The 115,343-nt window shown below is 36.5% G+C and carries 100 protein-coding genes, 7 tRNA genes, 3 rRNA genes, 1 pseudogene, 2 riboswitches and 1 other annotated feature (2 of these 114 cut by a window edge); of the genes and pseudogenes, 80 read left to right on the top strand and 31 right to left on the bottom strand.

Annotated elements, in window-relative coordinates; genetic code table 11:
* From ruvB to trxA, 15 genes are all read left to right on the top strand, one after another.
* A protein-coding gene (gene ruvB / locus G6534_RS07575; RefSeq protein ID WP_059074253.1) for a Holliday junction branch migration DNA helicase RuvB crosses the window boundary here: on the top strand, positions 1–169 show its end. The gene continues 851 nt to the left of window position 1, outside the view; only the last 169 of its 1,020 coding nucleotides appear in the window; its start codon lies beyond the left edge, outside the window; its stop codon occupies positions 167–169.
* Positions 170–234: 65 nt separating this feature from the next.
* Complete coding sequence (gene queA / locus G6534_RS07570) at positions 235–1,269, top strand: tRNA preQ1(34) S-adenosylmethionine ribosyltransferase-isomerase QueA (protein ID WP_059074223.1); 1,035 nt, start codon at positions 235–237, stop codon at positions 1,267–1,269.
* A 9-nt stretch (positions 1,270–1,278) separates the two neighbouring features.
* Positions 1,279–2,421 carry a tRNA guanosine(34) transglycosylase Tgt gene (tgt, locus tag G6534_RS07565; RefSeq protein ID WP_059074222.1) on the top strand — a complete coding sequence of 381 codons (1,143 nt, stop codon included), beginning with the start codon at positions 1,279–1,281 and terminating at the stop codon, positions 2,419–2,421.
* Positions 2,422–2,517: 96 nt separating this feature from the next.
* Complete coding sequence (gene yajC, locus G6534_RS07560) at positions 2,518–3,003, top strand: preprotein translocase subunit YajC (protein ID WP_059074252.1); 486 nt, start codon at positions 2,518–2,520, stop codon at positions 3,001–3,003.
* A 437-nt stretch (positions 3,004–3,440) separates the two neighbouring features.
* Positions 3,441–4,880, top strand: a complete 1,440-nt coding sequence (gene zwf / locus G6534_RS07555) for a glucose-6-phosphate dehydrogenase (protein ID WP_059074221.1) — start codon at positions 3,441–3,443, stop codon at positions 4,878–4,880.
* Positions 4,881–4,948: 68 nt separating this feature from the next.
* Positions 4,949–6,022, top strand: a complete 1,074-nt coding sequence (dinB, locus tag G6534_RS07550) for a DNA polymerase IV (RefSeq protein WP_235586344.1) — start codon at positions 4,949–4,951, stop codon at positions 6,020–6,022.
* Positions 6,015–6,971, top strand: coding sequence for a DHH family phosphoesterase (locus G6534_RS07545; protein WP_182082560.1), 957 nt, complete (start codon positions 6,015–6,017; stop codon positions 6,969–6,971). Before dinB ends, G6534_RS07545 begins: the two co-directional genes overlap by 8 nt.
* The gene (locus G6534_RS07540; RefSeq protein ID WP_182082559.1) at positions 6,972–8,312 is read left to right on the top strand and encodes a DEAD/DEAH box helicase; all 1,341 of its coding nucleotides are present in this window, start codon (positions 6,972–6,974) and stop codon (positions 8,310–8,312) included.
* 258 nt (positions 8,313–8,570) lie between these two features.
* On the top strand, positions 8,571–11,207 hold the full coding sequence (alaS, locus tag G6534_RS07535; RefSeq protein ID WP_182082558.1) for an alanine--tRNA ligase: 2,637 nt from the start codon (positions 8,571–8,573) through the stop codon (positions 11,205–11,207).
* Between the two features lie 63 nt (positions 11,208–11,270).
* Complete coding sequence (locus G6534_RS07530) at positions 11,271–11,528, top strand: IreB family regulatory phosphoprotein (protein WP_010018752.1); 258 nt, start codon at positions 11,271–11,273, stop codon at positions 11,526–11,528.
* Positions 11,529–11,963, top strand: a complete 435-nt coding sequence (gene ruvX, locus G6534_RS07525) for a Holliday junction resolvase RuvX (protein ID WP_059074218.1) — start codon at positions 11,529–11,531, stop codon at positions 11,961–11,963. It begins immediately after the preceding gene.
* A 10-nt stretch (positions 11,964–11,973) separates the two neighbouring features.
* Positions 11,974–12,273, top strand: a complete 300-nt coding sequence (locus G6534_RS07520; protein ID WP_059074217.1) for a DUF1292 domain-containing protein — start codon at positions 11,974–11,976, stop codon at positions 12,271–12,273.
* 100 nt (positions 12,274–12,373) lie between these two features.
* Positions 12,374–12,916 carry a CvpA family protein gene (locus tag G6534_RS07515; RefSeq protein WP_082666932.1) on the top strand — a complete coding sequence of 181 codons (543 nt, stop codon included), beginning with the start codon at positions 12,374–12,376 and terminating at the stop codon, positions 12,914–12,916.
* Between the two features lie 51 nt (positions 12,917–12,967).
* A complete protein-coding gene (locus G6534_RS07510) occupies positions 12,968–15,322 on the top strand; it encodes an endonuclease MutS2 (RefSeq protein WP_059074216.1) in 2,355 nt (784 codons plus the stop codon).
* A 63-nt stretch (positions 15,323–15,385) separates the two neighbouring features.
* Positions 15,386–15,697, top strand: a complete 312-nt coding sequence (trxA, locus tag G6534_RS07505; protein WP_059074215.1) for a thioredoxin — start codon at positions 15,386–15,388, stop codon at positions 15,695–15,697.
* A 110-nt stretch (positions 15,698–15,807) separates the two neighbouring features.
* Here trxA and G6534_RS07500 read toward each other — a convergent pair whose 3' ends face one another.
* Positions 15,808–16,272 (bottom strand): DUF2507 domain-containing protein, encoded by a 465-nt coding sequence (locus G6534_RS07500; protein WP_059074214.1) that lies wholly within the window; start codon positions 16,270–16,272, stop codon positions 15,808–15,810.
* 124 nt (positions 16,273–16,396) lie between these two features.
* Here G6534_RS07500 and murI point away from each other — a divergent pair, with 124 nt between their 5' ends.
* The 4 genes and pseudogenes from murI to G6534_RS07480 all read left to right on the top strand — a co-directional run bounded on the left by murI (position 16,397) and on the right by G6534_RS07480 (position 18,589).
* Positions 16,397–17,242, top strand: a complete 846-nt coding sequence (murI, locus tag G6534_RS07495) for a glutamate racemase (RefSeq protein WP_059074213.1) — start codon at positions 16,397–16,399, stop codon at positions 17,240–17,242.
* Positions 17,208–17,816: pseudogene (locus tag G6534_RS07490) on the top strand (XTP/dITP diphosphatase); the annotation flags it as partial. The gene murI and the pseudogene G6534_RS07490, both read left to right, overlap by 35 nt.
* 66 nt (positions 17,817–17,882) lie before the next feature.
* Complete coding sequence (locus tag G6534_RS07485; protein ID WP_059074211.1) at positions 17,883–18,293, top strand: DUF948 domain-containing protein; 411 nt, start codon at positions 17,883–17,885, stop codon at positions 18,291–18,293.
* A gap of 2 nt (positions 18,294–18,295) precedes the next feature.
* Positions 18,296–18,589, top strand: coding sequence for a hypothetical protein (locus G6534_RS07480; protein WP_057812412.1), 294 nt, complete (start codon positions 18,296–18,298; stop codon positions 18,587–18,589).
* 266 nt (positions 18,590–18,855) lie between these two features.
* On the opposite strand, the gene G6534_RS07475 is transcribed toward G6534_RS07480, so the two are convergent.
* A complete protein-coding gene (locus tag G6534_RS07475) occupies positions 18,856–19,956 on the bottom strand; it encodes a M24 family metallopeptidase (protein WP_059074210.1) in 1,101 nt (366 codons plus the stop codon).
* A 245-nt stretch (positions 19,957–20,201) separates the two neighbouring features.
* Between G6534_RS07475 and ccpA the strand changes: the two genes are divergently transcribed.
* Positions 20,202–21,203, top strand: a complete 1,002-nt coding sequence (ccpA, locus tag G6534_RS07470) for a catabolite control protein A (protein ID WP_059074209.1) — start codon at positions 20,202–20,204, stop codon at positions 21,201–21,203.
* A 54-nt stretch (positions 21,204–21,257) separates the two neighbouring features.
* Here the strand turns inward: ccpA and G6534_RS07465 are convergent, their stop codons facing one another.
* From G6534_RS07465 to G6534_RS07450, 4 genes are all read right to left on the bottom strand, one after another.
* The gene (locus tag G6534_RS07465; protein ID WP_059074208.1) at positions 21,258–21,557 is read right to left on the bottom strand and encodes a hypothetical protein; all 300 of its coding nucleotides are present in this window, start codon (positions 21,555–21,557) and stop codon (positions 21,258–21,260) included.
* 100 nt (positions 21,558–21,657) lie between these two features.
* Entirely contained in the window at positions 21,658–24,429 is a 2,772-nt protein-coding gene (locus G6534_RS07460; RefSeq protein WP_182082557.1) for a transglycosylase domain-containing protein, read from the bottom strand.
* A 115-nt stretch (positions 24,430–24,544) separates the two neighbouring features.
* The gene (gene pepV / locus G6534_RS07455) at positions 24,545–25,942 is read right to left on the bottom strand and encodes a dipeptidase PepV (RefSeq protein WP_059074206.1); all 1,398 of its coding nucleotides are present in this window, start codon (positions 25,940–25,942) and stop codon (positions 24,545–24,547) included.
* Positions 25,943–26,009: 67 nt separating this feature from the next.
* Positions 26,010–27,437, bottom strand: coding sequence for a glycerophosphodiester phosphodiesterase (locus tag G6534_RS07450; protein ID WP_182082556.1), 1,428 nt, complete (start codon positions 27,435–27,437; stop codon positions 26,010–26,012).
* 66 nt (positions 27,438–27,503) lie between these two features.
* On the opposite strand from G6534_RS07450, the gene G6534_RS07445 reads away from it, so the two are divergent.
* Genes G6534_RS07445 through G6534_RS07420 form a run of 6 tightly spaced genes read left to right on the top strand, consistent with a single transcriptional unit; the run spans position 27,504 to position 31,732 of the window.
* Positions 27,504–27,836, top strand: a complete 333-nt coding sequence (locus G6534_RS07445; protein WP_057812399.1) for a hypothetical protein — start codon at positions 27,504–27,506, stop codon at positions 27,834–27,836.
* A complete protein-coding gene (locus tag G6534_RS07440) occupies positions 27,836–28,447 on the top strand; it encodes a metallophosphoesterase (RefSeq protein ID WP_059074205.1) in 612 nt (203 codons plus the stop codon). Before G6534_RS07445 ends, G6534_RS07440 begins: the two co-directional genes overlap by 1 nt.
* Before the next feature lie 6 nt (positions 28,448–28,453).
* Positions 28,454–29,821 carry a bifunctional metallophosphatase/5'-nucleotidase gene (locus tag G6534_RS07435; protein WP_059074204.1) on the top strand — a complete coding sequence of 456 codons (1,368 nt, stop codon included), beginning with the start codon at positions 28,454–28,456 and terminating at the stop codon, positions 29,819–29,821.
* A 9-nt stretch (positions 29,822–29,830) separates the two neighbouring features.
* Positions 29,831–30,358: a YutD family protein gene (locus G6534_RS07430; RefSeq protein ID WP_059074203.1), complete on the top strand. Its 528-nt coding sequence runs from the start codon at positions 29,831–29,833 to the stop codon at positions 30,356–30,358.
* On the top strand, positions 30,355–31,131 hold the full coding sequence (locus tag G6534_RS07425; protein ID WP_059074202.1) for a TIGR01457 family HAD-type hydrolase: 777 nt from the start codon (positions 30,355–30,357) through the stop codon (positions 31,129–31,131). The genes G6534_RS07430 and G6534_RS07425 overlap by 4 nt, the downstream gene beginning before the upstream one ends.
* Positions 31,124–31,732 (top strand): TIGR01906 family membrane protein, encoded by a 609-nt coding sequence (locus G6534_RS07420; protein WP_182082555.1) that lies wholly within the window; start codon positions 31,124–31,126, stop codon positions 31,730–31,732. The genes G6534_RS07425 and G6534_RS07420 overlap by 8 nt, the downstream gene beginning before the upstream one ends.
* Here the strand turns inward: G6534_RS07420 and G6534_RS07415 are convergent.
* Complete coding sequence (locus G6534_RS07415; protein WP_059074250.1) at positions 31,729–32,379, bottom strand: VTT domain-containing protein; 651 nt, start codon at positions 32,377–32,379, stop codon at positions 31,729–31,731. The genes G6534_RS07420 and G6534_RS07415 overlap by 4 nt on opposite strands.
* A gap of 91 nt (positions 32,380–32,470) precedes the next feature.
* Positions 32,471–33,463, bottom strand: a complete 993-nt coding sequence (locus G6534_RS07410) for an NAD(P)/FAD-dependent oxidoreductase (protein WP_059074201.1) — start codon at positions 33,461–33,463, stop codon at positions 32,471–32,473.
* A gap of 78 nt (positions 33,464–33,541) precedes the next feature.
* Between G6534_RS07410 and G6534_RS07405 the strand changes: the two genes are divergently transcribed.
* The 7 genes from G6534_RS07405 to G6534_RS07375 all read left to right on the top strand — a co-directional run bounded on the left by G6534_RS07405 (position 33,542) and on the right by G6534_RS07375 (position 39,602).
* Positions 33,542–33,928 (top strand): CvfD/Ygs/GSP13 family RNA-binding post-transcriptional regulator, encoded by a 387-nt coding sequence (locus G6534_RS07405; protein ID WP_182082554.1) that lies wholly within the window; start codon positions 33,542–33,544, stop codon positions 33,926–33,928.
* Between the two features lie 418 nt (positions 33,929–34,346).
* Positions 34,347–35,913: ribosomal RNA gene (locus tag G6534_RS07400) — 16S ribosomal RNA — on the top strand.
* 172 nt (positions 35,914–36,085) lie between these two features.
* Positions 36,086–39,003, top strand: a 23S ribosomal RNA gene (locus G6534_RS07395).
* A 76-nt stretch (positions 39,004–39,079) separates the two neighbouring features.
* A 5S ribosomal RNA gene (rrf, locus tag G6534_RS07390) occupies positions 39,080–39,196 on the top strand.
* Together the 16S, 23S and 5S rRNA genes with 3 tRNA genes alongside form the textbook arrangement of a ribosomal RNA operon.
* Before the next feature lie 11 nt (positions 39,197–39,207).
* A tRNA-Asn gene (locus G6534_RS07385) sits at positions 39,208–39,280 on the top strand.
* 14 nt (positions 39,281–39,294) lie between these two features.
* A tRNA-Ser gene (locus G6534_RS07380) sits at positions 39,295–39,385 on the top strand.
* A gap of 143 nt (positions 39,386–39,528) precedes the next feature.
* A tRNA-Arg gene (locus G6534_RS07375) sits at positions 39,529–39,602 on the top strand.
* An 83-nt stretch (positions 39,603–39,685) separates the two neighbouring features.
* Here G6534_RS07375 and dapF read toward each other — a convergent pair.
* Together dapF and G6534_RS07365 are read right to left on the bottom strand one after the other, a co-directional pair.
* A complete protein-coding gene (gene dapF / locus G6534_RS07370; RefSeq protein WP_182082553.1) occupies positions 39,686–40,651 on the bottom strand; it encodes a diaminopimelate epimerase in 966 nt (321 codons plus the stop codon).
* A 13-nt stretch (positions 40,652–40,664) separates the two neighbouring features.
* The gene (locus G6534_RS07365) at positions 40,665–42,023 is read right to left on the bottom strand and encodes an aspartate kinase (protein WP_182082552.1); all 1,359 of its coding nucleotides are present in this window, start codon (positions 42,021–42,023) and stop codon (positions 40,665–40,667) included.
* Between the two features lie 145 nt (positions 42,024–42,168).
* Positions 42,169–42,349: riboswitch (Lysine riboswitch) on the top strand.
* 77 nt (positions 42,350–42,426) lie between these two features.
* Between G6534_RS07365 and lysA the strand changes: the two genes are divergently transcribed.
* The 11 genes from lysA (at position 42,427) to G6534_RS07310 (ending at position 56,058) form a co-directional block, all read left to right on the top strand.
* Positions 42,427–43,710: a diaminopimelate decarboxylase gene (lysA, locus tag G6534_RS07360; protein WP_059074273.1), complete on the top strand. Its 1,284-nt coding sequence runs from the start codon at positions 42,427–42,429 to the stop codon at positions 43,708–43,710.
* Positions 43,711–43,726: 16 nt separating this feature from the next.
* A complete protein-coding gene (gene dapD / locus G6534_RS07355; protein WP_059074272.1) occupies positions 43,727–44,431 on the top strand; it encodes a 2,3,4,5-tetrahydropyridine-2,6-dicarboxylate N-acetyltransferase in 705 nt (234 codons plus the stop codon).
* A gap of 2 nt (positions 44,432–44,433) precedes the next feature.
* Positions 44,434–45,591 carry an N-acetyldiaminopimelate deacetylase gene (locus tag G6534_RS07350; RefSeq protein ID WP_182082551.1) on the top strand — a complete coding sequence of 386 codons (1,158 nt, stop codon included), beginning with the start codon at positions 44,434–44,436 and terminating at the stop codon, positions 45,589–45,591.
* Positions 45,592–46,461: a 4-hydroxy-tetrahydrodipicolinate synthase gene (gene dapA / locus G6534_RS07345; protein WP_059074270.1), complete on the top strand. Its 870-nt coding sequence runs from the start codon at positions 45,592–45,594 to the stop codon at positions 46,459–46,461.
* A gap of 9 nt (positions 46,462–46,470) precedes the next feature.
* Entirely contained in the window at positions 46,471–47,244 is a 774-nt protein-coding gene (dapB, locus tag G6534_RS07340) for a 4-hydroxy-tetrahydrodipicolinate reductase (protein WP_059074269.1), read from the top strand.
* A 91-nt stretch (positions 47,245–47,335) separates the two neighbouring features.
* Entirely contained in the window at positions 47,336–48,520 is a 1,185-nt protein-coding gene (locus tag G6534_RS07335) for an aminotransferase class I/II-fold pyridoxal phosphate-dependent enzyme (protein ID WP_182082550.1), read from the top strand.
* A gap of 24 nt (positions 48,521–48,544) precedes the next feature.
* Positions 48,545–49,606, top strand: a complete 1,062-nt coding sequence (locus G6534_RS07330) for an aspartate-semialdehyde dehydrogenase (protein ID WP_182082549.1) — start codon at positions 48,545–48,547, stop codon at positions 49,604–49,606.
* A 100-nt stretch (positions 49,607–49,706) separates the two neighbouring features.
* On the top strand, positions 49,707–51,011 hold the full coding sequence (locus tag G6534_RS07325; RefSeq protein ID WP_059074266.1) for a hypothetical protein: 1,305 nt from the start codon (positions 49,707–49,709) through the stop codon (positions 51,009–51,011).
* Positions 51,012–51,274: 263 nt separating this feature from the next.
* Positions 51,275–53,485 carry an anaerobic ribonucleoside-triphosphate reductase gene (gene nrdD, locus G6534_RS07320; protein ID WP_059074265.1) on the top strand — a complete coding sequence of 737 codons (2,211 nt, stop codon included), beginning with the start codon at positions 51,275–51,277 and terminating at the stop codon, positions 53,483–53,485.
* Positions 53,415–53,996, top strand: coding sequence for an anaerobic ribonucleoside-triphosphate reductase activating protein (gene nrdG, locus G6534_RS07315; protein WP_059074264.1), 582 nt, complete (start codon positions 53,415–53,417; stop codon positions 53,994–53,996). Before nrdD ends, nrdG begins: the two co-directional genes overlap by 71 nt.
* A 262-nt stretch (positions 53,997–54,258) precedes the next feature.
* The gene (locus tag G6534_RS07310; RefSeq protein WP_059074263.1) at positions 54,259–56,058 is read left to right on the top strand and encodes a heavy metal translocating P-type ATPase; all 1,800 of its coding nucleotides are present in this window, start codon (positions 54,259–54,261) and stop codon (positions 56,056–56,058) included.
* Here G6534_RS07310 and G6534_RS07305 read toward each other — a convergent pair.
* Positions 56,053–56,670 carry a DNA-3-methyladenine glycosylase gene (locus G6534_RS07305; RefSeq protein ID WP_235586349.1) on the bottom strand — a complete coding sequence of 206 codons (618 nt, stop codon included), beginning with the start codon at positions 56,668–56,670 and terminating at the stop codon, positions 56,053–56,055. The two genes, G6534_RS07310 and G6534_RS07305, sit on opposite strands and share 6 nt — an antisense overlap.
* Positions 56,671–56,800: 130 nt before the next feature.
* On the opposite strand from G6534_RS07305, the gene G6534_RS07300 reads away from it, so the two are divergent.
* Positions 56,801–56,872 (top strand) — tRNA-Glu (locus G6534_RS07300).
* A 4-nt stretch (positions 56,873–56,876) separates the two neighbouring features.
* A tRNA-Val gene (locus G6534_RS07295) sits at positions 56,877–56,949 on the top strand.
* 73 nt (positions 56,950–57,022) lie between these two features.
* Here G6534_RS07295 and G6534_RS07290 read toward each other — a convergent pair.
* On the bottom strand, positions 57,023–57,697 hold the full coding sequence (locus tag G6534_RS07290) for a hypothetical protein (protein ID WP_059074261.1): 675 nt from the start codon (positions 57,695–57,697) through the stop codon (positions 57,023–57,025).
* A 92-nt stretch (positions 57,698–57,789) separates the two neighbouring features.
* A riboswitch (SMK box riboswitch) is annotated at positions 57,790–57,868 on the top strand.
* Here G6534_RS07290 and metK point away from each other — a divergent pair.
* Both metK and G6534_RS07280 read left to right on the top strand, forming a co-directional pair.
* Entirely contained in the window at positions 57,866–59,059 is a 1,194-nt protein-coding gene (metK, locus tag G6534_RS07285; RefSeq protein ID WP_059074260.1) for a methionine adenosyltransferase, read from the top strand. (Overlaps the previous riboswitch by 3 nt.)
* Positions 59,060–59,130: 71 nt before the next feature.
* Positions 59,131–60,606, top strand: a complete 1,476-nt coding sequence (locus G6534_RS07280) for an MDR family MFS transporter (RefSeq protein ID WP_059074259.1) — start codon at positions 59,131–59,133, stop codon at positions 60,604–60,606.
* On the opposite strand, the gene G6534_RS07275 is transcribed toward G6534_RS07280, so the two are convergent.
* A complete protein-coding gene (locus G6534_RS07275) occupies positions 60,553–61,203 on the bottom strand; it encodes a phosphatase PAP2 family protein (protein ID WP_059074258.1) in 651 nt (216 codons plus the stop codon). The genes G6534_RS07280 and G6534_RS07275 overlap by 54 nt on opposite strands.
* Before the next feature lie 78 nt (positions 61,204–61,281).
* Here G6534_RS07275 and G6534_RS12295 point away from each other — a divergent pair, with 78 nt between their 5' ends.
* From G6534_RS12295 to G6534_RS07250, 5 genes are all read left to right on the top strand, one after another.
* Positions 61,282–62,523 (top strand): glucosaminidase domain-containing protein, encoded by a 1,242-nt coding sequence (locus G6534_RS12295; RefSeq protein WP_182082548.1) that lies wholly within the window; start codon positions 61,282–61,284, stop codon positions 62,521–62,523.
* Positions 62,522–62,731 (top strand) — a binding site (T-box leader). Its footprint overlaps the gene before it by 2 nt.
* Positions 62,732–62,775: 44 nt before the next feature.
* Entirely contained in the window at positions 62,776–65,190 is a 2,415-nt protein-coding gene (gene leuS, locus G6534_RS07265) for a leucine--tRNA ligase (protein ID WP_059074255.1), read from the top strand.
* A gap of 81 nt (positions 65,191–65,271) precedes the next feature.
* Positions 65,272–65,763 carry a helix-turn-helix domain-containing protein gene (locus tag G6534_RS07260; protein ID WP_182082547.1) on the top strand — a complete coding sequence of 164 codons (492 nt, stop codon included), beginning with the start codon at positions 65,272–65,274 and terminating at the stop codon, positions 65,761–65,763.
* Positions 65,706–66,629, top strand: a complete 924-nt coding sequence (locus tag G6534_RS07255) for an IS3 family transposase (RefSeq protein WP_182083286.1) — start codon at positions 65,706–65,708, stop codon at positions 66,627–66,629. The genes G6534_RS07260 and G6534_RS07255 overlap by 58 nt, the downstream gene beginning before the upstream one ends.
* 387 nt (positions 66,630–67,016) lie before the next feature.
* Positions 67,017–68,651 (top strand): putative polysaccharide biosynthesis protein, encoded by a 1,635-nt coding sequence (locus tag G6534_RS07250; RefSeq protein ID WP_182083285.1) that lies wholly within the window; start codon positions 67,017–67,019, stop codon positions 68,649–68,651.
* A gap of 26 nt (positions 68,652–68,677) precedes the next feature.
* Here G6534_RS07250 and G6534_RS07245 read toward each other — a convergent pair whose 3' ends face one another.
* Positions 68,678–69,520, bottom strand: a complete 843-nt coding sequence (locus G6534_RS07245) for an NAD(P)H-hydrate dehydratase (RefSeq protein ID WP_059073500.1) — start codon at positions 69,518–69,520, stop codon at positions 68,678–68,680.
* A 66-nt stretch (positions 69,521–69,586) separates the two neighbouring features.
* Between G6534_RS07245 and G6534_RS07240 the strand changes: the two genes are divergently transcribed.
* Positions 69,587–69,670, top strand: a tRNA-Leu gene (locus tag G6534_RS07240).
* 49 nt (positions 69,671–69,719) lie between these two features.
* Here the strand turns inward: G6534_RS07240 and G6534_RS07235 are convergent.
* Together G6534_RS07235 and G6534_RS07230 are read right to left on the bottom strand one after the other, a co-directional pair.
* Positions 69,720–71,093, bottom strand: a complete 1,374-nt coding sequence (locus tag G6534_RS07235) for an NAD(P)/FAD-dependent oxidoreductase (RefSeq protein ID WP_059073501.1) — start codon at positions 71,091–71,093, stop codon at positions 69,720–69,722.
* A 105-nt stretch (positions 71,094–71,198) separates the two neighbouring features.
* On the bottom strand, positions 71,199–71,588 hold the full coding sequence (locus G6534_RS07230; RefSeq protein WP_059073502.1) for a hypothetical protein: 390 nt from the start codon (positions 71,586–71,588) through the stop codon (positions 71,199–71,201).
* A gap of 156 nt (positions 71,589–71,744) precedes the next feature.
* On the opposite strand from G6534_RS07230, the gene mscL reads away from it, so the two are divergent.
* The gene (mscL, locus tag G6534_RS07225) at positions 71,745–72,134 is read left to right on the top strand and encodes a large-conductance mechanosensitive channel protein MscL (protein WP_059073503.1); all 390 of its coding nucleotides are present in this window, start codon (positions 71,745–71,747) and stop codon (positions 72,132–72,134) included.
* Between the two features lie 37 nt (positions 72,135–72,171).
* Here mscL and G6534_RS07220 read toward each other — a convergent pair whose 3' ends face one another.
* The 4 genes from G6534_RS07220 to G6534_RS07205 form a co-directional block, all read right to left on the bottom strand.
* Positions 72,172–72,615: an ASCH domain-containing protein gene (locus G6534_RS07220; protein WP_182082546.1), complete on the bottom strand. Its 444-nt coding sequence runs from the start codon at positions 72,613–72,615 to the stop codon at positions 72,172–72,174.
* A gap of 88 nt (positions 72,616–72,703) precedes the next feature.
* On the bottom strand, positions 72,704–75,643 hold the full coding sequence (locus G6534_RS07215) for a hypothetical protein (RefSeq protein ID WP_182082545.1): 2,940 nt from the start codon (positions 75,641–75,643) through the stop codon (positions 72,704–72,706).
* Between the two features lie 168 nt (positions 75,644–75,811).
* A complete protein-coding gene (locus G6534_RS07210; RefSeq protein ID WP_182082544.1) occupies positions 75,812–77,122 on the bottom strand; it encodes a sensor histidine kinase in 1,311 nt (436 codons plus the stop codon).
* A complete protein-coding gene (locus tag G6534_RS07205; protein WP_059073507.1) occupies positions 77,112–77,804 on the bottom strand; it encodes a response regulator transcription factor in 693 nt (230 codons plus the stop codon). The genes G6534_RS07210 and G6534_RS07205 overlap by 11 nt, the downstream gene beginning before the upstream one ends.
* 222 nt (positions 77,805–78,026) lie before the next feature.
* Here G6534_RS07205 and G6534_RS07200 point away from each other — a divergent pair, with 222 nt between their 5' ends.
* Together G6534_RS07200 and G6534_RS07195 are read left to right on the top strand one after the other, a co-directional pair.
* Positions 78,027–80,429: a glycosyltransferase family 39 protein gene (locus G6534_RS07200; protein ID WP_182083284.1), complete on the top strand. Its 2,403-nt coding sequence runs from the start codon at positions 78,027–78,029 to the stop codon at positions 80,427–80,429.
* A gap of 20 nt (positions 80,430–80,449) precedes the next feature.
* Complete coding sequence (locus tag G6534_RS07195; RefSeq protein ID WP_059073509.1) at positions 80,450–81,418, top strand: glycosyltransferase family 2 protein; 969 nt, start codon at positions 80,450–80,452, stop codon at positions 81,416–81,418.
* 204 nt (positions 81,419–81,622) lie between these two features.
* Here G6534_RS07195 and G6534_RS07190 read toward each other — a convergent pair whose 3' ends face one another.
* Positions 81,623–82,600 (bottom strand): GMP reductase, encoded by a 978-nt coding sequence (locus G6534_RS07190; protein ID WP_059073510.1) that lies wholly within the window; start codon positions 82,598–82,600, stop codon positions 81,623–81,625.
* A 340-nt stretch (positions 82,601–82,940) separates the two neighbouring features.
* Between G6534_RS07190 and glnA the strand changes: the two genes are divergently transcribed.
* Positions 82,941–84,236, top strand: a complete 1,296-nt coding sequence (gene glnA / locus G6534_RS07185; protein ID WP_182083283.1) for a type I glutamate--ammonia ligase — start codon at positions 82,941–82,943, stop codon at positions 84,234–84,236.
* Positions 84,237–84,455: 219 nt separating this feature from the next.
* On the opposite strand, the gene G6534_RS07180 is transcribed toward glnA, so the two are convergent.
* Complete coding sequence (locus G6534_RS07180) at positions 84,456–84,737, bottom strand: hypothetical protein (protein WP_059073511.1); 282 nt, start codon at positions 84,735–84,737, stop codon at positions 84,456–84,458.
* Positions 84,738–85,333: 596 nt separating this feature from the next.
* On the opposite strand from G6534_RS07180, the gene G6534_RS12290 reads away from it, so the two are divergent.
* Both G6534_RS12290 and G6534_RS07175 read left to right on the top strand, forming a co-directional pair.
* Positions 85,334–85,456 carry a hypothetical protein gene (locus G6534_RS12290; protein WP_268750966.1) on the top strand — a complete coding sequence of 41 codons (123 nt, stop codon included), beginning with the start codon at positions 85,334–85,336 and terminating at the stop codon, positions 85,454–85,456.
* A 349-nt stretch (positions 85,457–85,805) separates the two neighbouring features.
* On the top strand, positions 85,806–86,216 hold the full coding sequence (locus G6534_RS07175) for a TetR-like C-terminal domain-containing protein (protein WP_182082543.1): 411 nt from the start codon (positions 85,806–85,808) through the stop codon (positions 86,214–86,216).
* A 43-nt stretch (positions 86,217–86,259) separates the two neighbouring features.
* Here the strand turns inward: G6534_RS07175 and G6534_RS07170 are convergent.
* Positions 86,260–86,330 (bottom strand) — tRNA-Gly (locus G6534_RS07170).
* Between the two features lie 165 nt (positions 86,331–86,495).
* Between G6534_RS07170 and G6534_RS07165 the strand changes: the two genes are divergently transcribed.
* From G6534_RS07165 to G6534_RS07130, 8 genes are all read left to right on the top strand, one after another.
* A complete protein-coding gene (locus G6534_RS07165) occupies positions 86,496–86,972 on the top strand; it encodes a hypothetical protein (RefSeq protein ID WP_059073513.1) in 477 nt (158 codons plus the stop codon).
* 641 nt (positions 86,973–87,613) lie between these two features.
* Positions 87,614–88,843 (top strand): arginine deiminase, encoded by a 1,230-nt coding sequence (gene arcA, locus G6534_RS07160; protein WP_010019312.1) that lies wholly within the window; start codon positions 87,614–87,616, stop codon positions 88,841–88,843.
* A gap of 64 nt (positions 88,844–88,907) precedes the next feature.
* Positions 88,908–89,945, top strand: coding sequence for an ornithine carbamoyltransferase (argF, locus tag G6534_RS07155; protein ID WP_152999942.1), 1,038 nt, complete (start codon positions 88,908–88,910; stop codon positions 89,943–89,945).
* Positions 89,946–90,025: 80 nt separating this feature from the next.
* Positions 90,026–91,438: an arginine-ornithine antiporter gene (arcD, locus tag G6534_RS07150; RefSeq protein ID WP_182082542.1), complete on the top strand. Its 1,413-nt coding sequence runs from the start codon at positions 90,026–90,028 to the stop codon at positions 91,436–91,438.
* Positions 91,439–91,450: 12 nt separating this feature from the next.
* Positions 91,451–92,557, top strand: a complete 1,107-nt coding sequence (locus tag G6534_RS07145; protein ID WP_182082541.1) for an aminotransferase — start codon at positions 91,451–91,453, stop codon at positions 92,555–92,557.
* 33 nt (positions 92,558–92,590) lie between these two features.
* A complete protein-coding gene (gene arcC / locus G6534_RS07140; RefSeq protein ID WP_059073515.1) occupies positions 92,591–93,532 on the top strand; it encodes a carbamate kinase in 942 nt (313 codons plus the stop codon).
* A 251-nt stretch (positions 93,533–93,783) separates the two neighbouring features.
* Positions 93,784–95,478 (top strand): arginine--tRNA ligase, encoded by a 1,695-nt coding sequence (argS, locus tag G6534_RS07135; RefSeq protein WP_059073516.1) that lies wholly within the window; start codon positions 93,784–93,786, stop codon positions 95,476–95,478.
* 13 nt (positions 95,479–95,491) lie between these two features.
* A complete protein-coding gene (locus G6534_RS07130; protein WP_182082540.1) occupies positions 95,492–96,412 on the top strand; it encodes a prenyltransferase in 921 nt (306 codons plus the stop codon).
* 73 nt (positions 96,413–96,485) lie between these two features.
* On the opposite strand, the gene G6534_RS07125 is transcribed toward G6534_RS07130, so the two are convergent.
* Positions 96,486–97,400, bottom strand: a complete 915-nt coding sequence (locus G6534_RS07125) for an RluA family pseudouridine synthase (protein ID WP_059073518.1) — start codon at positions 97,398–97,400, stop codon at positions 96,486–96,488.
* A 90-nt stretch (positions 97,401–97,490) separates the two neighbouring features.
* Here G6534_RS07125 and G6534_RS07120 point away from each other — a divergent pair, with 90 nt between their 5' ends.
* The 5 genes from G6534_RS07120 to G6534_RS07100 are packed head-to-tail and all read left to right on the top strand — an operon-like array spanning position 97,491 to position 104,499.
* Entirely contained in the window at positions 97,491–99,566 is a 2,076-nt protein-coding gene (locus G6534_RS07120) for a PBP1A family penicillin-binding protein (RefSeq protein ID WP_182082539.1), read from the top strand.
* 9 nt (positions 99,567–99,575) lie between these two features.
* Positions 99,576–99,917, top strand: coding sequence for a YlbF family regulator (locus G6534_RS07115; RefSeq protein WP_010019322.1), 342 nt, complete (start codon positions 99,576–99,578; stop codon positions 99,915–99,917).
* A gap of 58 nt (positions 99,918–99,975) precedes the next feature.
* Positions 99,976–101,136 carry a metallophosphoesterase family protein gene (locus G6534_RS07110; protein ID WP_059073520.1) on the top strand — a complete coding sequence of 387 codons (1,161 nt, stop codon included), beginning with the start codon at positions 99,976–99,978 and terminating at the stop codon, positions 101,134–101,136.
* Positions 101,137–101,138: 2 nt separating this feature from the next.
* Positions 101,139–103,568 (top strand): AAA family ATPase, encoded by a 2,430-nt coding sequence (locus G6534_RS07105; protein WP_059073521.1) that lies wholly within the window; start codon positions 101,139–101,141, stop codon positions 103,566–103,568.
* A complete protein-coding gene (locus G6534_RS07100; RefSeq protein WP_059073522.1) occupies positions 103,561–104,499 on the top strand; it encodes a 3'-5' exoribonuclease YhaM family protein in 939 nt (312 codons plus the stop codon). The genes G6534_RS07105 and G6534_RS07100 overlap by 8 nt, the downstream gene beginning before the upstream one ends.
* A gap of 58 nt (positions 104,500–104,557) precedes the next feature.
* On the opposite strand, the gene G6534_RS07095 is transcribed toward G6534_RS07100, so the two are convergent.
* The 4 genes from G6534_RS07095 to G6534_RS07080 form a co-directional block, all read right to left on the bottom strand.
* Positions 104,558–105,019: a universal stress protein gene (locus G6534_RS07095; protein WP_059073523.1), complete on the bottom strand. Its 462-nt coding sequence runs from the start codon at positions 105,017–105,019 to the stop codon at positions 104,558–104,560.
* 324 nt (positions 105,020–105,343) lie between these two features.
* On the bottom strand, positions 105,344–106,243 hold the full coding sequence (locus tag G6534_RS07090) for a peptidylprolyl isomerase PrsA (protein WP_059073524.1): 900 nt from the start codon (positions 106,241–106,243) through the stop codon (positions 105,344–105,346).
* 106 nt (positions 106,244–106,349) lie between these two features.
* Complete coding sequence (locus tag G6534_RS07085; protein WP_059073525.1) at positions 106,350–106,643, bottom strand: hypothetical protein; 294 nt, start codon at positions 106,641–106,643, stop codon at positions 106,350–106,352.
* Between the two features lie 2 nt (positions 106,644–106,645).
* Positions 106,646–107,074, bottom strand: coding sequence for an HIT family protein (locus G6534_RS07080; protein ID WP_010019331.1), 429 nt, complete (start codon positions 107,072–107,074; stop codon positions 106,646–106,648).
* Between the two features lie 90 nt (positions 107,075–107,164).
* Between G6534_RS07080 and G6534_RS07075 the strand changes: the two genes are divergently transcribed.
* From G6534_RS07075 to trmB, 3 genes are read left to right on the top strand one after another with little or no spacing between them, the layout of a single operon-like run.
* A complete protein-coding gene (locus G6534_RS07075) occupies positions 107,165–107,899 on the top strand; it encodes an ABC transporter ATP-binding protein (RefSeq protein WP_059073526.1) in 735 nt (244 codons plus the stop codon).
* The gene (locus tag G6534_RS07070) at positions 107,899–109,116 is read left to right on the top strand and encodes an ABC transporter permease (protein ID WP_059073527.1); all 1,218 of its coding nucleotides are present in this window, start codon (positions 107,899–107,901) and stop codon (positions 109,114–109,116) included. Before G6534_RS07075 ends, G6534_RS07070 begins: the two co-directional genes overlap by 1 nt.
* 14 nt (positions 109,117–109,130) lie before the next feature.
* Positions 109,131–109,772, top strand: a complete 642-nt coding sequence (gene trmB / locus G6534_RS07065) for a tRNA (guanosine(46)-N7)-methyltransferase TrmB (protein ID WP_059073528.1) — start codon at positions 109,131–109,133, stop codon at positions 109,770–109,772.
* Between the two features lie 22 nt (positions 109,773–109,794).
* On the opposite strand, the gene G6534_RS07060 is transcribed toward trmB, so the two are convergent.
* A complete protein-coding gene (locus G6534_RS07060; RefSeq protein ID WP_010019335.1) occupies positions 109,795–110,109 on the bottom strand; it encodes a hypothetical protein in 315 nt (104 codons plus the stop codon).
* A 123-nt stretch (positions 110,110–110,232) separates the two neighbouring features.
* On the opposite strand from G6534_RS07060, the gene G6534_RS07055 reads away from it, so the two are divergent.
* Genes G6534_RS07055 through murC form a run of 3 tightly spaced genes read left to right on the top strand, consistent with a single transcriptional unit; the run spans position 110,233 to position 112,559 of the window.
* Positions 110,233–110,559 (top strand): thioredoxin family protein, encoded by a 327-nt coding sequence (locus tag G6534_RS07055; RefSeq protein WP_059073529.1) that lies wholly within the window; start codon positions 110,233–110,235, stop codon positions 110,557–110,559.
* A gap of 22 nt (positions 110,560–110,581) precedes the next feature.
* Complete coding sequence (gene ytpR / locus G6534_RS07050) at positions 110,582–111,214, top strand: YtpR family tRNA-binding protein (RefSeq protein ID WP_059073530.1); 633 nt, start codon at positions 110,582–110,584, stop codon at positions 111,212–111,214.
* A gap of 13 nt (positions 111,215–111,227) precedes the next feature.
* Positions 111,228–112,559 carry a UDP-N-acetylmuramate--L-alanine ligase gene (murC, locus tag G6534_RS07045; protein ID WP_182082538.1) on the top strand — a complete coding sequence of 444 codons (1,332 nt, stop codon included), beginning with the start codon at positions 111,228–111,230 and terminating at the stop codon, positions 112,557–112,559.
* 41 nt (positions 112,560–112,600) lie between these two features.
* Here the strand turns inward: murC and G6534_RS07040 are convergent, their stop codons facing one another.
* Positions 112,601–113,791, bottom strand: a complete 1,191-nt coding sequence (locus tag G6534_RS07040; protein WP_059073531.1) for a hypothetical protein — start codon at positions 113,789–113,791, stop codon at positions 112,601–112,603.
* Between the two features lie 190 nt (positions 113,792–113,981).
* Between G6534_RS07040 and G6534_RS07035 the strand changes: the two genes are divergently transcribed.
* Positions 113,982–115,181, top strand: coding sequence for a metal-dependent hydrolase family protein (locus G6534_RS07035; protein WP_182082537.1), 1,200 nt, complete (start codon positions 113,982–113,984; stop codon positions 115,179–115,181).
* A gap of 79 nt (positions 115,182–115,260) precedes the next feature.
* On the opposite strand, the gene G6534_RS07030 is transcribed toward G6534_RS07035, so the two are convergent.
* A protein-coding gene (locus G6534_RS07030; protein WP_059073533.1) for a hypothetical protein crosses the window boundary here: on the bottom strand, positions 115,261–115,343 show its final stretch. It continues 1,108 nt past the right edge of the window; 83 of the gene's 1,191 nt are visible here — the last part of the coding sequence; its start codon lies beyond the right edge, outside the window — the gene reads right to left on this strand; its stop codon occupies positions 115,261–115,263.

Here is a 115,343-nt window from a genome sequence, read left to right as displayed (position 1 = left end):
TCTAAAAGTCATCGCTGCCAACATCGGTGAAGACCAAGAAACAATTGAAGAAGTTTATGAACCATATCTTATGCAAATGGGATTCTTGAAGAGAACTGCCAAGGGTCGTGTCGTGACGAGAAAAGGTTATGAACACATGGGAATACCTTATCCCGAAAAAAACGAGTAAAGCGATTTACTCGTTTTGGCGTATCTAAAGAATTTTGTTAAACCACATAAAAGGAGATTACATTAATGTCACTATCAACCGAAGATTTTGATTATGATTTACCAGAAGAACTAATTGCTCAAACACCTATCAAAGATCGTGATCACTCAAGACTACTCGTTTTGGATCACAAAACAGGTGAATATCAAGACAAGCATTTTTATGACATCTTGGATTATTTGAACCCTGGGGATGCTTTAGTTATGAACAATTCTCGTGTTCTACCAGCTCGTTTGTACGGGACTAAAGAAGACACTGACGGCCATGAAGAAGTGTTGTTGTTGAACAACATCGAAGGCGACAAGTGGGAAGTTTTGATGAAGCCAGCTCGTCGTGCCAAAGTCGGTACAAAGGTTCAATTTGGCGATGGTCAACTTGAAGCTGAAGTTTTGGAAGACCTTGAACACGGTGGAAAAATCATCGAATTTCATTATCAAGGAATCTTTATGGAGATTTTGGAACAATTAGGTGAAATGCCACTTCCTCCATACATCAAAGAAAAACTCGATGATCCTGACCGTTATCAAACTGTTTATGCCAAAGAAAATGGTTCAGCCGCTGCTCCAACTGCTGGTTTGCACTGGACAAAAGATCTCCTCAAGAAAGTCGAAGAAAAGGGCGTTAAATTAGTCTATGTAACTTTGCATGTTGGTTTAGGAACATTTAGACCCGTAACTGAAACTGACGTTGATAAGCACGTAATGCATTCAGAATTTTATCGTTTGGATGAAGATTCAGCTAAGACTTTGAATGAAGTTAGGAAAAATGGTGGCAAGATCGTTGCGACTGGAACTACTTCAATCAGAACGCTAGAAACTATCGGTACCAAGTTCAATGGCGAAATCAAAGCCGACAGTGGCTGGACTGACATTTTCATCAAACCTGGCTACGAATGGAAGGTCGTTGATGAATTTATCACTAACTTCCATTTGCCAAAATCAACTTTGGTTATGTTAGTTGCTGCATTTACTGGTCGTGAAAATATCTTGAACGCTTATCGTCATGCTGTTGAGGAAAAATATCGTTTCTTCAGTTTTGGCGATGCAATGTTCATTAAGTAGAGGGAATATATGGAACCAGCTGTTAAATACACATTAATTAAAAAAGAAAAGCATACTGGTGCACGTTTAGGTATGCTAGAAACACCACATGGTACTTTTGAAACACCAATCTTCATGCCAGTTGGAACGGAAGCTTCAGTTAAAAACATGGCACCTGAAGACTTAGAAAAAATTGGTGCTACGATCGTTTTAGCTAATACTTATCACTTGTGGTTACGCCCTGGTGAAGACATCGTTAAAGAAGCCGGTGGTTTGCACAAATTCATGAATTGGGACAAAGGTATCTTGACTGATTCCGGTGGTTTTCAAGTCTTTTCACTAGCTAAAACTCGTGATATCACTGAAGCCGGGGTTCACTTTAGAAACCATTTAAATGGTCGTCGTGAATTCTTGTCACCAGAAAAAGCTATCAAGATTGAAAATTACTTAGGTCCAGATATCATGATGAGTTTGGATGAATGTCCACCATTCTTTGAAAGTTATGACTATATCAAAAAGTCAGTCGCTAGAACTAGTCGTTGGGCTGAGCGTGGTCTAAAAGCTCACCGTAATCCTGATTGGCAAGCTTTGTTTGGTATCGTTCAAGGCGCGGGCTTTGAAGATTTACGTAAGCAAAGTGCCAAAGACTTAGTAAGTATGGACTTCCCAGGTTATTCAATCGGGGGACTTTCGGTTGGTGAATCAAAGAGCGAAATGAATCGTGTCCTTGATTTCACAACACCACTATTGCCAGAAAACAAACCTCGTTACTTGATGGGAGTAGGTACAGCAGACTCCTTGATCGACGGTGTTATTAGAGGTATCGACATGTTTGACTGCGTCTTGCCAACAAGAATTGCTAGAAATGGTACTTGTATGACAACTCATGGTCGTCTAGTTGTTAAGAATGCCAAATATGCTAGAGACTTCGGTCCAATCGATCCAGACTGTGACTGTTACGTATGTCGCAACTATTCACGTGCTTACATTCGTCACTTGATCAACGCTAACGAATTGTTCGGAACACATTTGACTAGTTACCATAACTTGTACTTCTTGTTGAACTTGATGAAAGGCGTTCGTCAAGCTATCAAAGATGACAATCTACTAGAATTTAGAGAACACGTTTTTGAAGATTACGGTTTCAACAAAGAAAATGCTAAGAATTTTTAGAAGATTTTGATAAGAAAAACCTACTAGTGTGGAAAGACAGGAAAATTTTTGTTAATCTATACTTATGCAAATTATTAAGAGGTGGAAAATTTGAATATGCTTACATTAGGCGCTGCAGGTGCTGGTGGATCAATGGGACTCATGATTTTTGTCGTTATCATGTTCGTTGGTATGTACTTTTTATCAATTCGTCCCCAAAAGAAGCAACAACAAAAACGTCAAGAAATGCTTAAAGGCATGAACAAAGGTGACAAAGTTGTTACTCTTGGTGGTATCAAAGGTGTTATCGCATCAATCGATCGTGACAACAAAGAAGTTGTCGTAGATTGTGACGGAATTTATCTAACATTTGACCTAAACTTCATTCGTCGTGCTGAACCAGGTAACAGCGTAACAGCTGCTAAGGAAGACAGTGCAGAAGCAAAGAATGAAAAGAAAGAAGCTCCAGCTAAAGAACCAAAAGAAGCTGAAACTGAAAAAGTAGAAACTGCTGACGAAAAACCAGCCGAAGATTCAAAAGTTGAAGAACCAAAAGCTGAAGACTCAAAAGATGCAGAAGATACAAAAGAAGAAACAAAATAATTAATCAAAAAAAGATTGAAGCCAAGCGCTCCAATCTTTTTTTGTAGGTTTTGGTTTTAATGTTTTGTTTTTGACCTTATCTTTAAGACAGAGAAGCAAAAAAGAAGAATTCAGTCGGGAGCAAAAGCCCTGTGATGGCTCAGCCGCCAGATTTTTGTTAGTGCTTTAGCACTTACAAAAAGGCCTAGTTTTGAGATTTTGCGTCTTTGGGGCCATGCAAAAGCTCAAAATAGTGCCGGCAGCGTTCCAGCCAATCACAGGGCTTTTGCGGACGACGGCATACTTAGCAAGTATTTTTTCTTGCCTTAAACCCAACTTGAGGGTATATCATTTCCAAGTAAACAACATATTTATATAAATAATAAGCGTTTAATGAAGAAGTTTAATAATTCATGTTGTAAAATATAATTACATGATGCTTTCAAAGGAGTTTAAAAATGGTTACAGAAAAATCAGCAATTTTTATTATTTTTGGGGGATCTGGTGATTTAGCTCATCGAAAACTGTATCCTTCCTTGTTCCGCTTGTATAAATCGGGATTTTTAAAAGACCACTTCGCCGTTATCGGTACTGCCCGTCGTCCTTGGAGTGATGACTATTTCCGTGAAACTGTTATCACTTCTTTGAAGGACTATTTTGATGATAGTGAAAATGTAATGAAAGAATTTGCACAACATTTCTTCTATCAATCACATGACGTCAATGATTCAGAACATTATATTGCTCTAAAGAATTTGGCTGCTAAACTAGATGATCAATTTTCTGCTGGCCACAACCGCGTTTACTACATGGCAATTGCTCCAAGATTCTTTGGAACCGTTGCTGAACACATTAATTCAGAAGGTTTGAAGACTGATGGTTACAACCGTTTAGTTATCGAAAAACCATTTGGCCGTGATTTAGATTCAGCTTGTGAATTGAATGGCAATATTTCTAAAGCTTTCCCAGAAGACGATATTTACCGTATCGACCACTATTTAGGTAAAAAGATGGTTCAAGTTATTCCTGACCTTCGTGCTCACAACCCTAAATTTGAAAAAGCTTTGAATAACAAGTATGTTTCAAATATTCAAGTAACTTTGGCTGAAAAAATCGGTGTTGAAGATCGTGGTGGATACTATGAAACTGCTGGAGTCCTTCGTGATATGGTTCAAAACCACATCATGCAAATTATCGGTGCCACAGCCATGGACGAACCAGAAGCTACTGATGCCAAAATTATTCACAAACACAAGTGTGACTTATTCGCTTCTTTGAAAGAAATGACTCCAGAACAAGTTGATCAAGATTTTGTTCGTGGACAATATGACACTGATAAACTCGGTGAAGAAAATGCTTATCGCCAAGAAGACAAAGTAGCAGCAGATTCTAACATTGAAACTTTCACTGCTGGTAAACTTGAATTTGATTCAGATCGTTGGAGTGGTGTACCATTTTATGTTCGTTCTGGTAAGAGAATGCCAGACAAAACTTCAAGAATTGATATTGTTTTCAACGAAAAAGTTGATGAACTGGGCATTAAACCTAATACAGTCGTGACACTCTTGATTGAAAGAAAAGACGATCACAGCATTTTGATCAACGGAATTGACTACAAAGAGTCAGCTCAAGATTTCATCAAATTCCCAGAAGAAAAAGACTTCGATAATGCTCGTGAAGCTTATGAAAGCTTGATCATCGATATTCTTTCTGGAGATCGTGTTCACTTCACACTTTGGGATGAACTAAGAAGTACTTGGAAGTACATCGATACGATTGAAGAACGTTGGGCTAGTCAAACACCAGAATTTCCAAATTACATTAGTGGCACAATGGGACCAGATGCTGCAGAAATGTTACTTGAACGTGATGGTAATTCTTGGGTTTGGGATGATTAGAGGTATTAATTATCTTCTTAAAAATACCCATTAAAATTGAAGAAAACAGAAAAGTCATCCATGTTGATATGGATGCTTTTTTCGCTTCTGTGGAAGAAAGAGAACATCCCGAATACAAAAAGAAATGTTTGATAGTAGCTCAAGATCCACGAAAACACCATCATCACGGAGTAGTAACCACAGCTAATTACAATGCTAGAAAATACGGTGCTCATTCAGCCATGCCAGCTCAACAAGCAGTTGATTTGATTCCTAAAGAAAAACTAGTCATCACGCCACCGAATTTTGAATTGTATCGTAATGTTTCCAATCAAATTCATGATATTTTTGCGGACGTGACGGACAACTATCAATCAGTCGCTTTGGATGAAGCCTACTTAGATGTCACCAAAAATAAACTCAATGAAACTAACACAATCAAGATTGCCAATTACATTCAACAACGAATCGTCAAAGAAACGAATTTAACTTGTTCTGTCGGTATTTCTTATAACAAATTCTTAGCTAAGATGGCTTCTGATTATCGCAAACCTTTTGGCCGAACGATTATATTGGGTAAGTATGCTAAAGAATTCCTCAAGCCGATTCCAATCGAAAAATTTAACGGTATCGGCAAAGCTATGCAAGAAAAACTTCACGAGATGGATATTTATACTGGTGAGGATTTACAAAATCTCGATCAAGATACGTTTTTACAAAAATTTGGCAAGATGGGTTACGTAATTTATAAACGTGTCCACGGTATCGATGATTCTCCAGTTGAAGGACATCGTTTGCGCAAATCGATCGGTCGAGAACGGACTTATAATCGTAATTTAGTTACCGAAGAACAAATTTATCAGGAATTGGATTTTTTGGCTGAATTAGTCAGTCAAGATTTAAGAAAAAAACGTCAGCACGGTAAGACAGTCGTTTTAAAATTACGAAATTCTGACTTTGAAACGATCACTAAACGAATGAGTTTTCAAGATTATGTCCAAACAAAATCAGAAATTTATCGTGTTGCCAAAGATATTTATGATAAATTAAAGGTAACTGATCAAAAGATTCGCCTCTTGGGGATTACGGTCACTAATCTTGACCCATTGTCATATGAGGAAGTCTCTTTGAATTTGTCTTATAAGGAGGACAAGTATGAATAGCTTTGCGCAAATAATTGCAACAATCAAAAAATATGATAGAATTATCATTCTACGTCATCAAAATCCTGATCCTGATGCATTGGGATCTCAAGCTGGTTTAGCCACAGCCATTCGCCAAGCATTTCCAGAAAAAAATGTTTTAATTGGTGGTAACAACACTGAAGGTTTGAAGTGGCTTTCAACAGTTCAAGAAGTAACTAATGAAGACTACAAGGGTGCTTTGGTAATCGTTACAGATACTGCCAATCGACCAAGAATTGACGATCAACGTTTTGATGATGGAGCTTACTTGATCAAAATCGACCACCATCCTAATGATGATGCTTATGGAGATCAACTTTTTGTTAATACTGATGCTAGTTCTAGTTCAGAAATTATCGCTGACTTGATCGACAGCAGTTCTGAATTGACTTTGACTAAAGAAGTCGCTTATTACTTATACGCTGGAATCGTTGGTGATACAGGAAGATTCTTGTATCCAGCAACTACAGAACATACAATGCGTGTCGGTGGTAAATTTATCGCTTTGGGCGTTGATACAGCAGCAATTAACAACAAGATGAACGAGATCACTTTAAAACAAGCCAAACTTCAAGGAGTCTTATTCGATATTTTACAAATCGATTCTACCGGTGCAGCCTACGCCGTGATCGACCTTGATATGATGAAGAAACTTGGTATCAATCAAGAACAAGCTAATTCAGTCGTTTCTACACCAGGTCGTTTGAAGGAAGTTTGTTCATGGATGGAAGCTGTTCAAAAGGACGACGGAACTTTCAGAATGCACTTGCGTTCTCAAGGACCAATCATTAATGAACTAGCCAAAAATCACAATGGTGGCGGACACCCACTTGCTAGTGGAGCAACTGCCAAAGATCTTGATGAAGTAAAACAAATGTTTGAAGAACTAAAAGACTTAGTAGCTAAATATAACCAGAAGGGTGAATAGATGACTAAATTTTCACAATACAACTTTAATGATGCTATTAACAAATCATTAAAAGAGATACATTTTGAAGAACCAACTCCAGTCCAAGAAGCAGTAATTTCATTGATCAACAAGAAGAAGGATATTATTGTTCAATCAGAAACAGGTTCTGGTAAAACACATGCTTTCTTATTGCCATCAATGAATGCCTTGACTAGTGATCAAGAAGTACAACTTTTGATTGCGACACCTAGCCGTGAGTTGGCATACCAAATTTATGAAGATACACAAGCAATTTTGAAAAACTATCCCGAAGAATACAATGCCTTTATTTTCGTTGGAGGAGCTGACAGGGATCGTCAAAGAAGAAAACTAGAAGCTCACCAACCACAAATCGCTATTGGTACTCCCGGAAGACTTTGGGACCTTATCAGTGACAATTCTTTACACGTTGAGAACGTTCAAAGATACGTCATTGATGAAGCTGATATGACCCTAGATATGGGATTCTTGGATGTTGTCGACAAGATTACTGACAAGTTGCCAGAAGACCGTGAAATGATGGTCTTTTCAGCTACAATTCCACAAAAACTAGAACCATTCTTGAAGAAATACATGCACGGACCTCAAAGAGTTGAGATCAAGAACAACAGTATTATTCCGAAAAACGTTGACAACTGGTTGATGTTCTCACACGGTCGTGACAAGAAAGAAATTATTTACCAATTAATGACGATTGGTGAACCTTACTTGGTCTTAGTATTTGCTAATACTAAGAAGACTGTTGACGAAATTTATCATTATCTTCGTAACAAAGGTCTCAAAGTCGCTCGTATCCATGGTGGTTTAACACCTAGAGAACGTAAGCGTACGATGAAACAAGTTGAAAATATGGAATATCAATTCGTAGTTGCAACTGATTTGGCTGCACGTGGAATTGATATCAACGGTGTTTCCCATGTTATTAATGCTGAAATTCCTGACGATTTGGACTTCTTCGTTCACCGTGTTGGTAGAACTGGTCGTAACAAGATGTCAGGTATTGCCATTACTTTGTACGATCCCGGTGAGGAAAACAAGATCGATGCTATTGAACACATGGGTATCACTTTTGAACCTAAGGACATCAAGAATGGTGAAATCGTTGAAGCAGTTGAACGTGATCGTCGTTTCACACGTAAGGCTAATCAAGAAAAACTTGATACTAAATTAGTTGGTTACGTTAAGAAACAAAAGACGAAGAAAAAACCTGGCTACAAGAAGAAGATCAAAAAGGCGATCAATGAAGAACATCGTCAACAAAGAAAGATCAAGATTAGACAAGAACGTAGAAAACAAAGAGATGCAAGACGTAATAGCTAGATTAATAGTTAGCTCAGATATAAATATTGACAATTTTTAAGTTGATGGTTAATATTTTCCTTGGATATATCTTATATTGAGTACTTCGCAGAGAGGGCTAGTTGGTGAAAAAGCCTAAATATTGAATATAAAGATGCTGCCAATTTAAATTGTAAATAATAAGTGTTGAGAGGCTAACGAAAATCGTTGCAAACAAGGTGGTACCGCGCAGTGGCGTCCTTGGAATGCAGCGATTTTTCGTTTTTTTGGGGAGATAAAATGAAGAATTTATCAAGTGCTGAAATAAGAAAAATGTTTTTAGACTTTTTCCAATCAAAAGGTCACATGATTGAACCTAGTGCATCACTAGTTCCACATGACGATCCTACTTTGTTATGGATCAACTCTGGTGTTGCTACTTTGAAGAAATATTTTGATGGTACAGTTGTGCCAAAGAATCCACGTATCACTAATGCTCAAAAGTGTATCAGAACAAATGATATTGAAAATGTTGGTAAAACAGCTCGTCACCAAACATTCTTTGAAATGCTAGGTAACTTTTCAGTTGGTGATTACTTCAAGAAAGAAGTTATCCCTTGGGCTTTTGAATTCTTAACAAGTCCTGATTGGATTGGCATGGATGTCAACAAGATGTATGTGACAACTTATCCTAAGGATACTGAAACTCAAAAACTTTGGGCTGAAGTAGGAATTCCTCAAGATCACATCTTAAAAGCTGAAGACAATTTCTGGGATATCGGTGAAGGTCCTTGTGGTCCTGATTCAGAAATCTTCTACGACCGTGGTCAATCATTTAATAATTTGTCTGAAGATGATCCAGAAAACTATCCTGGTGGCGAAAATGAACGTTATCTAGAAGTTTGGAACATCGTGTTCTCAGAATTGAATCATTTGCCAAATGGTCAATACGTTGAACAACCACATAAAAACATTGATACGGGGATGGGACTAGAACGTCTAGTTTCCATCATTCAAGGTACTAAAACTAACTTTGAAACTGACTTGTTCATGCCTTTGATTGAAGATGTTGGTCAAATTAGTGGCAAGAAGTATGGCGAAGATGCTGAAAATGACATTTCATTCAAGATTATCGCTGACCACGCTAGAACGGTTTCCTTTGCTATCGGTGATGGAGCTTTGCCTTCAAACGAAGGTCGTGGCTACGTTATCAGACGTTTGATCAGACGTGCTGTTTTGAACGGTAAGAAACTTGGTATCAATGGACCATTCCTATACAGATTGACACCAATCGTTGGTAAAATCATGGAAAGCTACTATCCAGAGGTTAGCCAACAACAAGAATTTATTTCTAAGACTATTCAACAAGAAGAAAAGCGTTTTTCAGAAACTCTTGATGCTGGTCTTGCTCTACTTAATGGCGTTATTGCTGATTTACGTAAGAAAAATGAAACTGTTATCGATGGTGCTAATGCTTTCAAGCTTTATGATACTTACGGTTTCCCAATGGAATTAACTCGTGAATATGCTAATGATGAAGGTTTGTCAGTTGATGAAGCTGGTTTCAAGGAAAACATGGAAGCTCAAAAGCAACGTGCTCGTGAAGCCCGTGGAAACTTACAATCAATGGGTATGCAAGATGAAACTTTGATGGAAATCAAGACACCTAGTGAATTCGTTGGTTATGATCACAATGAAACACAAAGTACTTTGAAGAACATCATCGTTAGTGATAAAGAAGTGAAGTCTGCTACTGAAGGTCAAGCTCAACTAGTTTTTGATACAACTCCTTTCTATGCTGAAATGGGTGGACAAGTTGCCGATGCCGGTAATATTTATGACCTTAAAGGTAATCAAGTTGCCGAAGTGGTTGATGTTCAACATGCACCAAATGGTCAAAATATTCACTTGGTAAACATCATGTCAGAAATTGACGTTGATACCAAATATCAATTGAAGATTGATGCTGACTTCCGTGAAAAAGTTCGTCACAATCACACAGCTACTCACTTGTTGGACCAAGCTTTGCGTGACGTTGTAAGTTCAAGAACTCACCAAGCTGGATCATTAGTTGAACCAGACTACTTACGTTTTGACTTCAACAGCAATGCTGCATTAACACCAGAACAAATTTCAGAACTTGAAAAGATTGTTAATGAAAAAATTTGGGCTGCTATTCCTGTTAAGACAGAAGTTTTGCCTATTGAAGAAGCTAAGAAGAAGAAGGGCGCTATTGCACTTTTCAGTGAAAAATATGGCGACACTGTTCGAGTAGTTGAAATTGATGACTATTCAACAGAATTCTGTGGTGGTACACATGCCCGTAATACTTCAGAACTAGGTTTGTTCAAGATTACTTCTGAATCAGCTATCGGTTCAGGTACTAGAAGAATCGAAGCCGTAACTGGTGAAGAAGCCTTTGAATACTTGAACGAACAACTACAAACATTGCAAGAGACAGCTAAGAATATGAAGGTCAACCAATTAAAAGATGCTCCTAGTCGAGCAACGCAAATGGCTGATGAAATCAAAGCTCTTAAACGCGATAACCAAAACTTAAAGACACAACTTACAAATCAAAAATCCGCTGAAGTCTTTGACAACGTGGAAGAAATCAATGGCTACAAAGTCATTTCAAATATTGTTCCTGCCGACATGTCAGCTCTTAGACAATTAGCTGATAAGTGGAAGAATGATAACAGTTCCGATATCTTAGTACTTGGTGCTAGTGGTGATAACAAAGCCAGTCTAGTCGTAGCAGTTAATAAAAATGCTCAAGACAAAGGTGTCAAAGCTGGAGATTTAATCAAGAAAATATCTAAAGAAATTCAAGGTGGCGGCGGTGGTCGTCCAGATATGGCGCAAGCTGGTGGTAAGAATCCAGCTGGTTTAACAAATGCGTTACAATTAGCTAAAGATATTATTAAATCTCTATAAAGTGGGCTATAATTGAAATGAAGCTTTTCGGTCACTTAAATTTTAGTTAGATGGAGGTTTGCCATGAGTTCACTTGATAAAACTATGAGTTTCGATTTTAATGAAAACAAGGGCAAAGATGTCAAAGAAACACTGCAAAGTGTTTACCAATCACTAGAAGAAAAGGGATATAACCCAATTAACCAAATCGTTGGATACCTACTTTCTGGTGATCCAGCTTATATTCCAAGACATAACGATGCTCGTAATTTGATTTTGAAGCATGAAAGAGACGAGATAATTGAAGAATTAGTCAAAAGTTATCTCAATCAAGGTAAATAAATGAGATTATTAGGTTTAGATGTTGGTTCGAGAACTGTTGGTGTTGCTTGCAGTGATTTATTGGGATGGACTGCTCAAGGAGTGGAGATCATCCGTATCAATGAGGATAAAGAGGAATTTGGCTTAGATAGATTAGGCGAAATTATCAAAGAAAAGCAACCCACAGGAATTGTATTAGGCTTGCCCAAAAACATGAATAATACTGAAGGGCCTAGAGTAGAAAAATCTCGCGAGTACGGCAAGATGGTCGAAGACAGATTTCATTTACCAATTGATTTCATCGATGAGCGTCTGACAACTGTTCAAGCTGAGAGAATGTTGATTGATGAGGCCGACGTGTCTCGTAAAAAACGAAAGAAAGTTATCGATAAGATTGCCGCTGAGATGATTTTACAAAATTATCTTGATGCTAAAGGTAAACTAACACGAAATTAAGGTGATAAACATGAGTGAAAAACAACCACCAAAAGATTTAGACGAAGTTATTTTAAGTGATGACCAAGGTAATGAAGAAGTTTACAAAATTCTTTTTACTTTTGAATCAGACGACTATGGTAAGTCATATGTATTCCTATATCCTAAGGCTAGTGAAGATGATGAGGAAATTGAGATTCAAGCATTTTCATTTAAACCTGACAAAAATGGTGATGTCGATGCCGGAGATTTAGATCCAATCGAAGATCCAGAGGAATGGGATATGGTTCAAGAAGTTTTGAACACCTTCACAAGTGACGAAGATCAATAAAGCAAAACACTTAACGATTGGCATTCGCCAATCGTTTGATTGTATCTAGTCCTATGATTTATAAATTCGCTTTTTAGCATGATTGAAGTAAGGGGAAATAATGCTGAGTCTGTTACTTATTTTACTTTTGATATATGGTTTTTATATTGGCGCTCGCCGTGGACTTGCCATGGAGGCATTTTATGCGGTCGGATATGTACTATTCTTTGCTTTGGCATTGGTGACTTTTAAGGCACTGGGGCCTAAATTTGAAATGTTGGTACCATATCCTTCTGCTAATTTAGGCAGTGAGTTTGCCTTTTTCTCAACAAAAGTTGGTATGGAATTGGATAATGCATTTTACCGCGCTTTTGCTTTTATTTTTGTATGTTTCATTGGTTGGATCATCGTTAGATTCGCTGGACTTTATTTCAAGCGTTTAACATATTTTCCAATGTATAATGACATCAATATCCTAAGTGGAGGTATCATCGCTTTTGTCGTTACTTACGTGGCCATTTTCATGGTCTTGTTAATGATGGCAATGGTGCCTGTGAGCGGTATTCAACATGCTTTGGAACATTCATTTATAGCTTCAGCAATGATTAAAAGCACACCAGTTCTGACTGATTTGCTTAGTCATTTATGGATTGGAGCTATCTAAACTTTAAGACTGAGACGTTTGTTTCAGTCTTATTTTGTAATAGGAGAGAATATGAATAATAAAGCTTTGAAAGTATTGGAATTTGACAAAATCAAAGCTGAGATTGCCAAATATCTAATTACGACACGTGGGAAAACTCTCTTAAAGAAATTAATGCCGATGTCAGTCGAATCCATCGTACAAAGATTGATCGACCAGACTAAAGATGGTGCTGACATTATTCGGATTAAGGGTGAGATTCCAGTTAGAAAACTGGCTGATTTACACGATCAAGCCAATCGTCTAAAAAAAGACGGTAATTTAAATGGAACAGAATTGGCTCAAATTGGCCAAGTTCTACAGAATACTAGTGAATTAAAAGAATTTTTTGAAGATTTAAAAGATGAACAGTTGGATTTGCGTCAGTTGTATGATTTGAATGACAATTTGATCGACAATCCAGAATTAACTAAACGTTTGGCACGTTCACTTGATGATACTGGTCGAGTTTTGGATACTGCCTCAGAAGATTTGAAGTACATCCGTAATCAGATCACTCGTTTGAATGACCAAATTCGTCATACGATGGAACAATATACTCGTGGTAAGAATACTAAGTATTTGACTGAGAATTTAGTGACTTTGCGTGATGACCGTTTTGTTATTCCTGTAAAGACTGAATACAAGACGAAATTCGGGGGTGTTGTTCACGACCAAAGTGCTAGTGGACAAACACTTTATATCGAACCACAAGCTGTTGTGGGAATGAATAATCAATTACATGAAGCGCAAGTTTCTGAAAAGGCCGAAGAGATCAGAATTTTGAATAAACTATCTGATTTAGTGCGTCCACAAATTGATGAAATTTTGGAAAATAATGAAGTTTTGGCTCAATTTGATTTGATCAATGCTAAAGCTAAGTACGCTAAAGAAATTAAGGCGACTGAGCCAATTATTTCCAAAGACCATATAGTTGACCTACGTGATGCAAAACACCCTCTAATCGACCCAGATAAGGTCGTAGCTAATGATATTAAGATGGGTGAAGGTTATAAGACAATGTTGATCACTGGTCCTAATACTGGTGGTAAAACTATTACGATGAAAACTTTAGGTCTGATTCAATTGATGGCTCAAGCTGGATTATTTATTCCTGCTCATGAAGAAAGTGAAATTGCTGTTTTTGACGAAGTTTTCGTTGATATCGGTGATGAACAATCAATTGAACAAAACTTGAGTACTTTCTCATCACATATGGATAACATCATCAATATTATTCGTAAAGTGTCAGAACATAGTTTAGTTTTGATTGATGAATTGGGTGCCGGAACTGACCCTCAAGAAGGGGCTGCAATTGCGATTGCTATTCTTGAGAAATTAGCTCAGTCACGCTGTTTCATCATGGCAACGACTCACTATCCAGAATTGAAGATTTTTGCTTACAATACACCAGAAACAATCAATGCCAGTATGGAATTTGATGAGAAATCATTGAAACCAACTTATCGTCTGTTGATTGGAATCCCTGGTGCAAGTAATGCCTTTAATATTGCTGCTCGTTTAGGGATGGACAAGAGTGTCGTTGACCGTGGACAAGCTTTGATGGACGGTGAAAGTCAAGACCTTAATAATATGATTGCTGATTTGGAAAATCGTCGTAAGGAATTCGAGCAAAAGAATGATCAATTAAAGATTCAATTAGCTAAGAACAAAGACGTTCAAAAGGATTACGAAAAGAAGAGCGATGCCTTAGACAAGTCGAAGAATTCCGAAATTCAAGCGGCTAAGGTTCGAGCAAATCAAATTGTTTCCAAGGCTCGTAAAGAATCAGACAAAATCATTGCTAAATTGCACAAACTAGAGCAAGATGGTGTGGCTGTTAAAGAAGACCAAATTATTGCCGCTAAAACTGGTTTGAAAAACTTGCATCAAGATGAAGCTGTTAAGAAGAACCGAGTATTGCGTCGTAACAAGCGTCGTCAACAATTAAAAGTCGGCGATACCGTCAAATCATTGCAATATGACCAAATTGGTACAATTGTTCGTAAGAATAAAGACAATGAATTTGAAGTTCAACTCGGTATTTTGAAGATGAAATTTGGTGCCGATGAACTTGAAAAAGTTCAAAATCAAGAACCAGAACCAGAGAAAAAACCAACGATGGTCAAGAGAACTAAGAGTACTGGTCTTTCTAGTAAGTTGGATCTTCGTGGTAAACGTTACGAAGAGGCAATGTCTGAGCTTGATCAATACATTGATTCAGCGTTGTTGGCTGGTTATAACCAAGTTACCATCGTCCACGGTTTTGGAACTGGTGTTATTAGAAAGGGAGTTACTAAGTACTTGCAACGTAATCCACGTGTGAAGTCATTTGGATATGCTCCAGCAAGTTCTGGTGGCTCCGGGGCAACAATTGTTGACCTTTAAGCAAATCTTTTTTTAAAATAAATTAGTAATGATAGTATTTAACTTATTGAAGGAGTGAATAAAATGGTTGATGAAGTAACTGATAAGGATTTTGAAGAAGAAACAAAAGATGGTGTCGTCTTAGTAGATTTTTGGGCAACATGGTGTGGTCCATGTCGTATGCAATCACCTGTTGTTGAACAATTGTCAGAAGAAGATGATTCAGTTAAGTTTTTGAAGATGGATGTTGATGCTAACCCTGATACACCTAAGAAATTTGGAATCATGGCTATTCCAACATTGTTAGTTAAGAAGGATGGCAAGGTTGTAGAAAGTCTAACTGGTTTCCACAACAAAGCTCAACTTGCAAAGATTTTGGATGGATATTCAGATTAATAACTAAAAAAACTCCACGATTACGAATAAATAATCGTGGAGTTTTTTTGCATAAATTAGCATTTAAATAGCTTAGTGACTGTCATTTTGATCATTTTTTGGTGTATACTTTAGTTTCGATCAATTTGTATCTTAATTGAAACGCTTTTGGCTTTACTGTTTACAGTATATGTTCCCAAACAATAAGCTGCGATTGTTTTTTCAACAGTTTCAGCAATTATCCCTGTTTCCAGTGAAAATTCTGGATCATCATTATTAGTATCAAAACGTTGAACGACTTCTGGCCCAGTTAAATTGTAAGTATAGCTTTTTGGAGTTTGCTTAGAAATTTCTAACTTGCCAAAGCCAGCTTTTTGGAATAGTTCTGGTAAACTATCCATATCGAGAATTAATTGTCGACTGAGATTTTTACCTGCCCAGTATAGTAGTTCAACAGTATCTTTATCAAGAAGGTCGGGAAGAATAAAATCACGAAGGACTGAAACAGCAAAATAATTTTCTGTTAAAGTATCTTCATTTTTTTGTGGAGCTTCTGATGGTGTTGATTCGTTAATATCTTTAGATTTTGCAGACATTGCTTATAACTCCTTTTTCTGACAATTCATTATATCATTAGAATAATTGCTTTTTAAGTTATTGTAAAAGATAGCACATAATTATTTTTATAGGTACAAATAATTCTTAAGTGAGGTAAATATTATGAGTGATCAAAGACCAATTGGAGTATTAGATTCCGGCTTGGGTGGTTTAACTGTCGTCCAAGAGGTAATTCGCCAGTTACCAAATGAAAGTATCATTTTTATCGGTGATGAGGCTAGAATGCCTTATGGGGTGAAGACTCATGAACAAATCATATCTTATACTCGAGAAATGGTACAGTATTTAATTGATCAAAATGTCAAAATAATCATTTATGGTTGTAATACTGCCACAGCCCAAGCTTTGGATGCTATGGAAAAAGAATTTACGATTCCAATGATTGGTGTAATCAAACCAGGCGCTAAAGCCGCTACTAATGTTACTAAAACTAATCATATTGGAATTATTGGTACGCAATCAACTATTAATTCAAAGAGTTACAATGAAACTATCAAGAATCTTGATCCAAGTGCCGACGTTTTAGGCATTGCTGCTCAAAAATTTGTCAGTATCGTTGAGTCAGATTCAGCTAATACTAAACAGGCTAAAGAAAATATCGAATCGACTCTGAAACCTTTTAAAAATAGCGACTATGACACTTTGGTCTTGGGATGCACACATTTTCCAATGTTGAAAAAACAAATCAATGACTATTTGCCTGATATCAAATTAGTTGATCCCGCATTGAAGACAGTTGAAGTAGCTAAGAAATATTTATCAGATAATAATCTTTTGACTGACAGTAAGACACGAGTTTTGCAATTGCACGCGACAGCTAACATCGACGACTTTTCAAAACTTGCTAAACGTTGGTTAGACGTGAAAATCGATGAAATCAATTTGGTCGATTTAGAAGATGCAGTCGCAATGGGAGGAAAAAATGAAAGAAATAATCATCGCCACTAAAAATCCTGGTAAGGCTCGGGAATTTAAACGAGTTTTTGATGAACAAGAATTTACCTTGAAAACTTTGTTAGACTTTCCCGATTTTCCAGAAATTAGAGAGACGGGAACTACTTTTAAAGAAAATGCTACGATTAAAGCTCATGCCGTCATGGAACGCTTTAATTTACCCGTGATTGCTGATGACTCTGGATTAGAAGTTAGAGCTCTCTATGGTCAACCAGGCATATATTCAGCTCGTTATGCTGGAGATCACAATGATGCAGCTAATAATGCCAAGTTGTTAAGTGAATTAGGTGGAGTTCCTAAAGAAAAAAGAGATGCTCGCTTTGTTTCTACTTTAGTTTTTGCTAATCCCAAAAACGAAGAAGATTTAGTCGTTGAAGGCGAGGTCAAAGGAATCATTGCTCAATTCCCACAAGGAGACGATGGCTTTGGTTACGATCCTTTGTTTTACTTGCCAGAATTAAAAAAGACGATGGCCGAATTAACTGTCGATGAGAAGAATCAGATCAGTCATCGTGGCAATGCAATTAAAAAACTCGAAAAACAGTGGCAAGATTGGATCAATTGGTAATTAATTGCCCATAAATTGTTATAATGCTAATATGAAAGTGCTATTAAAACATAGGAGGGTAATATTATGACTGGTGGACAAATTGCAGGATTAATTGCAGCCGTTGCTTTTGTAGTATTGGTTGTATACTTAGCCAGAACTTTAGTTCAAACAGCTAAATTGCTTCAAGAATTACAAGAAACAATGAAGGAAACAACGAAAATGGTTGAGGTTCTTTCGAAGAATACTGAACAAATCATGGATCAAAGTACGAAATTAGTTGATAAAACTAATACTTTGTTGGAAGACGTTAACCACAAATCAGATAAGTTGAATCCTTTGTTTGATACAGTTGAGAATATCGGTAAGAAAACCGCTAAGGCTACTGAAGAAAAGTCAAACAGTGGTTTCAATTTCCAAAATCTAATGACAATCGGTAATTTAGCAACCGTTGCAAAAACAGCTGCCAAGATTTGGCCAAGAAAGAAGAATAAATAATTATGAAGAATAATCACTTTTTACTAGGCCTAGCCTTGGGTTGTGCATCAGGATATGCCGCTTCTAAATACTTAACTAGCGAGTCAGGCCAAAAGTTACTAGAAAATATCAATACCATTCGTAGCGACTTCAATAATGGAGGCGTTGGTCTTAACAATAATGATTTAGTTGATCATTTCAATGAGAAAACCGATGCTTTGAAAGATCACATGGCTTCTACCGTTGATAAGATCAAAGAGGATGAAGATACTTCTGATATTGTTTTTGATGAAGATGATTTGAATAACGAAAAGTAATTTCGAGTATTGATTAAAAATTCCGTCCTCCATAGCAAAGCAAATTTGACTGGAACAATGTGGGCACGACTTGGAGCCTTTGCTATTCCGGACTGGATAGTGGTTCTAATTTTAGTATAAAAAATAAATGGCATCTATTCGGAAATTTTGGATAGATGCCATTTTTTATATACTGGAAGAAATTCTAGCAAGACTATTTTTTTATCAAAAAAGACATTATTAGAATCTAGTAATACGATTCCCATAATGTCTTATATATTTACGAATTATTTGATATATTTCAATTCCTTACTTGTATGTGTGAATGGTTCGCAACCATCTTCAGTGATGTAAACACAGTCTTCGATTCTAACACCGGCAACGTTTGGAATGTAGATTCCGGGTTCGATTGAGAAGCACATACCTGGTTTTAGAACCATGTCGTTTCCTTCCATGATTGAAGGGAATTCGTGTTCTGAAGTTCCCATACCGTGGCCTAGTCTGTGAATGAAGTATTCACCGTAACCAGCTTTAGTAATGATGTCACGAGCAACTTTATCTAATTCAGCGGCTGTAATACCGGGCTTAGCAGCGTCCATGGCAGCGTATTGAGCTTCTAGGTCTACTTTATAGATGTCGAGTGATTTCGCGTCAGGTTGGCCAAAAGCAACGGTTCTAGAAGCATCACTGATATAACCGTTGTGAACTGTACCAAGATCAAACAAGATCAATTCATCCTTTTTAACAGGGTTCTTTTCAGGACCACCGTGTGGATTAGCGGCATTGGCTCCAGCTTGAACGATTGTATCAAAGCTCATGTGCATAACGCCTTTTTTCATCATTGCATATTCGATTTCAGCAACGATTTCTTGTTCAGTACGTCCTTCTTTGATAGCATTGAAAGCTACTGAGAAGGCATAGTCAGCTTCAGCACCGGCAGCTTTTAATTCTTCAATTTCTTCAGGGGTTTTGATCAACTTAGCATTTTCCATGTAACGAGAAAGGTTAACAGGGAAGGTTGCATCTGGGAATTGGTTAGTCAAAGCTTCAAGTTTTTGAACGGACATATCATCTTTTTCGATAGCCCATTTAACTGGATTACCAGCAACATCTTTAATGTGGCCAGCCATCAAGGCAAATGGATCTTCGTGGTCGAGATATCCGAAAACATCTTTATCCCAACCAACTTCTTTAACAGCTTCAACTTCAAGTTGAGGGGCAAATACAAAGGGGTCTTTGTCAGGGAAAACTAATAGTGCAAGAATTCGCTCTACCGGATCACTGTAAAAACCGGTAAAATAGTGAATGTCGTTTGGATTTGAGACATAGGCTGCATCAAGTCCGTTTTGTGCTAGATATTCTTGTAGTGCTAATAATTGTTTCTTCATGAAAATGCTCCTTTACAGATAATATTTATATGTAGTATATCATTCAAAAGCAAATAAATTAAAAAATGCTTGTTTCTTCGTAAATAGAGCGGTAGGATTGCATGTTGGCTTTTATTGAAAATGATTTTCTTTTTGAAAAAATATGAAAACTTGCAACAATAATGTAGAAACCGCTTGCAAAATGTAAACTTTTTTGATAAATTAGAGATAATTAATGAAAATATTGTTTGAGAGAGTGAATATTAATGGAGAAAAAAGTAGTAACAATCTATGACGTGGCCGAGGCTGCCAACGTTTCAATGGCAACAATTTCACGTGTAGTGAACGGAAATGCCAATGTAAAGGAAGAAACAAGAAAACGTGTTTTGGAAGTAATCGATCGTTTGAATTATCGTCCAAATGCGGTAGCCCGTGGTTTAGCAAGTAAGAAGAGTACAACAATCGGAGTAATTTTGCCAGATATTACTAACTTGTACTTTGCATCTCTAGCCAAAGGTATCGATGACGTTGCTTCAATGTACAAATACAACATCATTTTGACTAGTTTACAAGAATCTGTTGGTGATGAAGAACAAATCTTGAATAATTTGTTATCAAAGCAAGTTGATGGACTTATTTACATGGGCAAACAATTGTCTAAGAAACTAAAACGTATCCTTGCAAACTCAAAGACACCAATCGTTTTGGCTGGTTCAGTTGACAAGAATAATGAAAGTGCCAGTGTAAATATTGATTTCACTGATGCTGTAGCTAGTGTTGTTGGTCAATTAACACAAAATGGTCACAAGAAGATTGCCTTTGTGGGTGGCAGTCTTGAGAACCCTATTGATGGTAAATACAGACTAGACGGTTATAAGAAGGCTTTGAAGAAAGCACATCTTAATTTCTCATCTAACCTAGTTTTCGAAGCAGAGTATTCAGTAAGAGCTGGAGAAGCAATCTGGGATGCTGTTCACAGCAGTGGTGCCACAGCAGCATACGTAACAGATGACTTGTTAGCTTCAGGTATTTTGAACTCAGCCGTTAAAGCTGGTGTTAAGGTTCCCGATGATTTTGAATTAATCACAAGTAATGACACGATTCTTTGTGAAGTTACACGTCCAAAGATGAGTTCAATTGAAGAACCATTGTACGATATCGGTGCGGTTGCTATGCGTTTATTAACTAAGATGATGAACCAAGAACAAATTGATGACAACACAATTAAGTTGCCATACAGCATTGTAAAACGTGGTTCAACAAAATAAATTGTAATTAAAAATAAAAACTTGTATTGCCTAATTTAGACAATGCAAGTTTTTTTATTTTTCATTAGTTTTTCGTTGTTTGTGTAAATCCCAAATGATAACGACGATGTAGCCAAGAGCCACCAAGGATAAACCATTAGTGACTACAGAACTCAACGTAAAAGGTAAGTTGACAAAGCCACCCAAAATTGAATAGAGGGTATTTAATAAGACGATGGAAGCTAGAGTCATCGTCTTATCCCAAATTTTAATATTATGTTTAATTTTATAAATAACCACTGCCAAGATGAAAATAATCAAAACTGCAGCGACGACGTACAAAGTATTTTGTAAAAAGCTTGGACTAAAATACATAATTTTCTCCTTAAATCAAAGTAACGCTCTAATTCTATCACAATTTATCAAATGTAAAAAAATAACTCCAATGACCAAGTGATCATTAGAGTTATTGAAATTAATCTTCAGTAGAACCAGTACCAGTTTCGACATTGCCGGTAACAGCATTACCAGTTGAACCAGCAGATTCTTGATTGGAACTAGTGCCAGTTTCTAATCCCGTAGTTGAATTTGAAGAAGAACTTGAATCAGATCCGGAACTAGAACCTGAACCTGATCCGGATGATGATCCAGTACCAGTTTCAGTTGTACCGTTTGAAGTAGTTGAATTAGTAGTACTTGAAGATCTGGTTGTAGAAGAACTAGTTGTGACTTCAGAAGAACCACTGCTATTAGTGCTATTGCTAAAGCCGGAAGTTCTACCACTACCATTTTCATTGGCTAATTCATTAGCTGATTTAGAACTTTCACCTAATCGTTTTACTACTGAGTAACTGTTGCTACGACCAAAGTAATTATCCCAGAATAGTTTATAATTCTTAGATTTACCGCCAATAGCGAAGTTATTGTAAGACATCGCTTCAGGGCGACCTTTGTAATAAAGCGAGTTAGTAGTGTGTTGATTTACCTTAGTTGTTATGCCGTTGTACTCGATCGAACCGGTATAAGTACCAGTCTCTTTATCAACTTTATAAGATTCAACGCCACTAGGTTTCTTGAATGACTTATTGACATTGAAGACAGACTCATCTTCATCGTACAAAGCGTTAGCCATTTTTGCCCAGAGTTCTTGGTTGATATCAGTTGAGTTACTTGCAAGGTTGTAATTGTCATGATAGAAGTTATCATATCCAATCCACGATGCTAAGGTCATACCATCAGTACTTCCAATAAACCAGTTATCACGATAATCATTTGATGTACCAGTTTTACCAAAGAGGTTCTTAGTATTGAAGTTAGCTTCATAAGAAAGAGCAGAAGCAGTACCTTTAGTAACAACGCCATGAAGCATGTTTTTAATGATGTAAGAAGTTTGTTTAGAGAAGACACGGGTCTTTGAACCTTTGTGCTTGTAAACTGTCTTACCAGTTGGATCAGAGACGCTTTTGACAACATAAGGATCAACGTGGACACCTTTGTTAGCAAAAGTAGAAAAGGCGCTGGCTTGTTGAAGAACAGTGACACCATTTTCAGTACCACCCAAGGTAATACCTAATTGGTTGTATTCTTTGTTGCTCAAATTAATACCCATCTTCGACATGTATTTCTTAGAACTGACACCTTGTTGTTTCAAATAATTATACAAATTAACAGAAGGTATATTATATGATTCTTCCAAAGTTTCTCTAGCTGATACGAAACGGTTTTGAATCGTTTGACCGTAATCAGTTGGAGCATACTTGCCGAAACTAGTCTTAAAATCGGCTAGCATAGTTTGTGAACCAATCAAGCCATTTTCAATTGCAGGCCCAAAAGTAATCAAAGGTTTGATTGATGAACCAGGTGATCTTTGAGTGTTGAAGGCGTGATTCAATTGTGACTTCTTGAAATTGACCCCACCGACAAAGGAAAGTACTTGACCAGTCTTATTATCTAATAGAACGGAACCGTTTTGAACGGGCTCTGAGACTTTGACAGTCTTGCCAGTATTAGCATCAGTTCCTGAACCAGTATGAGTAGTTCCTAGATTGCCTTTAAATTGCTGAGCTTGTTCGTTCATAGCATCATAAAGTTTCTTGTTGATCGTACTGTGGATCTTGTAATTCTTGTTGTGCAATTCAGTATTGGCTTGTGTGTAATATCTTTCGTAAAGGTTTTTATCCTTTTTGACAGCACTATATTTAAGACCATCATTTTTGGCTAAACGTTTCATCAAAATAGTTCTAGCTTGTTCAGTCAAAAGATTGTAAATATAACCATATTTGATATCTTTAGAACTAGCTTTAGCTGGTTTTAAGAAATCTTTTTTCAAGTCAAATTTTTTGGCACGATTGTATTGAGCTTCAGTAATTTGCTTGTCACGATACATTCGATAAAGAACGATATCCTTACGTTTCATACCAAGGCTCATGTCATCTTTGAACTGACCACGTTGTTTATTACCGTTTGTTCCTGAGACGACACGATTATAAGGTGTATAGACGGAAGGACTTTGAGGCAAACCAGCAATAAAAGCTGATTCAGCAATATTTAGGTCGCTAGCATTTTTACCAAAGAGACCTTTAGCAGCAGCTTGAACACCTTGAATATTTTGTCCTTTGTTATTAGCACCAAAAGTTGCGGCATTTAAATAATCTTCAAGAATTTCATCTTTGGAGAAATATTTATCAACACGCATGGCTAAGAAAATTTCGACTGCTTTACGTTTCCAAGTAGTTTCAGATGATAACATCTGCATCTTAACTGTTTGTTGCGTCAAAGTGGAACCACCAGTTTGAGCACCGATTCCAGTAACGTCAGAAATAATAGCTCTAAAAATTGACTTAGGAACGACACCCTTGTGACGATAAAAGTCACTATCTTCGGTAGCCACAATGGCTTTTTTCAAATAAGGCGACATTTCAGATAATGAAATTTTCTTACCTTGAAGGTCTTTTTGTAAATTATCGACCTTTGAACCGTCACTAAAGTATAGTGTGGCAGAATTATTCACATCTTGAAGTTCGGACTTCATTTCTTGCTTAGTAGGTACTTCGACTTGACTCGTCAAAGCAGATACGTAACCTGTACCAAGACCGATAGCTAAACTCAAAAGAATCAAAATTCCAGCGATGGAATAGAGAATAATTCGGCGAATAACTTCAATCGTTAGATTAGCTTTCTTAGCAAAGTCAGACCAGCTTTTAATACTTTTGAAGCTGTTGACGATGCTATTCCATAAATTTTTCACTTTAAAATAAGCTCCCTTAAAAAGTTACATACCGTAATTATATAATAAAATTGATTTAGAAGTGTAAAAACAAAAAAAGTTCTGTCGAAATTATGTTCAACAGAACTTCTTTTATTTACTTAATTAGGCGGTAAATGGCGTCTGCGTAGATAGCAGTCGATTTTAATAATTTATCAATATTAATATATTCATTAGGTTGATGCATAACGTTTTCGTCACCAGGGAACATTGCACCATAGGCAATTCCGTGTTTTAGGATACGACCATAAGTTCCACCACCAACAGTGAATGGTTCTGTATCATCGCCGGTGTGATCACGATAAGCGCCAACTAAAGCTTGAACCAAAGGATCATCAGCATCGACGAAATGTGGTAGTTGATTGTGTCCTTCGATAACAGCTGTGACATTTTCTGGTAGATGATTGTTGATCTTTTCAGTTAAAGTATCACCAGTGTCACCCTTTGGATAACGGATGTTTAACAAGATATTAGCTTTGTTTTCATCGTATTCATAAATATTAGGTGAAAGTGTCAAATCACCCATAACAGCGTCGGTATTATTAATGCCAAGATGTTTGCCGGCGAAGTCTAAGTGTAAATCATTAGCAATGAATGAGAAATAAAGCTTTTCACTGTCATTTAAGTCTAATGTTACTAAGAATGATGCTAAATAAGTGGCAGCATTGATACCATTGAATGGTTCCATGGCATGGGCACCTTTACCAATAATCTTGATTTCAGCAATATCATCTTTGACTTCTAGACTGCCCTTGATTTCTTTGTTAGCAACTAGGAAGTCGTTAAATTTAGCTTTCAAATCATCAGCACTGATAACGTTGAGATCGATTTGGCAGTCAGCATTTTGTGGGACCATGTTAGGTCTAATGCCGGCTTCGAACTTCTTAACTAAACCAATTGTTGGTGTAGGGAAGTTAACTCTAAATGATACGATTCCTTTTTCACCATTGATAGCAGGAAATTCTGCATCTGGAGAAAAACCAGTTTCAGGCATGGTTTCTTTTTCCATGTAGTGATTGATGCCGACCCATTCACTCTCTTCATCAGTTCCCAGAATCAACTGCACACTCTTGGATGTAGGCAAGTCCAATTCCTTGATGATTTTCATAGCATAATAAGCAGCAAGTCCAGGACCTTTATCGTCACTGGCACCACGAGCATAAAAGTTACCGTCTTTAATTACGGGTTCAAAAGGATTAGTTTCCCAACCTGGTCCTTGGGGAACGACGTCCACGTGTGACAAAATAGCAATCGCATCATCGTTGTCACCTAATTCAATTCTTCCAGCTAAGTTATCAACATTCTTAGTTTTGAAACCATCACGATCTGCAAAATGTAAAAATGTTTGAAGAGCTTTGGCTGGTCCAGGACCTAGTGGAAAATCGCTAGTCTTGTGTTCTGTATCTCTAGAACTATCAATACTTACTAATTCAGAAAGATCGTTGATCAATTCATCTGAACGATGTGCAACCTCTTTCTCCCAATCTATCGACATATTTTCTATGACCTCCACATGAAGTTTTTTTTATTTTACCAAAGGTTGAGCTTAAAGGCTAATCGACCTATATTTCATTTATGGAATCGCTGTCAAAATTTTCCGAGAAATTAATAAATGAATTATTAAAATCCCTGATTAAATCAGCATTTTGGACTGATTGGTCGTTTGTTGGTAAAGCAAAAGAAATATTTTCTAGTAAATCAATATTTTTAAGTCGTTGACCTTTAGGCAAGCTTTCGTAGCTTTCCTCTGAATTGTTACCTAGATAATTGTTAGGGTTCAATTGAATCAAAACATTTTTAGCATTGATCCAACCACCTTTTAATTTCAACCAAGTTTGCGAACCGACTTTTTGAATGGTTAAAATTCTTTGTGGCTTGTTAGCTTCCAAACGATTGCTGATGACATCAGTATTTGGTTCTTGATAAAGCAAGTTATTCGGCTGTTGATTACGATAAATAGCTTTGGCACCAAAGTATTGTCGTAAATCACTGAGTGAATATTCAGAATTAAATCCTGTCGCGTTAGCAAATTGATTTTCACCAACTTGAACGTATTTTTCACCGTTTACCTTGACGATGTTAGTAATGTGATAACCATCGAGTGGGTTAACATGTTTTTTAGTTTTGATCAAGCGGTAAGGATTCTCGTAAATTGGTTCTGGTTTTGTTGACATGTAATAAACGTTTTGATTAAGTGCTTCTGATTTAGACTTATCCTTCAATTCACGATATTCATTACCAGTTCCAGGATAATTAGTAACCACACCGTCGATTGGCATGTTGATTAAAGTATTCCACTTTTGCGGACTCTCGTTCATTTCATCCCAAGCGTAAATTGTTTTGCCCATGAAGTGCATCGTATTAATAATTTCTGGGGTAATGATCTTTGAAGAAAGGTTGACGCCACTGACATAGCTTAACACTTCAAAATTGACTCGCTTAATAGTTCCGGCAATGAAAATTCTAGGGATGTTAGGCATTAATTGAGCTTCGTTTTGTAAACTCTTAGTAGAGAAAGAATGAAACATGACACGATCTTGCATACCATATTGATCAATGACTTGTTTTAGTAATTCTTCCATATTCTGGGGATTGCCTTTTTTAGTCTTCTTAGTTTCAATCAGAAATTTGGCTTTAGGATTATTTTTATAATGCTCAAAGACTTGATTCAAACTGTGGATTGGTTCACCATTTTTTTGTGTTAGCTGTGATAATTCGGAGAAATTATGTTGAGAAACGATGGCTGAAGTTCCTGTGACTCTTTCTAGATCACGGTCATGCGAAATAACCAAGACATTGTCTTTGGAAACGTGAATATCTAGTTCGACATAATCGGCACCTTCATCAAAAGCTTTGTTAATACTTTCAAAGGTTTCTTCCGGAGCATTGATTGGATCGCCACGATGACCGATGACAGTAAAACCACTAGCAAAAAAGAAAATCAATAAAGCTAGTGATACTTTAAAAATTTGGAAACTTTTTGAAATCATAATTAACTCCCTAATTTTTTAGATATTATATACTAGAGTAAGTAGTGAAATGTGAGGTATTTATTAATGAATAACGAAAAACAAACATTAGATATGATTGAGCAAATTACTCGTAATGACGGAACTAAGTATTACGAACTTGCTAATATCGTAATGAACGGTCGAGCTGAAAAAGCTGCTGAATTAGGATTGATCAAAGAAGTTAGAATTCTAAAACTTAATATCCCACATTCTTCAGCTGTTAGCGTTTACGAAGATTACGTTAATCAAAATTATACAGTTCCACCAATGGAATTAACAGAATGGGTTGAATATAAAAAACCAAAGGGGAAAGTGCTAGACGCTTTTAATGAAATCTTGAAAGCTAATCACATTACCACAGAGGACAGTGCTGAATAATGAATTATTTTATAGCAGATACGCATTTTTATCATTATCAATTGTTGCAGCCAAATAACTTTGCACCACGTCATTTTGGCAATGTTGATGAAATGAATCAAGCGATGATCGATGCTTGGAATAGTCGCGTAGATGAAAATGATCGAGTTTATCATCTAGGTGACATTTCGATGCGCCCTCAAAATACGCCAACCGATGAAGAAACGTATGATATGTTGCGTCAATTGAATGGACATATGACTTTAATCAAGGGTAACCATGATTATCGCTCCCTGTTCAAATTCTTAGATAAGCACAATGAAACTTTGTCTGACGGCAAAAAAAGATTTGAATTTGAAGATGTTGGTGCTTTATTGAAATTTGATCATCATCAATTTTATTGTACTCACTATCCTTTGTTATTGGGAAAAGTTGAGAAAATCATCAATCTTCATGGTCACATTCATCACTATGCCGTGCCAATTCCTGAAAACATTAACGTTGGAGTCGATGCACCAGAACGTGACTACTTATCTGAGGATTTACCATGGGGTTCGCCTTTACGTGGTGAAGAAATTTTGGAAATGTATGATAAGAAGAAAAAGGACTTAGCTAGATTACAAAGAAAGTAGGATATTATGGAGAAAATTCAAATAGTTCATACGAATGATTTACATTCACACTTTGAGAACTTTCCAAGGGTCAAACGTTTCATTGAACAATCTAGAAAAAACAGCACTGCTGATGATTTTTATTTATTCGATATCGGGGATGCTATGGATCGAGCTCATCCTCTATCAGAAGCTACTAATGGTCAAAAAAACATCGAATGGATGAATCAATTGCATTATGATGCTGTAACGATTGGTAACAATGAAGGTCTAGGTAATAGCCATGAACACCTAGAACATTTATATGATCATGCTAATTTTCCAGTCGTGTTGAACAACGTCTTTGAAAAGAATCCATCACGCTTGGCAGATTTTGCTCAAGCTAGCAAAATTGTTGAGACTAAAAAGGGTACTAAAATCGGTATTATTGGTTTAACGGCACCTTATATTTTGACGTATCCTTTATTGAATTGGGACATTCGTCTAGTGCAAGAGATGTTGCCCAAATCTTTAGAATTAGTAAAAGACTGCGATGTCATAATTTTGCTATCACATTTAGGTGTTTCCATGGATAGATTAATTGCTAGCAAACGTTCAGAAATTGATGTTATCATTGGTGCTCATACGCATCATCTGTTCCCTAAAGGGGAAATGGATAATGGTGTTTTACTAGCTGCTGCTGGTAAGTATGGTCAAAATATTGGTACTATCAATCTGGAACTAAATGATGATAAGCAAGTTATTAAAAAATCTGCCTTTACTACTAAGACGGAAACTTTGCCGGAATTATCAGGAGATGAAGCTTGGATCAAGGACCAATTTGATTTGGGTGAAAAACTGCTTGACCAAAAGCAAATTGCTAATTTACCAGAATCCTTAAGCGCCGATTATAAAGCTCCTAATTCGATAATGAATGAAGCTTTGTCAGCTGTTCAGGAATTTGCAGATACTGATGTTGCCGTTTTGAGTTCAGGATTATTTTTGAAAGATTTACCAAAGGGTATCGTTACTCAAAAAAATCTTCATGACATTTTACCACATGCGATTCACGTAATGAAAACCACTATGACGGGCGATAATGTTTGGCGACTAGTCATGGAAATGGAAAAGAATCGTCTATACTTACGAACTCACGCACAAAAAGGCATGGGATTTCGTGGTAAGATATTTGGCGAACTAGTTTATCGAGGAATAACGATTGATAACAAACGCAATGTTTATATCAATGGACAAGAATTAGAGAAAAACAAAGAGTATACTTTAGCATTATTGGATCATTATTTATTTGTCCCTTACTTTCCATCAATTGAGATTGCAGGAAATAATGAAATCTTGTATCCTAAATTTTTGCGAAGTGTATTCGGTGACTATTTAAGTAAAAAATATCCGATTTGAGGTGATTATTTGCAGGATATTGAGGAAAAGAATGTTACAAAAGTAGCTGACGTAATTAAGTTGGCTGATAATTTAATTGCTATTAATAAAACACAGTACAAAATAGTTGAAGATCACGATAGTGGTTTTAATGAAGAAAGAATTGAAGAACGTTATAACAACGTTTTAGATAAATATGATTATATCGTCGGCGATTGGGGATACGATCAATTACGCTTTAAGGGTTTTTATGAAGATCAGCGTAAAGAAAGTACGCTCGATAATCGTATTTCACATTTAGAAGACTACCTATTAGAGTACTGTAATTTCGGTTGTGCTTATTTTGTTTTGGAGAAAGTCAAAAAAGCTCCACTCAAGAATAACCATCGTCGGACTAATCATCGTTTTAAGACGAGAACTAATAAGTTTGTCAAAAATAGCAGTAAAACTAAGCCACACAACAATCAACATAGAAGAAAGTCTACTCGACATAAAAAGACAACTGTCAGTGCCAAGAAGACTTTTAAAATTAGAAAAATAGGTGAAAAGAATAAATGAAGTATCAAACATATTTAATTGATTTAGATGGAACAATGTATCGTGGAAAGGAAAAAATTCCTGAAGCTCGTGTCTTCATCGATAACTTGAATCAAGCAGGTATTGATTATTACTTTTTGACGAACAACACGACAAAGACTCCACAACAAGTGGCCGATAATTTGGTCAACAACCATCAAATCAGAGCTACAGCAGAACAAGTTGTTACACCATCACTTGCTACGGCAGCATATATTCAAAATATGTTTGATGATGATATTACAAATCACAGTGCTTATGTTATTGGTGAATATGGACTAAAGAGCGCTGTATTTAATACTGGTATTAAATTAAATGAAGATAATCCTGACGTTGTAATTGTCGGATTAGATTATGATGTTACGTATCACAAGTTTGAAGTAGCTACTTTAGCTATTAAAAAGGGTGCTTTCTTTATCGGTACAAATGCCGATACTAATTTGCCTAATGAGAGAGGACTAGTACCTGGTGCTGGTTCAGTTATTTCATTGGTAGAGACTTCGACTCAACAAAAAGCTCATTATATTGGAAAACCAGAGCCCGATATGATTTTCTTTGCTGCTAAAGAGAAGGGCTTTGATCCTAAGACTTCTGTAATGGTCGGAGACAATTATAATACTGACATTAAGGCTGGAATCAGCGCTAAAGTTGATACTTTGTGGGTCAATACTGGTGTCAGTACACATGCTGATATCGACAAAGAGAAGATTAAACCAACTCACCAAGTAGAAAGTCTGGACCAGTGGGATGTCTAATACGCAAAAAGACTTGTTTTATACAATAGCTTTAGCCTTTTTTATTTTGACGGCGGCTATTACTATTACGATTTTTGCCAGTTATTTGTTGTTTGCTTTCGATATTAAGCATTATTACTTAGAGCAAGCAGTTAGCATGAAATATTCTACGATTATGAAAAACTATGCTCAGATGATGGACTATTTGATCAATCCTTTTAATTGGCATTTTCAATTGAGTGATTTCACTTCGTCAGCTTCAGGTAGACTGCATTTTGAAGATTGTAAGAAACTGTTCTTATTGAACTTCGGTGTATTTATCGGAAGTGGTTTGATTGTAGCTAAATTTAGAAAAATTCGGGCCCGATTTAATAAGATGTTTTTATGGATAGGTATTGTCGGCATTGTTGTGGCAATATTGATGTTATTGAATTTTGATGAGTTCTTTGTGATTTTTCATGAAGTTTTATTCAGAAACAGCGATTGGTTGTTTGATCCGGATAAAGATCCAGTCATCAATATTTTGCCAGAAGAGTTTTTTACGCAGTGTTTCATTTTGTTCTTCATTTTATTTGAAGGACTGAATTTTTGGAAAGCTAACAAAAAAGCGTTTAGGAATTAATCCTGAACGCTTTTTTTACGTTTATTTTTAAGAGCAGTAATTAAAACTGGAACAAGTGATACTAAGACGATTCCAATAATAATCAATGAAAAATGTTCTTGGACTGCAGGGATGTTACCAAAGAGATGACCTGCAAGAGAACAAATAGTTACCCATAGGAAAGCACCAATGAAATTGAATTTCAAGAATGTACCGTAATGCATGGTTCCACTACCGGCAACGAAAGGAACGAAAGTTCTTATCAAAGGAATGAAACGACCAATGGCAATAGTTTTGCCACCATGCTTTTCAAAGAAGATGTGAGCATCGTGTAAATGCTCCTTATTGATTAACTTACTGAGGTATTTATTCCTCGTCGCGTATTCTCCAAAATGTTCACCGATTTCGTAGTTCATCGAATCTCCCAAAACGGCTGCTGCTAGGAATAGTATGAACAACACCCATGAGATCAATCCATATTTAGGATTAGCGGCTAACGCCATAGCTGCGAAGATTAAAGAATCACCAGGTAGGAATGGCAAAATGACCACACCAGTTTCGATAAAGATGATTACAAACAAAATTAAATATGTCCAAAGACCGAAATTATTCACGATATTAACTAAATGACTATCAATATGTAGAATGAAATCGATCAGACCAGTCACGTAACTCAACAAATCAACTCCAAAAATTCAAATTAAACTACATTATAACAGCTTAACTTAAAATAAATTTAAATACAGGCTAAATTAAAGATTATTTTTCAAAAATCGAAGTACTGTGTTCAAAGTAGTCTTTATCAGGGTAGATATTTCTCAATGCCTTAGTAACAGCGATAGGACCCTCAGCAAAGGCCGTAGCAATCAATTGTAATTTACCAGGATAGGTCACGACGTCCCCAATAGCGAAGACATTAGGTAGGTTAGTTTCCATTTCTTGAGAAACCTTAATAAAGGGACCATTTAACTCCAAGTTCCAATCACGTAAAACCTTTGAATCGGATACGAAGCCATAGTTAACTAGCAATTTATCAGCAGTAATTGTCTTTACATCGTCAGATTTGATCATCTTTAAGGTAACGTCAATTTTAGATTTGTCAGTTTTGTTGAAATCAACGTTTTTAATGATATAAGGATTGAGTTGTTCGACAGATGATTGATTCAGTTTGTTGACACTAGATTCCATAGCCCGATACTTGTTTCTTCTATGAATGAGGGATGTATGATTAGTGATTTTATCTAAGTCGATCGACCAATCAACAGCTGAGTCACCACCACCGGCTACTAAAACATCTTTACCTTTGAAGTCTTCTAAACTATTAACAAAGTAGTCGAGATTGTTTTCCTCTAGAGTCTTGTCGTAATCAAAGGTTAACTTTCTAGGCTTAAAGGCACCATTACCGATAGCAATGATAATTGCCTTACTATAGATAGTTTCTTTATTAGTAGTTAGTTCCCAGATGTCATCTTTTCTATTAATAGAAGAAACTGAAGTTTCTAAGTATTGATCACAGTTAAGAATTTGCAATTGATCGAGTAATTGCTGAGTTAACTCACTCCCGGATACTTTAGGTAAAGCCGCAATATCGTAGATATGTTTTTGCGAGTAAAGTGTTTCTGGTTGTCCACCTAGTTTAGGCAGGCTTTCTATTAAGGCAACGTCGAGATTTCTTAGACGTCCAAAGTAGGCTGCAAACATACCAGCAGGACCACCACCGATAATAGAAATGTCATAAATTTTCTTATTCATATCATAGTCACCATTTTCTGTTATATAATCTATAGATATATTGTCACACATTTATATTAGAAAAAAGGAGGAAATTAAGTGAAAATAGGAGATAAAATCACAGGAACAATTTCTGGTGTTCAGTCATACGGTGTTTTCGTTAAGATTGATGATGAGCACCAAGGCTTGATTCATATATCTGAGTTAAAGCATGGTTTCGTTTCGGATTTGAATAATCAGTACAAAGTAGGAGATCAGGTCGATGTAATTGTAATGGGAATCGATGAATATAATCAAAAGGTAAGTTTATCAATCCGTGCTTTACATCCTCAAAAGATAGGCAGACCGATTTTGCATAAGCATTTTTGGACTAATTATCGTGATCATATAGGTTATAAGACGATTGCAACTCACAAAGAAGCCTGGATTAACGGTGCAATGAAGCTAATTTCAGAAAAAAAGCAAAAAAATTCAACTTTTTTGTAAAAAGGGGTTGCGCACCTCTATTCTAATTGGTAATATATATCTTGTTGTTGCGACAGAGCAACGGCGTCAACGGATTCAAGCCTTACAGCTTATCCAAGACGTCAAAAATTATTTTAAAAAAGTGCTTGACTTGCTCTTGCATCTTCGATAAGATAATTAAGTTGTCTGTTAGACATCACCTAACAAATTATCATTTGCTTGATGATTTGTTAGAAAAATTATTTTAAAAAGTTCTTGACATTAACTTGTAAGCTTGATAAAATAATTAAGTCGCTGATGAGCGTAAGCGCTTAATCAGCTGGTAGACCTTTGAAAACTGAACAAAGTTTTAACACTAAATTGTGTAGGCCAACATTTATTTGTTGGATTTACAACGAAGTCAATTCGCTAGTATAATTTTTTATGAGTCACAAACTTTTAATATGAGAGTTTGATCCTGGCTCAGGACGAACGCTGGCGGCATGCCTAATACATGCAAGTCGAACGAACCATCCTGAAGATTGAAGCTTGCTTCATGATTCAGATTTTGGTGAGTGGCGGACGGGTGAGTAACACGTGGGTAACCTGCCCAAAAGTGGGGGATAACATTTGGAAACAAGTGCTAATACCGCATAACAACTACTTTCACATGATCGTAGCTTGAAAGATGGCTCTGCTATCGCTTTTGGATGGACCCGCGGCGTATTAGCTAGTTGGTGAGGTAATGGCTCACCAAGGCAATGATACGTAGCCGACCTGAGAGGGTAATCGGCCACATTGGGACTGAGACACGGCCCAAACTCCTACGGGAGGCAGCAGTAGGGAATCTTCCACAATGGGCGAAAGCCTGATGGAGCAATGCCGCGTGAGTGAAGAAGGTTTTCGGATCGTAAAACTCTGTTGTTGAAGAAGAACATGCGTGAGAGTAACTGTTCACGTACTGACGGTATTCAACCAGAAAGCCACGGCTAACTACGTGCCAGCAGCCGCGGTAATACGTAGGTGGCAAGCGTTGTCCGGATTTATTGGGCGTAAAGAGAATGTAGGCGGTTTATTAAGTTTGAAGTGAAAGCCCTCGGCTCAACCGAGGAAGTGCTTCGAAAACTGGTAAACTTGAGTGCAGAAGAGGAAAGTGGAACTCCATGTGTAGCGGTGGAATGCGTAGATATATGGAAGAACACCAGTGGCGAAGGCGGCTTTCTGGTCTGTAACTGACGCTGAGATTCGAAAGCATGGGTAGCAAACAGGATTAGATACCCTGGTAGTCCATGCCGTAAACGATGAGTGCTAAGTGTTGGAGGGTTTCCGCCCTTCAGTGCTGCAGCTAACGCATTAAGCACTCCGCCTGGGGAGTACGACCGCAAGGTTGAAACTCAAAGGAATTGACGGGGGCCCGCACAAGCGGTGGAGCATGTGGTTTAATTCGAAGCAACGCGAAGAACCTTACCAGGTCTTGACATACCATGAAAAGCTAAGAGATTAGTCTTTCCCTTCGGGGACATGGATACAGGTGGTGCATGGTTGTCGTCAGCTCGTGTCGTGAGATGTTGGGTTAAGTCCCGCAACGAGCGCAACCCTTATTATCAGTTGCCAGCATTCAGTTGGGCACTCTGGTGAGACTGCCGGTGACAAACCGGAGGAAGGTGGGGACGACGTCAAATCATCATGCCCCTTATGACCTGGGCTACACACGTGCTACAATGGTCGGTACAACGTGTTGCGAACTCGCGAGGGCAAGCAAATCACTTAAAACCGATCTCAGTTCGGATTGCAGGCTGCAACTCGCCTGCATGAAGCTGGAATCGCTAGTAATCGCGGATCAGCATGCCGCGGTGAATACGTTCCCGGGCCTTGTACACACCGCCCGTCACACCATGAGAGTTTGTAACACCCAAAGTCGGTGGGGTAACCCTTCGGGGAACTAGCCGCCTAAGGTGGGACAAATGATTAGGGTGAAGTCGTAACAAGGTAGCCGTAGGAGAACCTGCGGCTGGATCACCTCCTTTCTAAGGATATGATGCTTAGCATCAACGGAAATACACAACGTTAAAACTTTGTTTAGTTTTGAGGGGTCTACTCTCAAACTCGTACCTTGAAAACTGGATATTAAGAATTAATGATTTAAAGAAACACCGAAAACTGCGCGATAAAAATGGATGTATTTCCATATTTTGTCAAGATTAAGTTATAAAGGGCGCACGGTGGATGCCTAGGCACTAGGAGCCGATGAAGGACGTAACTAACGACGATACGCCTCGGGGAGCTGTAAGTAAGCTTTGATCCGGGGATCTCCGAATGGGGGAACCCAAATATCGTAATGGATATTTACTTGTTTGTGAATACATAGCAATCAAGAGGAACACGCAATGAACTGAAACATCTAAGTAGTTGCAGGAAGAGAAAGAAAATTCGATTCCCTGAGTAGCGGCGAGCGAAACGGGAATAGCCCAAACTATGAAGCTTGCTTCATAGGGTTGTAGGACTGATGTTGTGAGAACAAAAGGTAATGATAGTTGAACAAGTTGGAAAGCTTGGCCAAAGAGAGTGAAAGCCTCGTAAACGAAATCTGACCCACTCCATTCAGTATCCTGAGTACGGCGGAACACGAGAAACTCCGTCGGAATCCGGGAGGACCATCTCCCAAGGCTAAATACTCCCTAGTGACCGATAGTGAACCAGTACCGTGAGGGAAAGGTGAAAAGTACCCCGGAAGGGGAGTGAAATAGATCCTGAAACCGTGTGCCTACAAGTAGTCAAAGTCCGTTTATGGATGATGGCGTGCCTTTTGTAGAATGAACCGGCGAGTTACGTTAACATGCAAGGTTAAGATGAAAAGTCGGAGCCGTAGCGAAAGCGAGTCTGAATAGGGCGACTAAGTATGTTGATGTAGACCCGAAACCAAGTGACCTACCCATGACCAGGTTGAAGATGCGGTAAAACGCATTGGAGGACCGAACCCGTGTATGTTGAAAAATGCTGGGATGAGTTGTGGGTAGCGGTGAAATTCCAAACGAACTTGGAGATAGCTGGTTCTCTCCGAAATAGCTTTAGGGTTAGCCTCGGGGATTAGGATCGTGGAGGTAGAGCACTGTTTGGACTAGGGGCCCGTCTTGGGTTACTGAATTCAGATAAACTCCGAATACCATTGATCTATACCCGGGAGTCAGACGATGAGTGATAAGATCCACCGTCGAAAGGGAAACAGCCCAGATCACCAGTTAAGGTCCCAAAATTCATGCTAAGTGGAAAAGGATGTGGAAACGCATAGACAACTAGGATGTTGGCTTAGAAGCAGCCATTCATTCAAAGAGTGCGTAATAGCTCACTAGTCGAGTGATTCTGCGCCGAAAATGTACCGGGGCTAAGCATGATACCGAAACTGTGGATGTGTCGTAAGACACGTGGTAGGAGAGCGTTGTAATCGCATTGAAGCTGTACCGTGAGGAGCAGTGGAGTGATTAGAAGTGAGAATGCCGGTATGAGTAACGAAAGACCAGTGAGAATCTGGTCGGCCGCAAGACTAAGGTTTCCTGGGGAAGGCTCGTCCTCCCAGGGTTAGTCGGGGCCTAAGATGAGACCGAGAGGTGTAATCGATGGATAACAGGTTGATATTCCTGTACTAGTTTATTTTGTTTGAACGATGGAAGGACGCAGGAGGATGATGTGTGCGCGCTGATGGATATGCGCGTCCAAGCAGTAAGTCTTGATATGAGTCAAATGCTTATATCTTTAAGGACAAGCTGTGATGGGGAGTGAAATTTTAGTAACGAAGCACAATAACTCACACTGCCAAGAAAAGTTTCTAGTTAGAAATAAACTACCCGTACCGCAAACCGACACAGGTAGTCGAGGAGAGTATCCTAAGGTCAGCGAGTGAACTCTCGTTAAGGAACTCGGCAAAATGACCCCGTAACTTCGGGAGAAGGGGTGCTGGTGTAACAGCCAGCCGCAGTGAATAGGCCCAAACAACTGTTTATCAAAAACACAGGTCTATGCTAAATCGTAAGATGACGTATATGGGCTGACGCCTGCCCGGTGCTGGAAGGTTAAGAGGATCAGTTAGCTCTTGCGAAGCTGAGAATTGAAGCCCCAGTAAACGGCGGCCGTAACTATAACGGTCCTAAGGTAGCGAAATTCCTTGTCGGGTAAGTTCCGACCCGCACGAAAGGCGTAATGATTTGGGCACTGTCTCAACGAGAGACTCGGTGAAATTATAATACCCGTGAAGATGCGGGTTACCCGCGACAGGACGGAAAGACCCCATGGAGCTTTACTGTAGCTTGATATTGAGTTTTTGTGTGACATGTACAGGATAGGTAGGAGCCGTTGATTTCGGAACGCTAGTTTCGAAGGAGGCGTTGGTGGGATACTACCCTTGTTATATGAAAGCTCTAACCTACATCGCTCAGCGCGATGAGGGACAGTGTCTGGTGGGCAGTTTGACTGGGGCGGTCGCCTCCTAAAATGTAACGGAGGCGCTCAAAGGTTCGCTCAGAATGGTTGGAAATCATTCGCAGAGTGTAAACGTAAAAGCGAGCTTGACTGCGAGACTGACAAGTCGAGCAGGGACGAAAGTCGGAGTTAGTGATCCGGTGGTACCATATGGAAGGGCCATCGCTCAACGGATAAAAGCTACCCTGGGGATAACAGGCTTATCTCCCCCAAGAGTTCACATCGACGGGGAGGTTTGGCACCTCGATGTCGGCTCATCGCATCCTGGGGCTGTAGTCGGTCCCAAGGGTTGGGCTGTTCGCCCATTAAAGCGGTACGCGAGCTGGGTTCAGAACGTCGTGAGACAGTTCGGTCCCTATCCGTCGCGGGCGTAGGAAATTTGAGAGGAGCTGTCCTTAGTACGAGAGGACCGGGATGGACATACCTCTGGTGTACCAGTTGTGCCGCCAGGCGCATCGCTGGGTAGCTACGTATGGAAGGGATAAACGCTGAAAGCATCTAAGTGTGAAGCCCCCCTCGAGATGAGATTTCCCATTCCTTTATGGAAGTAAGATCCGTTAAAGAATATGACGTAGATAGGCTGCGGGTGGAAGTGTAGCGATACATGGAGCTGAGCAGTACTAATAGATCGAGGACTTAATCGAGTAAGAGTTTACAGCAGTTCGAAGTGTTTTGAATCATTGACTTAATATCTAGTTTTGAAGGTACGAGGCAAAATAGTGTGGTGGCGATAGTGAGAAGGATACACCTGTTCCCATGCCGAACACAGAAGTTAAGCTTCTCCGCGCCGAAAGTAGTTGGTGGGAAACTACCCGCGAGGATAGGGAGCTGCCACGCTGTTTTATTATTCCGGATTAGCTCAGTTGGTAGAGCATCTGACTGTTAATCAGGGTGTCGTCAGTTCGAGTCTGACATCCGGAGTTTTTTTTTACCTTGGAGAGTTGTCCGAGTGGCTGAAGGAGCATGATTGGAAATCATGTATACGGGTATTGACCTGTATCAGGGGTTCAAATCCCCTACTCTCCGTAAGCTTAATGTCTTTGCAGTTGTTGCAGAGACATTTTTTATCGGTTTACTCCAAGGATTACAAACTTATCGATAATTTTTTATAAAATGTATACACTATTATAATGTATATGATATAATTAATACCGTTGAGTTGTTGATATGCGCCCATAGCGCAATTGGATAGAGTGTCTGACTACGAATCAGAAGGTTGTAGGTTCGACTCCTACTGGGCGCACTACTTAAGACTTATGAGATTGATCTCATAAGTCTTTTTTTGTGCAATAAAAAAGAACATCTCGATTGAAGATGTTCTTATAGTTAATCAGAAATGCTATCAACAAAAGCTTGATAGTTTTTTTGTTCTCCAGTTTTAGTAACAGTCAAATTATTTAAATCGTTATTGTGTAGGTCTTGTTCATTTATTTGAATTTCATGAGTAAAAGTCGCATTGCCGATTAAGTGTAATTCACTGAGTTCCTTAATGGAATTTAGATTAACATGAGTTTTAACCATGCCACCTGGGTTGTAAACTGAAATGTCTTGCGTTGGATCGAACCCATTAGAGTGAAGCAAGGCAAAAATCAAACTAGTAGCTGACATGCCAGTTCCACAGGCATTTGTAAAGCCAACACCACGTTCATAGGTTTGAACGAATAGTTTGTTGGTGTCTAATATCTTAGCAAAACTGACATTGACTCCTTCAGGGAAGTAAGGATTAGTGGAGTTTAAAGTCTTTCCTAGAGTTCCTAAATCATCTTCATTGATTTCAGGTACGAAGCTGATTAGATGGGGATTAGGAACAGCTACAGCAGAAAATTTTTGCTTAGGTAAGAATTCTGGGATATTTTGATCGATCATTTCGGGCATTTGTTGATAACTGAAAGGTAGGTCCGTGTTGTTAAAGGATATAGGAGCAATTTCGACACTAAAGGCAGGAACACCTTCATAGAAATCTTCAGCTTTAGAAATGGACAAGGGAGCTTCAAGTGTCTCGACCTTGAATTCATTTAAATGATACTTTTCAGATAGGTAACGGCTAACTGTTCGTAAACCATTGCCACACATTTTAGCTTCGCTGCCGTCAGCATTGATGACACGCATTTTTCCCAGACAATTTTCACTAGTATCGACGACTAATAATCCGTCAGCACCGCCGAGTGTATTTTTGCATAGATTAATAGCTAAAGCTTTTAATTCATCGTCAGGTAAGGGAGTATCTAATAAAGTTTGATCAAGGATGAAAAACTTATTTTCTGAACCATGGACTTTGAGTAATTTTACCAATTTTTTCACCTCATTAATTGAAAAATTTCTTATAAATTTGTCTAACAGCTTCATCTGCATCTGATTCCTGTACACCTAGCATGATGGAGATTCGTGATGCACCTTGGTTGATCATATGGATGGCAATATTGTTGTTAGTTAGTGAATCAATAATTTTGCCGATTGTATTAACATTATGAGCAATGCTTTCGCCGACGACCATGATGATAGCGTAATCGTCGATCCACTCTAAGTAGTCAGGTTGCAAAACTTCTTTGACATCGTGACAAAGGTTGCTGATAGTAGTTTTATCCAATTTGGAACGATCGAAGATAACTGTCAAATCATCAATACCAGAAGGCATGTGCTCGTAAGAAATATTGTACTTATAAAAGAGTTGCAAGAGTTTCAAAGTAAAACCGACTTCTTTATTCAACAAGTAGCGGTGGATATAAAGGGCTGAAAAACGTTTAGAACAAGCAATCCCAGTGATTTCGTTTGAAGGATTGAATAAGAATTGTTCAGGGACGATCAAAGTTCCTTCAGCACTAGGGTTGTTGGTGTTTTTAACATTGACGGGAACTTGTCCTTTGACTGCTGGAATGATAGCTTCATCTTGAAAGACAGAAAAACCCGCATAAGATAGTTCTCGCATTTCTCGATAAGACATCTTCTTGATTGCTTGAGGATGCTTGACAACGTGGTTGTTAGCAACGTAAATGGCATCGACATCAGTAAAGTTCTCGTACAAGTCGGCATGCAAGCCGCGACTCAACATTGCTCCAGTAATATCAGAACCACCACGAGAAAAGGTAAAAATACTGCCGTCTTGACTGTAACCAAAAAATCCTGGGAAAACCAAACGGCTGTCTTCTGGTATATCAAAGTTCTCTAAATTACGATAAGTATCTGGTGAAATATCGGCATCATTGGGTTTTCCATGAACGATGATACCGGCTTTTTTAGGATCGACAAAAATTGATTTAATACCTTGAGCATTTAAAACTTCATTTAACAAAATAGCATTGAGAAATTCACCATGTGCTTTGAATGCTGCCATTAAATGTTCATTATCTGAGAAATCTGTTTTAGCTAAATTGACTAATTTATCTTTTAGAAGTTTTATGACTGAATCATCAAGTTTAAAATAGTCGCTTATTTCGTGATATCTTGAGATAATCTCCTTGATAATATTAGTATGATCTTCGTTTTCGATAACTTCATTAGCGTACTCGATTAACAAATCGGTAACTTTTGTATCGCCATGGTATCGTTTTCCGGGAGCCGAAGTAACGATTACCTTCCGTTCTGAGTCATCTTCAATAATATTGATGACTTTTTCAAATTGTTCTCCGGTTGCGAGGGAACTGCCCCCAAACTTAACGACCTTCATAACTTACACCTCTAAAATTAAATAGTTTTTAATGATGAGTGTATCATTTTTCCCTATTATGACAAGGAAAAAATATTAATTATTAGAAATATGAGAATATTTTTAATATCACTTGACGTATTATGAGTGTTGTTATAATCTTAATACCAACAAAAGAGGTCGCAATCGACATGAGTAAATGAGGGAGCTTCTGTAAAAGCTTTGAACTTATTGAAAGGGGAAGTTGCCGAAGCACTAAATTTTACAGGATTTAGCGAGCTGGGGCGTATTACAAGATGATACGAACTGTCGTGATCAAAAGTCGGTCACGTTGAGCTTATGACAAAATTGATGCAGATTATTTATGGATCTCTTTGTTATTAAGCAAGGAGATCTTTTTTATTTGGTAAAAGGAGCAGTGATTATGATAATAGATGATTTAAAGAGTGAAAATGGCCATTTGATGATTGGCGGCGTTGATAGTGTCGAGTTAGCAAAGAAATATGGAACTCCACTTTATGTTTTTGATATTTCTCAAGTCCGTAGCCAAATAAGAAAATTTAAATCCGCATTTGAAAAGAATAATTTAAAATATCAAATTAGTTATGCTAGCAAAGCTTTTGCTGTTAAAGCTATTTACCAAGTAATGAAACAAGAAGATGTTCATATCGATGTTGTTTCTGGCGGTGAATTGTATACCGCCTTGAGTGCTGGTTTTCCAAGTGAAAAAATCAGTTTCCATGGTAATAACAAATCTTACGATGAATTGTTGATGGCAGTCAAAGAACACGTCGGCGTGATTATGCTGGATAACTTCCACGAAATCGACTTGTTATCACAAATTTTGAAACAAGAAAAAACCACGATTAAAGTAATGTTGCGTTTGACACCAGGAATTTCTGCACACACACACAAATACGACCAAACTGGTCAAACCGATAGTAAATTCGGATTCGATGTTGAATCTGGTCAAGCAAACGAAGCTATGAAATTAGTTTTAGATGATGAGAATATGGAACTTCTTGGTATCCACGCTCATATCGGTTCACAAATCTTTGGTACACAAGGTTTCGTCATGTTAGCTAAGAAGATGATGGAAATTGCCAAGAAATTCCAAACTGAATTTAATTATTGGCCTGAAGTTATCAATCTTGGCGGTGGCTTTGGAATTAGCTATAACGAAGATGATGATCCAATTACCGCCGACGAATTTATTAGACAAATTGCTGATGAATTGAAGAAAACAAGCAACGATATTCCAGAAATTTGGATCGAACCTGGTCGTTCAATTGTTGGACCCGCAGGTTATACGCTTTATACTGTTGGTTCAAGAAAAGATATTCCCAATTTAACTTCTTATTTGTCAGTTGACGGTGGTATGGGTGACAACATCAGGCCGGCTTTATATCAAGCTAAATATGAAGCTGTTATTGCTAATAAGATGGATCAACCAAATGAGCAAACAGTTCACGTAGCTGGAAAATATTGTGAATCAGGTGACATCTTGATTGATCAGCAACAATTGCCTAAAACAAAACCGGGCGATATCTTAGCAATGTTAGATACAGGTGCCTATGGATATTCGATGGCAATGAATTACAATCGCAATCCAAGACCTGCGGTAGTCTTCGTCGAAGATGGTCAAGATAAATTAGTTGTTAAACGAGAAACCTATCAAGATTTGACTAGTTTAGATTTGGATTATTAATTTGGAGGAAAGATTTATGAAAAAAATGAATGCAGAAGAAATCATCAATTATATAGGAAACTCTAAGAAAATTACTCCCGTTAAGGTATATGTTCAAGGGGATGTTTCTAATGTGAATTTTCCTTCAGATGTGAAAGTTTTTAAGAGTAGTGATTTAGCAATTTTGATTGGCGACTATAAAACAATTGAACCAATTTTAAAAGATAATAATTTAACTGATATTTATGTAGAAACAGCTGCTCAAAATTCAGCTGTACCAATGTTAGATATCAAACACATCAATGCTCGAATCGAACCGGGAGCTATCATTCGTGATCAAGTTTCAATCGGTGAAAATGCTGTGATTATGATGGGGGCAGTTATCAATATCGGTGCAGAAATTGGCGACAAGAGCATGATCGATATGGGAGCTGTTCTCGGTGGTCGTGCCATTGTTGGTAAAAATTCTCACATCGGTGCTAATGCTGTTTTGGCCGGTGTCGTTGAACCTGCTTCTGCTCAACCAGTAAGAATTGGTGATAACGTTATCGTTGGTGCTAATGCTGTCGTTCTAGAAGGCGTTCAGGTTGGTGACAATGCAGTCGTCGGTGCTGGTGCCATCGTAACTAAAGATGTTGCTGAAAATGAAGTCGTAGCCGGAGTTCCTGCTAAAGTCCTCAAAGTTAAAGATCAAAAAACAACTGATAAAACTAAAATTGAGAGTACTTTAAGGAAGTTATAATTATGGTTTTAACAGAGGAGCAATTAATTCAAATAAGAAGACATTTGCATACTATTCCTGAGTTATCGATGCAGGAAGTAAAGACACATACCTATCTTCTCGAAGTGATAAAGCAATTTGACCAGACTAATTTGGAAATTAAAGAGCTACCAGAACTACCAACTGCTCTGTTGGTGTTAGTCAAAGGATCAAATCCTAAGCGTAATCTTGGATATCGTTGCGATATGGATGCTTTACCTGTAACTGAAGAAAATGGTTTGGACTATGCTTCAAAAAATCCTGGGGTGATGCATGCTTGTGGCCATGATATTCATATGACAGTTGGATTAGGGATTTTAAATTATTTCAGTGAGCATCAACCGCTTGATAATTTAGTTTTCTTTTTCCAACCAGCTGAAGAAGCTGATAGTGGTGGCAAAGTTGCTTTTGATTTAGGAGCATTCACTGGTGATTTTCACGTTGATGAATTTTATGGTCTTCATGACAATGCTCAATTAAAAACTGGTGTGATAGGTTGTCGCAATGGTACTTTATTTGCTGGAACGACTGAAGTAAATGTCACTATCAAAGGTAAAAGTGGTCATGCTGCTTATCCGCATTTAGCAAATGATGCGGTTGTGATTGCGGCCAACTTTATTCAACAAGTGCAAACGGTGATTTCTCGTAGTATCGATCCAATAAAATGTGGCGTGATTACTTTTGGCAAGATGGAAGCTGGCGTGATTCGTAACGTTATTGCCGGTTCAGCCCGTTTAGAAGGTACGATTAGAGGCTTGACCCAAGATATGATTGAATTTATTCGTCAACGTATCAAAGAAATTGCTAGTGGCTTAGAAAAGTCATTTAATTGTGAAATTTTAGTGGAATACAATCAAGGTGGATATTACCCAGTTGAGAATAATCCTGCTTTGACGAAACGTTTTATTAATTATATGAAGAATAATTCTCAAATTGATTTTGAAGAAACTGAGCCCAAAATGACCGGTGAAGATTTTGGGTATTTGATCAATAAGATTCCTGGAACGATGTTTTGGCTCGGTGTTGATAGTAAAGGTGCACTTCACTCAGCAGATTTCTTGCCCCATGAAGCTGCAATCAAAAAGGGAATTGATGCGATGGTCGGTTTCTTAAATTATCGTATGGATTTGGAGGAAAATTAGATGTTTGAAAATGTTGATTTAATGACAGCGATAATTACGCCGTTTGATGATAATGAAAAAATTGATTTTTCAGCCTTGAAAAAATTGACTGAACATCTACTAGATACAGGCAGTAAGGGTTTTGTCGTTGGTGGTACGACTGGTGAAACGCCAACTTTGACTGAAGCTGAAAAGCTGGAGCTTTATCAAAAATTTGTTGAAATTGTCGATGGACGAGTTCCTATTATTGCCGGTGCTGGTAGTAATAATACTGCTCAAACGATTGATTTTATTAAGAAAATCAGTCAGATTAAGGGAATCGATATGGCTTTGGTCGTGGTGCCTTATTACAACAAACCCAATCAACGTGGGATGAAAGCTCACTTTGAAACGATTGCTAAGAATTCTCCTTTGCCAATTATGATTTATAACATTCCAGGTCGAACCGGCGTTTTAATGGAAAAAGAAACCGTTGTTGAATTGGCTAACAATCCTAATATTCAAGGTGTAAAGCAATGTAATACCATGGAAGATTTGGAGTATATCGTTGAGCACGCTCCAAAAGATTTCAACGTTTACAGTGGTGAGGATGCTCAAGCACTCTTTGCTAAAGTAATTGGTGCCAATGGAGTTGTTTCAGTTGCTTCTCATCTCTATGGAACGGAAATGACTGAGATGTATCAGGCTTTGGACGAAGGCAATTATCAAATTGCTGGTAAAATTCAACGTCAATTAACACCAAAGATGGCTGCATTGTTCATGTATCCTTCACCTTCACCGGTTAAGGCAGCTTTGAATCACGTCGGTTATCAAGTTGGTGGTTGTCGTTTGCCAATCTTAGCTTTGAATGAAGCAGAACAAACTAAATTATTTAAAATTTTAGATCTTTAGGAGTTTTTTATGATAAAAGTTATTATTTCCGGCTTTTCTGGCTCAATGGGTCAAAAAGCCGTCAAAATGGTCAATGATGCAGAAAATTTACAATTAGTAGCTGGATTCAACCCTGTTGTGACTGATTTGAATCCTGAGACTTATGGTCTTGATAAAAATGTGAAAATTTTTAATAAATTGACTGATATTAAAACAGATGCGGATATTTGGATCGATTTTTCCATTCCCAGTGCCGTTTTTGAAAATACAAAATTTGCGATTGAACATGACATTCGTCCGGTAATTGGCACTAGTGGGATGAGTGAAGAGCAGACTGCAAAATTAAAGAAATTGGCTGATCAAAAAGGTTTGGGCGGTATTATTGCTTCTAATTTTGGTTTGTCAGCTGTCTTGATGATGAAATTTGCTCAAGTAGCAGCCAAGTATTTTGAAGAATCAGAAATTGTTGAAAAGCATCACGAAGATAAGATTGATGCGCCTTCAGGAACCGCTTTAAATACTGCTAGATTAATTTATCAAGCTAGAGGTCACGACCAAGTTCAACACAGTTCTGAAGACCCATTGCAGACGCGTGGTGGCGATTATCACGGAACTAAGATTCATGCTTTACGCTTACCAGGTTTTGTCGCTGATGAAGAGGTTATCTTTGGTGGCATTGGCGAAACTTTGACAATTTCTCAAAGTACGACTGATCGTCAATCATTTATGACTGGTGTAAAGTTGGCCATCAATGAAGTAGTTAAATTAGACCACTTAGTAATTGGCCTCGAACAAATTATTTAGAAATTATTTCAAAAAATTACAAAAACTCTAATAATTTATCGAGTTTTGTATTAGAATTAAACTACATTTAATTTTTAAGGAGTGTTGAAGAATGCCAGAATTAGATTCATCAGTAAAAAATGTAGTAAATGAAACGATTGCCCCTATGGGTAGATCAATGATCAGAGAGTTTGCTGAAAAATTTGCAAAAATTCCTGGTCTAGTTAAATTGACACTTGGCGAACCAAATTTTAACGTACCTGAACACGTTAAAACTGCTGCCATTGAAAGTATCAAGGAAAATAAATCTCACTATTCAGACCAAAAAGGTTTCTTAAGTCTTAGAGAAGCCATTTCAGGTTACTTGGATAAACAATTCGATCTTCAATACGATTCTGAATCAGAAGTTGTCGTAACTATTGGTGCTACAGAAGCTATCTTTGATACTTTTGCTGCCATCATTAACCCTGGTGACAAGGTAATTATTCCTACACCAACTTTTGCTCTATACATTCCAATCGTTAAGATCCTTGGTGGAATCCCGGTTCAAGTTGATACAACTGCTGACGGCTTCCAATTGACTGGCAAACATTTAGCTAAGGTTATCGAAGAAGAAGGCGAAGATAAGGTTAAAGCCTTGATGCTAAACTTCCCCGGTAATCCAACTGGTTTTGTTTACTCAAAAGATCAATTGCAAGAACTTGTTGATGTTGTAAAAGATAAGAACATGTACGTTGTTTCCGATGAAATTTATGCTGAATTGACATACAGTCACAAACATTTCTCAATGGCAAAACTCTTGCCAGGCAAGACAATTTTGATTAACGGTCTATCTAAGTCACACGCTATGACTGGTTACCGTATCGGTTACATTGCTGGACCAAAAGATTTCGTTGAACAAGCTAATAAGATGCATGCCTTCACCGTTACTGCTCCTTCTAATCCGGCTCAATTTGCTGCTGAAGAGGCTTTGAAGAATGGTATCGATGATCCAATTGCAATGAAGAAGATTTACCAAGAACGTCGTGATTACTTAGTTGATCAACTAAACGACATGGGTTACGAAACAATCTTGCCAGAAGGTGCTTTCTACACATTCTCCAGGATTCCTGAAAAATTCGGCTTGAGTTCAATCGAATTTGCCGATAAGTTGGCCACTGAAGGTCTCGTTGGTGTAACGCCGGGTGTTGCCTTTGGTAAAGGTGGAGAAGGTCATTTCAGAATTTCTTATGCCGCTTCCATGGAAGACATTCAAGAAGCCATGAAACGTTTGAGAAAGTTCACAGAGAGTTTATAAAAAATATTTAAGGGATGAAGATTTATGAGTGATGAATATACAGTAGCAATTTTGGGTGCCACAGGTGCCGTTGGAACACGTTTAATTCAACAATTAGAACAATCAACTATTCCTGTTTCAAAAGTAAAATTATTAGCATCAAGTCGTTCTGCAGGAAAGGTTTTACAATTTAAGGGCCAAGATGTGACCGTTGAAGAAGCCAAACCCGAATCATTCGATGGTGTCGATTTAGTTTTGGCATCAGCTGGTGGAGCAGTTTCTAAGAAGTTTTTACCAGAAGCTGTCAAACGTGGCGCTGTTTGTGTTGATAATACTAGTGCTTTTAGAATGGAAGAAGATGTTCCATTGGTCGTTCCAGAAGTGAACGAAGCTGCACTTTATAATCATCACGGCATTATCGCCAATCCTAACTGTTCAACTATCCAAATGATGGTTGCTCTAGAACCAATCAGAAAAGCTTTTGGTTTGAAGCAAATTATTGTTTCAACTTACCAAGCTGCCAGTGGTGCTGGTCAAAGTGCTCTAAACGAGTTGTATTCTGAAGCACAAGATTACTTAGATGGTAAAGACATGAAAGCCGATATTTTTCCAACGAAGGGCGATAAGGAGCATTATCCTTTAGCTTTCAACCTCTTACCACAAATCGATGTTTTGGAAGATAATCTTTATTCTCACGAAGAATGGAAAATGATCCATGAAACTAAGAAGATCATGCTAGGTGATATGAATTCACCTAAAATCAAGGTCACAGCAACATGTGTCAGAGTACCAGTGCCAATCAGTCACGGTGAATCAATTTATATTGAAGTTGAAGATAAGTCAGCTACAACTGAACAAATTCAACAATTGATCAAAGATGCCCCAGGAGCTGTCTTACAAGATGACCCTAAGCATCAAGTTTATCCACAACCTATTAATGCAGTTGGTAGTCGTGATACTTTTGTTGGTCGTATCCGTCCAGATTTGGAAAATGATGGAGCTTTCAATATGTGGGTCGTTTCTGACAACTTATTGAAGGGTGCTGCCTGGAATACAGTTCAAATTGCCGAAAGACTAGTTGCTGACGATTTGGTTCATGTAAAATAAATAAAATCAGTATGGAATGCAGAAATAAGTCTGCGTTCCATATTTTTTTTATTATTTCTGTTAAAATGTGAAGAGACATTTAATTTCAGGTGAGAAAAAAATGAAGCGAATAATGAATGTATTTAATGAGGGCGTTTTAGACCTGTTGGCTAACGCTGGAGTTGCGATTCCGTATTTTTTCTGTTTGACGTTATATAACCAAAATAAGAATATTTTCGTCTTTGCATTGCCATTTTTGATGCTCTATACTTTTAGAGCTTTGGGAATGCTGCTGACGACTTTTATTACTTTGCCAGCTTCGACGATGCTTTCAATGTCGAATTTATTTGGGGTAATTGGTTCACTTTGTATGCTAGGGGCTAGTAATCCAGTCTTTGGTATTATTGGTGGGGTCTTCTTAGGTTTGGCCTCCAGTTGGATTTGGCCGTACTATTTGACGGTTCGATCTCGAGGTAAGATGGACAAAGAATTTAAATTCAATCGAATGCATACTTTATCGATGGTTTTGACGATCATCTTATTATTGGTCGTTGAATTAATAGCCACAAAGACTAAATTATTGAGTCTGTCATTTATTTTATTAGCTTTCTTGTTCTTTGCTGCGATGGTTGGAGGTATGAACGTAACCCATCGTTTGACCTTCTATCAAGGTTTGGAAAAGAAGCCAAAGTTTCGGATCAATTCATTCTTTAATTTGATTGTGTTAGCGAGTTTGGTCATGCTATTGTTCATCATTCGCTACACACGTCTAAAAGAAGTTTCCAATACGATTGATTTAGTAATCAGTATCGCTGCTATTGTATTGTTCTTGATTCTTGCGTACTATCAATTGGGAGTTCATAAAAAGATGTTCCCAGTCAGTTTAGTAGCTATCAATCGTGGTGTCGTTATGAATTACGTTATGCTATATGCCATCTTCGACAGTACGATCCGTTTCAAATTCAATACGTTGATGCTAGTTTATACGATTTATTTAGTTGGTTTTGAGTTAGGACCAGCTCTGTTGAAAAAACATAAGAACTGGCGTTATCCTTTGCTACTGATAGGTCTAGTTTTGGCATTGTTTAATTATACGTATTTCATCGGATTGTTCTTATTGGCCGTATTCGTGGGGACTGATAATCGGATTTTAAACGATGCTTTATATACGAATCCAGACTTAGATTCTGAACGGGCTTTCTTGATTAAATATCAGTTATCCTGTGTCGGAAATGTATCACAACAGTTGATCTATATGACAACTATTTATTTCATCAGTTACTTTACAGATATTAATGCCTTAGGATTTTTTAATAATATTTCCAATGGTCCAACTAACTCGACGCTTTATGGAGTGCATTTATTCATTACTGCAATCGTCTTTATTTATGCGGCGGTCACATTTTATTTTGCTCGTGAAAAATAGTAATTTAAGTCATTACAACGCTATGAGATTTGTTTTATTGAAAGTATTTGAGCATAGTGAAATTTGATATTGTTAGGCAAACTTACAAGTTATAACGGCTGTTTGTGAAGTTGCTTCAATGATGTTTTTTAGAAATTAAAAATAAGACTACTATATATTGTATGCTTGTGTTATATAACACCAACATATGGTATTTAGTAGTCTTTTTTATTATTTAAAATTTTATAAGATAGTTATGTAGATCAAAGATAGGAGAGATATAAATGACCACGCAATTAATTCAATTGATAAAGATTCCAGTTGAAAAAAGAAGTGGCTTCAAAACTAAATTTTATCCATATAAAATCGAATTTGTGCTAGATAAATTAGATTTATCTCAAAGTCAACAAGACAATTTAATCGAAAATTTGGTATCTAAATTCATAAAACTTGATTCAATAACGACTAAACAGATTCGTCAAGTTATTACGGATAATTTAATGACACAGAATTTGATTCAAGCTGCAAAATCTTATCAAGACTATTTTATAAATGAACAAGAAAAATTTTCTCGAGCAACTAATGTGAAACTAAATATCGAAAAGTTATTTAACCGTAATGAGCAAGTGGTGCATGAGAATGCCAATAAGGATAGCAATATCTTCAATACTCAGCGGGATTTAGAGGCTGGTGTAGCAAGTAAAGCTTTAGGTTTAAAAATGCTACCTGATATTGTAGCTAAGGCCCATTTACGTGGAGACATTCATTGGCATGATTTGGATTACTCACCAGTTACACCTGAGACTAATTGTTGTTTGATTGATTTTAATGAAATGCTTACTAACGGCTTTAAAATCGGTAATGCTTGGGTATCTTCACCAAAGTCTATTCAGACAGCTACGGCACAAATGTCACAGATTATTGCTAATGTTGCATCGTTACAATATGGTGGCTGTTCAGCTAATCGAATCGATCAATTATTGGCACCTTTTGCGGAGCTAAATTATCAAAAGCATCTCAAAGATGCTCAAAAATGGATTGCTGTTGACAAGCAGGTCGAATTTGCCAGAGAAAAAACTAAAAAAGATATTTATGATGCTATGCAAGCGCTCGAATACGAAATCAATACTCTTTATTCGTCACAGGGACAAACGCCGTTTACGACGATTAATTTCGGTTTGGGGACGAGTTGGATCGAACGTACTATTCAAAAATCTATTTTAGAAATTCGTATCAAAGGCCTAGGAAAAGAGCATCGGACAGCAATTTTTCCTAAACTAACGTTTACCATCAAGCGAGGATTAAATCTGAATCCTGAAGATCCTAATTATGATATAAAACAATTGGCTTTAGAGTGTTCTACTAAGAGAATGTATCCAGATCTTTTGATGTATGACAAAATCGTTGAAATTACAGGCAGTTTTAAGACTCCAATGGGCTGTCGTTCATTTTTGCAAGGATGGCAAGATGAAAATGGCCGAGAAGTTAATTCTGGTCGGATGAATTTAGGCGTTGTAACGGTCAATTTGCCACGAATTGCTTTGGAGTCAAAGGGTGATATCAAGTTATTTTGGGAAATATTTGAAGAAAAAATGCAGATTTGTCACACTGCTTTAGAATATCGTATCAAGCGTACCAAAGAGGCCAAGCCTGAGAATGCGCCACTACTGTATATGTATGGTGCTTTTGGTAAGCGTCTAAAAAAAGCAGATTCTGTCGATGAATTATTCAAAAATGGTCGAGCTACCGTGTCATTAGGTTATATCGGCTTATATGAAGTTTGCACACGCTTTTTTGGCAATGATTGGGAGCAAAACCCTAAGGCACATGACTTTGCTGAGAGTATTACGAAGGCTTTAAATGAAAAATGTCGCAAATGGGCAAAAGAAAGTGGCTATCACTATAGTCTTTATTCAACGCCAGCAGAATCTTTAACTGATACTTTCTGTCGCGATGATTACGAAAAATTTGGCTCTATCCCTGATATTACTGCTAAAGAATACTATACAAATAGTTTTCACTTTGACGTCAGGAAGCATCCAAATCCTTTTGAAAAATTAACGTTTGAAGAAATTTTTCCTAAATATGCGTCAGGTGGTTTTATTCATTATTGCGAATATCCTAATTTACGTCAGAATCCTAAGGCTTTAGAGGCAGTTTGGGATTGGGCTTATGATCATGTGGGGTATTTAGGAACTAACACTTCAATTGATCAATGTTTTAAATGTGGCTTTCAAGGCGAATTTAAAGCTACGCCAAGGGGATTTTCATGTCCAGATTGTGGCAATAATGATCCGGAATTTTGTGATGTCGTAAAAAGAACTTGTGGATATTTAGGTAATCCTCAACAAAGACCAATGATTCATGGAAGACATGTAGAAATAGCTTCACGGAAAAAGAATATGACTTCGGAGATGATAAAAAATGCGGCCAAATATGAGAGAACCAAACAATCCGACTCCCAAAGAATGGTTGAGCGCGGACCACAGTCTTAAAAGAATTGCCGATTATAAACCATTTAATTTTGTTGATGGAGAAGGGGTTAGATGTAGTCTCTATGTATCTGGGTGTCTTTTTCGTTGTCCAGGTTGCTATAACGTTGCTGCTCAAGATTTTCGTTATGGGAAGCCATATACTAAGAAATTAGAAGACCAGATTATTAAGGATCTTAGCCAAAGCTATGTTCAAGGATTGACCTTATTAGGTGGAGAACCTTTCTTGAATACGGAAGTGTGTCTATCGTTATGTAAACGAATTAGAAAAGAATTCGGTCATACAAAGGATATTTGGTCTTGGACAGGCTATTCGTGGGATGAAATGATGCAGGAATCAGACGATAAACTAGAATTGTTATCTTTGATCGATATTTTAGTTGACGGTCGATTCTTACTTAGAAAAAAAGATCTATCGTTACAATTTAGAGGCTCGTCTAATCAAAGAATCATTGATGTGCCAAGGTCTTTAGCCAGTGGCAGCGTTGTAATATGGGATAAATTAATTAAATAATGTTATCAATTGATAAATGGCATCTATTTTAAATCAAATAGGTGTCATTTTCTTTGCTTTTTCTGACTTAAATCAGACATAATATAAGCTAAATTAGTTTCTTTCCAGATTAAATTAATGCTATGAAATCTACTTATGTAGCTTATTACAACTTTTTATTAAAAATGATAATTAAATGAGAATCATTCCAAAAAAGACTTTAAAAAAGATTTTAAAGCAGTTATAATTTGGGTAAAGATAATAATCGGAGGGATGTGTTTTTATGAACTCAGATAAGATTAAGTTATACGGAACTTTGACTATTGGTTTCATTGCTGCAGTGTTAGAGTTTATTTTCCATTTGCCAAGTTATGCCCAATTAATTATCAGTATTTTGGGTCTTTTATTAGCTTTGATTATGTTCATTGATATGATTAAGGTTTTAAAGTCTGGCAATTTTGGAATCGATCTGTTGGCTATTACGGCTATTGTGGCCACAATTGTTTTGGGGCAATATTGGGCTGGTTGGATCGTATTGTTGATGCTGACAGGTGGCGATACTTTAGAAGAATATGCTGCTAATAAAGCTAAGAGTGAATTGAAGTCACTTTTAGATAACACACCATCGAAAGCACATCTTTTAAAGGACGGCGACATAACTGATGTTGATATTGATGATGTCAAAGTTGGGGATGAAATTTTAGTTCGTCCTAAGGAACAAGTTCCAGTTGATGGTGTAGTAATTGATGGACAATCTGAAATTGATGAATCTTCATTAACCGGTGAATCAGTTCCTGTGAATGTTTCAAAAGGTAGTCACGTTATGTCTGGTTCTATTAACGGGGAAAATCCTTTCCAAATTAAAGCGGAAAAAATTGCGGCTGATTCAGAATATCAAGCTATTGTTAAATTGGTTAAAGAATCAGAAACTCATCCAGCTAAATTTGTTCGTTTGGCTGATCGTTATGCCGTACCATTTACTTTGATTGCTTATATTATTGCGGGTGTGGCTTGGTATGTTTCTAAAGATCCAGTTAGAATTGCGCAAGTTCTTGTAGTAGCTTCACCTTGTCCATTGATTTTGGCAGCACCGATTGCCTTTGTTTCGGGAATGAGTCGTACGAGTCGTAATGGTATTATTATCAAATCCGGGACAGCTTTGGAGAAACTCAATTCAGCTAAGACAGTAGCTTTTGATAAAACTGGTACGATTACGAAAGGAAAGCTGTTTGTAGATGAATTTAGAACAACGAACCATTTCGATGAAAAGACCGTTATGTCATATGCGGCCTCAATTGAACAGAATTCGAGTCACGTTATGGCGGAGGCAATTGTCGATTACGCTAGAAGCAATAATGTAACTTTGAAAAAGACTGATGATCTGAAAGAAATCACAGCTGAAGGAATTGTTGGTAAAATTGAAGGACATGTAGTAAAAGTCGGCCAAGCTAGTTTCGTTACAAAAGAAACAGTCGATGAAGTAAAAGGTTCGGGTGTGTATGTTTCAATTGATGATCAATACGCTGGTGTTTATAGTCTACTTGATCAAATCCGTCCAGAATCAAAAGCAACGATTGCTAAATTAAAGGATTTTGGTATCAAGAATATCTTGATGATTTCTGGGGATAAAAAAGAAGCAACCGAAATGGTTGCTTCAGAAGTGGGTATTACAAAGTCTTATCCAACTAGTTTACCAGCTGATAAAGTAAAGATTATCGATGAGTTAGATAAAGAATATCATCCAACTGTCATGGTTGGTGATGGTGTCAATGATGCTCCAGCACTAGCTTTAGCCGATGTTGGTATTGCCATGGGTTACAAGGGTGCTAATGCCGCCAGTGAGTCAGCAGATGCAGTTATTTTGCAAGATGACTTGAGCAAGGTAAGTACGGCAGTCAAAATTGCACATGATACGATGAAAGTCGCTCGAGAAGCAGTTTTGATAGGTATCTTTATTTGTATCGCCTTGATGTTAATTGCAGCATTTGGCTTAATTCCTACTATTATTGGAGCTATGTTACAAGAAGTGGTTGATACAGTAGCTATTCTTTATGCGCTTCGTGCTAGAAGTGATCGTTTATAGCCAGCCATAAGTATCTAGATTCATATCTCGTTTAGGCAATTTCGATACGTAAGGGTTGCCTTCAACAATAAAACGCATATTTTTTGAAGTCCAGGGTTCCTTATTCTTCACACCAATTCTAGGTGTCGCCAGAATATTCTTAGGAGTCTGGATTTTTTTGTCTGAAAAAATAAAGTTATCGGCATTTAAAGCAGTGCCAGATAAAGTTTTGTCCTTAATACCAAAAGCTGCCATCCATTTAGCTGGACCGTTAGTAATTTCGAATTTAGTTTTACCACGATTTTCTTCCATTAACTCCACACCTTCTAGTGGTTGAAGGGCACGAATCAAAATTCCGTTGGGTGTTCCGGCTTTTTGGACACTGATATCCATATCTAACCAACTGTGGATAGAATAAATATAAATTGTCCCTCCAGCTTGATAGAGTGGATCATTAGCTTTGGTGTGGCGTCCATTGTAACTGTGGGCCGCCATGTCGATAGGGCCCAAGTAGGCCTCCGTTTCGACAATGATACCGGAAAAGTTCCCCTGATCAGACTTATAAGAAAAAGTATGACCTAACATATCTTGGGCAATATCCATTGTATTGCCGTTTTCAAAGTATTTTTGCACGTTCAAAATCCATTATCCTCCTAATTTTGAAAAAAATTCAAAAAAGTTTAAAAAAAAGCTTGCTAGACCTCATTTATTATTGTATTATATTTCTTGTGCTTGAGAGAGCAATACATAAATAAATATTTATGACCCGTTGGTCAAGTGGTTAAGACACCGCCCTTTCACGGCGGTAACATGAGTTCAAATCTCGTACGGGTCATTTTGGAGGATTAGCTCAGCTGGGAGAGCATCTGCCTTACAAGCAGGAGGTCACAGGTTCGATCCCTGTATCCTCCATTCCAAAAGATAAAACATCTAACTTCGGTTAGATGTTTTTTTGTGCAATAAAAAAAGGATTTTCTGAAAATCCTTAAATAATTAAAATTAAGTTTCCAATTACACGATAAACTAAATTCGATTGATTGAAATTCTTGAAGAGTTTCAACAAAGACATGGAAACTACGAAAATAACGATGATAAGAGCCGTCCAGAGATTTATATAGTTCATTAAGAATAAGATTAGGCTCAAACCTGAAATGGCTATTAATTCAATGTAATCAAACTTAGTGCCTTCAAAATAGTTAATAAGAACTGTTGCTAAGTTGACTAATAATAAAGGAACTACGAAGGTTACTGAAATAAAATGCATGTAAGTAAAAGCAATTGCAATGGACATAAAACTAGGAACAACAAAATTTTCTACCAATGAAGTGAAGTTTTGATTATTAGCTGGCAAGTATCTCATTAGGTATAGGAATGCTAACTGAGCAAAAATCAAAATGATAACGAATATATTTAGCGACCTTAACGATAAGATTGCTAATAATAAATAGATGGCACTATATAAAATGTGAAAATATTTATTGGGATTCAATTTTAAAATGAATTCTTTGTACAAAGCTACCATAGCTACCATAATAATTAAAAATCCATGTAAGGAATAATTGTGCAAATCATGCATAAAAATAAAGATAAATGGAAAGATATGGTAACTAATAAATTCAATAAAAGTTGCAAGTAATTTTCTAGAGTTTAACTTATCCATAGCGACTCCTTTTAGTTATAAAATCATATTAATGTAGAAAAACTTTATCGTCAAATTGATTTTTTTCATGAAAACCAATTAGTTTTGTGTTAACCTATTAAAAGGTTCCTGATGGGATCCTTTTTTATTTTAAAGGAGAAGCCCTGTAACCGAAAAGGTGGAAAAGATATGTCAAAAAATTATTTATTTACTTCTGAATCAGTTTCAGAAGGACATCCAGATAAGGTTGCTGATCAAATCAGTGATGCAATTCTCGATGCAATTTTAACAAAGGATAAAGATGCACGTGTTGCTGTTGAAACTACTGTTACAACCGGTTTAGTTTTAGTTGTTGGTGAAGTTTCTACTTCTGCATACGTTGATATTCAAGCAGTTGTTCGTAAGACAATTACTGATATCGGCTATGATGGAACAAACCCTGGTTTCAACGGTAATAGCTGTGCCGTTTTAGTAGCACTAGATGAACAATCTCCTGATATTGCTCAAGGTGTTGACGATGCTTTGGAAGAACGTGGTAGTGATGATAAAGATCCATTGGATCAAATCGGTGCCGGTGACCAAGGTTTCGTATTCGGATTTGCAACTAATGAAACTAAAGAATTTATGCCTTTACCAATCTCTCTAGCTCACAAGTTGATGAGAAAAACTGCTGAAGTTAGAAAGAACCATACTATCCCATACTTGATGCCTGACGCTAAGTCACAAGTAACAATCGAATATGATGAAAATGATCATCCTGTTCGTGTGGATACAATTGTTTTAAGTACTCAACACAAAGCTGAGGCTAGTTTGGAACAAGTTCAAAAAGATATCAAGAAGTACGTTATCGACGAAGTTGTTCCTGCAAACATGATGGACGACAAGACTAAGATTTTAATCAATCCTACAGGTCGTTTCGTCATTGGTGGACCAGAAGGTGATTCCGGTCTTACAGGACGTAAAGTCATCGTTGATACATATGGTGGTTTTGCACGTCACGGTGGTGGTGCCTTTTCAGGTAAAGATGCTACTAAAGTTGACCGTTCAGCAAGCTATGCTGCTAGATACATTGCTAAAAACCTTGTAGCTGCCGGTGTTGCTGAAAAAGTTGAAATCCAAATTGCTTACGCTATTGGTGTGGCAAAACCAGTGTCAATTCACGTTGATACTTTTGGCACTAGTGATTTTGACGAAGAAAAAATTGAAGAAGTTATCAATAAATTCTTCGATCTTCGTCCACTAGGTATTATTAAAATGTTGGATCTACAAAGACCAATTTATAAGAAGACGGCCGCATATGGTCACTTCGGACGTACAGATATCGATTTACCTTGGGAAAAACTTGATAAAGTTAATGATATTAAGAAATTCTTGAATATTTAATCGGTGATTACAGAGGCGTTCTTAAAGGCAAACTTTAGGAAGGTCTCTTTTTTTATGGGAGGAATTATTTAATGGCACAGAATAAACAATCAAATGTCGTTATTGTCACGATTGCTGTTTTCATTGCAACCTTCATGACAGCGATTGAGGGAACAATCGTTTCGACTGCTATGCCAACGATTATCGGTAGTTTGCATGGGGTTAGTTTGATGAATTGGGTCTTCTCAATTTACTTATTAATGACTGCCGTAGCAACACCTATTTATGGGAAATTATCAGATATTGTCGGTCGTAAGCCAATTCTTTTGATAGGGTTGGTGATTTTCGTTATCGGATCAACACTTTGTGCGATGTCTAATTCGATGCTGACTTTGATCTTAGCACGTGTAATTCAAGGTATCGGTTCTGGAGCAATCCAGCCGTTGACTTTTACAATTATTGCTGATATTTATCCGCTTGAAAAAAGAGCTCGTATCTTAGGTTTAAATGGATCAGCTTGGGGAATTGCCGCTGTTATTGCACCGTTATTAGGTGGTTTCATTGTTGAACAGTTAAGTTGGCATTGGATTTTCTTGATCAATCTGCCTGTAGGATTGTTAACTATGGCATTGATCTGGTTCTTCTTTAAGGAAGAAAAAAGAGAACATGAAAAAATTAAGATTGACTATGTTGGCACAGTTTTATTAGTACTAGTTTTGTTGCCATTGATGTTGGCTCTACAAAATATTGGTAGTAAAAATGTTTTCTTGCCAATTGGTTTGGTAGTTATTTCAATTATTTCTATTTTTGCCTTTATTAAAGTAGAAAGACATGTGAGTGATCCAATCTTACCATTGGGATTGTTCAAGAATAAAACATTCGTGATCCAAAACTTAATGGCCTTATTAGTTAGTGGTTTTTTAATTAGTTTTGAAGCTTACATTCCAACTTGGATGCAAGGAATTTTAGGATTAAGTCCATCTATGGGTGGATTTGCAGTTACACCTAGTTCAATTGTTTGGATCTTTGGATCATTTTGGGCTGGAACGTTAATCAAAAAAATGGCACCTAATCGTGTCATTTACATTAGTTTATTCTTCTTGTTTGTCGGTAATGGATTGTTATTGTTGGCTAATCCAACGACGCCATTCTGGTACTTCTGTATGTTAGCAGGAATACTTGGCTGTGGTTTTGGATTGACAATTACAACAACGACAGTTACTTCTCAAACAGTTGTCGAACCAGAAAACGTGGGTGTCGCAACTAGTTTTAATACTTTAGTTAGAACTATCGGTCAATCAATGATGGTTTCTGTCTGCGGTATCGTCTTGAATACAGCTTTAGCTAAAGGTGCGGCTGAAAACAGTAATATTTCGGTTGATATGATGAATAAATTGATTGATCCACAAACCGCAAGTTCCTTGCCACATCAGCTTTTACCCAAAATGCGACAAATTCTTTTTTCTGGATTGCACAATATTTACGTAGCGGGTCTTGTACTATTAATAATAGGGTTAATTTTTAATGCCTTTGAGCTTAAGAATAAAAAAATTCTTGGTTCTAAATAATAGAGTGTTGAAAGTTAGGATGGTCGCTGCCAAGAGATATCCACCTAAGACATCGCTAGGGTAGTGGACACCTAAAAAGATTCGACTATATCCAATCAATATAACTGTTAACAAACAAATTGTGCTAATGATAATTTTGGTACTGATTTTTTTAAAGATGATCAGACTGATAATCAAAAGCGAAATGTACAGGGCAAATGAACTAGCTGAATGTCCGCTTGGGAAACTGAAACCACCAGCTTCAACATAATGGTGGTGGCTAGGACGTGGACGTTTGACGATGATTTTTATTAAGCTGTTAAGACCTGCAATGACCACTTTATTGAGAACGAGATAAATTCCAGCATAATAATACTTTTTGAAAATTAAAGCCAAGAAGATGATTGCGGTTACACCGATTGTTGGAAAAGTGTCGCCTAAGTTCGTAAAATTAGAAAAAAGACGAATCGTCAAACTATTATGATGATAGATCTGATTGATGAAGAAATTATCAAAATTGTTGATAAGAGTGGTATTTGTAGCTACATTGATAGCCCAAAAAACAAATAAACCTAAAAGAAATAAATTTAAAACAGATATTTTTGTAGATATTTTCATATTTTTTGATCTCTCTATTGTTTAAGTTTTTGTTAAGAAATATAATAAAGTATAAAGATTTTGAGGGAGAGCATATCTATGGTTATTACACGTTATGAACGCAAACTCGAAGATAGCCGTTTGACTAGATTAAATAATAAAAAAGCTAAGAACGCAAACTTACGAAGAAATTTGACGATTCTTGGGTCAAGTATGTTCGTTGGTACCGCAGTAGCTGAAGTCGGTTTTTCAAGACCTACTCCAGTTAAGGCTGAAGCTTTGTCTGTCAATAATTTGTTAAATCAAAATATTGCAACGGGGACAGTAACTCCAGTTAGTTCTAAAGGAGTTGGCGATGAGCAATTTATCGATTATATTGGTAATTCTGCCCGTAAACTAGCTTCTAATAACGATTTGTACGCTTCAGTTATGATTGCCCAAGCCATGGTTGAAAGTGGTTGGGGAACTAGTGGTTTAGCTAGCGCACCTAATTACAATCTCTTTGGTATTAAGGGAGATTATAACGGCGAATCAGTTAATATGGGGACTCAAGAAGACGATGGAACGGGTAGTTTGTATTCCATCAGTTCTAATTTTAGAAAGTATCCTTCTTACAAGGAATCGCTAGAGGATTACGTTTCATTACTTCGAGGTGGAACTAGTGGTAATTCTCAACTATATGCGGGTGCTTGGAAGAGTAATACTACGTCTTATAAGGATGCAACTAAGTATTTGACTGGTCGTTATGCGACCGATACGACTTATGCTGACAAACTTAATAGTATGATTGAGAAGTATAATTTGACGCAATTTGATGTCAATGCTTCAGATAAAGATCAAACTTATACAGTAGCTCAAGGAGATACTCTGCAATCAATCGCTGATAAATTTAATATGTCGACTGATACTTTGATGAATCTAAACGACTTGAAGACTGACAACTATATTTATCCAGGTAAAACTTTGACAGTGACAAAGATTATTGGCAATGAAAATAATGGTGTTACTATGACTAATTTGTCCAATAAGACTTCAGATGATACTGGCAATGTTGGTGATGCCTATGGTGACCAACAAGCTCCAGTTTTTGTACAAGATGAACGTGATGGTGTTGAGAAGTATGTACCATCTAGTGATGATGATTCTTCCACGATCGATGTTCAAAATGATTACAGCTCAAATGATTCAGATAGTGGTAGTCAAAGTAAGTCAGTGACTGTTCAAAATGGTGATACAATCGATTCCATCGCCACACAAGCTGGTACTTCAATCGACAATATTAAACAATTAAATAATTTAAATTCAGATTTATTGGTTGTCGGACAAACATTATTGGTATAAGATATAAAGCAACGGAAGTAGTAGATTATAAGAATACTTTTCAGAAAGCGTATGGGGATGTGAATGCGTAGATTCTTATTTTCGAACTCGTCCACTGATAATAGTTGCCGAACTTTTAGTAAGTGACTACGGTTAATCCTCGTTAAGGATTTCGAGAGTCGCACGAGAGTGTGGAACTTAGGTGGTAACGCGATAATTCGTCCTATGATTATATTTATATAGTCATAGGATTTTTTTTATAGGAGGAAAAATATGTACAATCACAACACCGTCGAGAAAAAATGGCAAAAGTACTGGAAGGAACATGATACTTTCAGAACTACTGAAGATCCAAATAAGAAGAACTTTTATGCTTTGGACATGTTCCCATATCCATCAGGTCAAGGGCTTCACGTTGGACATCCAGAAGGATACACAGCTACTGATATCATCGCTAGAATGAAGCGCGCTCAAGGATACAATGTTTTGCATCCAATGGGCTTTGACGCTTTCGGGTTGCCAGCTGAACAATATGCTATTAATACTGGTCATAATCCAGCTGATTTCACTGAAAAGAACATTCAAAACTTCAAACGTCAAATTAATTCATTAGGTTTTTCATATGATTGGAACCGTGAAGTTCAAACAACTGATCCTAAATTCTATAAGTGGACTCAATGGATTTTTGAACAAATGTACAAAAAAGGTTTGGCCTACGAATCAGAAACTTTGGTTAACTGGTCACCAGATTTAGGTACAGTTGTTGCTAACGAAGAAATCATCGATGGTAAAACAGAACGTGGTGGTTTCCCAGTTGTTAGAAAGCCTATGCGTCAATGGATGTTGAAAATCACAGCTTATGCTGACAGATTGTTGGATGACCTTGATGATATTGATTGGCCAGAAAGTATCAAGGAAATGCAAAGAAACTGGATTGGCCGTTCAGTCGGAGCACAGATTACTTTCCAAATAGCTGACTCAGATGATTCAGTTAACGTCTTTACAACTCGTCCTGATACAATTTTTGGTGTTGAGTACATGACTTTGGCTCCAGAACACAAGTTAGTTGATAAGATTACAACGCCTGAACAAAAGTCTGCTGTTGAAGCTTACAAGGAAGAAGTTTCTCACAAGTCAGATCTTGATAGAACTGATTTGAACGATGAAAAGACTGGTGTCTTCACTGGTGCATATGCTATTAACCCTGTAAACGGCAAGAGAATTCCTATTTGGATTTCTGATTATGTCTTAGTTACTTATGGTACAGGTGCTGTTATGGCTGTTCCTGCTCATGACGATCGTGATTTCGCCTTTGCTAAGAAATTTGACTTACCAATGACACAAGTTATTGAAGGAAACCTTGAAGATGGTGCTATTACTGGTGACGGTAAGCATATCAATTCTGATTTCTTGGATGGCTTGAACAAAGAAGATGCTATCAATCGTGCCGTTGAATACCTTGAAGACAAAGGTTATGGTGAAAAGAAAGTTAACTATCGTCTTCGTGATTGGGTCTTCTCTCGTCAAAGATACTGGGGTGAACCAATTCCTATCATTCACTGGGAAGACGGTACAACTTCACTAGTTCCAGAAGACGAATTGCCATTGAAACTTCCTGAAGATTCAAATATTAAACCTTCAGGAACGGGTGAAAGTCCATTAGCTAACTTAACAGATTGGGTCAATGTAGTTGATAAAAACGGTCGTAAAGGTCGTCGTGAAACTAATACAATGCCACAATGGGCTGGTTCATCATGGTACTACTTGAGATACATCGATCCACATAATGATGAAAAACTTGCCGACTATGACTTGTTGAAGAAGTGGTTGCCAGTTGATCTATATATTGGTGGTGCAGAACACGCCGTACTTCACTTGTTGTATGCAAGATTCTGGCACAAGGTATTGTATGACTTGGGTGTCGTACCAACTAAGGAACCATTCCAAAAGCTATTCAACCAAGGTATGATCCTCGGTAAAGGTCACGAAAAGATGTCTAAATCAAAGGGTAACGTTGTTAACCCTGATGATGTTGTTGAATCTTACGGCGCTGATACTTTGAGAACTTATGAAATGTTCATGGGTCCTTTGGATGCTTCAATCGCTTGGTCAGAAAATGGTTTGTCCGGTTCAGCTAAGTTCTTGGATCGTGTTTGGAACTTGTTCATCAATGATGATGACTACAGCACAATTCGTGAAGGTTTCTTGACTGATACGAACGATGGTAAATTGGATAAAGTTTACAATGAAACAGTTAAGAAAGTAACTGAAGACTTCGATGCTTTGCACTTCAATACTGCCATTTCACAAATGATGGTCTTCGTCAATGAAGCTCATAAGGTTGATACAATGCCAAAGGCTTATGCTGAAGGTCTGGTTCAATTGTTAGCTCCAATTGCACCACATATGATGGAAGAATTGTGGAGCAAGTTTGGTCATGATGAATCAATCTCATATGCTAAGTGGCCAACTTATGATGAAAGCAAATTGGTTTCTGATACAGTTGAAATTATCGTACAAGTTAATGGTAAACTTCGTGATAAATTAGAGGTTGCTACTGACACTGGTAAAGCTAAATTAGAAGAATTAGCTAGAAATGATGAAAAGGTTCAAAAATTCATTGATGGTAAGAATATCGTCAAAGTGATCGTCATTCCTAACAAGATTGTTAATATTGTAGTTAAATAAGACAAAAAAAAAGGCTTCGGATTTTCCGAAATGAACTGAACCCCATAAGTTGGAGTAGTCCAAACTTATGAGGTTCTTTTTATGTTTTCAAAAGAAATTAAAATTAAGGTAGTTCTTGATTATCTTTCAGGCAAAAGCTACACGTCTATCACTAGAAAGTACGGTATCAAAGGTTCCGCAACTATTTATCATTGGGTACGTTTGTTCAAAGAATTTGGAGTTGAAGGGCTCACCAACAATTACTCAAAGACTTTCTATGATTATTCGTTTAAAATCAAAATAATAACTTGGCGAGTCGATCATAGAGCATCATATCCAGTAACTGCTAAAAGATATAAGATCCGTAATCCTACGACAATCTGGCAATGGGAACGAGATCTTGAATCGGGTCGCCTAAAACCAAATGATAGGCGGTCTGGGAAAATGACTGATAAAAAACCACGTACGGCAGAAGAACTTAAACATTTAGAAGAAGAGAATCGTCGGCTTAAGATACGGGTAGCTTACTTGGAAAAATTGCATGCCTTAACTCAGAAGAAGAAAAACTCTCAAATCAAGAAAAAGCACAAATAATAAATGAGTTAAGGCAAGAATTCAACGAACCCTTGGCAATCATATTAGAAGTCGTAAACATGTCCAGTAGTAGTTACCATTATTCACAGAGCCATTCTTACAAGTCATATCCAGAAGAGCTAGTGTCTGAAATCAAATCAATTCGTACAGAGTATAAAGACTATGGATATCGCAGTGTAACAATGGAACTTCATAACCGTGGGATCAAGGCCAATCATAAATTAGTTCTTAAAATAATGAACAAACACGGACTCCTTTGTCATGCCTTTGATAGAAAAACTAGAAAATATAATTCTTATAAAGGAAATGTTGGCAAAAGAGCCAAGAACAAACTAAACAGAAGGTTTATTACCGATAGACCCTTTCAGAAGATCACTACCGATGTTACTGAACTTCGCTGGGGTAATGGGACCACATCAGAAAGAGCATATTTTACGGCATTCATGGATATGTACAGTGATGAGGTCATCAGTTGGAATATAAGTCTTCATCCTAACGTCGAATTCGTTACAGATACATTGGATGCGTTGATTGAGAGATTACCAGAACTGCCTTATCGAATGACGGTACATTCTGATCAAGGATTTCAGTATCAAAACTATGAGTATGTATCTAGACTAAAGAAAAATCGCATTATCCAAAGCATGAGTCGCAAAGCAACATGCTTGGATAATGCGATAATGGAAAGTTTCTTTCACATTTTAAAAGTAGGAACTGTACATAACAACGAGTACAGTTCATATGAACATTTGAAAGAGGAAATATCCAAATATATCTACTACTACAACAATAAACGAATAAAAGCAAAATTGGCCGGAAAGACCCCGGTAGAATACCGAAATCTTTCCGACCAACTTATTGCTTAAAATAAACTCCAATTAATGGGGTTCACTTCAAAACCTTTTTTTGTTGCAACGAAGAGGTAAGCTCTTTATTATCTTGTCTGAGATGATAAAAATAATGAAAAATTTGTTTGATTGCTATGAATAATTGCATGATGCAGAAACTGTGGGTGAGTTGTATTAAAATGGCTTATCCCCGAAACAACAAATTCATTCTAACATGAATTAATCTCAAAAAAGCTTTACAATTTATTCGTTCTGTAAAATTAGCGGTTCTTTTATAAATTAATTTGCTTTTTGCGTAATTTAAGAGTAATTTAAAATTTTTAGGATAAGAACTTTGCTATAATTAAATGGATAGTTTTTAAGGTGGTGCAAGTTTTGGGCGTAAATAAAAGCCAAGAAGAAGTAATGCCAGTTTTAAACCCTGAATCTCCGCAAGATACGATGTTAAAAGGGTCAGCTTGGATGACAGCTGGTAGTATTTTTTCTCGTATTTTGGGAGCAATATACATTATCCCATGGATGGCCTGGATGGGGTCTGATTATCCAGCGGCTAATGCATTGTTCGCAAAAGGATATAATATCTATAGTTTATTCCTGATTGTTTCAACAGCAGGAATTCCTGGAGCAATTTCTAAACAAATTTCACATTATAATGCGTTAGATCAATATGCAACCGGAAATAAATTATTCAAACATGGTCTCAAAATCATGACCTTTATGGGGGTCATTTTTGGGGCAATCATGTTCTTTGGGGCGCCACTCTTAGCAGTTATGTTTACTGATGGCGATCCAAGAAGTATTCCGGTTATCAAATCATTAGCGGTAGCCGTGCTGGTTATTCCTATTTTGAGTATTTTGAGAGGTTATTTACAAGGATATTCGGATATGGCTCCGTCCGCTATCTCACAATTTATTGAGCAAATTGCCCGTGTTATTTATATGTTGATAGCAACTTATATGATCATGATAGTAAGTAAGGGTAGCTATATTAATGCCGTTGTTCAATCGACCTTTGCGGCTTTCATTGGTGCTGCTGTGGCGATTGTTATTCTGATTTTAGCGATTTTAAAACGACTGCCAAGATTAAGAAGCTTGTCTCGTAATGGTAAACCTGTTGCAAATGTTAATGAAAATAACTTTACTCGCGAAATTTTCCAACAAGCATTGCCATTCATTATCTTGGATGCAGGGATAACATTTTTTAACTTGTATGATCAATCAACATTTAATCAATTTATGAGATTATTCGTTAATGCAAGTGGAGCACAATTAGATAATTACTACTCATTGTTTGGTTTTCAAGCTAATAAACTAATCATGATCATTGTTTCATTATCAACCGCTATGGCCGTTACAGCGGTACCAATCCTATCTGGATTGTATTCGAAGGGCAATAAAGAAAAAATCGAAAATCAAATTTCTAATACTTTGGAATTGTTCTTCTTCATTATGATTCCCGCATCATTAGGGATGTATGCAGTGGCCCAACCATTATGGACGACGTTCTATCGTTATGACGCTTTAGGTGTCTTGATGTTGCAGTTCTCATCTGTTATTTCAATATTGTTGGGATTGTTCACCGTTTTGTCAGCCGTTTTACAAGCGTTATATCGTAATCGCTTGGCTATTAAGTATTTCGTTTATGGTTTTATCGTAAAGGTAGTTGTGCAATTGCCAATGATTTGGTTATTCCACGAATTTGGTCCGTTAGTGGCTACAAGTATCGGTATGGGTGTTGTTTGTTGGCTTATGTTAGCAAAACTGCATGCAATTTATCCTTTCAATACCGGTCGGATCTCGAGAAGAATCAGTGGAATTATTTTATTCTCCTTGATAATGTTTGTTTCAGTATTATTAGTAAATTGGATAGTTTTCCACTTTGTTGGAAATTCTGATCGAATTATCAGTGTAGTAGCATTGATTTTGGAAGCTGGATTAGGTGGAGTTATTTACGGATACTTAGTCTTGAAGACGTCTTTGGCTGATAAGATTGTTGGTTCAAGAGTTGATCGTATCAGACAAATCTTGAGAATGAAATAAAAAAAGCGTGATTAAATTCACGCTTTTTATTTATCCTTTGAACTAAATTTAGCCATATATTTAGGGATTCTTTCTATAATTGAAGAAGGTAAAACAACATAATTTTTCTCGTTTAATTTATCACCAATTTCACTGTGTAGTAGAAGAGCTGCCTGAATCGTTTCTAAAGAGAAACCAAATTGACCAACAAACCCAGCAATGATACCAGTTAGAGTATCGCCCATACCACCAGTTGCCATGCCGGGATTTCCCGCAATGATTTTTGAAACTTGGTCATGATAATAAATTTCTGATTGATGCTTCTTCAAAACCAACAAGGCATCAGGATTCAATTCATGCAGATGTATTTGATTGTTTAATTCTATTTGTTCGGTAATAGCCAGATTAGAGAGGCGTTGCCATTCGCCTTGATGAGGAGTCAAAATGATGTTTGCTGTTGTTTGAAGTGGAATTTTTTCTTCAGCTATGATTGTTAAGGCCGAAGCATCTAAAATAACCGTTTGATCAGTCTTAGTATTATTTAAGACAGCTTTGACCAAACCTTTAGCAACCGTTGACGTACCTAATCCTGGTCCGATTGCAATAACTTGATTATTAATAATAGCAGTCAGCAAGGCTTTTTTATCATGATAATCAATCGTCATGGCTTCAGGGATTTTGATGTTAATAGCAGTGAATTTTTCGGGAGTTGTGGCAACGGTCACCAATCCAGCTCCACTGTGAATGGCAGCACTACTACACATGATAGCTGCACCACCGAATTGAGTTGATCCGGCGATAATGAGTATTTTACCGTAATTTCCTTTATATGATTCAGGATCACGTGGGGTAATAACTTGATTTAACACACTTTTACTAATTTTTTCCATTACAACAACCTCCATTTGTAGTATCATTTTCATTGTAATCTAATTGAGAGATTATTTGTATTATTTGCCGCTGTGGCGGAATTGGCAGACGCGCAACGTTCAGGTCGTTGTATGGTTTTCCATGTATGGGTTCGAATCCCACCAGCGGTATAAAAAAAGAGCTAGAACTGTAATCAAGCAGTTCTAGCTCTATTATTTTTTAGAAATCTTTTTCTCCTAAGGCATGTTGAGCAGCAATATTTAAAATGCTCCATTGTCTGTCAAAACCAGGTTGGAAGAAGAAGTCAGCATCGGCCAAATCTTCGACAGTTAGTTTATGTTGAATGGCTAAGGCCAAAACGTTTCCTTGAGCGGTAATGTCATAAGTTGAAAGAACGGCTCCACCTAGTAAAACGTGAGAACTTGGATTGAAGAATAGTTGGACGCAAACTTCAGGGTTGTCTTTGCCAGCAGGAACGTAAGCAGGTCTTAGACTGCCTGTATAGAATGATTTAGCGACTTCAACGTTAGAGCGTTTAGCAGTGAAGCTATTGAGACCACTTTCTGTAAAGTGATAATCAAAGACACTCAAAGCTGAAGAACCAACAACGCCACCAAATGGTAGAGCAGGTTGCTTTTCAAATAAATGTTTTACGACGTATCTAGCTTCACGACGAGCTACGGTTGCTAAAGCGATAGGAACATGATTGTCAGCTGGAATTGAGTAAGCCAATGTAGCATCACCAATGGCATAGACGTCAGGTAAATTAGTTTGTAGATATTCATTAGTTTTGATCCAACCACGATCATCAAGATCAACTGTGCCTTTGAGCCAATTAGTATTTGGTTGAACACCAGCGGCTTGAATGACAACGTCACTTGGAATTTCTTCTTTATCAGTTTTGACAGCAGTAACTTTGTCAGAACCAACGTATTCTTTGATATTTGCACTAGTAATGACTTTGACACCTTTTTCTTCAAGATGTTTAGTCAAAATGTCAGTCATTTCTTGGTCTAGGTAAGTACCTAATGGACGATCGATAACATCCATTAAGGTTACATTTTTACCAGCTTTGACACTGGCTTCAGCGGCTTCGATACCAATATATCCGGCACCAACAACTGTAATATTTTTAACGCTTGAATCTTCTAATTTATTTTTGATCTTAGTAGCCCAATCGTAACCACGCATCAAATAAACGTTTTCCAAGTCATTGCCTGGAACGGGGATAGACTTAGGCGTAACTCCAGAACTTAAAATTAATTTATCGTAAGGATATTCAGTTTGACTGTTGTCCTTAGTGTTGATAACAGTAACTGTCTTTTTATCAGCGTTGATTTTTGTAACTTGGTGATTATTGAGGATGGCAACATTTTCATCATCCTTGAAGTCACTAGGAGCAAAGTTACGAACATCATTGACGTCGGTAACGCTGTTTTCTAGATAAAGTTCCATCCCACAAGACATGAAGGAAACAAAATCTCCAGCTTCGAATAATTTAATATCCACGTCATCATAACGCTTTAATAATTCCAAAATTGATTGATGGCCACCATGTGAGGCACCAACAATTACTACATTAGTCTTTGACATAAAAAAACCTCCATATTATTAGAAAACTTGTCACAAATACAGAGTAAGCTTTAATTTGGTGGGTGTCAAAAGTTAAGTTAATCGACAACTGTAAATAAGTTAGCCTTAACTAAAAATGAGTTTTGAAAGAATTTCAGTGAGATTTTTGGCAGACATGACGTGACCTTCTTGATCGAGAATTGTTTCGATTTGTTTTTTGGTATCTTGTTCCTTGAGTTTTTTTAAATATTGAAAACCTAAGACAGTTAGACCATTAAATTTGATTAAAGTAACATATTTTAAAGGACTGACGACAGCCGAAATCAAACCATCGTTTATCATATTCAAAGTCATGTCTTGAATATTTTGAATCAAAAATGAATTAGGTTCGTCGCTGGCAATATAATCTTTAACGTTTTGATAATGTTGTGATTCGTCGAGTAGTGCTTGTAAGTCCTTGGGGTTTTTATCAGAAATGATTTCTAAAATCATCTTGTACATTTCAAAATCATTCATGTGTCCACAACCTTTCTATTAGCATTATAAATGAAATCATTGAATAAAAACGGCTAATTTTGACGATTCGTACAGATAAATCTAGTAAATAATTTGCACAAAAGACCCTAAAACCGCTATAATTAAAGGTAGAAATCAATTTAGGAGATTGGAATTATGATAAAGGAATTCAAAGAATTTATTAGCCGTGGCAATGTTATGGACTTAGCCGTTGGTGTAATTATGGGTGCTGCTTTTACAGCAATTGTACAATCTTTAGTAAGCAACTTGATCAATCCATTGATTGGTTTGTTCCTAGGTAAGATTGACTTAAGTAATTTAGTTTTCAAAGTTGGGGACGCAACTTTTAAGTATGGAACTTTCATTGAATCTATTATTAACTTCTTGATTATTGCTTTCGTAGTTTTCTTACTAGTTAAAGTGATGAATAAGATTATTAAGAGTCGCGATGAGGAAGAGGCTGAACCAGAAGAAGATAAACAAGAAGAAATGGTCATGTATCTAAAGAAGATTTCTGAAGCTTTAGATGAAAAGAAAGACAATTAAAAAAGCGAAACTAGATAATCATTCTAGTTTCGTTTTTTTAGTAGATACGTTTAAAGACTTCGCACAAACAAGGAATTTCATCATTGAATTCTTTGCCAGCAGCTTGGTATTCTTTTTTGAAAAAGTCAGTGTGTACTTCACGCCAGTAGTCTAAAGTCTGGTCGCCTTCACCTTCATGGTAGGCGTGTTCAGCGCTGACATATTTAAATGGAACAACTTCAGTAACTAATGTTTCAGTGATACAAAGTGGATTTTCATCACCATCTAAAATGATGTTATAGTCACCAACTTGGGGCATGTACTCATTTGGTTCATACAATTCATAAGCAGAAGTTGTGGCAGTTTTTACACCGTCATAAACTAAATGCGCTAATTTGTCTGGTTCGCCACCGAAAGTTGTAATATCTCCTAGTGGGTAGTAGAGCGAGTTTTTATCACGCAAAAAATTGAACCAATAATCTTGGATTTTTTCTTTATCCATACTTGGACACCTCATAATATCAGTATATTTTTATTAAAACATAATTTAACAAAAAACCACAAACTCAAATTGAATTTGTGGTTAAAAATTATTGAACGGAATCAACCGTTTGCCAAGTCCAGTGGCTAACGTATTTTCCACTCGAAGCGCCGTTTTGATTGGATCTGAATCTGATTTTGAGGTTTTTTAAAACGTCCTCGGTCAAATTAGTCTTGTATTCCCATTGAGGACCAGTTTTTTGAGCTGACTGACCGATAATCAATTCATCGCTGTTGATGAGTTTATTTTTCCAGTAAACATCGTGAACTAAGGATTCTTTGGGAATTTCAATTTTAGTATTTGCTTTGTCTGGAATATCGATATTGGCTAAACTATCATCGCCACCACCTTGATCATCGTGATGTTCTTCTTCTTTGTAGAATTTATCCATTTTTAGGCTAACTGAAATAGGGGGAGCATCTTGTTGACGATAATCGCCTAAAACAATATTTCCTTCTTTAATAGTTGGTTTAACTGGAGTACCACCAGTAGGAGAGACTGCTAAAGTTCCGAAGTCGATTTCTTCTGGAGCTGATAATGTTAAGCCACCAGGTACGTGTTGGAAGTAGAAACTATCTGTACCAACGAGACCTTCTTCATCGACAATTTTAAAGACGATTTTATTTTTGTCGAAGTTGTTGCAACAAGCAATATCTAAACCATCAATATCGCCAATATTTTGTTTTCCTGGAGTAGGATTGGGGATGTTTTCGCGGATGATTTTTTCATCGTGATTGTTGATTTGATAAGAAATAGATTTGATTTTTTTACTATCTTTATCAGACCAAGTTCCTTTAATATCAATCGATTCACCATAGACTTTATAGGGATTTTTAGAAGTTGCTCCTGGAGAAGTGACATCAATTTGTGGTTCGTTAGTAACTGGCTTACTGATTTTTAAAACGTGTTCTTGCATTTGTGAACGGTGTCCTTCTTTATCAATCATGTAGAAACGAATCGTATGCATACCAGGATCTAAACCCTTTAAAGGTAAACTAACTTTTGTGATGTCGTTGAGCTTACCATTAAAAGCGTCATTTTGAGATTGCGAACGATTAAAGAGAATTTGGTCATCTTCAGGATCTTCACTGTCAATTGAGTAGTACATCGTAACGTCAGTACTATCAAAATCGTACCAAGTACCGGTAATTGGTAATTTACCTTTGCGGTCTTGAAGTTCTTTGTCAGAAATTATTTGAGGGTTATCGTTAGTTCCGTGTAAATCTAGTTCAAAGACAGGATTAAAAGTTGTTCCTTTAACATCAATTTGTGATTCATATTCTAGTTTGATAGTTTGACCAGTTAATAAATCTCTAGGAGATGTTCGCATCGTTAAGCCAGCATCCCAAGTATAATCATTTTCTTTTACCCCCAGACGACCGCCAACTTCTTTTCTTTCGAGATCACCTTTGTCCCAGTGATCTGAAAAAGCATTGTAGAGTTTTTCTGCAACATATGGTGAACGATAGCCAGGGATATCATCGTTGAAAAACTTTGTCGGTTTGGTACCACCTATAAAACTCCAAGTATGATCGTCTTTTCCAACTTTCCATGGGTAATATCTTTCGTTAGAGGAACCAATAAGTTCAAGTAATCCCGGACTGTGCATGAATCCTTTGGTAGCAAGATAAGATTTACTTGAAGAACGACCAGCCCAGCCGGCAGGACCATTTTCGCGGTTTAGATAATAACTAGTTCGAACTTGGTTATCTCCAGATTGCATGTACATTCCACGCTGATTTCCAAGAGCACGTAATTTCACGTAATTTCCAATGGCCTTACCACGATTATCTCTAATTTCTTGATTATCTTTATTTAAAGAAAGGTCATGATTGGAAAGACCTACGAAGTTGCCGAAAGCATATTTTCCGGTATTTTTAAAAGCAATTTTTGTTTGTACGCGTCCAACTTTGTTGAAACTCAATTTAATAGTAGTGGTAATTTCTGGATTGTTACGACCTTTTTTATAGGCATAAAAAGCCTTTTGATGAAAAACCATTTTTTGTTCTTCAAATCCAGTTTGTGGATTAGTTCGATAATAAAATTTGGGTGTATCTAACATAGCATAGCTTTCACCAATTTTATTGGGACCACTAACACCAGGCACACCTTTACCATCACTTTCAACTACGTAATTATAAAGATTGTTTGAAGTATAACTACGTGGGGAACCAATCGATCGATCTTCAACTCCACGGGGATCTTCTTTTAGTCCCATATTGATAACTGAGAGCATGTCATAGTCATTTTCTTGATGATCACCGTAGTGGTCAGTATAAATGTGATTTCCTTTTCCTCTAGCACCGTCTTCGATTCGACCGTCCTTGCTTGCATATAAAACGGCAGTGCCTGGAGTCGTTAAACTATCGATTCGAGATTTTCCTCGAATACCAAAGGCATCACTGATCGACATTCTTTGAATAGCATAGTTATAATCTCCGAAGTATAAAAGTGGGCGGGTACTGGAACCATCACTATGTTCGAGAATAGGGCCTTCACTGACTTTTAACATTTCCGAGAAAACCCAACCAGATTCGTCCTCTTCATCATCAGCCGGAGTAACAATATCTCTAGTTTGATTTGTATCATTGACATCGTAATTAAAAATTTCCTCACCATTTATTTTATGAACGGATAAGGTAAATGGCTTTTGATTATCAACGAATAATTTGAAAGAGATTTTTTGGGGATCTAATTTGACAATAGTTTCATTCTTCTCTGAATCATGTAAAACGTTGTCTTCACCGAGTTCTTTTTTTAAAGTATCAATGTCGAGGACGTTTTTTTCAGTAGTTTTTAAAACCAATTCTTTTTGATCTTCTAAAACGTAGCTGACAATTATTTCAGTATTGTCCTTGTGTGGAAAAATTTGAGCAATATCAGCATCAGTTAGAGGAGTATCAGTTGTTTCTGCTTTGACGGAAGTAGTGCTGAATAATAATAAGAGACTACTAATTAAAATTAATAACAATAAACTTTTCTTTTTCATAAGATTCCTCCCATATACAACTTTGAAATCTTATCATTTTATTAAGAACCGACTAATTCAAAATTTCAGAATTGATTTTTTGAGAAATGAACTGTGTTTTATGAAAAAGAAAATAAAAAATATTAACCAATTCTCTTGTTTGAAGTTGGTTAATATTTTTTTACTTTTTTATTTATGTTTGATTGGCAGTTCGACAACAAACTCACTGCCGTGGGGGAGATTGTCACGAACGAAGATATGCCCCTGGTGGTTAGAAACGATTTGTTTAGCAATCGCTAAGCCGAGACCGTGTCCACCACTGCTCTGGTTTCTAGATTTGTCGACACGGTAAAATCTACCGAAGATTTTATCCTTATCGCTATCCTTAATACCAACGCCAGTATCAGAAATAATGAATTGATATTTAGAGCCTTCAACTTGATCGTAAATTTTAATAGTGCCATTTTTCGGAGTATATTTAGTAGCATTGTCTAATAAAATTATCAATAATTGTTTAATTTTATTACGGTCTAAGTATAAGGTAGGATGATGATTTAGATTGATTTGAAAGACTTTTGATTGAGAATTGATGATGTCTTTGAATGGTTCGATGGGATCTTTTAAAAATAATTGTGGTTTGGTATATTCAAAATTCAATTTGGTCGTAGCTTGGTCAAAACGAGCTAAATCCAACAGATTATTAGTTAATGAATTGAGGCGGTTGACTTCATCGAGTGAAACAGAAATGGCTTCTGCTTCGTCGATGATTTTTTTATTTGGTTTAGTCAACATGTACTCGAGTTTTCCTTGAATGATAGTCAAAGGAGTTCTCAATTCGTGAGCAGCATCGTTAACGAATTCGGTCTGTTGTTTCCAAGATTTGACAATTGGTAACATATTGATTCGTGCCAAGAAGTATGAAACTACTAAAGCTATGATCCAAAAGATGAAGAAAGTTAAAATAAGAATTTTTTCAAAGTTTTTCACAATTTGAATTTGGGTATCAATATTTTGCATGATTAAAACATAATGACCCGCGTACATCGGATTATTATTTTTTTTGGAAACTTTTATTAAAACCGATCGAAAGTTCATATTATGAACAACAATTGTTTGTTTCTTGTTAATATTTTTTTTATTTAATTTAATATTTTTCAAAGCCGAGTAACGGTTACCTAAACTACTTTTATTTAATAATTTACCATTATCGCTAAAAACTAAAATTGAAGCTTGAAACGGCATTTTAGGATTTGGTTTATTTCGTTCCTCGGGATGATTAGGTTCAGGATTAGGCTCATTTTGCTGGTGCATATTAGGCTGTTTTTGAACGGAAGCAATTTGTTCACGCATTTCTTTATCGATACTTTTGTAAGTAGATGATTGGAACAAATTAAAAATTATCAAACCCAAAGCCAAACTTAAGACGGCAAAGGCTGCCATGATAGATAGGAATAATTTGAATTGTTGACGGCGAGTAATTTTTGATTGTTTAGACTTCATTTTCATCTTGGAAAATATACCCAACATTTCTAATAGTTTTAATTAAATTGTCATTTTGCGATGGACGTAATTTTTTACGCAAATTACTCATATAAACTTCAACAACTGTTATGGAGGTATCAGAATCAAAGCCCCAAATTCGTTCAAATATTTGATCTTTGGTAAGAATAGTATTTTTATTTTGCAATAAATAAACTAATAGATCATATTCCTTACCATTCAAAGCAATTGTTTTGCCATCACAAGTAGTTTCATGCGTGTTCAAATTAACTTCGATATTTCTGATCCGCAAAATTGAGTCATCTGCTAAAGTACCACTTCTTTTTAGAAGCGCTTTGACTCGGGCCAGTAATTCTTCACGGTGGAAAGGTTTAGTTAAATAATCATCTGCACCTAAATTGAATCCATGAACCTTGTCGTCGATGTCAGCTTTGGCAGTCAAAATTAAAACTGGCGTATTGATTTTATCTTTGCGGATATTTTTCAAAACGTCGTAACCGTTCATTTCAGGCAACATGATATCTAGGATTATCAAATCGTAAACATCTTCAGTTGCAGCAAATTTTCCACTTAAACCATCGCCTTCGATATCGACCTTCGAAAAATCACTTAAAAAAGTAGCAATATTGTTAGCTAAATTTTCATCATCTTCAACTACTAAAATTCTTACACTATTTGACATTTTGTACTCCTTTTATTGATTCTGAATATAATTATAAGGCATTTTTTTTAATTTAAGCTTAATTTAAGCTATTTTGGCTAATCTTGTCCTTGTCATAACGAAAGGAACTTAAGCAGATGAAAAATAAATCACCTTTAAAATCGATTTTATTTTCGATATTAGTTTATTCAATCATTTGTTTCTTTATAAATATTGCTTTTTAAAGATGGGAGAAGATAAATGATGGAATCAAAAGACTCACGACGTGAAACAAGACGTCAAAATAGTTTTTTCGATAAATTAAGAAATATTAAGTATGATTATTGGCTGATTGCCATTTTGATTTTGGCAGCTTTTCTTTATGCCTGGAATATCTGGGAAGCGGGTGAAGCCAATAATTTTTATACGGCAGCTATTGTCAGTATGACAAAGAGTTTTAAAAACTTCTGGTATGCCAGTTTTGATCCGGCCGGCTTTATTACAGTTGATAAGCCACCGGTAGCTTTATGGTTCATGACGATCAGTGCCAAAATATTTGGTGTCCATGGCTGGAGTGTTGTTTTACCATCAATTCTATTTGGAATTGGTTCGGTTTACTTGATTTACAGCCTAGTATCTAAACGTTTTGGGAAAGTCCCAGCAAGAATTGCAGCGTTAGTTATGACTTTGACGCCAATTGTTGTAGCGGATTCTCGGACTAATAACATGGATGCAACGTTAGTTTTCTTCCTATTGTTGTCAGTCTGGTTCGTTCAAAAAGCAGTCTTAAAGCAACAGCAACGTTATCTTTGGATTGGCTTTGCTTTAGTCGGCTTTTCATTCAATATTAAGATGTTGCAAGCCTTTATGATTTTACCGGCACTGTATCTTTATTACTGGTTAAGTGCCAATGTTAATTGGAAAAAGAAATTAGCACATTTATCGATAGCAACGATCTTTTTAGCAGTTTTCACTTTAATTTGGCCACTATCAGTTGATATGACTAATTCTTCAAATCGGCCTTATGAAGGTGGTTCTGAAACTAACTCTGCTTTGGAATTAGCTTTTGGATATAACGGAACACAACGTCTTTTGGGCCAAACAACTGGTACAGGTGGAGCTTTCCCAGGAATGGGAAATAAATCATCTAAGAATTCTAAATCGATGATGCCACCATCAGGTTCTAAGAAATCTAGTGGTAAAAAATCCGCAAATGGCGCTCCAACACCACCTAGTGGAACCAAGAAATCTAGTTCAAAGAACAATCCACCAGCAAAGCCTAGTTCCAAAAAGGGTAATGCTCCAAGTATCCCTTCAGGTAATAAAAAATCTCAAGGTGGAATGACTGGTGGTGGCGGTGGTGCCTTTAATATTGGTACTGCTGGACCATTTAGATTATTGCAAAAAGAATTAGGACCACAAATTAGTTGGTTAATGTTATTAGCAATTTTCGGTGTGATTTCAAGTTATGCCTATTTCAGAGACTCTAAGAAGAAATGGTATGCTTTAACACCTCAAAGAAAAGAACTTTGGCTCTGGTTAGGTTGGTTGATTCCTGTCGGTGGATTCTTCTCTGTCGCAAGTTTCTTCCATCCATACTATACGATCATGTTGGCTCCAGCTATGGCTGCTTTAGCCGGTATTGGAATCTTCACGATGATCAAACAGTGGAAAGAAAAATCACCTTGGTCAATGTTATTGCCAATTTCAATTTTAGCAACAAGTATCTTGCAAGCATGGTATCTCAATGATTACTATCCAACTTTGAGCTGGATCTTGTTGATTGCTGGAATTATTATTTCAATTCCGCTATTCGTTTTACCTTGGATTGCAATCAAATTGAAAAATAAACGAGTTTGGCCAGTTGCAGCTTTGATAATTGTTATGTTGGCGCCAACTTGGTGGTCTTTAACACCAACCTTAGCTGGTTCTAGTGATGGAATTCCTAGTGCAGGACCATCTTTAATTTCTTCAGCTGGCGGCGGTGGCGGTATGGGTAATTCCCAAGTCGATACGACGCTATTGAAATATTTGCAAAAGCATCAAGGCAATGCGGAATATTTATTTGCTACTGACGATTCAAGTACTGCAGCTCCATACATTATTCAAACTGGTGAAGCTGTTATGGCTATGGGTGGTTTTAACGGAACAGATAAAGCCATCACTTTGAAACAATTTAAGAAATTAGTTAAAGAAGGCAAGGTCAAGTATTACTACTCTGGTGGCAAAACTGGTGGTTCTAATACTCAAATTGTAAATTGGATCAAGAAGCATGCTAAGAAAGTTACTTTAAGTAGTAGTAATACACAAACTAACAATTCCAGTTCAGTGACGGTTGCTTCGAAGACTAAATCCAATAGTCAAATGCCAGGTGGTTCAACTAATCCACCATCAAAACCTAGTTCTTCAGGTAATAATGGCAGTGCTCCAAGCGGTAATGCTCCTAGTGGAAACGCTCCAGGTGGCAATGCTCCAAGTGGAGGACAAAATAGCAACCCTCAAAAGCCAAATGGTAAGAAGAAGTTGACTAAGAAACAATTAAAGAAAATGAAGAAGTCCATGAAGAAAGGCCAACCTGGTCAAGGCCAAAATCAAGGACAAGGCCAAGGTCAAGGTGGACCTGGACAATCAGGAACACTTTATGATTTATCAAGTATTTATAAATAATCAATGAAAGGAATGTTCTTATGAAAAATCAATTAATCTCAATCGTTTTGCCGGTTTTTAATGAAGAAGCGGGTATTCAAGCTACGATTGATACGTTACTAAATTATATTGAGCAACAAGAAGAAAAGTATGAACTGATTTTTGTTGATGATGGATCAAAGGACAAATCAGTGGCAATCATTAAACGAGCATTGGCTCAAAATGATCACATCAAACTAGTTGAATTTTCACGTAATTTTGGACATCAGCTGGCTATTACAGCTGGTCTAGAATATACCAAGGGGGATGCGGTCGTAGTTATGGATGCCGACTTGCAAGATCCACCTGAAGTGATTCCTCAAATGATTAAAAAATGGCATGAAGGTTATCAAATAGTTTATGGTAAAAGAATGCAAAGAGATGGTGAAACAGTTTTTAAGAAGTTCACCGCTAAAATGTTTTATCGAACCTTCCAAAAATTAGCCACTATTAATATGCCATTGGATACAGGTGATTTTCGCTTAATGGATCGACGTGCTGTTCAGCAATTGTTGAAACTACACGAAAAAGACCCCTTTGTTCGTGGTCAAGTAACTTGGATTGGATTCAAGCAAACAAGTGTCCTGTATCACCGTCAAGAGCGGATTGCTGGGGAAACCAAATATCCTTTGTCAAAAATGATTAAATTAGCAGTTGATGGAATCACATCGTTTTCCATGAAACCTTTGCATTTTGTAAATCTATTCTCAGTTTTGCCTTTAGCTAGTGGAGTATTCTCATTGGGATACTTAATTGCTACAAATAGTTATAGCTTTGCATCAATTGGTGTAACAGTGTTACTATTCACATTGGGATTACTGATGCTATCAATTGGTATACTAGGTAGTTATTTAGGCAGAGTTTTGGATCAAGTAAATAATCGTCCCCGCTATATTGTTAGCAAGACCGAAGGATTTGAAGAAAGAAATAAAGGAATTCATCATTTTTCGGCTCGACAAATTAATAATTAAATAAAAAAAGAAATAGTCTTTTATACCTTAAAAGCTTTCATGCTTTTTAATTCCTAATTTATGTGTTACAGTAACGTTAAATTTGATAGTTATTAAGTTGTTTGATGGACAACGATTCTTATCAAATTGAACATGAACTATCCCATTCATAAAAAAGAAGCTGACGAACACCCAGTCGCCAACTTCTTTTTTTTATGGATTTAATTAATATACATCACCATTGTAAATTGAATTTTTAACAATTACATAGTCTACTTTGCGTAGAGAACTTAAATCTTTACCACCAGCATAGGAAATCGATGATTGTAGATCTTGTTTCATTTCAGTCAAAGTATCCATGATTTCTCCCTTATAAGGTACGAGCATTCTTTTACCTTCGACATTTTTATATTCACCTTTTTGGTATTGAGATGCAGAGCCAAAGTAGGCTTTATATTTTTGACCATCTTTTTCAATGATTTTACCAGGGGATTCTTTATGACCGGCGAGTAGGGAACCAATCATAACCATGTCAGCTCCAAAACGAACTGATTTTGCAATGTCACCATCATTTCTAACGCCACCGTCAGCAATGATAGGTTTACTAGCAGCTTTGGCACAAAGTCTTAAAGCAGCTAATTGCCAACCACCAGTACCGAAACCAGTCTTTAATTTGGTGATACAAACTTTACCGGGGCCAATCCCAACTTTAGTAGCATCAGCACCAGCGTTTTCCAATTCACGAACAGCTTCTGGAGTACCGACGTTACCAGCAATAAGAAAAGTTTCTGGTAATTTATTCTTGATGTATTTGATCATGTCGATAACACGATCACTGTGTCCGTGAGCGACGTCAATTGTAATGTAATCAGGTTTTAAACGTTCAGCAACCACTTGATCAATGAAAGTATATTCGTCTTTTTTAATACCAACACTGATAGAAGTAAATAAATCTTTTTGATTCATCATCTTGATGAAGTCAATTCTAGTTTCAGGTTCGAAACGGTGCATGACATAAAAATAACCATTTGTAGCTAACTTTTCAGCTAGTTTTTCATCAATGATCGTTTGCATGTTAGCAGGGACTACTGGAATCTTAAATGTTTTCGGACCAAATTTAATGGTGGTATCGCATTCAGAACGGCTGTCAACAATACATTTATTCGGAATTAGTTGAATATCTTCGTAATCAAAAACTTGCATTTATTATCCACTCCATTAATAACGAACAATTATTATTTTTATATTTCATTTCGTTCGTATCTATAATTTAACTGGAAAATTGAAAGAAGTCAATCGAATTCTGTTAATAAAGTTATTTATTGTGATAGAATTTTCGTATATGATTATTTTGTTATTTAATATTGGAATTTATTGAAAATTTAAATGAAAATATTTGACACTGATAAACGTAATTGGTAATATCATCATATTGTTAGTGAAACGCTATGATGATGGCGTTTATTAGCGACCTTCAAAAAATCGGTATATACAATAGGAGTGGTTAAAAGTGCAACAGTATACTGCAGAAGATATTACAAAAATGGTAAAAGATGAAAACGTTGAATTTATTTGTTTAATGTTTACAGATATCAACGGAATCATTAAGAACGTTGAAGTTCCAGTATCACAATTGGATAAAGTTTTAGCGAATAAAATTACTTTCGATGGTTCATCAATTGATGGTTTTACTCGTATTGAAGAAAGTGACATGCTTTTGCATCCCGATTTATCAACTTGGTTAATTTTCCCATGGGGAGAAGAACACGGTAAGGTAGCTCGTTTGATCTGTGATATTTACAGAACTGATGGAACACCTTTTGAAGGAGATCCACGTGTTAACTTAAAGCGTATTATCAAGAAAATGCATGACATGGGCTACACTCATTTCAACATTGGACCAGAACCAGAATTCTTCTTATTCAATATAGATGAACATGGAAACCCAACGTTACATCTAAACGATGATGGTAGTTATTTTGACTTCTCACCAGTTGATTTAGGTGTGAATGTTCGTAAAGATATTGTTTTAGGATTAGAAAAGATGGGCTTTGAAGTTGAAGCTAGTCACCACGAAGTTGCACCGGGCCAACAAGAAATCGACTTCAAGTATCAAGATGCTATTTCTGCTGCTGATAGTATCGAAACATTCAAATTAGTAGTTAAGACTATCGCTAAAGAACATGGTTTGTATGCAACCTTTATGCCAAAGCCTGTTCAAGGTATCAATGGGTCAGGGATGCATATCAATATGTCACTATTTAATGGTGATGATAATATCTTTGACGATGCTAATGATATGCTTTCACCAACTGCTAAGAAATTTATGAGTGGTTTATTGAAGCATGCACGTGCACTAACTGCTGTTAATAATCCAACTGTTAACTCATATAAGCGTTTAGTTCCAGGTTATGAAGCACCAACTTATATTGCTTGGTCAAGTAAGAATCGTTCACCTTTGATCCGAGTACCAGCAGCTAAAGGTAAGTCAAAACGTATCGAAATGAGAAGTGTGGATCCTACAACTAATCCATATCTCGCTATTGCATGTATCCTTGATGCAGGTCTTGACGGTATTGCAAGTGACTATGATCTAATGCCAGAAGTAAAAGACAATATTTATGAAATGTCAGAAGAAAAACGTCGTGAGGAAGGTATTGTTGATTTGCCATCAACTTTGCACAACTCCTTGAAAGCACTTCGCAAAGATGAGTACGTTCAACAATCACTAGGTAAGGGACTAACTAACAGTTTCTTTGCCGCTAAGAATGCTGAATGGGCAAGATATCAACAAACTGTTTCTCAATGGGAAAGAGATACTTACATGTCTCAATATTAAAATAAAAAGCTTGATCGTAAGGTCAAGCTTTTTTGCTACAGTGATTTGAAATCGCCTTCAAAAGCCTATTAATTCAATGTTTAACTAAATATTTTTATATAGGCTAATCACTGGTATTTACCAAAATTTAATGTTAAGATTTGGCGTAATCAAAATTCTGATTACTGCTTTCCCCCCAGAGAGCATAAAGACCTCAACCATTTTGGTTGAGGTCTTTTTTTAATCTCTAGTAATGCTTAAAACAGCGGTTGTCTTTAAGGAGTTTTTATTGTCCTTGCCGATTGTGATCCAATCAGCAGCGCTGATTAAACCTTCAATTTTGTTTTCTTCATCTTGTTCGGAAACTTTTCCGTCCTCGAAGTTCCCTTTAAAAATGCAATCTAAGTAATAGTGATCATCGTTACTTGCCATTAACGATGATTGATATTTCCATGCAATGATGTAAGTGTCCTCATTGATTTCAATAGTAGTACCATCTACTAAATTTATCTTTATAGCCATGTTACCGCCTCCCTTAGCTTTTATTATAGCAAAAGTAAGGCCTTACAAAGCGTAAGAGGGTAAAATATTAAAAGAGAAATAATAGATGACTATTATATGTGCTTATAAAGCTTGTGACGGTGTATATTGAACTGTTTGATAAAACACCAATAATTGGAGTAATTTGGCTTAAATTAGACTACAAAGTTATTTAAAACGTGTTTTTCCAGAAAATAATATAAAAAAGACCTTGAATGACATCGATCATTCAAAGTCTTTTATTTCTAACGAGTTATGATAATTAAAAAAATCGCAAAAAAGATAACATCCAGAATGGCCGACCATTCGTACCATTTATCTGGCTTATTAAACTCTACAGTGTTATGCCCTCTTCTATGAGGGTACCACGACGGATATTCTTTTTTGGACATATTCTTCATTTTGCATCTTCTCCTTATTATCTAAGTCCATTATATCGAGAATGTTTAAATTATGCCACCATAAATCAAAAATGCAAGTTTTATTAAAAAGAAAGGGCTTGCATTTTAATAAATAAGGGATATAATTTCATTTATTATCCGTTGAGCAATATAAGAATAAATGATGGAGGTAGACAAATGAAATATCGTGTAATGTTAAACATTAAATCTCAATTGTTTACTGTTGAAGATAAAGATAAACATGTTTCTGCAGACGGTAAAACAATTGAAGAAGCTGTAAGCAAGCTTAAGACCGCTTAAAATGGGGACGGTCTTTAAATCAATCAAAAAAAGTTAGGTCATCTATTTTTACTATAATAGGTGGCCTAACTTTTTATATTGGATTTGATTAAGCTTTATAAAAAATCTTAGTATTTTTTAATTCAAATTTGAAGTTGAATCGTTCTCAAAAATATCGGACAATGTAGAAATTAGATTAGGACCGAGTGTGGAGGAGCTTTTATGGAGCAAGATTTAAAAATTCAAGCGGCCTTAACTAGAGTTACTAGAACATGAACCAATTGCAGAAATTACTATTTTTGAGATAGCCGATAAGTGTCAAATTGCGTGCAGAACTATTTTTGAAAAATACGGTGATAAATATCAAATTTTGCAAGCAATTGAGGACGATATCTTTATTCGATTGAGTCATGCTAAAAAAGATACTTATCAGATTGATACACGTGAATTTGACAAGGATGATAGAATCTTAAAAATTCTTAAATTAGTGTATGAAAATAAAAAAGTGATAAGCCTCTTATTGGGAGATTTTGGTGATCCTCGTTTTCATGAACGTTTTATCACTTATTCGACACAGAAGGGGCTCAAAGTAATTGAGGATTCTAATGAGTTTAATGATTTAGATCAACGTCAAAAGGAATTGTTAATACAATACATTTCGTCTGCTTTAGTAGGATTGATTGCTTATTGGATTAGGCATCCGGAGATGACGGTCGAAGAACTATATAACTTTTTTGAAGAGTTATTTTTGAACGGTATTACAAGTTTGACGGCAAAATAAAAGCCATTAGTCAAAAGACTAACGGCTTAGAAATTCCATATGAAGCGAACTACGAGAATCGAACTCGCGACACTAGCTTGGGAAGCTGGTATTTTACCATTAAACTAAGTTCGCATTTGATAACTATATAATTATACAATATTTTGGCTCAAATTGATAAGAAATATTTAAAAAAATCCTTTGAATTTACAATATAAATTGATTTTTAGTTTTCATTACCATAAAATCAAGGGTGACGATGAATTTTTATCAATAAATTGCATCAAGGAGAAGATAATAATGAAAAAAACATTGGTTACTTTATTAGCCGCTGTTTCATTAATGGGTGGTTTTGCTACCGTAGCAACTGGTTGTTCAAATAATAGTACTCAACAAGCTGAACAACATTCTGCTAAAAAGATCACAAAGAGTGAGATCAAGAATCAAGTTTATGTTGGTGTCAGCAAAGATAACAAGGATGAGTACATCACTTTCTTTACTGGTAAAGATAAGAAGACTGTTCAATTCGTGCGTGTAAGCAAGAGCGGTTCAAAGAAAGTTATTACTGATTTCAAGAAAGCTAAAATCGTTATGGACAAAGATAATGCTAAGAAGTTCAAGATCGATGGCTTCAGAATTATCAAGGAACCTGACTTCAACTGGAAATTCACTAAGGTCGGCAAAACTACTATCAAGACTTCTGATGGCAAGCAATGGAAACTATATGAAGGTTCACACAAAGCCGCTATTAAATCAGTTCAAAAGAACGGAAAATAATTAATATTTTAAAATCCACTAGAATATCCCTATAGGAGAGATGTTCTAGTGGATTTTTTTGATTCTTTAGTTAGTAGAAATATTCCATCCTCCATAGCAAAGCAAATTTGGCTGGAACAATGTGGGCACGACTTGGAGCCTTTGCTATTCCGGACTAAACAGTGGTTTTATTCAGTGATAGTGACAAGTTTTGCAGAACAGACGACGACATCCAACAGCAACCTGATCTAAAAAATTGTCTTTCTTTACATGATATTTTTTATTATTTCATAATCATATTTCAAAGAATATATCTTATACATATTGAAAATAAATCTTAAGATTACCAAATATTTTATTTAAGTAGTCTTTTTTTAATAGATAATTAGTTTTTTAAATGAACAAGATATTGTAAATTAATTTATTTCAGAAAAGTATTTATAAAATTATATCCTGTTATTTTGACATTTTGAGAAATAATTTTTGATTAAAATTTTTCTAATTAGTGTAAACGCTTGCTAGATATGACGCGAATTAGCTTTCCTCCAAAAATTAGAAAATATTTCATACTGGAATAGTTTCATGAAATCGCTTGCAAAACACATACCTGTCCGATATAGTGGGTGTTGGTAACGGAATTCAAAATTAAGGAGTGATTTTTTATGACTATGCCAATCCATGTTACTTCAGAAATTGGAAAATTGGATGTCGTAATGTTGAAACGTCCCGGACAAGAAGTTGAAAACATTACACCCGACACAATGCCCCGACTATTGTTCGATGATATCCCATATTTACCAATTGCCCAAAAGGAGCATGACAATTTTGCTCAAATCTTGAGAGATAACGGAACAGAAGTTCTTTATCTTGAAGATTTAGCTGCCGAAGCTATCGATGCTGGAAATGTTAAAGAAGCATTTGTAGAAAAGATGCTTCGCGAATCAGATTATGCTGTTGGTGCTGATCATGACGCATTGAAGGAATTCTTGATGAGTCTTGATACACACGCAATGGTAAATCAATTAATGATCGGTGTTCGTAAGAATGATATCGACTTCAAGCCAACTGACTTAGTTAGTGCCGCTGAAGATTCAGAATATCCATTCTTCATGGACCCAATGCCAAACCTTTACTTTACTCGCGACCCGGCAGCTTCAATCGGTGATGGTTTGAGCATTAACCACATGACTTTCGCTGCAAGACAACGTGAATCAATGTTTATGGAAGCAATCATTAAATACCATCCACGTTTTGCAAACAAAGGCTTGCATGTATGGCGTGATAGAAACCATACACATCGTATCGAAGGTGGAGACGAATTAGTACTTAGCGACCACGTACTAGCAATTGGTGTTTCACAAAGAACATCAGCAACTGCTATTCAAGACATCGCTAGAAACTTGTTCAAAGACAGCAAGTACGACACAGTAATTGCTATCAAGATTCCACACAACCACGCAATGATGCACTTGGATACTGTATTTACAATGATCAATTACGATCAATTTACAGTTCATCCAGGAATCCTTGGCGAAGGTGGCAAGATCGATACTTGGACAATTCATCCAACTAAAGATGGTGATTTGACTTATGAACACAATCAAGATCTAAAGGCTGTTCTAAAGAAAGAACTTGGTCTTGATGATCTAGATTTGATTCCAACAGGTAATGGTGATCCTATCGTTGCTCCTAGAGAACAATGGAATGATGGATCAAATACTCTAGCCATTGCACCTGGTGTCGTTGTTACTTATGATCGTAACTACGTTTCAAACGAAATGCTAAGACAACACGGCTTGAAAGTATTGGAAACAATCTCTAGTGAATTATCACGTGGTCGTGGGGGCCCTCGTTGCATGAGTATGCCATTAGTACGTGAAGACTTAAAGTAAATTTAATTTAATTAGAAAAAATGTGCTAGACTAGCCTTAACTCATCATTTTTGGAGGGATCATTTTGGATTATAAAGGAAAAGAAACATCAGTATTTCAAGGCAGAAGCCTTTTAGCCGAAAAAGACTACACACCTGCAGAATTGGAATACTTAATTGATTTTGGACTTCATTTAAAAGCTCTTAAGAAAAAGGGCATACCACATCATTATCTAGAAGGTAAGAACATTGCCTTACTATTTGAAAAGACATCAACAAGAACACGTTCAGCCTTTACTACAGCTGCTATTGACTTAGGTGCTCACCCCGAATTTTTGGGTGCCGGCGATATTCAACTAGGTAAAAAGGAAAGTGTTGAAGATACAGGACGTGTTCTAGGTAGCATGTTTGACGGTATCGAATTCCGTGGATTCTCACAACAAGTTGTTGAAGATCTTGCTAAATACTCAGGCGTTCCAGTTTGGAACGGTTTGACAGATGAATGGCATCCAACACAAATGTTGGCTGACTTCATGACAATGAAAGAAACATTTGGCAGTATCAAAGGTAAGACTTTGACATTCGTTGGTGATGGTAGAAACAACATGGCTAACAGTTTCTTAGTTACAGGTTCAATGCTTGGAGTAAACATCCACATCGTTGCACCTAAAGAATTGTTCCCAGATCAAAGCGTTGTTGACACAGCTAAGAAGTATGCTGAAGAATCAGGCAGCAAGTTCTTAATTACTGATAACATCGAAGAAGGTGTTAAAGGTACAAACGTTATCTATACGGATGTATGGGTATCAATGGGTGAAGAAAGTCAATGGGATGAAAGAATTAAACTTCTCAAACCATATCAAGTAAACATGGATATGATCAAGAAGACTGGTCAACCTGACGACCAAATCATCTTCATGCATTGCTTACCAGCATTCCATGATACAAATACACAATATGGACAAGACATCAAAGACAAATATGGTCTAAGTGAAATGGAAGTAACAGACGAAGTCTTCAGAAGCAAATATGCACGTCAATTTGAAGAAGCTGAAAACAGAATGCACTCCATTAAAGCCATTATGGCAGCAACTCTAGGTAACTTGTTCATCCCTAAGGTTTAATCAGTTATTGAAGAAGGGCTAATCGTAATGGTTGGCCCTTTTTCATTTTTTAATTTTTGAAAAAATAAGGAATGATTAATATGGAAGAAAAGAAGGGTCTATCACTCGGAGCTTTAACAGCGGCTGTTGTTACAAGTTCTATTGGCTCAGGTGTTTTTACCTTAACCAGCTCACTAGCGTCAGGAGCAGCTCCTGGTCCAGTTTTGTTGGCATGGCTCGTCGTTGGATTTGGAATTATGATGTTAGCCATGTCGTTGAATAATTTGTTACTGAAACAACCAGAATCTGAAGGTATTCAGGCTTATGCGCAAGTCGGCTTCGGAAATTTTGCTGGATTCGTTAGTGGATGGGGTTATTGGCTATCAGCTTGGTTAGGAAACGTGGCCTTTGCGACCGTCTTAATGAGTTCATTAGGTTACTTTTTTCCAATCTTTAAAGGTGGACAAAACATTCCTTCGGTAATTTTTGCAAGTATCGTTTCTTGGATGTTGACCTTTATCGTTAATCGTGGGGTTGAATCAGCTGCTGCGATGAACACAATTATTACTATTTGTAAGTTGATTCCATTATTTGCCTTTATCGTTGTCGGAATCTTCGTATTTAAGGGCGGAATTTTTACAGCTCACTTCTGGTCCAACGTGGCTAGTGGTGTCGCTGGAAGCAGCAATTTAGTCGAACAATTTAGATCATGTTTGATGATCATGATGTGGGTTTTCGTTGGTGTTGAAGGTGCTAGTATGTTGTCATCTCGTGCCCAAAGTAAAAATGATGCCGGAAAAGCTACGATCATCGGAATTATCAGTTTACTAGTAATTTATGTTTTGGCTTCAGTTTTACCATATGGTTACTTGTCACAAAATGAATTAGCTAAGATCAATCAACCTGCTATGCTTTATATTTTCCAAGATATGGTTGGAAAATGGGGTGGTGCCTTTATCGGTATCGGCTTGATAATTGCTATTTTGGGTTCTTGGTTATCTTGGACAATGTTGCCAGCTGACACGACAATGTTGATGGCGGAAGAAAAAATGTTGCCATCTTCATTTGGTAAAAAGAATAAAAATGGTGCGCCAACTTTCTCATTAGTCTTGACGGCCAGTTTGATTCAAGTCTTCTTAGTGATCCTCTTATTCTCTGAAGAAGCTTACAATTTTGCCTTGTCACTTTGTACGGCTGCTATCGTAGTTTGCTATATCTTCGTTAGTTTGTATCAAATCAAATTCTCACTCCAAAATAAAGATACGAAACAATTGTGGATAGGAATCTTTGCGGCAGCTTTTCAAATTATTGCCATTGCTTTAGCTGGTTTACATTACTTAATTCTAGTTTGTATCGGTTATTTGCCAGGAATCTATTTCTACTATCGTGCCAAAAAAGAATATGGTCTCGATGGTGGAAAACTAACAAAATCAGAGATTATGTGGTCAATAATTATCGTTATGTTGGCAATCATCAGTATCGTTATGACTGCTACCGGCTCAATTAAAATCTAGGAAGTGTTGAATATGAAAATAGCTGGATTTGGTGTTGAAGAGTGGTTAAACGTCCACGAACGAGAAGCCAAATATGATTTGGCTCAAAGTACGATCACATCATTTTCAATGGATGAGATCAAGAAATTGACCCAAGCTGATATTTATAATCAACTTAACGAACAAAAAATGAATTATGGTTGGATCGAAGGTTCACCAACTTTTAAAAAAGAAGTAAGTAAGATGTATCAGAATGTTGCTCCCGACAATATTCTGCAAACAAATGGTGCTACTGGTGCTAATCTCTTGGCGATTTATTCTTTGATCGAACCAGGAGATCACGTTATCAGCGTTTATCCTAGTTATCAACAGCTCTATGACATCCCGAGATCATTAGGAGCTGAGGTTAGCTTTTGGAAATTACATGAAGATAAGAATTGGTATCCAGACATCGAAGAATTAAAGAAATTGATTCGTCCTAATACTAAGATGATCTGCATCAACAATGCGAATAATCCAACTGGAACGATTTTAGATAGGAAGTTCTTAAAACAAGTCGTTGAAGTTGCCAAAAGCGTTGGTGCTTATATTTTGGTGGATGAAGTTTATTTACCATTTGATGATAGTGTTGATTTTGCCCCAATCGTTGATTTGTACGATAAGGGTATTTCTACTAATTCATTATCCAAAACTTATTCAATGCCAGGAATTCGAGTAGGTTGGACAGCTACTAATTCGCAGCTCGCTGATATTTTTAGAAAGTATCGTGACTATACGATGATCTGTTCTGGAGTTTTCAGCGACCAGATGGCATGTTTGATTTTGGAAAATAAAGATAAAGTATTAAATCGTAATAAAAAAATCGTGCTCGATAATTTAGCATATTTCAAAGACTGGGTTCAAAAAACGGATAAAATCAGTTGCGTCTTTCCAAATGGGGTGTCGACGTCATTTGTGAAGCTCGAAACTAAGAAGTCTAGTTTGGAATTTTGTAAAGATTTATTGAAAGATACTGGGGTCCTACTAGTTCCAGGAGAAGCTTTCGATACACCGGGATATGCCAGATTAGGATATTGTGCACCACACGAGACCTTGACTAAAGGTTTAGAAGTTTTAGGAGATTATTTACAAGCTAATTAAGCGATTTTTTCGCTCATTTTGAGGAGAGTTATTATGACAAAAGAACGTATCGTGGTTGCTTTAGGTGGTAACGCTATTTTAAGTAAGGATGCTAGTGCAAAAGCTCAACAACACGCTGTTATGCAAACTTGTGAGTCACTAGTAGAATTCGTTAAGAGTGATAAGGATTTGATCATTACACACGGTAATGGTCCACAAGTTGGTAATTTGTTGTTGCAACAAGCTGCAGCCGACAGTGAAAAGAATCCAGCTTTGCCATTAGATACTTGTGGTGCTATGACAGAAGGTAGTATCGGTTACTGGTTCCAAAATGCCATGAAAGAAGTTATGCTCAAAAATGGTATTAACAAGCAAGTTGTAACTTTGATCACACAAACGATTGTTGACCAAAACGACCCAGCCTTCAGTGACCCTACAAAACCTATTGGACCTTTCTATACTGAAGATGAGGTTCCAAGTCTTCAAAAAGAACATCCAGATTGGGTGATCGTTGAAGACGCCGGTCGTGGCTATCGTCGTGTTGTTCCATCACCAAAACCCGTTGAGATCAACGAATATCCAGCTATTGAGGCTATTTCTAAAGCTGGCGTTATTCCAATCGTTGCCGGTGGTGGCGGTATTCCAGTAGTGAAAGATGGAGATAAATTAATTGGTAAAGAAGCTGTTATCGATAAAGATTTCGGTGCTTCTAAGATTGCCCAATTAGTTGATGCTGATAAATTAATCATTTTGACTTCCGTTGGCGGAGTCTTCTACAATTTCGGTAAGCCAAATCAAGAAGAAATTTTTGACGTTACAGCTGACGAAATTCAAACACACATTGACAATGAGGAATTTGCTAAAGGTAGTATGATGCCCAAGGTTCAAGCCGCCGTTGCTTTCGTTAAAGCTACAGGCAAGCCTGCCGTAATCGGTGCCTTGGATGATGTTAAGGAAATTATTGCTGGTAATAAGGGAACAGTTATTCACAAATAATTATTGTTATTGGCAAATTAATGTGCTATCATACTTGTGCAAAAGAGGGAATAATTAATCGTGAGATTTTAAGCGAGGTCATGTCTTGGTGAGAGTTGACCAAATCAAAGATTAAGTCGCACCCTTCTTACAAAAATGAATAATCAATTAATGAGTGGATATTAATCAATTAGAGTGGTACCGCGGGAAATCTCGTCTCTTTCAATATAGTTTATTGGAAGAGGCGTTTTTTTTATCTAAAGGAGGAAAATATGGATTTTAAGAAACAAGTAGTAGATGCACTAGTTAAAGTTTTACCAGAGGAAATTACTGAGGAACAAGTTACAAAATTGATCGAGAAGCCTAAGACTTCAGATTTGGGTGACTATGCTTTCCCAACATTTATCTTGGCTAAGACATTGCACAAAGCACCTAACATGATTGCTGAAGAATTAGTTGGCAAGATCGATACAACTGGTTTTGAAAAAGTTGTAAATACTGGTGCTTATATCAATTTCTTCCTAGATAAAGAAGCCTTTTCAAAAGATATTTTGAAGACAGTTTTAACTGAACAAACAAACTATGGTAATGCCGATCAAGGTAAGGGACGTAACGTTCCAATCGATATGTCATCACCTAACATTGCTAAGCCAATGTCAATGGGTCACTTACGTTCAACAGTTATCGGTAACTCAATTGCTAAAATTATTTCAAAATTAAATTACAATCCAGTTAAGATCAATCACTTGGGTGACTGGGGAACTCAATTCGGTAAGTTGATCGTTGGATACAAATTATGGGGTTCTGTTGAAGAAGTCGAAGCTGATCCAATCAACAACCTATTGAAGTATTATGTACGTTTCCACAAGGAAGCTGAAGAAAAACCAGAACTTGATGACGAGGCTCGTGCTTGGTTCAAGAAGATGGAAGACGGCGACAAAGAAGCTTTGGCACTTTGGACATGGTTCAAGGAACTTTCATTAAAGGAATTCCAAAAGATCTATGATCGTCTAGATGTTCAATTTGATCACTTTACTGGTGAATCATTCTACAACGACAAGATGGATGCTATCGTTGATACACTTGAAGAAAAAGGTCTTCTAAAGGAAAGTCGTGGTGCTGAAATCGTTGATTTGTCAGAATACGACTTGTCACCAGCTTTGATCAAGAAGACTGATGGTGCCACACTTTACATTACACGTGACTTGGCTGCTGCTAAGTACCGTAAAGATACTTTCGATTTCGTTAAATCACTTTACGTTGTTGGTAGTGAACAAGCAGAGCACTTTACAAAACTTAAGATTGTTCTTAAGAAAATGGGTTACGACTGGTCAGACGATATCGACTACATCCCATTTGGCTTGATCACAACAGGTGGTAAGAAACTTTCAACTCGTTCCGGTCGTGTTATCTTGCTAGAAAACGTTCTAAATGATGCCGTTGACTTAGCTAAGAAACAAATCGAAGAAAAGAACCCAGATTTGAAGAACAAAGATGCCGTTGCTGAAGCAGTTGGTGTTGGTGCGGTAGTCTTCCATGATTTGAAAAATGATCGTCGTGATAGCTTTGACTTTAACCTTGAAGAAGTTGTTCGTTTCGAAGGTGAAACTGGTCCTTATGTTCAATACACAAATGCTCGTGCATTAAGCATTTTAAGAAAAGCTGGCGATGTAGACTACAAGGATACTAAAGACTTAGCTCTCACAGATCCAGAGGCTTGGGACACTATCAAGATGCTTCAAAACTTCCCAGACGTTGTTAAACGTGCTGCTAAGGACTACGAACCATCAGTTGTTGCTAAGTATGTTCTAAAGCTTGCTAAGAGCTTTAACCAATACTATGCACACAGTAAGATTTTGGCTGATGACGAAGGTCTTAAAGCAAGACTTGCACTTGTTAAGTCAGTTTCAATAGTTCTACAAATGTCACTTGGTCTATTAGGTGTTAAAGCTCCAGAAGAAATGTAGGATGAACTGAATTGTGAATCGAAAAATCTTTGATGAATTATCAGAAATAAAAACAACCACACTAGATTTAGCATGGTTGTTGATGGCAATAAGTTTTATATATTTGAATTATCAAACGTTTAATATCTGGTACGGGATTTTAGGATTTATCGCTGTGTTCTTCATTCACTTGTTCATTAACTTCCATAATAATTATATGGATTACAAGAACTCTCAGAGTGAAGAATATCGTCAAAAAATCAGTACTATTGGTGTTAATCGTGAATCACTGGCAATAGTCAAAAAATGGATGCTCGGTTTGGCCATTTTTCCATTAATAATTGGAGCCTTTTTGACATATCAAACTAGTTGGGTAACCTTGATGATCGGGGTCATCGGAGTTGCCATTGGCTTGTTATATTCAGCAGGTCCCAAGCCACTTAATTCCACTTTTGTTGGAGAAATCGTGGTGGCTATTGCCATAAGCCAATTGATTCCTATAGCTTACTCCTATCTTGGGCTATTCGGATCAGGGAAATTTGATTCTAGCGCTACCATCTCAATCGTTTTGGCCTGTCTGCCTAACACCTTTGCATTCCTATGTGCAGAGTTGAGTAATGGTACTTGTGATTTAGAAGCAGATCTCAAAAATGGTCGTAACACATTGGTTAGTAAAGTAGGGAAAGCCAATGCCTTAAGTTTGTTCAAAGCTAGTTGGGCAATAGCCTTTCTGTTAGTGCCCATCTTAGCTCTGACGAAAGTAGTACCTTACATTACACTATTGATCGTGCTACTTTATCCAAACATTTGGGACGATTTTCGTCCTTATCTAAAGGAACAAGTTAAAACAAAAACTTATCCTTTGGTAATTAAAGCTGTAAGTAAATTCTCGGTAACGTATATTTTATTGATTGCTGTCGGGGCGATTATTAAATTAGTTATGTCAGTGTTATAGTTGCAGCCTTCTCAGAAAGAGTCCATAAAAATCACTCCTAAAACTTCTTTCTGAACATAAAAGAAGAGCTCACCTAATTGTCGGGATTAGGTGAGCTTTTTGGTTGCTTTAAATAAGCACATATTAGATTATACATATTTTTTGATAATTTTGCTGAAATAATTTGGAATTTTTCACTAAAAGGTTGTTGAAAAACTAATTTATGGGCAAATAGTAATAAATTTCCAGTTTTTTTATGAGGATTATAGAGTGGATCATTGACGATGGGCCAGCCTTGACTAGCCAAGTGGATTCTTAATTGATGAGTGCGGCCAGTCAATAAATTTAGTTGTAATAAGGCATAGTTGTCATTTTTTTGGATGACTTTAAATTTTGTCACAGAATCTAAACCAGTAGAGCTGATGATTTTTTTGCGAACATCATTAGGGTCTTGGCTAATCGGTAAGTTGATGGTTCCAGAATTGGGAATTTCTTTGTCTAACTTGACCAAGGCTAAATACTCACGATGTAAGGTTTTAGTGGTTAATTGACGATTAAAGACTGGGACTAGGTATGGCGTTTTGGAAATTAATACTAACCCTGAAGTTTCCATATCGATGCGGTGGACCATATAGGGATGACCATTAGTTAAATAAGTCTCTACATCGTTCATCAAGGAGTCATTCTCGGTCATGATATTTGGATGGGTCTTTTTTCCAGCTTTTTTGTTGACGATAATTATGTCATCATCTTCGTAAACAACATCTACAGGATCATTGCCGGGTAAATAATGTTGTTCTGATCGAGGTGGAAAATTGAAATTCAAAGTTATTTCGTCTAGATCACAAACAATCGTGTTAAAAGAGTGATACGTTCCGTTGATTAAAACGTCCTGTTGAATACGAAAAAAATGCTGCCATTTCTTAGGAATCAGCCATTTTTTTAGCAACTCGCGAATGGTTAAATTTACACCTTTTTCTTGATGATAAATTATCTTTTTTTGATACATAAAATAGTTAGCTCCTTAAAGATTTAAGACAAATTAAAAAAACACTCTCAATATGTGATAAAATTTGTTCTTATATAGAGGTATTTGATAATGAATAAAAACAATGGTTTTTGGGAATGGTTTAAACCCAAATTACTAGTTGCGTGGTCTTTTATAAAAAAATATTGGAAGAGATTCCAAATTACTCGTTGGATAATCTTGGTCGTTATGATCATGATCTTGGTGTTAAGTGGCTATTGGACTTATAAAGCCAAAACTTCCAATGTGTCAGATTTACAGTCTTCTTTGCAAACGAAAACGACTATCATCGATAAAGATGGTGATGATGCCGGTCAGTTGTATGCAAGCAAAGGGACGTATGTCAGTTACGGAAAAATTTCTAAGAATATTCAAAATGCGGTTATTTCTACTGAGGATCGAACGTTTTGGACTAACCCAGGGTTTAGTATCAAAGGATACATTCGAGCTGCTTTAGGTTATATCATTCATCACGGAATTACCGGTGGTGGAAGTACTTTAACTCAGCAATTAGCGAAGAACTCTTTGTTAACGCAAAAGCAAACCTTGGCTAGAAAAGGTGAAGAATTATTCCTTTCAATTGAAATAAATCGAGTATATTCAAAGAAACAAATCCTAACGATGTATTTGAATAATGCTTACTTTGGTAATGGTGTTTGGGGAGTTCAGGATGCTTCTGAAAAGTATTTCGGAAAAAATGCATCAGAACTGAATCCTGCTGAAGGGGCCGTTTTGGCTGCTATCTTGAAAGCACCTAATTATTATAACCCAATTGATAGCATGAAAAACTCACTTGCTCGACGTAATTTAGTTTTAGGTTTGATGGTTGATAATAATAAATTGTCCGCTTCACAAGCAAATTATTATAAGAATACTTCCATTAACTTGAACGATAATTATGAAGTCAGCAGTTCCTATAAGTATCCTTATTTCTTCGATGCTGTTATCGCTGAAGCTGTTGATAAATATGGTCTTAAAGAAGACGATATTTTGAATAAGGGTTACAAGATTTATACGACCCTAGATCAAGAAATGCAGACTTCGATGCAAAAGACTTTTGATAATAATTATTTGTTCCCAGCCAATGCAGCTGATGGAACGAAGGTTCAAGGTGCGTCGGTCGCAGTTGATCCGAAAAGCGGTGGCGTTTTAGCGGTTATCGGAGGACGTGGAGATCACACCTTTAGAGGTTGGAACCGAGCTACTCAATTAGCACGTCAGCCGGGTTCAACTATTAAGCCGTTAGCGGTTTATACACCAGCAATCGAAAATGGCTATAGCTATGATTCAAAATTGCCTAACCAAATTACTAGTTTTGGTAAGAATAAATATTCACCAACTAATGCTGATGGAATTTATTCAGATACGATTCCAATGTATAAGGCACTTTATCAAAGTGAAAATGTGCCTGCTGTAGCTTTATTGGATAAAATTGGAGTTAAAAAGGGTGTTGCTTCAGTTGAGAACTTTGGTATTAAAGTTCATAAGTCTGATCAAAACTTGGCTTTGGCACTAGGTGGTTTGGAATATGGTGTTTCGCCACTTCAAATGGCTAGAGCTTATACGGCTTTTGCCAATGAAGGGAAACTTGCTAGTACGCACTTCATAACCAAAATCGTTGATTCAACTGGAACAGTTGTTGTTGATAATAGTAATTCTTCTACTAAACAGATTATTAGTAAGAGTACCGCTAAAGAAATGACAAGTATGATGTTGGGAGTTTACAACGAAGGTACTGGTAAGTATGCTAAGCCTTCGGGTTACCAAATTGCTGGTAAAACTGGTTCAACGGAAGTACCTCAATCATGGGGTTATGCCGGAACTAAGGATCAATGGATGATAGGTTATACACCGGATGTTGTAGTTGCTAGTTGGATGGGATTTGATAAATCTGATCAAAATCATTTCCTAACTTCAGCTAATGAAAACGGTATGTCAACATTATTCAAGAATGAAATGTCAAATATCCTACCAGAAACTAAACAAACTAGTTTTGGAGTTAAAGATGCAACAACTTTAGCTAATGCAACTGATACGGATGATGATAATGACAATGATATTTCAAAATCCATTCAAGATGGAGTAAATAACATTAAAAATAAAGCCACAGAATGGTACAATGATATTAAGAACTTTTTTGGTCAATAGGAGGACTATATGAACATTTACGATAGCGCCAATCAACTTGAACAAGACTTAAGAAAGACAACTGAAGTTGCTGAATTAAAGCTTGCTTTTGAAGCTGTTAAGGCTAATGACTTGGCATACAAACTTTTTGATAAAGTTCAAAACAAACAATTTGAATTACAACAAAAACAAATGCAAGGTCAAGAAATTACAGACGACGACATTAAGGCAATGCGTGAACTTACAGACCAACTTTCAAATTACAGTGAAATCCAAAACTTAATGGAAAAAGAGCAAAAGATGAATTCTATGATGGATGAATTGAATAAGATTATTTCAAAGCCTATCGCAGAAATTTATCAAGATAAATAATAAGGACTTAGGGCTTAAGTAATTTGCTCAAGTCCTTTTCTTTTACAGGGGAGCAGAAATGAAGTTTTTACATGCAGCAGATTTACATTTAGATACGCCATTTGTCGGTATTAATGACTTTTCCAAAAAATTACAAAAGAAACTGCAAGACTCAACTTATCAAGCTGCTAGAAATCTTTTTAGTACGGCGTTGAAGGAGCAAGTAGATTTTGTTATTTTGGCAGGAGATATCTTTGACGATACCGACAGTTCGTTGAAAGCACAAATGTTTTTACGCGATGAGTTTGAGAAACTAAAACAAGCCGGCATCGCGGTCTATTTGATTTACGGTAATCATGATTATTATCGTAATAATTTTGCTGTAGTTAACTTTCCTGAAAATGTCCATATTTTTGGACAAGACGTTTCGACTGAAACTTTGATGTCCAGTGATGGCGTAAAAGTTGGGATCACTGGTTTTAGTTATTATCAACAACACATCAATCAAGCGGTCGTTAAGAATTACCCGAGTCGTGGGGATTTCGATTATCAAATTGGAATCTTGCATGCTGGCGTTGGCGATGACAATTATGCACCATTTCAGATCAATGATTTAATTCAAAAAGGTTATGACTATTGGGCATTAGGTCATATTCATAAACGAGAGGTTTTATGTGATAGTCCGGCAATCGTCTATCCAGGTGATATTCAGGGCCGTAATCAGAATGAAACTACTCCTAAGGGATTTTATATAGTAACAGTTGAAAATCAATTGACTAAATTGAAATTTGTTAAGAGCAGCGTTTATACGTGGAATAAAGTAGAATTAAATGTTAAAAATGATTCGATTGATAAGTTGATAACTAAAATTACTGATAGTTTGAATCAAGCAGATACATTGCTGACTTTAACAATTAATAACGCTCAAAATTTGTCTGATGATGTCATTAAAACTATCAAGCGCAATGAATTGCAGCATCATTTTGCAAATGTGGATACGCCAAGTATTTTATATAAAATCATCTTGAAATTTAATGACAATCCACAACTATCTCAAATTGATCAAAAATACTGGAAACAAGCTCAAAGTCAAACACTAGATTTAGACAAAATCAAAGATCTAGATAGCAAATTATATGCTGAAGGCATTATCCGAGATCACATCAATGATCGTGATTTTTTGAAAAATATTACCGAATTAGTAAAGAATACAATTAATCAAAAATATACTGGAGAATAATCGTGAAATTAGTTAAAGCAAAAATATACGGTTTCGGTAAATGGATCGACCAAGAATTTAACTTTGCCTCAGATTATCAAGTTATTTTTGGTTTTAACGAAGCTGGAAAAACAACGCTCTTGAATTTTATCCAAAGCATTCTCTTTGGATTTGCATCAGCTAGAGGAGATAATAAGTACTTACAATACAAGCCCAAAAATGGTAGTCGCTATGGTGGTGAATTATTATTTTTGGCACCAGATCAAAGTTATTGGACGGTTCGCCGAGTTGATGGCAAAGGTGACGGAGAATTATCAATTTTTCATGATGACCAATTAGTTACTAACGAATCACTTAAACAAATCGTTGGTAACTTCACTAAAGAAGATTTCGAGAATACTCATGTTTTTGATGATAAAAACATTTTGTCAATTTACAGCTTGGATGAACAACAATTAGAGACCGAAGTTATGTCAATTGGTGCCGTGGGTAGTAAGGAATGGCTGAAGGTAGCTGACAAGTTGTCACATGATGCTGATGATCTTTATAAGCCAAGAGGGCAAAAGCAGCCTTTGGTCGTGAACCTAAAGAAGCGTAAAGAGCTTTTAGAGGAGAAATCAGAAATTGAGAACCAACAAGTAGCTTATCAACGAGTAAAGCAACAGTTAGAAAAGACACAAAAGAATTTTGATGATAACGCTGTTTCTTTGAAAAAAGCCACCGAATCTGAAAATGATTTGCGTAATTTAGACAAGAAGTGGTATCGCTTCGATCAACTTCAACAACAAAATGATCCCGAAAATGAAATAGCAGTTATTAGTAACACTGATTGGGAGACCGTTTTAAAAGCAAACCAGGAATTAAGCACGTTAAAGGATACCGCTACTACAAGCAAGGTTTCTAATTTAGATAATGTTGAAAAACAAATTTTAAAGAATTACCATCAGAATCAAACCCGCTTGGATTATATTCGTAATCAAAAATTTGAATTGCAAAATCTACAATTTCATCGGGATGATATGAATACCAAGTTATTACGAGTAGATACTCAGGTAGACCAACTATTTAAAAATCATCCGGATCTTTCAGAGGATATGTTGCCTTTGACAGGTGAGGAGATTGATCAAATGACGCCTGCAGAGAACAACAATAATAATATATTCTTATTGATTTGTGTGGTGGCAGTTATTTTAGCCTTAGTAGTAAATAATCCGCTCAAAATAATTTTGATTATTGCTGCAATTGCTAGTGGAGTTTGGTATTGGTATCAGAATCAATCTGGCAGTCAACCGGATTTGAATAATTTGCCATTTATTAAACAAAAAGGTTATGCCAATATTTCACGTGAAAATATTATTGGCCTACAAGGTACGGTAATAGCGTTGGATAATTTCCATGGTACGCAAAAAGGTTTAATCGATGGAATCAAAGGCATTGAGATCGACTTAAATAAATGGCGAAAGATTTTGATAGAACTAGACGTTTTGGATAGTTCCTATAAGGATGATAATTATAATGAACAAATAGAAAAATATTTTGCTCGTTTGGATGCCATCAACGCAAAAGCCGATTTGGAACAAAAGAACCAAGCTGCTACGAAACAGATGGATGAGCAAAGAAATCAACGCTTGAATGAATTGAATAATGAAATCTTTGCAGTTCTTCAAAAATATCATGCACTTAATATGGATGAATTTATGAGACTACATACTCAACAAATTCAAAATCAAAAAGTTACTGACCAAATCAAACAAGATAAGGATTTCTTGGGACGAGATCTGGAGTCTTTAAAAGCTTATCCAACGCACCAATCATTGATTGAAAAGTTGGCAGCGGTTACTAAGCAAGCAAGTTCTTTAACTGAGAAGAACAACGAATTGAATCGTCAAATAGGTTCATTAAAGGAACAAATGCAACAAATTTATGATAATAATCACTATCAACGAGTAGTTTTAGCATTAGCTCAAAATAAACAAGATATTTTAGAGAACTACGACGAATGGGTCTCTAAGAGATTGGCTAGTGAATGGATTAGGAATATGTTGAATGTAGCAACAGAGAATCGCTATCCTAAGATGTTAGAAAGAGCGGCTGAGTACTTTGCTTTATTGACTAATGATAATTATTCAAGAATTGATTTTAATCAAAAAAATTTGACGGTATTAAGTGCAAACAAGATTCGTTTTGATGTTCATGAATTGTCAAAGGCCACAACGATTCAGCTTTATTTGGCCCTAAGATTAGCTTTTGTAACGGAAATTTCTGATTTAATTAAATTGCCAATTTTAATTGATGATGCTTTTGTCGATTTCGATGTCTCTAGAACAGAGAATGTTTTTAAATTGATTCAAGAAATCGCTAAAACTAATCAAGTTATTTACGTAACTGCTAATAAACCAGCATCTGTTTCACAAGAACATATTTTGACTTTGGGGGGAAATATTAGTGCCTAAACATATAATAGATTTCAATAAGGGCGAGAATATGAGCTTGGAAGTAATTATCAAACGCTCTGATTTTCGTTTAGCAAAAAATGGAAAGAACTTTTTATCATTAGTTTTTGAGGATAAGTCAGGACAAATCCCTGGCAAATATTGGGATGCCAGCGAGGAAGATGCCAAGCGATTTCATGTGGGAGCAGTAGTACAATTAGAAGGCCGTCGAGATGTTTATCAAGGTAAACCACAAGTCAATATCACACGTCTAGGCTTATTGGATCCTAGTACGGTCGATATGTCGCAATTCGTCCAGACAGCACCAATGAAGCAAATTGACATGGAAAATGAATTTGACGATGTATTTTTGCAAATTACTAATGGAGCTTGGAATCGAATCGTCAGATATTTATTCAAAAAGTATCACGATCGGTTCTTCACTAGTGCAGCTGCTAAGAGTAATCATCACGATTTTCAAGGCGGATTGGCATATCATACTTTGAGTATGGTGAGAATGGCTGAAAGTATTTCTGATCAATATCCACAAATTAATCGAGCACTCTTACTTGCTGGAGCTTGTTTACACGATTTCGGTAAGATTATTGAGTTATCTGGTAGCTTAGATATCGAATATACCTTTGAAGGTAATATGCTTGGTCACATTACGATTGTGGATGAAGAAATTGTCAAAGCAGCGACTGATATGGATATTAATCTAGATAGCGAAGACATGATTTTATTAAGACATATGATTTTGTCACACCATGGCTTGTTGGAATATGGTTCACCAGAACGTCCTAAATTGTTGGAAGCTGAAGTGTTGCATAATATTGATATGATGGATGCTTCAATTAATATGATTACTAAGGCCTTGGATAAGACGGAGAATGGTAAATTCTCTGAACGTGTCTTTGGATTGGATAATCGTTCATTTTACAAACATAGTTAAAAAATAATCCTCGTTAAAATGTAGTTTTGTACCGCATTTCAACGAGGATTTTTTAATTTTATCTGACAACGATTACTGAAACCGGGGCTTTTTTCGCTAAACGAGGTCCGATTGTAGCGGTGATTTTAGAGTGTGGCAAAGCAGTATCAGCACCAGTGACAATCAAATCGGGTTTAAAGTCAGGAATTGCACGATCAACGATTACATCGTCAACGTCGCCCTCATCATAAACTAATGGATCAACTTTTTTTAAACCTAAATTTTCAGCCATCTTGACGTAATTATCAACAACAGCTTGTAATTCATTACGTTTTTCTTTTAACTTTGCGGGAGTTAGTGAATCAAAAATATTAATATCATCACTTTCTAGCACGGAAACGATACCTAAACGTGCATCGTAGTCATGTGCCATAGTAGTGGCAAAACGAAAAGCTTTTATGGTAGATTCATTGTCATCCTCATCAACTGTTAAAAGGATACGACGGTATACCAATGGTTCATTGAATTCTTGATAATCCATAAACATCCTCCTTTTAAAAACGTCTTACAATTCATATAATACCTGAAAACGTTGATATGACAAGCATAAAATACGTTAGGTTACAAGAGGATAGCTAGTATGTCATTGTAATAATGACATATAGAAAAGTAGACAACTTGGATATTAAAGTTAAAGAAACTAAACTTCCTATGCTAGGTCAGGTTTTAAGAGAAGAATTTATTATGAAAATAAATAAATTTAGATTAAAGTTCAGAAAACATTTTGTTCCTAGTTATGAATAAAAATAAAAAAATATTGCAAAAAAAATAACGCTGAAGAAATTCAACGTTATTTTTTTATCTATTATTTCTTAGAAGATGATGATGAAACATATCCTGAAAGAACATCCTTCAAATCACTATCTTTAATAGAAACATCAGCCTTCTTCAAGACCTTTGAAACAACTTTTTGCATAACAGTTGAATCTTGTAGCCATGAAGCATAGATTTTAGATTTAAGTTCTGCAGTGTGATCACTCATCTTACCCTTAGCAGGTTTCTTAAGAAGTTTGATAACACTGTAACCATAACTTGTTTTAACTGGTGTATCTGTGTAATCGCCGACCTTGTCTAGCTTGTATGCGGCTGTCTTAAAGTCAGTATCAACACTTGTACTATCGTTATCGAAGGCAGCTAACTTACCACCCTTGTTCTTTGTAGCTGAATCAGTTGAGTATTCTTTAGCAAGTTTTGAGAAATCTTCGCCGTTTTGAAGTTTTGTAATAACTTCTTGAGCAGTAGCTTTCTTACTTACTAGGATTTGAGCAACTTGAATCTTAGGTTGGTAACTCTTCCATTCCTTCTTAAGATCCTTGTTTGTAACTTTCTTATTCTTCTTCAAAGCAACTTTTGTAAGAAGGTTAGTACGAATATTCTTCTTGAATTGGGCAGTTGTCATACCATTTTGTTGAAGAATAGAGCTGAATGATGAACCATATTGACTCTTGTACTTGTTATATTCTTTGTTAACTTGTTTTGTGGAAACATCCTTACCATATTGATCTTCAAGAGCTTTAGTGATGATCATAGTTTGGAGAGTTTGTTTACCTGATGAAGAACTCTTCATTTCCTTGTAGTATTCTTCTTGGGTAATTCTTCCACCCTTAAGAGTAGCAACAGTCTTGTTACCAGAACATCCAGCAACAACTGTTATCATAAATAGACCAGCAATAGCTAAGATCCATTTAGTTAAACGTTTATTCATCTTTACACATCCTTAATTAATATGTCTACAATTGAAAAGACTACCATAAAACATCAGGAATAGTTTGTCATTTATTGAAAAAATCACAAAAAATTCATAATTTAGGCTAATTTTGCTTGAAACTAGCCAGATTTTCTTTCATTTCGGCGATTGAACTTTGCAATTCGTCTACATCAGGTTTGATGCTAGTAGAGTAGTCGGCAATATCTTTTTGAATTCCAGACATTACTTCTGGTACCACAGCAGCATTTTTCTGTAAATCAGCTAATATATCTTTAAAATCTTTTATATTCTTAAATATCTTGGTATCATTAACACTAGGTGTGGCGTCTTTTGATTGAAATAGTTCAAGAGCAATTCCTGAAACAGTTCCAATCACAAATCCTGTAAAGAATTTCATTATTAAGCCTCCAAGTGTTGTTTGATATTGTCAGCACGCTTTTGGAGTTCTTCATTACTTGCTAAACCAGTGTTGTCTCCCCAATGCATTGAGAAGTCATCATCTTTAGAATAACGAGGTACCAAATGGATGTGTGAGTGCATAACGCTTTGATAAGCAATCTCACCATTATTTTGACAAATGTTCATCCCAATGATCTTAGGGTTAGAAGCCTTGATGGCACGAGCAATCATAGGAATCTTCTTGAAAACACGTTCTGCCAAATCTTCGTCATAGGCAAAAATGTCTTTGACATGTTTTTTAGGAACTACGAGCGTGTGACCAGGCGTTACTTGAGAAATGTCAAAGAAAGCCTTGATATCATCATCCTCGTAGATTGTTGTACTAGGAATATCTCCGTTAATTATTTTGCAAAAGACGCAATCATCCATGTAAAAATCTCCTTTCAAAAAACAGCATTAGATTTACTATAATGCTATCATAATACACATATTAAAAACAGATAACAGGTGGTTTAATCCATGACTTTAGAAGTAAAAGAACTGACCGGAGGGTACGGTCAAGTATCAGTATTGAAAAAAGAAACCTTCACAGTTGAAAGTGGTCAGGTCGTCGGCTTGATTGGTTTGAATGGTGCTGGTAAATCAACAACTATCAAACATATCATCGGCTTATTGAATCCACGTGGTGGACAAATTTTGATTGATGGTATTAGTCTGCATGATGATGTAGAAAAGTATCGTAAAAAGATTGCCTATGTGCCGGAAATGCCAATTCTTTATCCTGAATTGACTCTAAGAGAGCATATCGATTTAACGATAATGGCCTATGACCTTGATCGAGATAAAACGTGGGAAAATGCGAATAAGTTGTTAAAAACATTTCGTTTGGACAACAAACTGGATTGGTTCCCACAGAATTTCTCTAAAGGTATGAAGCAAAAGGTTATGATTGTTTGTGCCTTTATGACCGATGCTAGTTTATTTATCATTGACGAACCATTTACAGGACTTGATCCGTTGGCAGTCAATGATTTATTAAATATTGTTGAAGTTAAGAAAAAAGCAGGATGCTCAGTTTTGATGTCAACTCACGTGTTAGCTACTGTGCAAAACCATGCTGATAAGTTCGTCTTGATCAATCACGGACAAGTGCGTGCTGATGGTACTTTGGATCAATTGAAGGCTAAATTCAACATGCAAAAAGATTCTAATCTTGATGATATTTATCTCAAGATGTCAAATGAGGATCTCTAATGTTAAAACTTTGGAATGAAAGATTAAGAAGACATCAACTTAATCAATTCAAGTATCTCAGATTGATTTTTAACGATAATTTTGTGTTAGCTTTTATCGTTTTGATAGGGGCCTTAGGCTTTTGGTATTCTAATTTATTAGGGACTATCAGTGGACCAATTATTTTGGGTAAACCAATTGTGATTGTTTTGCTATTTTTAGCAGTTCAAGTAGGTGGTATTGCTACCTTATTGGAAGACCCAGATAGTACTTTCTTGCTAGTTAAAGAAAAAGAATTTTATAAATACTTTAAAGCAGCAAAGAATTACAGTGTTTTTGTACCAATCGTAACTTTAGTATTGGTCAATTTCTTATTGTCAGCATTTGCCTCTCGTGCAGGTGGGATGAAAGTCTTAGATATTGTCGTTGTAGCCATTGGTTTAATAATTTATAAATTAGGATTTTTGAATGTCAACTTGATGGAATTATATGGCCAAGCTAAATTTGGCAATACAAGTATGCGTTTAGTTTCTAATTTGTTGTTATTAGTGTCATTAATAATTTCGACCTATTTCTTCAGTTGGTTGATGATTATTGTAGGAGTAGTCTTTTACCTTTATTTGAATGCTCGTACAAAAACACTTGAGACTAGTGGACAGCTGCAATGGAAATATGCAATTGAAACTGAAAATCAACGAATGTTTCGTATCAAGCGTTTCTATAACTTGTTCACTGATGTACCTGGTGTTAATAGTAAAATTAAACGTCGCAAGTGGTTAGATGGTTTATATAAATCAATTAAACCAATTAGTAGCAATACTTATTTGTACTTGTTTGCTAGAGGTTTTGTTAGAAATAACGAGTATATTGGATTATTCTTGCGTTTAACGATTATTCAAGCTATTATGTTGGCTTTGATTGATAACTTCTATATCTCATTAGTAGTAGAAATGTTATTTATTTACCTAGTTGGGTTCCAGTTGAAACCTTACTTTAAGGAAGTTATGCAAAACCTTATGCAACGGCTTTATCCTATCAGTGGTAAGACTAAAATCAATGATTTTACTAAATTGAGCACGTTTATTTTATTGATTCAATGGATTATCAGTGCATTAGCAGTATTATATAAGTTTGGGTTCAGTATCAATAGTTTGATTATCATCGTGGCTGGTTTAGCAGTCTTGTTCTTCGTCAACTATTTCTACATGCCAAGACAATTAAAAAAATATTTAGATTAATGGAGTAATTATTTATGCGTTTAAGAAACAAACCTTGGGCTAAGGATATGATCAATGACAACTTAGACCTAATTTCCATTCAGCCGGAAAATATGCCTGGCAAATGGCAATCTCGTTTTGAAAAAGAACAACCTTTGTTTATCGAAGTAGGTTCCGGTAAGGGAAGATTCATTACTGAATTGGCTAAGCAAAACCCTCAAAATAACTATATTGGAATGGAGGTTCAAGAAGGTGCCATTGCCTTGCTACTAAAAAAGCAAGTTGAGTTAAAATTACCCAACTTGCAATTGTTGTTAGCTAATGGTGCTGATCTATCAGAATACTTTGCTGAAGATGAAATATCAGGCATTTACTTAAACTTCTCTGATCCATGGCCAAAGACTCGTCATGAAAAGCGTCGATTAACTTATAAGTCATTCTTGAAACAATATCAATATATTTTAAAAGATGAAGGTAACTTGCGATTTAAGACTGATAATCAAGGCTTGTTCGAGTATTCTTTGATCAGTATGAATAACTATGGGATGAAATTTGATGAAATCTCATTAGACCTTCACAATGATGAAGCACTCAATCAAAACAATATTGAAACTGAATATGAAGAAAAGTTCTCAAAAAAAGGCTTCAGGATCAATTACCTGAAAGCCCATTTCTAAAGTTTAGTTTTATTAATTTAATTTATTGTACTTTTTTGATGTTAAGCAATTCGCCGGTTAGAGCATCAGCAATGAAGTGATATTGGGCAACATCAAAGTCATCCATTGTGGTTACGCCACCAACGATTCCCCAAGTAGCACGACCATTAACATCTACTCTTTGGTAGAATGGTTCGACCCATGAACCGATGACTTTACTATCTTCGCCCAAAACGGACTTAACTTTGTCAATAATTTTCTCGCTATCTAGATGGTGTTTTACTAAGACTGTTGCGGCTGCTCCGGCAGCTAGTACAGTACCAGCAACGATTAATGAACCGATACCTTTTTTACTCATAAAAATCACTCCTTGATTTCGATTTACTGATATATTACCACTATTATATATCATTCTTGAGCGTAAGAGCACTTAATTGACCGTTTAACAAATAAAAAGTATCTTATTTATGAGGTGAATAACATGAAAACATTTGAAGACTATGGTGTAAAAGATTGGCACGAAGTAACTAAGGAAGGTAAGTATATCTTATTTTTCCACGCTGACTGGTGCCCAGATTGCAAATTTATCGAACCAAAGCTTCCAGAACTAGAAAAAGAGTACTCAGATTTTGATTGGATCAGTTTCAACCGTGATAATAACATGGAAATTGCTCAAGAATTAGGAATTATGGGCATTCCTAGCTTTGTTATTATTGAAAATGGCAAAGAAATTGGTAGACTAGTAAATAAAGATCGAAAAACTAAAGAAGAAGTTGAGACCTTTATTAACAGTGTAGTTAACAAATAATTAATCAAGTGAGGGAAAAAACTTGCTATTAAGCTTTTATAATCCAGATGTTTTAGGGGATGTTTTGCTCGTTGAAACACAAGAAGATGTTGCAACTCAAAACACTACTCAAAAAGATAATGTAGTACGAATTTTTAACGAAGAAGATGACCAAGCAATTGGTTTTAACTTCTTTGGTCTCGGAGAAAAACTCGGAATTCAAAATGAATCCGGTCAAGTATATCTCGACGAACAACAAGTGGCAGTCTTAAATGACGCTCTTGAACAAGCAGGTTTTTCTGATAAGTTGGAAGCTGACAATAGTCCAAAGTTTGTAATTGGACATGTTGATGCAATCAAAGAACATCCTGATTCAGACCATTTGCACATTACTCAAACTGATGTTGGCTTTGATAAGCCAGTTCAAATCGTTTGTGGTGCACCAAACATTGATCAAGGACAATTAGTTGTTGTTGCTTTGCCTGGTGCCGTAATGCCTACTGGTGCCGAAATTTGGCCTGGTGAATTACGTGGTGTAGATAGTTTTGGAATGATTTGTTCTGCTCGAGAATTGGGTATTCCTAATGCACCACAAAAACGTGGAATTTTAGTGCTTGATGATGGTAAAGCCGGACAAGCATTTGATTTTGAAGCAGCAAAGAATTTGTTCGATTAGATTAGGAGCTATTATGGAAAATACAGTCTATCATTTTGTTGGAATTAAAGGAACAGGAATGAGTGCTTTGGCACTTATTCTTAAAGACCTCGGATATGAAGTTCAAGGATCAGATATTGATAAATATACATTTACTCAACGTGGTCTTGAACAAGCAGGAATCAAAATTTTGCCTTTTGATGAAGAAAACATTCATGAAGGTTTGACAATAGTTAAGGGAAACGCTTTTAATGATGATCAAGTAGAAATTAAAAAAGCTAATGATATGCATTTACCAGTAATTACATATCCAGAATTAGTTGGTAAATTAGTTTCAGATTATACTTCTATCGGTATTGCCGGTTCTCACGGTAAGACAAGTACTACAGGTTTGTTAGCACATACTTTGAGTGGTATTGCTAAAACTTCTTACTTAATCGGTGATGGTACAGGTAAAGGAATCAAAGATGCTAAGTTCTTTGTTTTCGAAGCTGATGAATATCGTCGTCATTTCTTAGCTTACTCACCAGATTACTTAATTATCACTAACATTGACTTTGACCATCCAGATTACTTCTTCGGTGGTATCAATGATGTTGTTGATGCTTTTGAATCTGAAGCTAGAAAGACTAAGAAAGGTATTTTCATTTGGGGTGAAGACAAGCACGCCAAATCAATCAAAGCCGATACACCAATTTATACTTATGGTTTAGATGAATCAGATTATATTCGTGCCACAAACATCAAACGTACCGTTAAAGGTTCATCATTTGATGTTTCTATCAATGGTGAAAATATTGGTAACTTCCAAGTTCCACTATTTGGTGAACACAATGTTTTGAATTCATTAGCCGTTATCGGTGTTGGTCATATGGAAAATCTTGACCACTCTTTGATTAACCGTGAATTACAAACTTTCAGTGGAGTTAAGAGACGTTTCAGCGAAAAGAAAGTTGCTGATCAAGTTATCATCGATGACTACGCTCACCATCCACAAGAAATCAAAGCAACTATTGATGCTGCTAGACAAAAGTATCCAGATAAGAAGATTATTGCAGTCTTCCAACCACATACTTATACAAGAACTTTGGCCTTGATGGATGATTTTGCTAAATCACTAGATTTGGCAGATGAAGTTTACTTGACTAATATCTTTGGTTCAATTCGTGAAGCACATGGTGATATTACAAGTAAAGATCTCGGTAACAAGATTCATAAGGGTGGTAATGTTCTAACACTTGATGACATGTCACCATTATTGGAATATCACAATACAGTAATGATATTCATGGGTGCCGGTGATGTTCAAAAGTATGAAACAGCTTATGAACAATTGCTAAGTACTTTAAATCCTAATCAACAATAATAAAAAATCCTTCAATTCAAAAATCGAATTGGAGGATTTTTTTAGAGTAATTTTAAGAAGACTGAAGCGATGATGACTGAAGCAACAGATACAGTCGCAAAGCCACCAACTAACATTTTAGGTAGAATCTTTTCTGTCAAATATGCTTCTTCATCGGGGTTTTGTGCAATCGTGTGGCAAACTTCTGTAGTCAAAATAAAATCGGCTGGGAAACCAAATAGTGCAGTTAAAGAACAAGCAAAGGCCATTTCACGACTCATTCCAAAAGGTTTAGCTAAAATAAATGAGGCAATGAACATTCCCAAAATCCCTAATAGAATCAAGACAACAATTTGTAAGATGATTTTTCCGATAATTTGTGGAGTAGTTAAACTTAGTTGCGAGAAGATGTAAGCTAGTAAACCATACATCAACCAATTGAAGACTTTAGCTTTATTTAAGGCATCGGTTTCCAAGAATCCCACTTGATGAGCTATGACACCAAAGACTAGACAAATTACGTTGGCGTTAATGACATTATGAGTTAAGATTCCAACCCAATTTGCTAAAAGTGCTATTAATGCGACTCTGGCGATAATAAAAATTGGACTTTGGTATCTAGTAGGCAAATTGATCAATAATTTTTGTCGTTTTTCTGAAGTTTGATGCTGCTGAACAATTTTGACGGCTTCAGAATTTGGATCATCTTTTTGCTTTCGATAGATTTTAGTTAATCGAAGACCTTCTTTTCGTAATAGGACTGATGTCAGTGGATAACCAATCATTGAATGCATGATGAACATTGAAACTGGTAAGGCTACTAGGGTAGTTATACCGGCAGCTTTTAAACCGTTGGTCATCAATAAGGCGGCAACAATACCACCCGTTAATGGAGGAACGGCAGCTATAACCGTTTTCCAATTGAAAAGCAGTGAACCGATGGATAAGGTCAAAATCAAGGTTCCAACGACACCAAGTAAAGCGATGCAGACAGCTTTCCATTGTTTAAATAGTTCTTTTAAATTCATTAATGTTCCCATTTGAACTAATAATAGCGACATGGCAACACCAACGAATTGGGTGGTGTATGAGGCTTGCGGGACAACATTTTTGGGAAGAATTGTCCAGTAGCCGATGGTAAAGAGTACGGCTGTAATAAAAATTGAAGGAACAAAGGCTTTTGTGGCAGCTGATACCCATTCACCAATCAATAAGAAAATCATAATTATGGTAAATGAAAGTAAATAGGTCATATTATTTCCTCCTGCAAGAATTTTTATTTAAATTCTTACCGCAAAATTTATGTTCTTTTGACTAATAAATCAATTGAAAAACTGCTTATGTTACAAAAAGTACAATTATGAATAAAATAATTTGATTATTTTGACAATTAAAATCATAGAACATAAACTCAAGGCAATAAAGTTCAGGAGGCATATGATTATGCAAACTTTATATAAAAATTTTGATTTATTTGACGGTTTGAAACCAGAAATCCAAAAAGATGCTTGGTTTATTGTTGATAGCGAATCTGGAGAAATTGTTAAATTAGGTTTTAAAGATGCTCCAGACTGTGAGAAGGTTGTTGATTTAGAAGGTAAGTATGTCATGCCAGGTTTGATCAATTCTCACGTTCACTTGATGATGAATCCAATTACTAATAAATTGGAATACTTGTCTGAAGCTGAAGTTACCTTTACTGCTTTGAATAATTTAAAAGAAGCCCTAAAAGCTGGCGTGACTTACGTTAGAGATTGTGGTTGTACTTTTGATGTAGATATTAAATTACGTCGTTTGCAAGCAGAAGGTCAACTTGGTGGAACCGAGATCGTACCTTCAGGACGTCCAATGTGTATCACTGGTGGACACGCTGACTTTACCGAAGGTATTGATGGAGAAACTACTTGGGGTCACTTAGTCGATTCATCTGATGAGATGCGCCATGCGGTTCGTCGTCAATTTAAATTAGGAGCAAAAAACATTAAAGTTATGGCAACTGGTGGTGTCATGTCCGCAACTGATCAAATCGATGATACTGAATTTTCAGTTGATGAATTGAAGACCGCCGTTGCTGAAGCTCATACAAAGCATATGACGGTTGCTGCACATGCTGAAGGTACACAAGGGATTCACAATGCTATTATTGCTGGTGTTGATTCAGTAGAACACGGTTGTTTGATTTCTGATGATGATATTGACTTGATCAAAGAAAAGGGTATTTATCTAACTCCAACCGTCATAGCAAGTTACACTATCCCAACTTATGGTGAAGGTAAGTTGCCATCATACATGGTTGATAAAGCTAGAGGATTTTTGGATAAGTTTTACGCTCGTATGAAAGTTGTCAATAAGGCTGGCGTCAAATTGGCATTTGGTACCGATGCGGGAACCCCATTTAATTGTTTTGCCGATACACCAAAGGAATTGGAATTATTGACTAAAGTTGGAGCTAGCAATGCTGAAGTCTTGTTAGCCGCTACTAAAAATAGTGCTCACTTGTTGAGAATCGATGATAAGTATGGTTCTATTCAAGAGGGTAAGATTGCTGATTTTCTAGTACTTGATCACGATCCACTAGCTGACGTTAAGGCTGTTCAACAAGTTGATAAGAGTGTTTATAAAAAAGGTGTTAAGGTCTATTAATTTTAAGAGTAATATTTCACTTTACCAAAAAAGCAGAGATATCCGATTAGATATCTCTGCTTTTTTGGTAATTGTAATATTAAAGTAATTTTAAAAATACTGAAGCAATAATAACTGAAGCAACTGATACAGTGGCAAATCCACCAACTAACATTTTAGGAA

Origin of the sequence: Companilactobacillus pabuli (assembly GCF_014058425.1) — a bacterium.
In the GTDB taxonomy this organism is placed as follows: Bacteria; Bacillota; Bacilli; order Lactobacillales; family Lactobacillaceae; genus Companilactobacillus; species Companilactobacillus pabuli.
The sequence above is the reverse complement of the archived record's forward strand: the minus strand, read 5'-3'. Positions and strand labels throughout refer to the sequence as shown.

What these genes read in the sequence shown, in the direction of transcription:
- G6534_RS07410 (WP_059074201.1), bottom strand. Translation starts at nt 33,463, where the DNA reads ATGAATAAGAAAATTTATGACATTTCTATTATCGGTGGTGGTCCTGCT.
- G6534_RS07195 (WP_059073509.1), top strand. Translation starts at nt 80,450, where the DNA reads ATGAAAAATCAATTAATCTCAATCGTTTTGCCGGTTTTTAATGAAGAA.
- lysA (WP_059074273.1), top strand. Translation starts at nt 42,427, where the DNA reads ATGATAATAGATGATTTAAAGAGTGAAAATGGCCATTTGATGATTGGC.
- dinB (WP_235586344.1), top strand. Translation starts at nt 4,949, where the DNA reads ATGGATGCTTTTTTCGCTTCTGTGGAAGAAAGAGAACATCCCGAATAC.
- dapB (WP_059074269.1), top strand. Translation starts at nt 46,471, where the DNA reads ATGATAAAAGTTATTATTTCCGGCTTTTCTGGCTCAATGGGTCAAAAA.
- G6534_RS07090 (WP_059073524.1), bottom strand. Translation starts at nt 106,243, where the DNA reads ATGAATAAACGTTTAACTAAATGGATCTTAGCTATTGCTGGTCTATTT.
- G6534_RS07325 (WP_059074266.1), top strand. Translation starts at nt 49,707, where the DNA reads ATGAAGCGAATAATGAATGTATTTAATGAGGGCGTTTTAGACCTGTTG.
- G6534_RS07200 (WP_182083284.1), top strand. Translation starts at nt 78,027, where the DNA reads ATGGAATCAAAAGACTCACGACGTGAAACAAGACGTCAAAATAGTTTT.
- G6534_RS07180 (WP_059073511.1), bottom strand. Translation starts at nt 84,737, where the DNA reads ATGGCTATAAAGATAAATTTAGTAGATGGTACTACTATTGAAATCAAT.
- G6534_RS12295 (WP_182082548.1), top strand. Translation starts at nt 61,282, where the DNA reads ATGGTTATTACACGTTATGAACGCAAACTCGAAGATAGCCGTTTGACT.
- G6534_RS07520 (WP_059074217.1), top strand. Translation starts at nt 11,974, where the DNA reads ATGAGTGAAAAACAACCACCAAAAGATTTAGACGAAGTTATTTTAAGT.
- arcD (WP_182082542.1), top strand. Translation starts at nt 90,026, where the DNA reads ATGGAAGAAAAGAAGGGTCTATCACTCGGAGCTTTAACAGCGGCTGTT.
- G6534_RS07530 (WP_010018752.1), top strand. Translation starts at nt 11,271, where the DNA reads ATGAGTTCACTTGATAAAACTATGAGTTTCGATTTTAATGAAAACAAG.
- G6534_RS07210 (WP_182082544.1), bottom strand. Translation starts at nt 77,122, where the DNA reads ATGAAGTCTAAACAATCAAAAATTACTCGCCGTCAACAATTCAAATTA.
- zwf (WP_059074221.1), top strand. Translation starts at nt 3,441, where the DNA reads ATGGTTACAGAAAAATCAGCAATTTTTATTATTTTTGGGGGATCTGGT.
- G6534_RS07540 (WP_182082559.1), top strand. Translation starts at nt 6,972, where the DNA reads ATGACTAAATTTTCACAATACAACTTTAATGATGCTATTAACAAATCA.
- G6534_RS07425 (WP_059074202.1), top strand. Translation starts at nt 30,355, where the DNA reads ATGAAGTATCAAACATATTTAATTGATTTAGATGGAACAATGTATCGT.
- mscL (WP_059073503.1), top strand. Translation starts at nt 71,745, where the DNA reads ATGATAAAGGAATTCAAAGAATTTATTAGCCGTGGCAATGTTATGGAC.
- glnA (WP_182083283.1), top strand. Translation starts at nt 82,941, where the DNA reads ATGGTAAAAGATGAAAACGTTGAATTTATTTGTTTAATGTTTACAGAT.
- G6534_RS07330 (WP_182082549.1), top strand. Translation starts at nt 48,545, where the DNA reads ATGAGTGATGAATATACAGTAGCAATTTTGGGTGCCACAGGTGCCGTT.
- argS (WP_059073516.1), top strand. Translation starts at nt 93,784, where the DNA reads ATGGATTTTAAGAAACAAGTAGTAGATGCACTAGTTAAAGTTTTACCA.
- queA (WP_059074223.1), top strand. Translation starts at nt 235, where the DNA reads ATGTCACTATCAACCGAAGATTTTGATTATGATTTACCAGAAGAACTA.
- G6534_RS07480 (WP_057812412.1), top strand. Translation starts at nt 18,296, where the DNA reads ATGAAGAATAATCACTTTTTACTAGGCCTAGCCTTGGGTTGTGCATCA.
- G6534_RS07275 (WP_059074258.1), bottom strand. Translation starts at nt 61,203, where the DNA reads ATGAAAATATCTACAAAAATATCTGTTTTAAATTTATTTCTTTTAGGT.
- G6534_RS07215 (WP_182082545.1), bottom strand. Translation starts at nt 75,643, where the DNA reads ATGAAAAAGAAAAGTTTATTGTTATTAATTTTAATTAGTAGTCTCTTA.
- G6534_RS07115 (WP_010019322.1), top strand. Translation starts at nt 99,576, where the DNA reads ATGAACATTTACGATAGCGCCAATCAACTTGAACAAGACTTAAGAAAG.
- G6534_RS07515 (WP_082666932.1), top strand. Translation starts at nt 12,374, where the DNA reads ATGCTGAGTCTGTTACTTATTTTACTTTTGATATATGGTTTTTATATT.
- G6534_RS07145 (WP_182082541.1), top strand. Translation starts at nt 91,451, where the DNA reads ATGAAAATAGCTGGATTTGGTGTTGAAGAGTGGTTAAACGTCCACGAA.
- G6534_RS07260 (WP_182082547.1), top strand. Translation starts at nt 65,272, where the DNA reads ATGTTTTCAAAAGAAATTAAAATTAAGGTAGTTCTTGATTATCTTTCA.
- nrdG (WP_059074264.1), top strand. Translation starts at nt 53,415, where the DNA reads ATGCGGCCAAATATGAGAGAACCAAACAATCCGACTCCCAAAGAATGG.
- G6534_RS07365 (WP_182082552.1), bottom strand. Translation starts at nt 42,023, where the DNA reads ATGAAGGTCGTTAAGTTTGGGGGCAGTTCCCTCGCAACCGGAGAACAA.
- G6534_RS07125 (WP_059073518.1), bottom strand. Translation starts at nt 97,400, where the DNA reads ATGTATCAAAAAAAGATAATTTATCATCAAGAAAAAGGTGTAAATTTA.
- G6534_RS07350 (WP_182082551.1), top strand. Translation starts at nt 44,434, where the DNA reads ATGGTTTTAACAGAGGAGCAATTAATTCAAATAAGAAGACATTTGCAT.
- G6534_RS07040 (WP_059073531.1), bottom strand. Translation starts at nt 113,791, where the DNA reads ATGACCTATTTACTTTCATTTACCATAATTATGATTTTCTTATTGATT.
- murI (WP_059074213.1), top strand. Translation starts at nt 16,397, where the DNA reads ATGAGTGATCAAAGACCAATTGGAGTATTAGATTCCGGCTTGGGTGGT.
- nrdD (WP_059074265.1), top strand. Translation starts at nt 51,275, where the DNA reads ATGACCACGCAATTAATTCAATTGATAAAGATTCCAGTTGAAAAAAGA.
- trxA (WP_059074215.1), top strand. Translation starts at nt 15,386, where the DNA reads ATGGTTGATGAAGTAACTGATAAGGATTTTGAAGAAGAAACAAAAGAT.
- dapA (WP_059074270.1), top strand. Translation starts at nt 45,592, where the DNA reads ATGTTTGAAAATGTTGATTTAATGACAGCGATAATTACGCCGTTTGAT.
- G6534_RS07510 (WP_059074216.1), top strand. Translation starts at nt 12,968, where the DNA reads ATGAATAATAAAGCTTTGAAAGTATTGGAATTTGACAAAATCAAAGCT.
- G6534_RS07110 (WP_059073520.1), top strand. Translation starts at nt 99,976, where the DNA reads ATGAAGTTTTTACATGCAGCAGATTTACATTTAGATACGCCATTTGTC.
- G6534_RS07250 (WP_182083285.1), top strand. Translation starts at nt 67,017, where the DNA reads ATGCCAGTTTTAAACCCTGAATCTCCGCAAGATACGATGTTAAAAGGG.
- pepV (WP_059074206.1), bottom strand. Translation starts at nt 25,942, where the DNA reads ATGTCGATAGATTGGGAGAAAGAGGTTGCACATCGTTCAGATGAATTG.
- G6534_RS07485 (WP_059074211.1), top strand. Translation starts at nt 17,883, where the DNA reads ATGACTGGTGGACAAATTGCAGGATTAATTGCAGCCGTTGCTTTTGTA.
- G6534_RS07420 (WP_182082555.1), top strand. Translation starts at nt 31,124, where the DNA reads ATGTCTAATACGCAAAAAGACTTGTTTTATACAATAGCTTTAGCCTTT.
- G6534_RS07060 (WP_010019335.1), bottom strand. Translation starts at nt 110,109, where the DNA reads ATGAGTAAAAAAGGTATCGGTTCATTAATCGTTGCTGGTACTGTACTA.
- G6534_RS07450 (WP_182082556.1), bottom strand. Translation starts at nt 27,437, where the DNA reads ATGATTTCAAAAAGTTTCCAAATTTTTAAAGTATCACTAGCTTTATTG.
- G6534_RS07235 (WP_059073501.1), bottom strand. Translation starts at nt 71,093, where the DNA reads ATGTCAAAGACTAATGTAGTAATTGTTGGTGCCTCACATGGTGGCCAT.
- G6534_RS07205 (WP_059073507.1), bottom strand. Translation starts at nt 77,804, where the DNA reads ATGTCAAATAGTGTAAGAATTTTAGTAGTTGAAGATGATGAAAATTTA.
- G6534_RS07500 (WP_059074214.1), bottom strand. Translation starts at nt 16,272, where the DNA reads ATGTCTGCAAAATCTAAAGATATTAACGAATCAACACCATCAGAAGCT.
- G6534_RS07435 (WP_059074204.1), top strand. Translation starts at nt 28,454, where the DNA reads ATGGAGAAAATTCAAATAGTTCATACGAATGATTTACATTCACACTTT.
- murC (WP_182082538.1), top strand. Translation starts at nt 111,228, where the DNA reads ATGGAAAATACAGTCTATCATTTTGTTGGAATTAAAGGAACAGGAATG.
- ccpA (WP_059074209.1), top strand. Translation starts at nt 20,202, where the DNA reads ATGGAGAAAAAAGTAGTAACAATCTATGACGTGGCCGAGGCTGCCAAC.
- G6534_RS07445 (WP_057812399.1), top strand. Translation starts at nt 27,504, where the DNA reads ATGAATAACGAAAAACAAACATTAGATATGATTGAGCAAATTACTCGT.
- G6534_RS07335 (WP_182082550.1), top strand. Translation starts at nt 47,336, where the DNA reads ATGCCAGAATTAGATTCATCAGTAAAAAATGTAGTAAATGAAACGATT.
- G6534_RS07165 (WP_059073513.1), top strand. Translation starts at nt 86,496, where the DNA reads ATGAAAAAAACATTGGTTACTTTATTAGCCGCTGTTTCATTAATGGGT.
- G6534_RS07070 (WP_059073527.1), top strand. Translation starts at nt 107,899, where the DNA reads ATGTTAAAACTTTGGAATGAAAGATTAAGAAGACATCAACTTAATCAA.
- G6534_RS07095 (WP_059073523.1), bottom strand. Translation starts at nt 105,019, where the DNA reads ATGGATTATCAAGAATTCAATGAACCATTGGTATACCGTCGTATCCTT.
- G6534_RS07545 (WP_182082560.1), top strand. Translation starts at nt 6,015, where the DNA reads ATGAATAGCTTTGCGCAAATAATTGCAACAATCAAAAAATATGATAGA.
- metK (WP_059074260.1), top strand. Translation starts at nt 57,866, where the DNA reads ATGTCAAAAAATTATTTATTTACTTCTGAATCAGTTTCAGAAGGACAT.
- G6534_RS07220 (WP_182082546.1), bottom strand. Translation starts at nt 72,615, where the DNA reads ATGGATAAAGAAAAAATCCAAGATTATTGGTTCAATTTTTTGCGTGAT.
- alaS (WP_182082558.1), top strand. Translation starts at nt 8,571, where the DNA reads ATGAAGAATTTATCAAGTGCTGAAATAAGAAAAATGTTTTTAGACTTT.
- G6534_RS07280 (WP_059074259.1), top strand. Translation starts at nt 59,131, where the DNA reads ATGGCACAGAATAAACAATCAAATGTCGTTATTGTCACGATTGCTGTT.
- ruvX (WP_059074218.1), top strand. Translation starts at nt 11,529, where the DNA reads ATGAGATTATTAGGTTTAGATGTTGGTTCGAGAACTGTTGGTGTTGCT.
- yajC (WP_059074252.1), top strand. Translation starts at nt 2,518, where the DNA reads ATGCTTACATTAGGCGCTGCAGGTGCTGGTGGATCAATGGGACTCATG.
- G6534_RS07190 (WP_059073510.1), bottom strand. Translation starts at nt 82,600, where the DNA reads ATGCAAGTTTTTGATTACGAAGATATTCAACTAATTCCGAATAAATGT.
- G6534_RS07475 (WP_059074210.1), bottom strand. Translation starts at nt 19,956, where the DNA reads ATGAAGAAACAATTATTAGCACTACAAGAATATCTAGCACAAAACGGA.
- G6534_RS07075 (WP_059073526.1), top strand. Translation starts at nt 107,165, where the DNA reads ATGACTTTAGAAGTAAAAGAACTGACCGGAGGGTACGGTCAAGTATCA.
- G6534_RS07310 (WP_059074263.1), top strand. Translation starts at nt 54,259, where the DNA reads ATGAACTCAGATAAGATTAAGTTATACGGAACTTTGACTATTGGTTTC.
- G6534_RS07230 (WP_059073502.1), bottom strand. Translation starts at nt 71,588, where the DNA reads ATGAATGATTTTGAAATGTACAAGATGATTTTAGAAATCATTTCTGAT.
- G6534_RS07080 (WP_010019331.1), bottom strand. Translation starts at nt 107,074, where the DNA reads ATGGATGATTGCGTCTTTTGCAAAATAATTAACGGAGATATTCCTAGT.
- trmB (WP_059073528.1), top strand. Translation starts at nt 109,131, where the DNA reads ATGCGTTTAAGAAACAAACCTTGGGCTAAGGATATGATCAATGACAAC.
- G6534_RS07465 (WP_059074208.1), bottom strand. Translation starts at nt 21,557, where the DNA reads ATGTATTTTAGTCCAAGCTTTTTACAAAATACTTTGTACGTCGTCGCT.
- arcC (WP_059073515.1), top strand. Translation starts at nt 92,591, where the DNA reads ATGACAAAAGAACGTATCGTGGTTGCTTTAGGTGGTAACGCTATTTTA.
- G6534_RS07440 (WP_059074205.1), top strand. Translation starts at nt 27,836, where the DNA reads ATGAATTATTTTATAGCAGATACGCATTTTTATCATTATCAATTGTTG.
- G6534_RS07055 (WP_059073529.1), top strand. Translation starts at nt 110,233, where the DNA reads ATGAAAACATTTGAAGACTATGGTGTAAAAGATTGGCACGAAGTAACT.
- tgt (WP_059074222.1), top strand. Translation starts at nt 1,279, where the DNA reads ATGGAACCAGCTGTTAAATACACATTAATTAAAAAAGAAAAGCATACT.
- leuS (WP_059074255.1), top strand. Translation starts at nt 62,776, where the DNA reads ATGTACAATCACAACACCGTCGAGAAAAAATGGCAAAAGTACTGGAAG.
- G6534_RS07035 (WP_182082537.1), top strand. Translation starts at nt 113,982, where the DNA reads ATGCAAACTTTATATAAAAATTTTGATTTATTTGACGGTTTGAAACCA.
- G6534_RS12290 (WP_268750966.1), top strand. Translation starts at nt 85,334, where the DNA reads ATGAAATATCGTGTAATGTTAAACATTAAATCTCAATTGTTTACTGTT.
- G6534_RS07245 (WP_059073500.1), bottom strand. Translation starts at nt 69,520, where the DNA reads ATGGAAAAAATTAGTAAAAGTGTGTTAAATCAAGTTATTACCCCACGT.
- arcA (WP_010019312.1), top strand. Translation starts at nt 87,614, where the DNA reads ATGACTATGCCAATCCATGTTACTTCAGAAATTGGAAAATTGGATGTC.
- G6534_RS07085 (WP_059073525.1), bottom strand. Translation starts at nt 106,643, where the DNA reads ATGAAATTCTTTACAGGATTTGTGATTGGAACTGTTTCAGGAATTGCT.
- G6534_RS07290 (WP_059074261.1), bottom strand. Translation starts at nt 57,697, where the DNA reads ATGGATAAGTTAAACTCTAGAAAATTACTTGCAACTTTTATTGAATTT.
- G6534_RS07120 (WP_182082539.1), top strand. Translation starts at nt 97,491, where the DNA reads ATGAATAAAAACAATGGTTTTTGGGAATGGTTTAAACCCAAATTACTA.
- dapD (WP_059074272.1), top strand. Translation starts at nt 43,727, where the DNA reads ATGAAAAAAATGAATGCAGAAGAAATCATCAATTATATAGGAAACTCT.